We start from the raw sequence: 91,607 nt of genomic DNA, 5'->3' as shown, positions 1-91,607 counted from the left end.
GGGGCTGCTGCACACGCAGGCCCTGCTCGCGCTCGCCCGGCGCCGCGTCGACGTGCTGTGGGCGATGCTGCGTGACAAGAGACTGTTCACCCCCGCCCCACCGGTCACGCAGACGGCTTGACTTCGTCATTGAGATTCTCCTTGGACAGCGGTTCCCCGGCGGCGGTCGCCCTGGTGGGCTGCTCCGGCACCGGTACGACGGCCCCCCTGGAGGGCTGCGGCGGTGCGGCGCGCTCCCGGCCGGCACCGGCGCCCTGCCGGGACCGCTCCTGGCGTACGGCAAGGCTCGCGCCGATCCGCCCGGCGATCTCGACCGGTGTGAGACCGATGTCGGCGAGTACCTCACCCCGCTTGGCGTGCGCCAGGAACTGCTCCGGGATGCCGAACCGCCGGACCGGCACATCCACGTCGGCGTCGCCCAGCGCCAGCGCCACAGCGGCACCGACCCCCGCCGCCCGGCTGTTGTCCTCGACCACGGCCACCAGCCGGTGCTCGGCGGCGAGGCCGGGCAGGGCGTGATCCACGGGCTTGACCCACCGTGGGTCCACCACCGTGCAGCCGATTCCCCGGGCCTGGAGCAGCTCGGCGGCCTGCAGGCACACCGGCGCCATCACGCCCACCGCGACGAACAGCACCTCGGGTGCCCCGGCCCGGTGCAGTACGTCGATGCCGCCCACCCGGTCGACCGCCGGGACGCGCGGCCCCACGGACTCCTTGGGGAACCGCACCAGCGTGGGCGCGTCGTCGACGGCGACCGCCTCCCGTAGCTGCGCCCGCAGCTGGTCGGCGTCACGCGGCGCCGCGATCCGCAGCCCGGGCACGACCTGGAGGATCGACATGTCCCACATGCCGTTGTGCGAGGCCCCGTCGACTCCGGTCACCCCGGCCCGGTCCAGGACGAAGGTCACCCCGCAGCGGTGCAGCGCCACGTCCATCAGGAGCTGGTCGAAGGCGCGGTTGAGGAAGGTGGCGTAGACGGCGACGACCGGGTGCAGTCCGCCGGTGGCGAGACCGGCCGCGGAGACGGCGGCGTGCTGCTCGGCGATCCCGACGTCCCACACGCGGTCCGGGAAGCGTTCCGCGAACCTGCCCAGTCCCACCGGGTGCAGCATGGCCGCCGTGATCGCCACGACGTCCTCCCGCTCCTCCCCGATCCTCACGATCTCGTCCCCGAACACCGAGGTCCAGGACGGCGCGCCCGCGGGAGCCAGCGGCTCGCAGGTCAGCGGGTCCATCACACCGACGGTGTGGAAGTGGTCCTCCTCGTGCGCGAGGGCGGGTTCGTAGCCACGCCCCTTCTCGGTGAGGCAGTGCACCAGCACCGGCCCGTGGAAGCGCTTCGCGCGCCGCAGCGCCGACTCGACGGCCTTCACGTCGTGTCCGTCGATCGGCCCGACGTACTTCAGGCCGAGGTCCTCGAACATCCCCTGCGGCGCGAAGGCGTCCTTGAGGCCCTTCTTGGCGCCGTGCAGCGCCTCGTAGAGGGTGTGCCCGACGAGGGGCGTGCCCTGGAGCACGTCCTTGCCCCAGGCCAGCACCCTCTCGTACGAGTCGGTGGTGCGCAGCGCCGCGAGGTGGTTGGCGAGGCCGCCGATGGTGGGGGCGTACGAGCGCTCGTTGTCGTTGACGACGATGATCAGCGGCCGGTTCTTGGCGGCCGCGATGTTGTTCAGCGCCTCCCAGGCCATTCCGCCGGTGAGCGCGCCGTCGCCGATCACCGCGACGACATGGCCCCTCTCCCCCCGCACCCGGCGCGCCTTGGCGAGCCCGTCGGCCCAGCCCAGCGCGGTGGAGGCGTGCGAGTTCTCGATGACGTCGTGCTCGGACTCCTCGCGCGAGGGGTAGCCGGACAGGCCGCCCTTGCCGCGCAGCTTGGAGAAGTCCTGACGCCCGGTCAGCAGCTTGTGCACATAGCTCTGGTGGCCGGTGTCCCACAGGATGCGGTCGACCGGGGACTCGAAGACCCGGTGGAGCGCGAGGGACAGTTCGACCACGCCCAGATTCGGCCCGAGATGGCCGCCGGTTCTGGCGACGGCGTGCACCAGGAACTGCCGGATCGCTTCGGACAGTTCGCCAAGTTCCCCCTCGGACAGCGCCTTCAGGTCACGTGGTCCCCGGATGTTCTCCAGAATCGTCACGCTCGGGCCCCCTCTCGGTCCGTGCCTCGTGTCAGCTCACAGTCACTGCCGGCTTCCCCGTGCCGGCGGGGGCGTCCATCGCCGCCCCGTCCCGCTCCACCTGTTCGGCGATCACTCGATGACCTCGCCCTTGGCGATCTGCTGGAGCGTGGCACCGATGTCCGACGTACGCGTCGTCGTCATCGTCGTCGTCATCGACTGCACCGGCACCGGCGCCCCGCCCCCGACCGCCACCGGCCCGGCCTGGATATGCCGCGACGCGCGCCGTTCGGCGAACGGCCGCGCCGGAATGCCGGGGACGCCCAGGGGAACGGCGGTCATGACCTCACTCCCGGTTTCCGGAGACCGTCTCGCGCATGGCGCGCAGCGACTCCTTCAGCGACCCCATGGTGGCGAGGACGGCGGTGGGCTCGTAGCCGCAGTGCGCCATGCAGTTGGCGCACCGCGGGTCCTTGCCGCGGCCGTACTTGTCCCAGTCGGTCTCCTCGACCAGTTCGCGGTACGTCGGCACGTACCCGTCGCTCATCAGGTAGCAGGGGCGCTGCCAGCCGAAGAGCGAGTAGTTCGGGATCGCCCACGCGGTGCACGGGAAGTCGACCTTGCCCTCCAGGAAGTCCAGGAAGAGCGGCGAGTGGTTGAGCCGCCAGCGGCGCCGGTTGCCGCCGGAGAAGGCCTTCTTGAACAGCTCGCGGGTCTGCTCCACGCCGAGGAAGTGCTCCTGGTCGGGCGCCTTCTCGTACGCATAGGCGGGCGAGATCATCATCTCGTCGACCTGGAGGTCGTCGTTGAGGTAGTTGAGCACCTCGATGACGGTCTGCGGGGTGTCGGTGTTGAAGAAGGTGGAGTTGGTGGTCACCCGGAAGCCGCGCTCCTTGGCCTCCTTGATGGCCGCCACCGCCTCGTCGAACACGCCCTCCTTGGCGACCGACTCGTCGTGCCGCTCGCGCAGGCCGTCGATGTGCACGGCGAAGGCGAAGTACGGCGAGGGCTTGAACTTGTCCATCTTCTTGCGCAGCAGCATCGCGTTGGTGCACAGGAAGACGTACTTCCGCCTGGCCACCAGCTGCCGCACGATCTCGTCGATCTGAGGGTGCATCAGCGGTTCGCCGCCCGCGATCGACACCATCGGCGCCCCGGACTCCAGCACCGCTCCCACGGCCTGCGCGACCGGCATGCGCTGCTTCAGCACCCCGGCAGGGTGCTGGATCTTGCCACAGCCCTCGCACTTCAGGTTGCAGGCGAACAGGGGCTCCAGCTCGACGATCAGCGGGAACTTGTCGCGCCTGCGGAGCTTTTGTTCAGCCAAGTATGTAGCGACCTTGATGGACTGGCGCAGCGGCATGGCCATCGGGCTCACCTCCTGGGGAGCAGCACATTACGGTGCCATTCAAAGAATGCGGGAAGAATGGAACGAAGGACGCGGAAAGCCGATATTCCACCGCGCACCGTGCCGATACGGACGAGTTCATGTTCTGGAGCGTCCACGACCACCCGGACGGCCGCAACGGGACGTGCGCCCGAGCGCCCGGCGCTCAGCAGCGTCGCGGCGGACTCCATGTCGACTGCGATCGCGCCGGTCGCCAGCAGGCCGGACCGCTCCTGACCGCGCACGACATGGTCGGAGCCGGTGACCGGGCCGGTGTGCACGGTGCGGCCGGGCACCGCACGGCCGAGTTCCCTGACGAGCAGGCCGGTGCCCACGCAGGGCGTCGTACCGCTCGGGTCCCGGGTCTCCTCGGCGACCACCAGGTCACCCGGGTGCATGCCGGGCGCCAGCCCCGCGCAGAAGCCGGTGGCCAGCACGGCGGCACCGGCGAGCGCGGGGTCGGCGAGCGCCCGTGAGACGGACCGCTCGGCCGCGGCCGGCCCCATGCCCGTGCGCAGCACCGTCACCGGCCCGTCCGCGCCGCCCCGCTCACCCAGCCGCAACGCCAGCCGCTCGATACCGAGCGCACAGGCGATCAGCAGCGGCGGCGAGGCGGAGGTGGCGCTCATCCGCTCCCCTTGGCCCCGGCGCGCGGCTTGTGGGCGAACGGCTCGCCGTGCACATAGCGGCCCAGGGCCGTGAGCGGGAAGACCTGCCGGTAGAGGTGGTAGTTGATCGAGAAGTCCCAGGGGAAGCCCGTCCCGGTGAAGTACGGCTCGTCCCAGGAGCCGTCCTCCCGCTGCGTCGCCGCGAGCCACTCGACGCCGCGCTCGACCGCGCGGGAGTCCCGCTCACCCGCCGCCAGCAGCGCCATCAGCGCCCAGGCGGTCTGGGACGCGGTGGAGGCCCCCCTGCCGCTCCACTCCTTGACGTACCTGTACGACCGCAGGTCCTCGCCCCAGCCGCCGTCGTCGTTCTGGACGCTCTCCAGCCAGGTCACCGCCCGCCGGATCGCCGGGTGCGAGACGGGGAAACCCGCGGCCGTCAGCGCGGGCACCACCGAACCGGTGCCGTAGACGTAGTTGACGCCCCAGCGTCCGAACCAGGAGCCGTCCGGCTCCTGTTCGGCGAGCAGCCACTCGATGCCGCGCCGGGTCCGCGGGTCGTGGGCGAGGCCCTCCACCGCGAGCATCTCCACCACGTGCGCCGTCACGTCGGCGGACGGCGGGTCGATGACCTCGCCGAAGTCGCAGAAGGGCAGCCGGTTGGGGAACCGGCTGGTGTTGTCGACGTCGAAGGCGCCCCACCCGCCGTCCTTCGACTGCATGCCGAGGTTCCAGCGCACCCCGCGCCCGATGGCCTTCTCCACCCGCTCCGGGTCGTGATGGCGGACCCGGCGCAGCGCGAGGACCACCTCGGCGGTGTCGTCGATGTCGGGGTAGTTGTCGTTGTGGAACTCGAACGCCCAGCCTCCCGGCGGCAGTTGCGGTCTGCAGACCGACCAGTCACCGGGCCGTACGACCTGCTCCCCCAGCATCCAGTCCGCCGCCTTCACCAACTGCGGATGGTCCGCCGGCACACCGGCGTCGGCCAGCGCGATGGTGGCCAGGCAGGTGTCCCACACCGGCGACTGGCAGGCCTCGATCATCCGGGCCCCGTCCTCGCGCCACACGGCGTACCGGTCGAGGGACTCGAGGCCCGTACGCATCACGGGGTGCTGGAGGTCGTAGCCCAGCAGGTACAGGGCGATGAGCGAATACACGGCCGGCGGCTGGATGCCACCCCAGCAGCCGTCGTTCTCCTGCCGCTCGACGATCCAGCGCGCGGCCGACCGCATCGCCGCGCGCCGCAGCTTCCTCGGCACGACCTTGCGCAGGGCGTGCAGCCCCCTGTCGAGACGCTGGAAGGCACCGTCCCAGCTCACCGCCGGGGCGAGGGGCCTGGCCGGATTCGGGTGGTCCGGATCGGTGTGCAGCTCCTCCAGCGGGAAGGGCGCGGGCCGTACCGGGCGTTTCGCGGAGACGACGGTCAGCGGGACGATCGTCTGCCGTGCCCAGCACCCGAAGTCGTAGATGTTGAGGGGCAGCCACTTCGGGAACCAGATGAGTTCCGGCGGCAGTTCGGGCAGGTCCTCCCACTTCCACCAGCCGAACAGGGCGAGCCAGATCCGGGTGAAGACCCGGGCCGCCGCGATGCCGCCCTGGGCGCGGATCCACTCCGCCGCCCTGGCCATGTGCGCCGCTTCGGGTGAGTCGCCGGCCAGGCGCAGGGCTACGTAGGCCTCGATGGTGGCGGAGAGATCGCCGGGCCCGCCGTGGAAGGTGGCCCAGGTGCCGTCGTCGCGCTGCTCGCCGCGGATGAAGAGGGCGGCGGCGCTCGTCGTGGACTCGTCGCGCACGCCCAGGAACTGACGGAGCAGCAGGTCCTCGGCGTCCATGGTGACGTTGGTCTCCAGGTCGCCCTTCCACCAGCCTTCGGCGTCCTGGCGGGCGAGGAGGTGGTCGGTGGCGCGCCGGACGGCGCGTTCGGCGGCTTCGTGGACCCCAGCCGCCACCGGGACGGTGCTGTCGGTTTCGCTGGCCGCGGCAGCCCGGGGCGGCACGGCCCCGGTACTTCCGTCGGTCGTCGCTGTCATGGCTTCCCCTTCGTGCAGTGCGGCAATCGGTGCGTCTGCTGTGGGTCCGCCGTCGGCCGGTGCACACGGAGGTCCGCTGCACCGGCCGGCGACTAAGCGAGGGCTATTCGGCCGATAGTGATCATCTCTTTCGTACGACGACGAAGTCGGCGAGTGCCACGAACCGCTCCCGTACCCGGTCGGGCATGGCGACGGCGTCGAGGGCCTCGATGGCGACGGTGTGCTGACGGCGTGCCTCCTCGGCGGTCCACTCGCGGCCGCCGGCCTCCTCGATCAGGGCGGCGCGGGCCGCGAACTCCTCCTCGGAGAACTGCGCGAAGTCGCTGCTCTTGGCGTCGGCGGCGAGCAGCTCGCCGAGCCGCTCGGAGGCACTGCCCCCGGCCGCGAGGGCGGCGACGACCGGCAGGGACTTCTTGCGCTGGCGCAGATCGCTCCAGGTCTGCTTCCCGGTGGCCTCCGGATCGCCCCAGATGCCGAGCAGGTCGTCGACGGCCTGGAAGGCCAGGCCGAGGTGGTAGCCGTACTTCTCCAGGTTGTCGGCGGTGCGGTCGTCGGCGCCGCCGAGCACGGCACCGATGGAGCTGGCGCAGGCCAGCAGGGCGCCGGTCTTGTTGCCCTCCATCTCCAGGCACTCCCCGACACTGACGCGGTCCCGGTGCTCGTAGGAGATGTCCTGTGCCTGGCCGTCGATGAGGGCTCGGGTCGCGGTGGTCAGCCGGCGGGTGGCGCGGCCGGCCTCCACGGTGCCCAGTTCCAGCAGGATCTCGTTGGCCAGCGCGAACAGGGCGTCGCCGACCAGGATGGCCTGGGCGGGGCCGTGCACCTTCCAGACGGTGTCGCGGTGCCGGCGCTGTTCGTCGCCGTCCATCAGGTCGTCGTGCAGCAGCGAGAAGTTGTGCACCAGCTCGACGGCGACCGCCCCCGGGATGCCGGCCTCGGGGGCGCCTCCGGTGACCTCGGCGGACAGGATGGCGAGGGCGGGGCGTACCGCCTTGCCGCCGTCGCCGTCGGCGGGGTTGCCGGCGGCGTCGATCCAGCCGAAGTGGTAGGCGGCGACGGTGTCCATGGGAGACGCCAGGCGGTCGACGGCCGCCCGCAGTACCGGTGTGGCCAGGGTCCGGCCGCGCTCCAGGAGCGCGGCCACGTCCGCCGCGGTCTCTCGAGCGGCCTTCGAGGCCGGGGGCACAGTGGGCACAGTCTCTCCTCTTGTTGCGGTGCCGGAGGTGCGGGAGCCTGCCGCGCGCTGCTGGGTCCTCACGCCGCCTCCTCGACGTCGAAGAGATGGCGGGGGCGGGGCCGGCCCAGGGCACGCAACGCGGCGTCCGCCGCGCCGATGCCGCTGCGAACCGCACTCTCCATGGTCGCGGGCCACCCGGTGGCGGTCCACGCTCCGGCCAGGTACAGGCCGGATGCCTTGGTGCGGGCGCCGGGCCGCAGCCGTCCGACGCCGGGGGCGGGAGCGAAGGTCGCGGTGCGCTCCCTGGTCACGAAGAAGTCCCTCACCCCGGCGCCACGGCTCCGCGGCAGCAGGCGCTCCAGCTCGGGCAGGTACCGCTCACGCAGCGCGGCCACGGGCGCGTCGATCTCGTCCTGCGCGGCCGACTGCGACAGTGCGAGGTACTGGCCGGACTTCAGCCCCGAGGCGGCGGTGCGGTCGAAGACCCACTGCACGGGGGTGCCGAGCGCGGTGAGGAAGGGTGCGTCGACCACCTTGCGGTCGTAGACGACATGGACGTTGAGGATCGGCGCGGTGCCGATCCTCAGCAGCTGCGCCGGATCGTCGAGCGCGCCGTCCGGCAGCAGGTCGTACGTCTCGCGCTGGGGTACGGCGAGCACGACCGCGTCGGCCCCCACGACCTCGCCGGGAACCTGAACGCTCCAACGGCCGTTGCCGTTGTGGGAGATGGAGGTGACGCGTGAACGGATCCTGGTGCGGACGCCCGCGGAGTCGAGCGCCCTGCGCGCCAGCCGGTCGTGCAGTTCGCCCAGCGGGACGTGTGCCCAGCCGATGTCGGCCGCGCCCGGGTCGGACAGCAGCCCGGTCTTGAACACCATCGCGGCGAGCCCCAGCGAGGCGTCGCCCGCGACCGCGTTGAGGGTGGCGACCCCGACCAGGTCCCACAGGGCCTCGACGGCACGCGCCGACTGACCGTGCGCGGCCAGCCAGCTGCCGAAGTCCTGCGCGTCCAGCGCCGGATCGGCGAGGTCGAGGCCCTTGAGCGCGAGCGCGGCACGGCCCGCTCTGGCACGCTCGGCGAGTGAGAGATGCGGATACGTCGCGAGGCTGCGCCCCAGATGCAGGGGGACCGGCAGCGCGTCGCGCCGCAGCCTGCCGAGCCGCCGGCCCTCGGGCTTGGTGACGTCGAGGACGGGCACGTCGAGCCGGTCCTGCACAGGAGCCAGTGCCGTGCCGCCGATCCGGTCGAGGAACCAGCGGTAGGCGGTGCAGCAGCGCAGATAGACGTGCTGGCCGTTGTCGACGGTCAGTTCGCCACGCTGGAAGGAGAAGGCCAGACCGCCCAGTCTCGGCCTGCCTTCGAGCAGGGTGACGCGCACGCCGGCGTCGGCGAGCGCGAGCGCGGCGGTGATCCCGGCCAGCCCTGCGCCGACCACCACCGTCTCCCGTGCGGGTCCGGACCGCGTGCCGTCGGTCATCGCGCACCCTCCCCTGCGCACCCACAGCGGGGCGTCACAGCGCCCCGGCAGGCCGTCTCAGGCAGGGACGCCATCCGGCCACGGAGGGTTGCCCGCCGCTTCGGGCCGGCGCCTCCCTGCCCCAGGGTGCCGTCCATCAGGCACGCCTCCTGACGGTCCGACGGGTCACATGCCGGGCGTCCAGACCGGACAGGCCGCGCACGGCGACGTAGGCCTTCTCGCGTCCGGGCAGCGAGACCCGGCCGCGCAGTACCGCCTCGGGTTCGCGTTCGATGCGGTCGAGGAGACGGCGGTAGATACCGGCCATGGCGGCGACGCAGGCGCCGCTGCGCCGGTCGAGCATGGGCAGCAGCTGGTAGCCCTCGGCGAAGAGGGCGCGGGCCCGGCGCACTTCGAAGTGCACGAGGCCCGCGAAGTCGGAGCCCTCCGGTGGGTTCGGCCCGCCGAACCCGGCCGAGCAGCCGAACTTGGCCAGGTCGTCGGCGGGGAGGTAGACCCGCCCGCCCTCGGCGTCCTCACGGACGTCCCGCAGGATGTTGGTGAGCTGGAGCGCGAGCCCGAGCGTGTCGGCGTACTCGGGCGCACGCTCGGCGCCGCGCGCCCCCGGCTCCGTGCCGAACACGCCGAGCGAGAGCCGGCCGATGGCACCGGCCACACAGCGGCAGTACACCTTCAGGTCGTCCCAGGTCTCGTAGGCCTCGCCGCGGACGTCCATCAGGACGCCGTCGATGAGCTCGTCGAGGCCGTCGAGCGGGATCGGGAAGTGCCGGGCGGCGTGGGCCAGGGCGACCCCGACCGGGTCGGTGTCGTCCTCGCCGACGGCGTCCTCGCGGATCCGGTCGAGCAGCGACCGGGTGTCCTGGAGCCGGTCGAACTTCACGTCGTCGGTGAGATCGCCGTCGCCGATGTCGTCGACCCGCCGGGAGAACGCGTACAGCGCCGACATCGCACGGCGCTTGGGCGCGGGCAGCAGCCGGATGCCGTAGGCGAAGTTACGTGCCTGCTGTCCGGTGACGGCCTCGCAGTAGCTGTAGGCGGCGAGTACCTGTGCGGACACGAGTGGCGCAGACTCCACGGCCCGGATCACCCCTCTCCTCGCAGGGTCACGCCCACCTCACGCAGCAACCGGAGCTTGCCGGGCTTGGGCGGGCCGGGAAGTACGTCGTACTGGGCGGCGGCGATCGCCTGGACGGCCGCCCTTCCCCCCGCCACGAACCCCGCGAGCAACAGCCTCAGCCTGCCGTGCACGCTACCCACGAGGGGGGCGCCTTCATTCAGGAGATCGCGGGCGCGTTGCGCTTCGTAGGCGACCAGTGCGCGCACCGACGCGCCGGTGGTCGCCGCGGCGAGGTCCGCCTCCTGGACGTGAAAGCGCTGCATGTCCTCGGCGGGCAGATAGATACGGTCGCGGCCGAGGTCCTCGGCCACGTCCTGGAGGTGCTCGACGATCTGCAGGGCCGTGCAGATCGCGTCCGAGCGGCGGATGCGCTCGGGGGTGGAGGTGCCGGTGACGGCGAGGACGAGCCGGCCCACGGGGTTCGCGGACAGTTCGCAGTAGGCGAGCAGGTCGTCGTAGGTCTCGTACCGCTTGACGAGCTGGTCCTGGCGGTTGGCGGCGATCAGGCCGAGAAACGGCTCGGGGGTGAGGCCGCAGCGGCGGACCGTCGGCCGGAGCCGGCGCAGCAGGGGGTGGCGGGGGGCCGAGTCGAAGACACGGTGCAGGTCGGCCTCGAAGGCGTCCAGCAGGGCCATACGGTCGCCGGCCCGCTCGGGCGGGACGCCGAGCAGCCGGGCGTCGGCGCCGCCGGGGGCGAGATCGCCGTCGCCGATGTCGTCGACGAGGCGGGCGAAGCCGTAGACGGCCATGAGGTCGGTGCGCCAGGCGCCGGGCAGGAAGAACGGGGCCACGGGGAAGTTCTCGGCCGCGGCCTTGTCGAGCGTCGCGCGCTCCGTGCCGTCCGTGCGCGTCGTGGCGGTCGCGGTCACCGTTCGCTGCCTACGGCGGGGACGGCGCATGCCTTGCGGAGCTGGGGAGTTTCCGTAGCCATTGCCGTCACATCTCCCGTTCTACACTGCCGACCCAATTCACACTATTTCGGACACGCCGCCATGCGTTCCGGCGACTGCGCCCTTGGAGGGTGTCGCGCATTATGGCCCTACTTGCCGCGTTTCGGCACCGGTACAGCTTACGTTGTACAACGCGGCCCGGGCCGTGGGGGTGTCCGGCGCATCACAAGAACACACCGATTGGCTTCAAGATTCCTACGGCCGACCGGAGTTGACGTCTCCTTCGCAGCCGCCGCAGGGGCCCTTCGCCGACGACGCGGGGCCCCGCCGGAGCGGTTCCGGCAGGGCCCTGAACGGCTGTCTACTTGCCCGTGAACTTCTCGTACTCCTTGAGGACCTCGGCGGTGGGTCCGTCCATGCGCAGCTCGCCGCGCTCCAGCCACAGCACACGGTCGCAGGTGTCACGGATCGACTTGTTGTTGTGGCTGACCAGGAACACCGTACCGGCCTGCTTGCGCAGCTCCCTGATGCGCTCCTCGGAGCGCTTCTGGAACTTTCGGTCACCGGTGGCCAGCGCCTCGTCGATCATGAGGACGTCGTGGTCCTTGGCGGCGGCGATGGAGAAGCGCAGGCGGGCGGCCATGCCGGAGGAGTACGTCCGCATGGGGAGCGTGATGAAGTCGCCCTTCTCGTTGATGCCGGAGAAGTCGACGATCTCCTGGTAGCGCTCCTTGATCTGCTCGCGGGTCATGCCCATGGCGAGCCCGCCCAGTATGACGTTGCGCTCACCGGTCAGGTCGTTCATCAGCGCCGCGTTCACACCGAGCAGCGAGGGCTGCCCGTCGGTGTAGACCTTGCCGCTCTCGGCGGGGAGCAGCCCGGCGATGGCGCGCAGCAGGGTCGACTTGCCGGAGCCGTTGGAGCCGATCAGGCCGATCGCCTCGCCCCGGTAGGCGACGAAGGAGACACCGCGCACGGCGTGCACCTTGCGCACCCCGCGGTCCTCGCGGCGCTTGAGGATGCGGCTGAGGGCCGCGGTGGCGCTGCCCTTGCCGGTCTTGGCGCCGTTGACGCGGTAGACGATGTGCAGCTCGTCCGCGACGACGGTGGGGATGCGGTCCTCGGTCGTATGGTCAGCCACGGCCGTACCTCTCCTCCGCCTTCCAGAAGTACACGAAGCCGCCCAGCGCGAACAGCATCGCCCAGCCTCCGGCGATCGCCCAGACATGGTCGGGGAGGTTCTCGGAGCCGTAGCCGTCGATCAGCGCGAAGCGCATCAGGTCCATGTAGATCGCGGCCGGGTTCCACTGGAGGACGTTGGCGATCCAGGACGGCTTGTCCGCCAGCATGATCGGGATGGAGTACATGACGCCGGAGGCGTACATCCACGTCCGCATCACGAAGGGCATCAGCTGCGCCAGGTCCGGGGTCTTCGAACCGGCCCGGGCCATGATCAGCGCGAGGCCGGTGTTGAAGCAGAACTGCAGCGCCAGCGCCGGCACGATCAGAACCCAGGACAGGTCCGGGTAGCTGCCGAAGGCGCACGTCACGGAGAACAGCACGATCATCGAGAACAGCAGCTGCTGGAGCTGCTGGAGAGCGAAGGAGACCGGCAGCGAGGCGCGCGGGAAGTGCAGGGCGCGCACCAGGCCGAGGTTGCCGGAGATCGCGCGGACGCCCGCCATCACCGAGCTCTGCGTGAAGGTGAACACGAACACGCCCGTGACCAGGAACGGGATGTACACCTCACGGGGCATCCCGCGGTCGGCCTCGAGGATCACTCCGAAGACGAAGAAGTACACGGCCGCGTTCAGCAGCGGCGTGACGACCTGCCAGACCTGGCCGAGCTTGGCCTGGCTGTACTGGGCGGTCAGCTTCGCCCGCGAGAACGCGAGGATGAAGTGGCGCCGGTCCCAGAGCTGGCGGACGTACTCGACGAGGGAGGGGCGGGCGCCGCTCACGGTCAGCCCGTACTTCGCGGCGAGCTCCGCCGCGGACAGTCCCTCGTCGGGTGACACGGGCGCGGTCACCGCGACTGTGCCGTCGTGTGTGGTCTCACTCACTAGTCGAAACTTTCGTCTTCGAGATGCGCAGCCTGTGCGGGCTGGGCAGCGGCCGGGAGCCGAGCGTTACGCCCCGAATGCTCTCAGGGACGAGCTTGTCAGATGACAGGAGGTCGGCCCAGTCGGGTCAGCCGCCACACCGTACGCCACTTCATGGGCCGGCGGGGGCCGCAGGGGGACCTCCAGCCTTCCCTGAAGCCGCCGAACCAGGCCCGCAGGGCCGGCCGCGAGGGGCGGCGCAGCAACGTGAGGGCGAGCCAGATGCCCAGGTAGACCGGGACCAGGGCGGCCGGGAGGTTGCGGCGGGCGAGCCAGACGCGGTTGCGGGCCACCATGCGGTGGTAGACCGCGTGCCGCGAGGGAGCGGTCGTCGGGTGGTACAGCACCATGTCCGACCGGTAGTCGATCAGCCAGCCCGCGTCGAGCGCGCGCCAGGCGAGGTCGGTCTCCTCGTGCGCGTAGAAGAAGTCGTCCGGCAGGCCGCCGACCTCGGCGAACACCCGGGTGCGGACCGCGTTGGCGCCGCCGAGGAAGGTGGTGACACGTGAGGAGCGCAGCGGGTCGGAGGCGCGCAGCCGGGGGACGTGGCGTCGCTGGGTGACCCCGGTGTCGGGGTCGGCGATACGGAAGCTGACGATGCCGAGCCTGGGGTCGGCCTCGAAGGCCTGGCGGCACAGCTCGGCGGTGTCCGCGCGGGCGAGCAGGCCGTCGTCGTCGAGGAACAGCAGTATGTCGACGTCACGGCCGCTGGGGCCGAAGGCCTCGATGCCGACGTTGCGGCCGCCCGGGATGCCGAGGTTCTCCGGCAGCTCCACGGTGCGCACGCCCGGCGGGACCTCGGGCACGGGTGAGCCGTTGCCGACGACGACCACGTCTATCGGGTCGCCGTCCTGCCTGGCGACCGACTCCAGCAGCGCGCGCAGTTCCCCGGGCCGGTTGCCCATCGTGATGATGACGGCCCCGACCCGCATCCCGGGGCTCACCGGAGCCTGCTGGAGACAAGGATGGACACCAGGTGCAGCAGCGTCTGGAGCAGCGCGATCCCGGCCAGCACGGCGACGCCGAGCCGGGTGAAGAACAGGTCGCCGCGGCTCGCGTCCAGGACCGCGAGCACCAGGATCAGCAGCGACGCCTCGATGCCGAGGATCAGCCGGTGGAACTTCAGCGCGGCGGCGGCCCGGCGGGCCAGCGCCATGCCGGAGGAGCGCGGCTCGGACGCGGCCTCCTTGACGGGCGGCAGCCCGCCCTGGTGCCGGGCGACCCCGACGAGGTCGGTCTCGGCCTTGATCAGGATCGCGCCGACGGCGGCCAGGGTGCCGAGGAAGGCCCACAGCCAGTCGATACGGCCGCCGCCCCACAGGTCCGCGGCGCGCAGGCCGAGGCCGACGAGCACGGCCGCGTCGGTGAGGTAGGCGCCGACCCGGTCCAGGTAGACCCCGCCCAGGGAGAACTGCTGCTTCCAGCGGGCGATCTCGCCGTCGACGCAGTCCAGCAGCAGGTACAGCTGGACCATCACCACGCCGAGGACGGCACCCCAGACGCCCGGCACCAGCAGGGCCGGGGCCGCGAGCACGCCGCAGACGGTCATCAGGTACGTGAGCTGGTTGGGCGTGACCCTGGTGTTCACCAGGTAGCGGTCGACCCGCAGCGACACCTCACGCATGTAGAGGCGTCCCGCCCAGTGCTCACCGCTGCGCCGGTCCTTCACCCCGGCGGGGTGGACGACGGGGCGGAGTTCAGCTACCGATGGCCTTGACATAGTCGGCGTAGGTGTCCTTGATCTGGTGGGTTTGCAGGTCGAGGTGTTCGAGGATCGTGTAGCGGCCGGGCCTGGTCCGCGGGGCGTACTCCACGACCCGGACGAACTCGTCGGGGGTGAAGCCGATCTCCTCCGGCAGCACCGGAAGCCCGTGCCGGCGCAGCACCTCGGCCATGTACGCCGACTCCTCGCGCGCGCCGCGCAGATGCATCGCGAAGGCCGCGCCCAGTCCGCACTGCTCGCCGTGCGCGGCCGCCCGCTGGGGGAACAGCAGGTCGAAGGCGTGGTTGATCTCGTGGCAGGCACCGGAGGACGGGCGGGAGTCGCCGGAGACCGACATGGCGATACCGCTGAGGACCAGCGCCTCGGCCAGCACCTGGAGGAAGTCGTTGTCGCCGATGCCGCCCGGGTGGCGCAGCACCGCCTCGCCGGCCTGGCGGGCCATCGCGGCGGCCAGGCCGTCGATCTTCTCGCCCTTGACGCGGTGGGCCAGCTCCCAGTCGGCGATCGCGGAGATGTTGGAGACCGCGTCGCCGATGCCCGCCCGGACGAAGCGGACCGGGGCCTCTCGGATGACGTCCAGGTCGATGACGACGGCGATCGGGTTGGGCACGCCGTAGGAGCCGCGCCCGGCGTCGTTGTCGAGGGTCGCGACCGGGGAGCACAGCCCGTCGTGCGCGAGGTTCGTCGGCACGGCGACCAGCGGGAGGCCGACGCGCGCCGCGGCGAACTTGGCGCAGTCGATGATCTTGCCGCCGCCGAGCCCGACGAGCGCGTCGAAGTGGCCGGCCCTGATGTCGCTCGCCAGCCGGACCGCGTCGTCGAGGGTGCCGCCGTCCACCTCGTACCAGGTGGCGCCGGGCAGCTGCGGGGCGACACGGTCGCGCAGCCGGGCCCCGGAGCCGCCGCTGACGGCGACGGCGAGCCGGCCCGAGTGCGATATCCGCTCGTCGGCGAGGACCGCGGCCAGGTCGTCGAGGGCACCCGGGCGGATGTCCACGACGACCGGCGACGGGATGAGCCGGGTCAGTACTGGCACGCGATCTCCCGTCCCCGTGCCAGGTCGTCATGGTTGTCGATCTCGACCCACGGCACGTCGCCGATGGGAGCCACGTCGATCCTGAAGCCCCGGCCCACGAGCTCCTGGTAGCCGTGCTCGTAGAACTGCTGGGGGTCGCTCTCCCAGACGGTCCGCAGGGCGTCCGCCAGCTCGGGGGCGGCGTCGCCCTCGATGAGCGTGACGCCGATGTACTCGCCGGTGGCCTCCGCCGGGTCCATCAGCTTGGTGATCTTCCGGACGCCCCGCTCGGGGTCGACGACGACCTTCATCTCCTCGTCGGCCAGGGACTTCACGGTGTCGAGGGCAAGGATGATCTTCCTGCCGTCGCCGCGCGCGGCGAGCAGCGTGCGCTCCACCGAGACCGGGTGCACGGTGTCGCCGTTGGCGAGGATCACGCCGTCCTTGAGCGCGTCACGCCCGCACCACAGGGAGTAGGCGTTGTTCCACTCCTCGGCCTTGTCGTTGTCGATCAGCGTGAGCTTCAGGCCGTACTTCCGCTCCAGCCCGGCCTTGCGGGCGTACACGGCCTCCTTGCGGTAGCCGACGATGATCGCGGCCTCGCTCAGGCCGATCTCGGCGAAGTTGGCGAGGGTGAGGTCGAGAACTGTGATCCCGTCGGTCCCGTCCTCGTCGCCCGCGGGCCCCACCGGCACCAGCGCCTTGGGCAGGGTGTCGGTGTAGGGGCGCAGACGCCGGCCGGCGCCGGCCGCCAGCACGAGGCCGATCATGCGGGTTCTCCTTCGTCGTGTACGGCGGGCGCGCCCTGTCGATGGGCGGACACCCAGAACCGGATGCTCTCCAGGAGCACCAGCAGGGCCACGGCCACGGCGAGGACCGTGAGCGCGACCGTGAACTGAGCGGCGGTCAGCACCACGGCGAGCGCCACGACCACCAGCGTCCGGCCCTCGTGCCCCCCGATCGCCCGCACCAGCCACCGCGGGGGTGCGCCCGCGTCGCCACGGATGCGGTAGACCGTGTCGTAGTGATGGTAGGCGACGGCCGCAACCAGCCCGAAAGCAGCGGGAAGTGCTCCGTTCACCTCCGATTCAGCTGCCAGGATCAGCACGGTCCCGTACTCGGCGGCCCGGAAGAAGGGCGGAACCAGCCAGTCCAGCGCGCCTTTGAGGGGGCGTGAGACGGCGGCCGCCGACAGCGCGACGCAGGCGAGCGCGGCGACGAGGGTCGGCCAGGTGGCGCCCCAGAGTGCGGCGGACGTCACTACGACGCCCCCGCCGACGGCGGCGCACAGCGGAGCCGGGACGGGCACCTTGGGTGCGAGCAGGGCCGCCAGCGGCCCGCTGTCCGCCAGATCGGCCAGCGCCCGCGCGGCGCGGTCCGTCCGCTCGGCCCTGCGGGTCAGCGACCGCAGGACACGTCCCGCCGTGGTGTAGGTCGCGGCGAAGGCGCAGCCGATGAGCAGTGCGCAGAAGGTGATGCGCGGGGTCGTGACGGCCGTGAGGACCGCTGTCAGCGCCCAGCGTTCGCCGATCGGCAGGACGATCATCCGGCGCAGCCACACCGTCCAGCCGACACGGTCCAGTTTGTCCGAAAGTGCGGCGGTAGGGCTGGTGTTGGCGGTGGCGTCGTGATTCGCCTCGTTGAAGGAGAAGTCGACGATATGCCGGCAGGTCTGCAGGACCATCGCGCCCAGGGCGAGGGCCCACACGTCGTCGCCGCCCCGGGCCGCGCCGAGGGCGAGGCCCGCGTAGTAGGCGTACTCCTTGGCGCGGTCGAAGGTGGCGTCCAGCCAGGCGCCGAGGGTGGAGTACTGCAGGGAGTAGCGGGCCAGCTGGCCGTCGGTGCAGTCCAGCACGAAGGAGGCGATGAGCAGCACACCGGCCGCGACGAAGCCGGCGCGGGTGCCGGTGGCCGCGCAGCCCGCCGCGATCAAGGCGGTGAGCAGGGAGGCGGTGGTGACCTGATTGGGGGTCAGTCCGCGCCGGGCGCACCAGCGGGCGAGGTAGCGGGAGTAGGGGCTGATGAAGTGGGTGGTGAAGAAGCCGTCGCGCGACTTGACCGCCGACTTCAGGCGTACGGCCTCGTCGTCGACGGCGGCGACGGCCTGCCGTGCCTCGTTGCGGGCCTGCGGGTCGGCGGGGACCGCGGCGACGAGGCTGCCCAGCTCGGGCCGGTGCACCTCGGTGTCCAGCGTGCCGGTGATCCGGTCGGCGAGGCTGTCCACCAGCAACGCGCCCTGCGCGGAGGTCTCGCGGGCCAGCGCGCGCGTCAGGGCCTGGCGGCCGGCGGGCTGGGCCGTCACGGCGCCGGGAATCGCGGCGAGCGGGAAGCGCGGGTCCGTGAGGCCGAGGCGCAACGCGTGCAGGTGGCCGACGAAACGGGCGTCCACGACGGCGACCCGCTCCTCGCCCGGCACCTGTGCGAGGAGGGTCTCGGCGGCGGCGGGGCCGGTGGCGGTGCGCACCTCGAAGCCGAGCGACCGCAGATCGCCCTCGATCGACGATCCGGGGACCGGCTGACCGGTGAGGATGGCGGTCGGCAACCGAACTCACTCCCTGGGGGCCGGCGTCTTCCGCGCCGGTCGCGTGCATGGTGGGGCGCCCCCGCGGGGCAGGCGGAGCTGCACCGGCGGGCGGCATGTCGGCAGAGGCTATCGGATGATAGGAAGCTCGTGTTCACCGCCCGTTCACGGTCCGGTCGACACGGTCTGCAGGCACCTCCGCGGCGATCATCATCGGGGACGGCGGGGGCGGCGTACAAGATCGGGCCTCCGGAAACGGGCAATCAAGACGTACGGGACGCATGGCCGGACCGAGTCGGGCGACGGCCGGGATTAGGGTGGGCCACCATGACATGGCTGATCACCGGCGGTGCCGGATACATCGGGGCGCATGTGGCGCGGGTCATGGTGGAGGCCGGGGAGCGCGTCGTGGCGCTGGACGACCTCTCGGCCGGGATGCCCGCGCGGCTCCCGGCGGACGTGCCCCTCGTGCGGGGCTCGGCCGGGGACGCCGAGCTGCTGAAGCGGGTGTTCGCCGAGCACGAGGTGACCGGTGTGGTGCACCTGGCGGCACGCAAGCAGGTCGGCGAGTCCGTCGAGCAGCCGATTCGCTACTACGAGGAGAACGTCGGCGGTCTCGCGACCCTGCTGGACGCGGTCGCCGGTGCCGGCATCGGACGCTTTCTCTTCTCCTCCTCCGCGGCCGTCTACGGCAACCCCGACGTGGAGCTCGTCACGGAGGACACGCCGTGCGCCCCGATGAGCCCGTACGGCGAGACCAAGCTCGCCGGTGAGTGGCTGGTGCGCGCGGCGGGCCGGGCGCACGGCATCGCCACGGTGTGCCTGCGCTACTTCAACGTGGCTGGCGCGGCCGCGCCGGCCCTGGCCGACACCGGTGTGTTCAACGTGGTCCCGATGGTCTTCGACCGGCTGACCCGCGGCGAGGCCCCACGGATCTTCGGCGACGACTACCCGACGCCGGACGGCACCTGCGTGCGGGACTACATCCACGTGGCCGACCTCGCCGACGCGCACCTCGCGGCGGCCCGGCGGCTGTCGGCGCCCGGGGCGTCGGGCGACCTGACCGTGAACATCGGCCGCGGCGAGGGCGTCTCGGTGCGTGAGCTGGTCACCCTGATCTCGGAGGTGACCGGCGACACCCGCCCCGCGATCGTCCAGGCGCGCCGGCCCGGGGACGCGCCGCGCGCCGTCGCCTCCGCCGCGCGGGCGGCTCAGGAACTGGGCTGGCGCGCCCGGCGCGACGTACGCGAGATGGTCGGGTCGGCATGGCAGGGGTGGCTGCTGCACCAGGGCCGCTGAGCGGCTTCCCGATCACCGAGCGCCTGACCTGCCCATCGTTTCCGCAGGTCAGGGCACATGACAACGGTGTTCAGTGCCGCGTTGCCGGATACCCCCCGCCCGTAGTTCACTGGGGTCCGGACCGATCAGCAGGAGGCGGCTCTTCATGGGGGCTGGGCACGATCACGGACATGCGCACGGTGCGCCGCTCACCGGCACGGCCGCCGCGGCGTACCGCGGGCGGCTGCGGGTCGCGCTGGGCATCACGCTCACCGTCATGGTCGTCGAGATCGTCGGCGGTGTGCTCGCGGACTCCCTCGCGCTGATCGCGGACGCCGCGCACATGGCGACCGACGCGCTCGGCCTCGGCATGGCGCTGCTGGCCATCCACTTCGCCAACCTCCCGGCCAGTGCGAACCGCACCTTCGGATTCGCCCGCGCCGAGATCCTCGCCGCGCTCGCCAACTGTCTGCTGCTGCTCGGGGTCGGCGGCTACGTGCTCTACGAGGCCATCCAGCGGTTCATCACGCCGGCGGCCACCGAGGGCGGGCTGACCGTGGTGTTCGGCCTGATCGGTCTGCTCGCGAACATGATCTCGCTCACGCTGCTCATGCGCGGTCAGAAGGAGAGCCTCAACGTGCGCGGCGCCTTCCTGGAGGTGGCCGCCGACGCCCTGGGCTCGCTCGCGGTGCTGATCTCGGCGGTGGTGATCCTCACCACCGGCTGGCAGGCCGCCGACCCGATCGCGTCGCTGGTGATCGGCCTGATGATCGTGCCGCGCACGCTGAAGCTGCTGCGCGAGACGCTCGACGTGCTGCTGGAGTCGGCACCCAAGGGCGTGGACATGGCAGAGGTACGTGCCCACATAGTGGCCCTCGACGGCGTCGAGGACGTGCACGATCTGCACGCCTGGACGATCACCTCGGGCATGCCGGTGCTGTCCGCGCACGTCGTCGTCCGCTCCGACGTCCTGAGCGCGATAGGGCACGAGAAGATGCTCCACGAACTCCAGGGCTGTCTCGGCGACCACTTCGACGTGGAGCACTGCACGTTCCAGCTCGAACCGAGCGGCCACGCGGAACACGAGGCGCGACTGTGCCACTGAGCCACCGGAGCGCGTCGGCCGACGCGCGCCCCCGCGCCTTCCCGCACAGCCCGTGACGGACGGTTCCTTCTCCGTGAGCCGGGCACGATCACCTTCCGGGGCCCTCTTCCGGTGCCGACGCGCCGGGAAGTGCCGGGAGTGCCGGATTCGTACGGCAGACTGGGGCGCGAGGAACGAGGCGAAGGATGGGTATGCCGATCACACCTGCCACCGCGACGGACAGCTCGTCGAACGGCACCGCGGAAGCGATCCTGCTGGAACTGGTCGACGAGAACGGCCGGACGATCGGTACCGCGGAGAAGCTCGCCGCCCACCAGCCACCGGGCCGGCTGCACCGGGCGTTCTCGGTGTTCCTGTTCGACGAGTACGGCCGGATGCTGCTCCAGCAGCGGGCGCTGGGCAAGTACCACTCCCCCGGTGTCTGGTCCAACACCTGCTGCGGCCACCCCTATCCCGGTGAGGCCCCGTTCGCGGCGGCGGCCCGCCGGACGTACGAGGAGCTCGGCGTCTCCCCGTCCCTGCTCGCCGAGGCGGGCACCGTGCGCTACAACCACCCGGACCCCGCCTCGGGCCTGGTGGAGCAGGAGTACAACCACCTCTTCGTCGGACTGGTGCAGGCACCGCTGCGGCCGGACGCCCAGGAGGTGCACGCCACGGCCTTCGTCACCCCGTCCGAGCTGGCCGAGCGGCACGCAAAGGACACTTTCTCGGCCTGGTTCACGACGGTGCTGGACGCGGCCCGTCCCGCGATCAGGGAGCTGACCGGTCCGTCCGAGGGCTGGTGAGTCTCAGAGCAGCCGGGCGGGGGCCAGCGGCAGGGCGGCCCAGATCACCTTGCCGCCGCTCGCGGTGTGCTCGACGTCGCACACCCCGCCCGTCTCGCGGGTGACCTCCCGCACCAGCAGCAGGCCACGGCCGCCGGTCCGGCCGTGGTCGGTCTCCAGGGCGGTCGGGCGATAGGGGTGGTTGTCCTCCACGGACACACGCACCCACTCGGCGCCGACGGCGACCTCCACGGCGAGCATCGGGGAGAGCACCGCCGCATGCCGTACGGCGTTCGTGACCAGCTCGGAGACGATCAGCAGCAGTCCGTGGACGACGTCGTCCGAGACCGGCACCCGCTGACGCCGCAGCAGGTCCCGGACGGCGTGCCGGGCCTGCGGGACCGAGGCGTCGACTGCGGGAGCGGTGAACCGCCATACGCCCTCGTAGGGCAGTGGATCGCGCGTCCTCGGCTCGACGGGAGCGTCTGTGCCGCCTTCGGGGCGTGGGGCGGGCCCGCGCCCGTGGTCGTCCATGGTCCGGTCGCCACCCTTGTGCTCGATTGTCACCACACGTCGAGTGTTGGTACCGCACCGGTCCCCGCCGGAGAACTGAACAGAAGTCAGCGACTATCGAACGCTTCTGACCGCCTGCGTATGACCCCGTCAGATGTGGGACTGGATCCTGTCCCACCGGTGCCGACTTTCCGAACTATTCGGCTTGTACGGGTTTCGTGGTGTCCCCCGGGGACCCCTCACCGCCTCCGCCGGCCTCCTCCACCATGCCGACGATCCGGCGCCCGCCGAAGCCGGTGGCGATCAGGCCCAGGCCGTCGAAGAGCAGGGCCAGCGAGAAGAAGGTGCCGATGACGTACTGGCTGCTGCTCGGCCAGGAGGCCAGCACCAGGACACCCAGCAACAGGTCGAAGGCGCCCAGGAGCAGCGTCCAGCCGAACTGCGGGCCGCGCACCACCAGGCCGCCGACCAGCCGGAAGAGCCCGGCGGCGAGGAAGAGCAGCGCGGCGAACATCGCCAGGGCGTCGGCGGCCGCGTCGGGGCTCCTCAGCACCACGACACCCGCCGCGATGTTCAGGGCGGCGACGATCGCCGCGAGCCAGAAGAAGTTGCTGCCGCGTCCCTCGATGGCGTGCAGCAGGCCGACCACGCCGCCGATCAGCAGCAGCCAGCCGAACAGCAGCATGGACGTCAGGGTGGCCACGCCGGTGTAGACGAGCCCGACCAGACCGGCGATCACCAGCAGCACGCCCAGAGCGACCAGCCGGCCGAAGCCACGCCGGAGTTTCGCCTTCTCGTCCTTCGCGCCTGCGGCCATCGCGACCGCCTCCTCTCAGGGTCCCCTCGTCGATCGTACGGAGCGGGCGTACGGCTAGCATCCGCCCTATGGAGCCCCAGCTGCTGCACGAGGTCGCCGACTCGGTCGCCACCGTGGTCATCGCCCATCCGGCCAAGCGGAACGCCATGACGGCCGCGATGTGGCGGGCGCTGCCCGAGCTGCTGGACGCCCTGGCGGACGACCCGGGGGTGCGGGCGCTGGTGCTGACGGGTGAGGGCAGCACGTTCTGCGCGGGCGCCGACATCTCCACGCTGCGGGACTCGCCCGCCGAGGCACAGGGGCTGGCCGGCCTGGCCGAGGAGGCGCTCGCGGCGTTTCCGAAGCCGACGCTGGCGGCTGTCCGCGGGCACTGCGTGGGCGGCGGGGCGCAGCTCGCGGCGGCGTGCGACCTGCGGTTCGCGGAGGACGGCGCGCTGTTCGGGGTGACACCGGCGAAGCTGGGGATCGTCTACCCGGCCTCCGCGACGCGGCGGCTGGTGTCGCTGGTCGGTCCGGCCACCACCAAGTACCTGCTGTACTCGGGCGAGTTGATCGGCACCGATCGCGCGCTGCGCAGCGGGCTCGTCGACGAGGTGCTGCCCGAGGGTGAACTCGGCAAGAGGGTCTCCGAGTTCACCCGGATCCTGGCGTCCCGCTCGCAGCTGACACAGGCCGCGGCGAAGGAGTTCGCCGACGGGCGCGCCGACCGGGACGCCCACTGGGCGGAGCTGGCGCGCGGCAACGCCGACACCGCGGAGGGCGTCGCCGCCTTCCTGGAGCGCCGGCCGCCGCACTTCACCTGGACCCCGTCAGGCTGACGCGGCCTGCGCCCGGAACATCTCGACGAGGTGCGCGGGCGCCTTCAGCGGGGAGCCCGCGTCGTAGGGCGGCTGAGGGTCGTACTCCGTCATCAGCTGGACGGCCTGGGCGTGTTCGTCGCCTGCGATCCTGCCGAGCAGCGTCAGCCCCATGTCGATGCCCGAGGAGACACCTGCGGCGGTGACGTACTTGCCGTCGAGGACGACCCGCTCGGCCGTGGGCTCCACGCCGAAGGGCCTCAGTTCCTCCAGGGTCAGCCAGTGGGAGGTAGCCCGGCGGCCCCGGAGGAGTCCGGCGGCGGCCAGGATCAGGGAGCCGGTGCACACGGACGTCGTCCAGGTGGTGCCCGTGTCGGCGGCGCGCAGCCAGTCCAGCAGGGCGCCGTTCGCCGTCTGCGGAGCCTGGTCGGGACCACCGGGGACCACCACGATGTCGGGACGCGGCACCTCGGCCAGGGTCCGGTCGGCCATCAGGGCGAGGTTGCCGGTGTCGGTGCGCACGGGGCCGGTGCGTTCGGCCACGAAGACGGTCTCCGTGTCCGGGAGCCGGCCGAGGGTCTCGTAGGGGCCCACGGCGTCCAGGGCGGTGAACCCGTCGTAGAGGACGATGGCGATCTGCATCGATGGTCCCTTCCTTCATGGGGTGAGCGGGTGGGTGGCGCCCGTGCGGCTCGTGGTCAAGGGGCCGGTGAGGGACGGAAGCGGCGGCGGTACTCCGCCGGTCCGGTGCCGAGTGCCTTCAGGAAGGCGCGGCGCATGGCCTCGGGCGTGCCGTAGCCGCCGGCACGGGAGATCTCCTCGATTCCGTCGGCCGTGTCCTCCAGCAGACGGCGGGCGTGTTCGAGCCGGACCCGGTCGACGTAGCGGCCCGGGGTCGTGCCGGTCTCGGCGCGGAAGGCTCGGGCGAAGTGGCGCGGGGAGAGCCGCGCGCGGGCGGCGAGCGCCTGCACGGTCAGGTCGTCGGCGGGGTGCTCGGTGATCCACCGCTGGACCTCGCGCAACGGCTCGCGGGAAGCGGTCTGCGCGGCGAGCTGCGCGCTGAACTGGGCCTGGTTCCCGGGGCGGCGCAGGAAGACCACGAGATGACGGGCGATGGTGAGGGCGGCCTCCCGGCCGAGGTCCTCCTCGACCAGGGCCAGCGCGAGATCGATGCCGGCGGTGACACCGGCGGAGGTGGCGACGTGCCCGTCCCGGACGTAGATCGGGTCGGGGTCGACCTCGACGGCCGGATGGTCCCGGGCGAGCTTGTCGCAGAACAGCCAGTGGGTCGTCGCGCGGCGGCCGTCCAGCAGACCCGCCGCGGCGAGCAGGAGGGACCCGGTGCACACGGACACCAGGCGGGCAGCGGTCGGCCCGTGCGCGCGCAGCCAGTCGGTCAGACGCGGCTGCGGCAGGCGGGTGCCCTCGCCGCCGGGGACGACCAGGGTGTGCGGCTCGGGTGCACCGCCGAGAGACCCGTCCGGTACGAGGGTCAGCCCGCTGGAGGTGCGGACCGGGGCGCCGTCCGGGGAGGCGGTACGGATGCGGTACGTCCCCGGCGTGTGGTGCTCGGCGCCCGCGAAGACCTCCACGGGGCCGGTGACGTCGAGGCTCTGCACGCCGTCGAAGAGGACGAACAGAACGGTTCGTTGCTCCATAAAGGCGATTCTTCGCCTGCCCGGGGTGCGGCCGCAATGACGAGCTCCCCACCTTTCCTGCCATCACCTTGATCGGCATGGGCGGCCGAGGACGAGGTACTCGGCAGGCGAAGGACGAGTACCACCAACGAAAGGGGAACGACGTGTTCCGTGCCATCGCGGATGTTCTGCGCCAGATCGGCGGTGCCGTCGCCACGGTCGTGACGCTGCCGTTCCGGGCCGTCGCCCGCCTCCTCGGCGGAGCCTCCGGGTCCGGCCGGCGTGGTGCGCGCCGGGTCTGAGAACCGCCGCCCCGCCACTTCCCGCCCTGGTCCCCTCTTGTCGGTGCCACCTGCCACAATTGCCGCGCAACCCGAAGTGGAGAAGGCGGTACGGGAACGTGACGACACCCCTCGCAGGGTCCATCGAAGGCAGGATCGCCGAGGAACTCGGCGTACGGGAGCGGCAGGTCAAGGCTGCCGTGGAGCTGCTCGACGGCGGTTCGACGGTGCCCTTCGTCGCCCGCTACCGCAAGGAAGCGACCGAGATGCTCGACGACGCGCAGCTGCGCACGATCGAGGAGCGGCTGCGCTACCTGCGGGAGCTCGAGGAGCGGCGCACGGCGATCCTCGAGTCGGTGCGCGAGCAGGGCAAGCTCACCGACGAGCTGAAGGCGCAGATCCGGGGCGCGGAGACCAAGGCGCGCCTGGAGGACATCTACCTGCCGTTCAAACCCAAGCGGCGTACGAAGGCGCAGATCGCCCGTGAGGCCGGTCTGGAGCCGCTGGCCGAGGGGCTCCTCGGTGATCCGTCCGTCGAGCCCCTCGCGGCGGCGGCCGCGTTCGTCGACGCCGGCAAGGGCGTGGCCGACCCGCAGGCGGCCCTGGACGGCGCCCGGGCGATCCTCACCGAGCGGTTCTCGGAGGACGCCGACCTCATCGGCGAGCTGCGTGAGCGCATGTGGGTGCGGGGGCGGCTGGCCGCGAAGGTGCGGGAGGGCAAGGAGGAGGCGGGCGCCAAGTTCGCTGACTACTTCGACTTCGCCGAGCCGTTCACGGAGCTGCCCTCGCACCGGATCCTCGCGATGCTGCGCGGCGAGAAGGAGGAGGTCCTCGACCTCGTCCTGGAGCCGGAGGAGCCGGTCGAGGGGCCCTCGTCGTACGAGGGGATCATCGCCGGCAGGTTCGGTATCGCGGACCGCGGGCGTCCCGGCGACAAGTGGCTGAAGGACACCGTCCGCTGGGCCTGGCGGACCCGGGTCCTGGTCCACCTCGGCATCGACCTCCGGCTGCGGCTGCGCACGGCGGCCGAGGACGAGGCGGTCGGCGTGTTCGCGGCGAACCTGCGGGACCTGCTCCTCGCCGCTCCGGCGGGCACGCGCGCCACGCTGGGCCTGGACCCCGGATTCCGTACGGGTGTGAAGGTCGCCGTCGTGGACGCCACCGGCAAGGTGGTCACCACCGACGTCATCTACCCGCACGTCCCGGCCAACAAGTGGGACGAGGCGATCGCGAAGCTGGCCCGGCTCGCCAAGGAGCACGCGGTCGAGCTGGTCGCGATCGGCAACGGCACGGCGTCCCGCGAGACCGACAAGCTCGCCGGTGAACTGATCGGCAGGCACCCGGAGCTGAGGCTCACCAAGGTGATGGTGTCCGAGGCGGGCGCGTCCGTGTACTCGGCCTCCGCCTTCGCCTCGCAGGAACTGCCCGACATGGACGTGTCGCTGCGCGGCGCGGTGTCCATCGCGCGCCGGCTCCAGGACCCGCTCGCCGAGCTGGTGAAGATCGACCCGAAGTCGATCGGGGTCGGCCAGTACCAGCACGACCTGTCCGAGGTGAAACTGTCGCGCTCGCTGGACGCGGTGGTCGAGGACTGTGTGAACGGCGTCGGTGTCGACGTCAACACCGCGTCCGCGCCGCTGCTCTCGCGGGTGTCGGGCATCTCCTCCGGGCTCGCGGAGAACATCGTGGCCCACCGGGACGCCAACGGGCCGTTCACCTCGCGCTCCGAGCTGAAGAAGGTGGCGCGGCTCGGGCCCAAGGCGTACGAGCAGTGCGCCGGCTTCCTGCGCATCCGGGGCGGGACCGACCCGCTGGACGCGTCCAGCGTGCACCCCGAGGCGTACCCCGTGGTGCGGCGGATGGTGAAGACCACCGGCCAGGAGGTGGCCGCGCTGATCGGCAACACGGGTGTGCTGCGGTCGCTGAGGCCGCAGGACTTCGTGGACGAGACCTTCGGTCTGCCGACGGTCGGCGACATCCTCAAGGAGCTGGAGAAGCCGGGGCGTGACCCGCGCCCGGCGTTCAGGACGGCCACGTTCAAGGAAGGCGTCGAGAAGCTCGGCGACCTTCAGCCGGGCATGGTCCTGGAGGGCGTGGTCACCAACGTGGCCGCGTTCGGGGCGTTCGTCGACGTCGGCGTCCACCAGGACGGTCTGGTGCATGTGTCCGCGATGTCGAGGACGTTCGTCAAGGATCCGCGGGATGTCGTCAAGCCGGGCGACATCGTGAAGGTGAAGGTCCTCGACGTCGACATTCCGCGCAAGCGGATCTCCCTCACCCTGCGCCTCGACGACGAGGCCGCGCCCCAGGAGCGGGGTTCCGGCGAACGCCGCCAGCCGCGGGGCGGGCGGCCGCCGCAGCAGCGGCAGGGCGGTCGCGGCGGTGGCGGTGGCCAGGGCGGCGGTGCCCGCCAGGCACCGGCTCCGGCCAACAGCGCGATGGCCGACGCCCTGCGCCGCGCGGGCCTGCTCGACCCGAAGCGGGGCGGGCGGGGCTGAGGTTGTCCCCCATGGTGCGGCCCGGACGTTTCGCGGATGCGAGGTCCGGGCCTCTGCCGTGGTGCGCGTCGGGCGGTCGCCGCGCAGTGGCCTGTGTCGTGGCGGGGCGTCCGCCGGCGCCTTGCCCATAGAGTGGCGACATGACCACTTCGCGTGCGGTGACCTGGGACGTTATGGCGAGCCACGGGTACGAGACCGCCTGGGTCGTGTTCGACGGGCGGACGCTGCGGGCGCGGGGGCGGGCGGTGGGGACCGATCCGGAGCCGTACTGGGTGTGGTACGAACTCGACACCGGGGACGGGTACGTGACCCGGCTGCTGCGGGTGACCACCGAGACTCCCGAGGTGACGCGGACGCTCGAGCTGCGGCACGACGGGCGGGGCGGATGGACCGCCGACGGCGAGCCGCTGCCGGAGGTGCACGGGGCACTCGACTGCGACCTCGGCCTGTGTCCCCTGACCAACACCATGCCGGTGCTGCGGCACGGCCTGCACCGGGCGGCCGGTGAACGGGAGTTCCTGATGGCCTGGGTGTCGGTGCCCGACCTGGCCGTGCGGCCCTCGGTGCAGACCTATACGCACCTCGGCGGCGCGGACGGCGGTGGGCGGGTGCGCTACGCGTCGGGGGACTTCCGCAGCGATCTCGACCTCGACGCGGACGGCCTCGTCGTCGACTATCCGGAGCTGGCGACGCGGCTCACCCCTCGTTAGCGTTCGGTCACCTTGCCGTCCGCGATCTCCAGCCGGCGGCTGACGTGGACCGCGTCGAGCATGCGGCGGTCGTGGGTGACCAGCAGCAGGGTGCCGGTGTAGGCGTCGAGGGCCGACTCCAGCTGCTCGATGGCGGGCAGGTCGAGGTGGTTGGTCGGCTCGTCGAGGACCAGCAGGTTGACGCCCCGGCCCTGGAGGAGGGCGAGTGCGGCGCGGGTGCGCTCGCCGGGCGAGAGGGTGGCCGCCGGACGCAGGACATGGTCCGACTTCAGGCCGAACTTGGCCAGGAGCGTGCGTACTTCGACCGGTTCGGTATCGGCAACCGCCTGGTGGAACGCGTCGAGCAGGGTCTCCGGACCGTGGAACAGCTTGCGGGCCTGGTCGACCTCGCCGACCAGCACGCCGGAGCCCAGCGCGGCGTGCCCGGCGTCGAGCGCCACCCGGCCGAGCAGCGCCCCGAGGAGCGTCGACTTGCCCGCTCCGTTGGCGCCGGTGACCGCGACCCGGTCCGCCCAGTCGATCTGGAGGGACACCGGGCCGAGCGTGAAGTCGCCCCGGCGGACCTCGGCGTCGCGCAGGGTCGCCACGACCGCGCCGGAGCGCGGTGCCGAGGCGATCTCCATGCGCAGCTCCCACTCCTTGCGGGGCTCCTCGACCACGTCCAGCCGTTCGATCATGCGCTGGGTCTGCCGGGCCTTCGCGGCCTGCTTCTCGCTGGCCTCGCTGCGGAACTTGCGGCCGATCTTGTCGTTGTCGTTGCCCGCCTTGCGCCGGGCGTTCTTCACGCCCTTGTCCATCCAGGACCGCTGCATCTGCGCCCGGTCCTGCAGGGCCGCCTTCTTGTCGGCGTACTCCTCGAACTCCTCGCGCGCGTGCCGGCGGGCCAGGTCGCGCTCCTCCAGGTAGGCCGCGTAGCCGCCGCCGTACAGGTTGATCTGCTGCTGGGCGAGGTCGAGTTCGAGGACCTTGGTGACGGTGCGGGTGAGGAACTCGCGGTCGTGGCTGACGACGACCGTGCCGGCGCGCAGGCCGCCGACGAAGCGTTCGAGGCGCTCCAGGCCGTCGAGGTCGAGGTCGTTGGTGGGCTCGTCGAGAAGGAAGACGTCGTAGCGGGAGAGCAGCAGTGAGGCGAGGCCGGCGCGGGCGGCCTGGCCGCCGGACAGGGAGGTCATGGGCTGGTCCAGGCCGACGGCGAGGCCGAGCGAGTCGGCGACCTCCTCGGCGCGCTCGTCGAGGTCGGCGCCGCCGAGGCCGAGCCAGCGCTCCAGAGCGGTGGCGTAGGCGTCGTCCGCGCCGGGCGCCCCGTCGACCAGCGCCTGGGTGGCGGCGTCCATGGCGCGCTGGGCCTCGGCGACGCCGGTGCGGCGGGCCAGGAACTCCCGTACCGTCTCGCCCGGCCGCCGCTCCGGTTCCTGCGGCAGGTGCCCGACGGTGGCGGTGGCCGGGGACAGGCGCAGCTGACCCTGCTCCGGGGTGTCGAGCCCGGCGAGCATCCGCAGCAGCGTGGACTTCCCGGCGCCGTTGGCTCCGACCAGCCCGATCACGTCGCCGGGCGCGACGACCAGGTCGAGGCCGGTGAAGAGCGCGCGGTCGCCGTGGCCGGCGGCGAGGTTCTTGGCGACGAGGGTGGCAGTCATCAGACCGCCGATTCTAGGGCCCTGTCCGACACATCTCGTCGTCGCCCGCAGGGCGGCGGGAGGGGGTGAGGTGGGACGGGAGCGCGTGCGTGGCGCCGTCCGGCGGACGGGAACTGCCGGACAGGCACGGCCGGCCCCCGGGCAGGCCGCCGGCCGCCTCGGCCCCTCAGCGTGCCCTCGCCGTCACCAGCACACTTCCCGCCGTCCTGGCCACCACGTACGACTCGCCCCGCGCGGCCTTCGCATCGAGCGGGATACGGTGCGGGCCCGGTTCGAGCAGGCCGTCGAAGACCTCGTGGACGTGGGTGCGGGAGAGCCGGTCGCGGCGGTACACGGTGAGCCGGACCCGGCACGCGGACGTGACCTCGACGCCCGCCTCACCGCCGGCCGCGACCAGGCGGGTGAGGCGGCGCTGCTCGGCCGGGCCGCGGCCGAGGGCGTGCTCGATCTGGGCGACGAGCAGCGGGACGATCGGGGCGAGTCCGTCGGCGTAGACCCCCGCGACCCCGGCGCGCTCGAAGGCCCCGCGTACCGCCGCCCGCTCCGCCTCGCCGGTGCCCGGGCCGAAGATGACGGCTCCGTAGCCGCGCAGTTCGTCGGCGGGGACACCGTCGGCGTCGCGGGTGATGTCGGCGCCGACGCCGACGGTGCGCAGGGCGGCGGCGAGCTTGGCGAGCAGGGGCGACGCGGGCGCCGATCAGCAGGACGCGACGGCGGCCGCCGGGGCCTTCGGAGTCCAGCAGGGAGTTCAGCGCCGTGCGGTATGCGTCGCCGCGGAAGCGGAACGGGCCGATTCCCCGGTAGCCGTTCAGCTCCAGGTCGGCCTGGTCGGCGGTCTGCCAGGCGAAGTCCCGCCACACGTAGTCGTCGCCGGCCCGCTCGATCACCGCGGTCACCGCGCCGCACCCGAGGTCGGCGCGCGGCCCTGCGGCCGGAGGTCGCCGGGGCGCGGGTGCTGGAGCACCGGGTGGGGCTGCGGCCGGTGCGCGACGCCGTGCGCCTGGAGCGCGAACCACTGCCGGGCGGGCGGGTGCTGGTGCACAACTACGGTCACGGAGGTGCGGGCGTGACCGTCGCGTGGGCGTGCGCGGAGAAGGCTGCGCGGCTGGCCGCCCCCTCCTGACGCGGGGACCCGGCGTGGGTCAGTGCGCGCGGAGAAGGCGGCGCGGCTGGCCGCCCCCTCCTGACGCGGGGACCCGGCGTGGGTCAGTGCGCGCGGAGGAGGCGGCACGGCTGGCCGCCCCCTCCTGACGTGGGCACCCGGCGTGGGTCAGTGCTTGCCGATCGGGTCGCCCTCCACGTCCGGGCCGCGGCCCGGTCCGATGCGCAGGGCGAACTCGCCGTCGTACTTCTTGTGGCCCTCGATGACGGCCAGTTCGACCGCCTCCGAGCCCATCTGGTTGCGGACGATGACCGGGTCGCGGCGCAGGTCGCGCATGAGCGCGACACACATGAAGATCATCACGACGACGAACGGGGCCGCCGCGAGGATCGTCAGGTTCTGCAGACCGGTCAGCGCGTCGCCCTCACCGCTGCCGACGAGCAGCATGATGGCGGCGACCGCCCCGGTGACCACGCCCCAGAACACCACGACCAGGCGGGACGGTTCGAGCGCGCCCTTCTGTGACAGGGTGCCCATGACGATCGACGCGGCGTCGGCACCGGAGACGAAGAAGATGCCGACGAGGATCATCACCAGCAGGCTGGTGACCGTGGCGACGGGGAACTCCCGCAGCACGGCGAAGAGCTGGCCCTCGGGAGTGGACTCGTCGGCGAGCCGCCCCTGCTGCTGCATCTTCATCGCCGAGCCGCCGAAGACGGCGAACCAGACCAGGCTGACCGAGCTGGGCACGAGGATGACACCGCCGATGAACTGCCGGATGGTGCGGCCCCGGCTGATACGGGCGATGAACATGCCGACGAACGGCGTCCAGGAGATCCACCAGGCCCAGTAGAAGACGGTCCAGCTGCCCAGCCAGTCCGCGACGCCCTCGCCGCCGCTCGCCTCGGTGCGGCCCGCGAGCTGCGGCAGGTCACCGAGGTAGGAGAAGACCGAGGTGGGCAGCAGGTCGAGGACGACGACCGTGGGACCCGCGACGAACACGAACAGGGCAAGCGCCAGCGCCAGCACCATGTTCGTGTTGGAAAGCCACTGGATGCCCTTCTCCACACCCGAGACGGCGGAGGCGACGAACGCCAGGGTCAGCACCGCGATGATCGTGACGAGCAGCCCGGTGCTCACCTCGTCCATCCAGTCCAGCTCCTGCACCCCGGAGCCGATCTGCAGCGCGCCGAGCCCCAGCGAGGCGGCGGAGCCGAAGACCGTCGCGACGATCGCCAGGATGTCGATGACCCGGCCCGCGGTGCCGTTCGCGTGTCTCCTGCCGATGAGCGGGGTGAAGACGGCGCTTATCGTCTGACGGCGGCGCCTGCGGAAGGTGCTGTAGGCGATGGCGAGACCGACCACGGCGTAGATCGCCCACGGGTGGAGCGTCCAGTGGAACAGGGTGGTGGCCATGGCCGTCTCCATGCGCTGACCGGAGTCGGCCGGGGACGTGCCCGGCGGCGGCGTGCCGTAGTGCGCCAGCGGCTCGCTCACGCCGTAGAACATCAGGCCGATGCCCATGCCCGCGCTGAACATCATGGCGACCCATGACACCGTGCGGAACTCCGGCTCCTCGCCCTCGGCGCCGAGGTGGATCCGCCCGTAACGGCTGGCCGCGAGCCAGAGCGCGAACACGACGAACCCCGAGGCGGCCAGCATGAACGCCCAGCCACCGTTGTGGATCAGGCCGCTGAGCATGCCGCTGGAGACGCTCTCCAGGGAGTCCGTCGCGGCCGCGCCCCAGACCACGAAGGCCAGTGTGAGCACGGCTGTGACCCCGAACACGATCCGGTCGGTCCGGGGCCGTCCCCTCCCGGGGAGACCCGCCTCCGATCCCGGCAGTGCGTCACCTGCCAGGCGGTCGTGGTCGCGTGGTCGGTCATTCGTCACGGGCGGCACCTTTCTTCAGAGCCACGGAGGTCACAGGGGGTGCCTCCGTGTCGCCCCTACCCATGTGGCGGAAATTAGGCCTGTTTCATCGGCCCGTGCCGGGACACGCCGCGCGGATCACCGGCTTCCCTCCGGAAGGCGCCGCGGTGCGCGGATCCCGTACGCCGGTCGACTCGGCCGCTGCGGATGCGCCCGCGTGCGCGCCCGCGGAGGCGCGGGCGATGGCGGCGGCTGCGCGGGTCAGCGGGACGCGCGCGAAGGCGCGGGAGAGGTGCAGGGCCAGGCTCGGGGTGTCGGCCGGCGGGTCGATGAGGTTTCTGTCGGTACCCGCGACGACCAGGGCCAGCCGGTGTCCGGCCGGGATCACGTGGCCGACGGAGGCGGCCCGGGGTGCTGGATCCCCGGGCCGCCTCCCTGCCGTGCCCCGCTACTTCGTGAGGTTCGCCAGTTCCTGGTCCGCCGTGCGGGAGACGCGGCGGCGGACGCCGTACCAGCCCGCGACGAGCGCCACCGCGATCAGCGGGACGAGCATCAGCGACTTGCGGCCGACGTCGGGGTCGTTCCACATCATGGCGAGGCAGGCCAGCAGGAAGGTGATCGTGGCGATCTCCGTGACACGGGCTGCCGGGCAGGCGGAAGTGCGGCCGCTCGACCAGGCCCGCCTTGGCGCGCCGGACGAAGATCAGGTGGCAGACCATGATGATCACCCAGGTGCTGATGATGCCGAGCGAGGCGACGTTGAGCACGATCTCGAAGGCCTGGGCCGGCACGAGGGAGTTCAGGCCGACGCCGAGCACGCACACCGCGCAGGTCAGCAGGATGCCGCCGTAGGGCACCTGGCTGCGGTTCATGCGGGCGGTGAACTTCGGTGCCGAGCCCGCCATCGCCATCGAGCGCAGGATGCGGCCCGTGGAGTACAGGCCGGAGTTCAGCGACGACATGGCCGCGGTGAGGACGACCAGGTTCATCACATCGCCCGCGGCCGGCACGCCGACCTTCGACAGCACCGTGACGAAGGGGCTCTGGTCGGCCGAGTAGACCGAGCCGGGCAGCAGCAGCGCCAGCAGGACGACCGAGCCGACGTAGAACAGGCCGACGCGCCACATGATCGAGTTCACCGCGCGCGGGACGACCTTCTCCGGCTCGGCGGTCTCGCCCGCCGCGACACCGACCAGCTCCAGCGCGGCGTAGGCGAAGATCACGCCCTGCATCACGAGGACGACGGCATCAGGCCGTGCGGGAGGAACCCGCCGCCCTCGGTGATGACGTTCGGACCGGGCGTGGTGCCGCCGACCTCGTGCTGGGTGGCGAGCAGGAAGATGCCGACGAACATGAAGGCCACCAGCGTCGCGACCTTGATGATCGCGAACCCGAACTCCATCTCACCGAAGATCTTCACCGAGATCAGGTTCACGGCGAGGACCACCGCGAGGGCGATCAGCGCCAGCACCCACTGGGGGATGTCGGTGAACATGCTCCAGTAGTGCGTGTAGAGCGCGATCGCGGTGATGTCGGCGATACCGGTCGTCGACCAGTTCAGGAAGTACATCCAGCCGGCGACGTAGGCACCCTTCTCACCGAGGAACTCGCGCGCGTACGACACGAAGGACCCGGAGGACGGCCGGTACAGGACCAGCTCGCCGAGGGCCCGGACGACGAAGAAGGCGAAGACGCCACAGACCAGGTAGGCCACCGCGAGCGCCGGGCCCGCGCAGTGCAGGCGGCCACCGGCGCCCAGGAAGAGGCCGGTGCCGATGGCGCCGCCGATGGCGATCATGTTGACGTGGCGGGCCTTGAGATCCTTGCTGTAACCGGCGTCGCCCGCGTCCGCGGGCGTCGTGGTCCGCCCGTTCCCGGCGGTGATTCCGGCCGTGTCCACGGCTTCCTTGTTCACGGGTGGTACCACTCTCTGGTGCGCCCGGACGTCGTGGGTCAGGGTGTCCGTACGTGACTGCGGTCCGTGACCTCGCTCGTGGCGTGGCACAGACCAAGGCAGCACCTTTTCTTACGAATCGCCCCACCGAGGGTGGCCCGGATCACAGAGCGTTGCTTCTCACACGGTCATCGCACATCCATCTCCACGTCACCTCCGGTTCACCATGGGGTGCTCACTGGCTGCGCACGAGGTTTCACAGCACTGGTGGGGCAGCGATACTGCTGCGCATGACGACCGACACCGAGGAGCCGACCTTCACGATCGACGAGCTGGCCGCCCGGGCGGGCGTCACGGTGCGCACCGTGCGCTTCTACGGCACCAAGGGCCTGCTGCCGCCGCCGGAGATCGGTCCGCGCCGGGTGGGTCACTACGGGCGCGAGCACCTGGCCCGGCTGGAGCTCATCGAGGAGTTGCAGCGGCAGGGCATGACGCTGGCGGCCATCGAGCGCTATCTGAGGCAGCTGCCGGCGGATCTGAGCGCACCCGACCTGGCCATCCACCGGGCGGTGGTGGCCTCCTGGGCGCCGGACACGGTGGAGCGGGTCACGCGTACGGAGCTGGAACGCCGGGCCGGGCGGGCCCTGCCCGACGCCGACATCGAGCGGCTGACCGCGATGGACGTGGTCCGGTTCCGCGACGGCGCCTACGACGTCGACCTCGGTCTGCTGCGGCTCGGTGTGCGGCTGCTGGACGTGCCGCTCTCCCAGGAGGCGATCCAGGCGGCGCGCAAGGTCCTGATCGAACACTCGCGCGCCGCGGCTCACGAGCTCGCCCAGCTCTTCCTCGGTGAGGTGTCGCAGCGCGGGACACAGGACGTGAAGTCCCTCTCCGCGCACATGCACCCCCTGGTCGTGCAGGCGCTCCTGACGACCTTCCAGCGGTCGCTGAAGGAGGAGTTGGGCGAGTGGCTCACGGAGTCAGGAGCGGGCTGAGTCGCTGAACCGCTCCCCCTTCTCCGCCTTCTCCACCAGCAGCGCCGGCGGGTCGAAGCGGTCCCCGTAGCGCTCGGCGAGTTCCCGCGCGCGGGCCACGAAGCCGGGCAGGCCGCCCTCGTAGCCGTTGATGTACTGCAGGACGCCGCCGGTCCAGCCGGGGAAGCCGATGCCCAGGATGGAGCCGATGTTGGCGTCGGCTACCGACGTCAGCACGCCCTCCTCCAGCAACCGGACCGTGTCCAGCGCCTCGGAGAAGAGCATCCGCTCCTGCATGTCCCGGAAGGGGATCCCGGCGCCCGCGCGCGTGAAGTGCTCCCGCAGTCCGGGCCACAGGCCGGCGCGCCCGCCGTCCTCCCCGTACTCGTAGAAGCCGGCGCCGCCGCTGCGGCCGGTGCGGCCGAACTCGTCGACCATGCGGTCGATGACCGCCTCCGCAGGGTGCGGGGTCCAGGTGCCGCCCGACTCCTCCACGGCCCGCCTGGTCTCGTTGCGGATCTTGCGCGGAAGGGTGAGCGTCAGCTCGTCCATGAGGGAGAGCACCTTGGCCGGGTAGCCCGCCTGCGCCGCCGCCTGCTCGACCGACGCGGGCTCGACGCCCTCGCCGACCATCGCCACGCCCTCGTTGATGAAGTGGCCGATGACCCGGGAGGTGAAGAAGCCACGCGAGTCGTTCACGACGATCGGCGTCTTGTTGATCTGCCGGACCAGGTCGAAGGCACGGGCCAGGGCCTCGTCGCCGGTGCGCCGGCCCTTGATGATCTCGACCAGCGGCATCTTGTCGACCGGCGAGAAGAAGTGCAGCCCGATGAAGTCGACCTGGCGCTCGACGCCCTCGGCGAGGGCCGTGATCGGCAGCGTGGAAGTGTTGGAGCACAGCAGCGCGTCCGGCGCGACGACCTGCTCGATCTCCTGGAAGACCTTGTGCTTGAGCGCGGTGTCCTCGAAGACGGCCTCGATCACCGCGTCGCAGCCCGCGAGGTCCTGGACCTCGGCGGTGGGCGTGATGCGGGCGAGCAGCGCGTCGGCCTTCTCCCTCGTCGTACGGCCCTTGGCGACGGCCTTGGCGCACAGCTTCTCGGAGTAGCCCTTGCCCTTGACGGCGGCCTCCAGGGAGACGTCCTTCAGGACGACCTCGATGCCCGCGCGGGCGCAGGAGTAGGCGATGCCGGCGCCCATCATCCCGGCGCCGAGGACGGCCACCTTGCGGACCTGGCGGGGTTCGACGCCCTTGGGGCGGCTGGCGCCGGAGTTGACGGCCTGGAGGTCGAAGAAGAACGCCTGGATCATGTTCTTCGAGGTCTGGCCGGCGGCCAGCTCCACGAAGTAGCGCGCCTCGATGACCTGGGCGGTCTCGAAGTCGACCTGCGAGCCCTCGACGGCGGCGGCGAGGATGCTGCGCGGCGCCGGGTAGGGGGCGCCGCCCGTCTGCTTGCGCAGGTTGGCGGGGAAGGCGGGCAGGTTGGCCGCGAACTTCGGGTTGGCGGGGGTGCCGCCCGGGATGCGGTAGCCGGGCCTGTCCCAGGGCTGCTGCGACTCGGGGTGGGCGTCGATGAAGGCGCGGGCCTTGGCGAGCATCTCCTCGGGCGTCTCGGCCACCTCGTCGACAAGGCCGTTCTCCAGGGCCCGCCGGGGGCTGTACTGGGTGCCCTGGAGGAGGACCTTCAGCAGGGCGTCGGCGATGCCCAGCAGCCGGACGGTGCGGACCACGCCGCCGCCTCCGGGCAGCAGGCCGAGGGTGACCTCGGGGCAGCCGATCTTCGAGCCGGGCGCGTCCAGGGCGACGCGGTGGTGGCAGGCGAGGGCGATCTCGTAACCGCCGCCCAGGGCGGCGCCGTTCATCGCGGCGACGACCGGCTTGCCCAGGGTCTCGATGCGGCGCAGGTTGCGCTTGATCGCCAGGCCGCCGTCGAACAGCTCCTGGGCGGTCTCCGGGGTGACGCGGATCAGGTCACGCAGGTCGCCGCCGGCGAAGAAGGTCTTCTTGGCGGAGGTGAACACGATGCCGCGGATGGAGTCCTGCTCGGCCTCCAGCCGGTCGGTGATCGCGGCGAGGGACTCCCGGAACGCCTGGTTCATGGTGTTCGCGGACTGGCCCGGGTCGTCCAGGACGAGGGTGACGACGCCGGTCTCGTCCTGCTCCCAGCGGATGGTGGTGCTCTCGGTCATTGCTTCTCCGTATCGGGATCTGGGACGGGCCGGTCAGACGCGTTCGACGACGGTGGCGATGCCCATGCCGCCGCCGACGCACAGCGTGGCGAGGCCGAACCGCTTGTCCTGGCGCTCCAGTTCGTCGACCAGGGTGCCGAGGATCATCGCGCCGGTGGCGCCGAGGGGGTGGCCGAGGGCGATGGCGCCGCCGTTGACATTGACCTTGTCCAGGGACAGGCCCATGTCCTTGACGAAGCGCAGGACGACCGCGGCGAAGGCCTCGTTGATCTCGACGAGGTCGATGTCGTCGATGGTGAGCCCGGCCCTGGCGAGCGCCTTGCGGGTGGCCGGGGCGGGGCCGGTGAGCATGATGGTGGGCTCGGAGCCGGAGACCGCGACGGAGACGATCCGCGCGCGGGGGGTGAGGCCGTAGCGCTCCCCCACCTCCTTGGAGCCGATCGCGACGAGGGCGGCGCCGTCGACGATGCCCGAGGAGTTGCCCGCGTGGTGGACGTGCTCGATCTGCTCCACCCAGTGGTACTTCTGCAGCGCCACGGCGTCGAAGCCGCCGAGGTCGCCGATGTCGGCGAACGACGGCTTCAGCTCGGCGAGCGAGTCGGCGGTGGTGCCGGGGCGCATGTGCTCGTCGTGGTCGAGGACGACCAGGCCGCTGCGGTCCTTCACCGGGACGACCGAACGCTCGAAGCGGCTCTCCTTCCAGGCGTTCGCCGCCCGCTCCTGGGACAGCGCCGCGTACTCGTCGACGTCGCGGCGGGAGAAGCCCTCGATGGTGGCGATCAGGTCGGCGCCGATGCCCTGCGGGACGAAGTTGACCGCGAGGTTGGTCATCGGGTCGTTGAACCAGGCGCCGCCGTCCGAGGCCATCGGCACCCGGGACATCGACTCGACACCGCCCGCGAGGACGAGGTCCTCCCAGCCCGAACGGACCTTCATCGCGGCCATGTTGACGGCTTCGAGCCCGGACGCGCAGAAGCGGTTCTCCTGCACGCCCGCCACCGTGTCCGGCAGTCCGGCGGCGACCGCGGCGATCCTGGCGATGTCGGAGCCCTGGTCGCCCACGGGCCCGACGACACCGAGCACGATGTCGTCGATCGCGGCGGGGTCGAGGCCCGGGAAGCGGTCGCGGAGTTCGTGGATGAGTCCGACGACCAGGTCGATGGGCTTGGTGCCGTGCAGGGCGCCGTTCGCCTTGCCCCGTCCGCGCGGGGTGCGGATCGCGTCGTAGACGTACGCTTCGGTGGTCACTGGGGGGCCTTTCGGTGAGGGGCTTTCGAGAGGGCTGGGGACGGCTCGGGCGCGCCTGCGGTCAGGCCCGGTACGTCCCAGTCGCGGGCCACGTCCGCGGTGTCGGCGCCGGGCCGGGCCGGGCCGGTGCGGACGGTGGTCGGGGTGGCGGAGAAGCGGGGGGCGGGGGCCGGCTGGGTGATGCCGCCGTGGCCGGTGAAGGTGCCGCGCGCGGCCAGGTGCGGGTGGTGCGGGGCCTCGCGCAGCGACAGGACGGGTCCCACGCAGGCGTCGGTGCCCTCGAAGAGGGCCGTCCACTCGTCCCTGGTACGGGTCCTGAAGCGGGCGGCGACGGCCTCGCGCAGTTCTCCCCAGCGGGTGATGTCCTTGCGGTCCGGGGCATGGCCGTCGATGCCGAGCAGCGTGACGAACTCGTCGTAGAACTGCTGCTCCAGCGCGCCCACCGCCATGTACTGGCCGTCGGCCGTCTCGTACGTGCCGTAGAACGGGCAGCCGCCGTCGAGGAGGTTGGCGCCGCGCCGGTCCTGCCAGCCGCCGGCGGCGAGCATGCCGTGGATCATCGCGGAGAGGTGCGCGGCGCCGTCGACGATGGCGGCGTCGACGACCTGGCCGGTGCCCGTGGTGCGGGCGTGGTGCAGTGCGGCCAGGATGCCGACGACCAGGTACAGGGAACCGCCCGCGTAGTCCCCGAGCAGGTTGGCGGGGACGGCCGGGGCCTCGCCGGGGCGGCCGATCATGCCGAGGGTGCCGGTCGGCGCGATGTAGGCGATGTCGTGGCCGGCGCGGTGGGCGAGGGGGCCTTCCTGGCCCCAGCCGGTCATCCGGCCGTAGACCAGCGCGGGGTTGCGGGCGTGGCAGGCGCCGGGGCCGACGCCGAGCCGCTCGGCGACGCCGGGGCGGTTGCCCTCGATCAGGACGTCGGCGCGGGCCGCGAGGTCCAGGACGCGGGCGGGGCCGTCCGGGGACTTCAGGTCGACGATCACCGAGCGTTTGTTGCGGTTGGTGAGGTCGAAGGCGGGGTCGATCGCGAGACCGGCGCCGCCGGGGCGGTCCACGCGGACGACGTCGGCGCCGAGGTCGGCGAGGAGCATGGCCGCGAACGGGCCGGGGCCGATTCCGGCCAGCTCGACCACGCGCACGCCGGTGAGCGGGCCGTGCGGTGGCGGCGTCGCCGCCGGCGTCGTTGCCGAGGTCATCCAGCCCCCTGTCGCTGTGACACAACCGATGTAACACCGGTGATGGTAAGAACGTGTTCCAGTGGGCACAAGGCCTGAACGAGCAAGCGCTTAGACATAGGGTGCCAGGCGTTCGGCGGCACCACCACGCCGGTGCGGCGTCAGCGTGTGTCCAGCTGCGCTATCAGCCGCTCGGGGGCGACGACGCGGTAGCTCTCCTCCACCCAGTCGCACAGGAGCTCCGCGGCCGGGGCGTCCTTCGGCTCCACCGGGATCCGCACCCAGCCGGACCTGCCCAGGCCGTAGCCTGCGGGCTCGGCGCCGGAGGCGGTCAGGGCATGGGCGTGGCTGGTGCCGTCCTTGAGCTTGACGGTGACGCCCATCGGACAGCTGCCGTCGCTGACGCCCAGGAACACGAACACCTTCTTGTTGACCTTGGCGACGGACTCGCCCCAGGGGAACTCCTCGGCGGCACCGGGCAGGCCGAGCGCGAACTCGCGCGCTTTCTCCCACTTCTTCAGGGCGTTCCTGGGCACCGCCACCGTCGACCTCCGGGCTCGTCTTCGGGCTCCGCACTGCTCACGCTAGCCTCAGCCACCGACAGCGGCGCGGGCTGCGGAAGCGAGGGGTGTCATGAGCAAGCCGTCCAGGGCTGACCGTCCGTACGACATCGTGCTCTTCGGAGCCACGGGTTTCGTGGGGACGCTGACGGCCGAGTACCTCGCCGAGCACGCCCCGAAGGACCTGCGCTGGGCCGTCGCAGGCCGGAGCGAACTGCAACTGGCCCGGCTGCGCGAGCGACTGCGGGAGCGGTGTCCGCAAGGGGCGGAGATCGCGGTGCTGCGGGCCGACGTGACCGACCCGGCGTCGCTGCGCCGGCTCGCCGAGCAGGCGCGGGTGGTGGCCACGACGGTGGGCCCCTATGTGACGTACGGCGAGGAACTCGTCGCCGCCTGCGCGGACAACGGCACGGACTGCCTTGACCTGTCGGGTGAGCCCGAGTTCGTCGACCTGACGTACGTCCGGCACGACGCACGCGCGCGGGAGACCGGCGCCCGGCTGGTGCACGCGGCCGGATTCGACTCGGTGCCGCACGACCTGGGCGTGTACTACACCGTCCAGCAGCTCCCCGAGGGCGTGCCGCTGACGGTGGACGGGTTCGTGACGGTGGACGCCACCTTCTCGGGCGGAACGTTCGCCTCCGCGCTGAACCAGTTCGCGCGGCCCCGGCAGATGGTCGCCGCGGCCCGGGAACGCCACCGGCACGAGCCGCGCCTGGTGGGCCGGCGGGCCACGACCCCGGCGGCCGCGCCGCGGTTCGTCCCCGAGGTGCGCGCCTGGGCACTGCCGCTGCCGACCATCGACCCGCAGATCGTGCGCCGGTCGGCCAGGGCGCTCGAGCGCTACGGCCCCGACTTCCGCTACCGGCACTACGCCGCCGTACGGCGGCTGCCGGTCGCGGTGGGCGGGGTCGCGGCGCTGGGCGCGCTCGCGACGGCGGCCCAACTGCCGCCCGCCAGGCGCTGGCTGTCCGCCCGGCTCAAGCCCGGCGAGGGGCCGAGCGCGGAGAAGCGCGCGAAGAGCTGGTTCTCCGTGCGCTTCGTGGGCGAGGGCGGCGGGCGGAAGGTGTTCACCGAGGTCGCGGGCGGCGACCCCGGTTACGGCGAGACGGCGAAGATGTTCGCCGAGGGGGCACTGTCCCTGGCCTTCGACGACCTGCCACCGACCGCCGGCCAGGTCACCACGGCGACGGCGATGGGCGACGCCCTGCTGGAACGCCTCCGCGCGGCGGGCATCACGTTCCGGGTGGCGGCGAGCCGATAGCCGCGGCGGGGACGGGGATCCCGACGACGGGGGCGCCGCTTCGGCAGCCCGGGGCGGGAGGGCCGCTTCGGCAGCCCTGGTGGCGAGGCGCTGACTCCGCCGCCCCGATGGCGGGGGCACCGCTTCGGCAGCCCGGGGGCGGGAGGGCCGCTTCGGCAACCCTGGCGGGAGGGCCGCTTCGGCAGCCCGGGGGCGGGAGGGCCGCTTCGGCAACCCTGGCGGGAGGGCCGCTTCGGCAGCCCGGGGGCGGGAGGGCCGCTTCGGCAGCCCTGGTGGCGAGGCGCTGACTCCGCCGCCCCGATGGCGGGGCACCGCTTCGGCAGTCACGGTGACGGCGGCGCCGTCCCGGCGGTCCGGATGGCGAGGCGCCCCTTTGCAGCCACGGCGCGAGCCGCCGGTCCCGGGAGGCGGCGCGAGCCGCAGGCCCCCCGCGCCGTCCGCAGGCACCTGACGCGGGCTACAGCGACCACTGTGCCAGCGTGTAGATCATTCCGCCGAGCCAGGCGAGGCCGGCCAGTACGGCGAGGATCAGGGCCGATGTCACGGCGCGCTCGACAGGGCGGCCGCGGTGGGCGAGGGGCTCGGGGGCACGGTGCGTCGTCATGGGGCCAGCCTGCCGATCCTGACGGCGCGCCGGCATCCGTACGTGTACTCAGAGCCTGCCGGACTCCGGGCGGCCACGTACTCACGTACGACGCGGACTCAGTCCGCGGTCGCCTCACGCAGCGCGCGGCGGCACAGGGAGTCGGCGAGGCGGGTGGACTCCGGCAGGCGGTACCGCGTGCTGAGGCGCAGGACGTGGGCGCAGGCCGTGTCCAGGTCGACGCGGTGCCCGACGGACACGTAGACCGGCTTGACGCCCTCCTGGGTGCGCAGGGCGCGGCCCACCTCCTCCGCGCCGGCCAGGAGCGGGGACGACGACCCGCGCGCGGGTGCCGGGTCGGCACAGGTGAAGGTGAACGGGTTCTTCGCGACGCCGATCGTGGGGAGGCCGGCGAGGACGCCGAGGTGGCTGGCGAGCCCGAAGCGGCGCGGGTGGGCCAGCCCGTAGCCGTCGCAGACCACCAGGCCGGGCGGGCAGGGCAGGGCGTCGAGGGCGGCCAGGACGGTGGGGATCTCGCGGAAGGCGAGCAGTCCGGGCACGTACGGGAAGGAGATCCGCCCGACTGCGGTGGTCTCGGCGACGACGCCGAGGGTGGCAGCGTCCAGCACGACGGCCGCGGCGGCCACCACGTCACGCTCGTCGTCGTAGGCGACGTCGACGCCGGTGACGTGGCCCGTGCCGGGCGGTGGCCCGGGTTCGTCGAGCACCACCTGGCGGCGCAACTCGTCCTGGACGGCGCGGGCCCGTTCCTCGGTGGTGGGCCAGCCTGGGGGGATGCGCACGGTCGTCGTCATGGTGAGGACGAGGGTACGGGGCCGGGCAGCCCGCGGACCGGGCCGCCCGGGGCCGGGTCACTTGTCGAGCGCGCGCTGCAGCTGCTGCTTGTTCATGTCCGAACGACCGTGGATGTTGCGCCGCTTGGCCTCCGCGTACAGCTGGTCGTAGGTCGGGCCCCGAGAGCCCTTGCCGGACCTCTGGCCGCCCCGCTTGCCGGACGACATGTCCTGGATGGACGTACGGCTTGCCGTCTTCGACTCGCCGGACCGTGCGCGTTCCTTGTTCACCGTGCGGGCCGCGATCTCCTTGGCGCGCCCCGTGCTCTCACCGCGGTCCTGAGCACTCTTCTTGATGTGCTCGTACTGCCGTTCTCGTTTGGGGCTCGAACCGCTTGGCATGTCCGCTCACTTCCTCTCGACGTCGGGCGAACGAGTACCCCCATCGTGGGTGAATACGACAAACAGGGCGCGGTCAGCTCTCCAGACGGGCGACCCGGCTCCCCCTGGATTCGGAGCACGGTGACGGACATCACTCCGCGCGGGTGCACGGACGCGCGGATTCCGTCGTCTCACCCCATGCCCGGCCGCGTCGCCGGTCGTCCGTCCGGCCGTCACAAGGGAGCAAGGCGATGTCCACCGTCATCGAGCAGTCAGTCGAGGCGCGCCTCGTCGCCGCCGCGCCGCGGATGCCGAACATCCCGGCGACGCTGACCTATGACCTGACGGATCCGTTCGCGATCCGGATGACCTTCCCGGCACAGGCCACGCTGGAGGGCGAGGAGGTCTGCTGGACCTTCTCCCGCGAGCTTCTCGCCGCCGGGATGCACGGGCCCGTGGGCCACGGCGACGTGCGGGTGCGCCCGTACGGCTACGACCGGACGGTGCTGGAGTTCCACGCACCCGAGGGCGCGGCCGTCGTGCACGTCCGCTCGGGCGAACTGCGCCAGTTCCTGCAGGCGACACGCACGCTGGTGCCCGAAGGCCTGGAGCACGCCTACCTCGACCTCGACCACGACCTGGCGGAGCTGATGCGGGACGCCTGCTGACCCGCTCCCCCTCGATGTGCCGGTGAGCCCTGGAAGCGGACGCGCGTTAATCCGTTGACAGGCACCGGCGCCCCTCGTAGCTTTTTGAACGGTCCTGTTGCCGCCGATTGGAGAAGGACGTTGCTCCTCTGAGGTCCTGAGACACCGCGTCACACCTGCCCGGTGTGCACGCCGCGTGCGACCTCGGCGTTCGAGCCGTCCTTGCGGAGCAGGGCTTCTCCCGTTCCCCACACCCCTGGGCCCAGCCACGGCCCGAGCGGTGGTCGCCGCCTTCCGGTGTCTCGACACGCGTTGCCCCTGAACGGATCAAGCAACCGCGAGGCCCGCATGCATACTTCGATCACCTGTACGTCCCTCTCCTTCGCCTGGCCCGACGGCACCGGCGTCCTCGACGGCCTCGACGCCTCCTTCGGCCCCGGCCGCACCGGGCTCGTCGGCGTCAACGGGTCGGGAAAGTCGACCCTGCTGAAACTGATCGCCGGCGACCTCACCCCGGCCGACGGCGCGGTCCGCGTCGCGGGCGAGGTGGGCCACCTCCCGCAGAACGTCACCCTGGACACCGCCCTGCGCGTCGACGAGGCCCTCGGCATCGCCGCCCGGCGCGCCGCCCTGCACGCCATCGAGGCCGGTGACGCGGCCGAGGAGCACTTCGAGGCCCTCGGCGACGACTGGGACGTCGAGGAGCGCGCCCTGGCCACCCTCGGCGAACTCGGCCTCGGCCATGTCGAGCTGGACCGCACCGTCGGTGAGATCTCCGGCGGCGAGTCCGTCCTGCTGCGGCTGGCCGCGCTGCTGCTGCGCCGGCCGGACGTGCTGCTGCTGGACGAGCCCACCAACAACCTCGACCTGTACGCGCGCAGACGGCTGTACGCGGCCGTCGCGTCCTGGCCGGGCGTCATGGTGGTGGTCAGCCACGACCGCGAACTGCTCGAACTGGTCGACCAGATCGCCGATCTGCGCTCCGGGGAGATCACCTGGTACGGCGGGAACTTCTCGGCGTACCAGGAGGCCCTGCGGATCGAGCAGGAGGCGGCCGAGCGGATGGTGCGGGTCGCCGAGGCGGACTTCCGCAAGCAGAAGCGCGAACTGGCCGACGCCCAGGTCAAGCTCGCCCGCCGCAAGCGGTACGGCCAGAAGATGTTCGAGCAGAAACGCGAGCCGAAGATCGTCATGGGGGCGCGCAAGCGGGCGGCGGAGGTCTCGGCGGGCAAGCACCGCATCATGCACGAGGAGAAGCTCGCCGAGGCCAGGGAGCGGCTCGACGAGGCCGCGGACGCCGTGCGGGACGACGACGAGATCCGCGTCGACCTGCCGTACACGGCCGTGCCGCAGGGCCGGAGCGTGCTCACCCTGCGGGACCTTCGGCTCGCGTACGGCGCGAGTGTCGACGGCGGCTTCGACCTGTACGGCCCCGAGCGGATCGCGCTGGTCGGGCGCAACGGCGCGGGCAAGACCACGCTGCTGCGCACCGTCGCCGGAGAACTGGCGCCGGTGTCCGGCGAGGCCACGGCGCATGTGCCGCTGCGCCTCCTGCCGCAGCGGCTGGACGTCCTCGACGGCGGGCTGACGGTCGCCCAGAACGTCGCCCGGTTCGCGCCGGGCGCCACCGACAACCGGATCCGGGCGCAGCTGGCCCGCTTCCTCTTCCGGGGCGCCCGTGCCGACCAGCAGGCGGCCACGCTGTCCGGCGGCGAGCGTTTCCGCGCGACCCTGGCCGCGCTGATGCTCGCGGAGCCCGCTCCGCAGCTGCTGATGCTGGACGAGCCGACGAACAACCTGGACATCGCGAGCGTGCGGCAGCTCACGACGGCCCTGGAGTCGTACGAGGGGGCGCTGATCGTGGCCAGCCACGACCTGCCGTTCCTGGAGTCGATCGGGATCACGCGGTGGCTGCTGCTGGACGGAGGACTCAGGGAAACCACACCGGAGGCTGTCGGGTATCCCGCCTGACTTCGGGCGCACGAGCGGGTCCCCCGCATCCCGAAAGGCCGGCTGACCGTGTTCACCGGCCTTTCGGGATGCGGGGACGTCGTCCGCCGTGTTCGGCGGGGTCACGGCCGAGTCGCGGCGCCGGCCGAACGAGCCGCCGGCCGCGCGCCGTGACCGGTCTGCCGGGCTGCGGCGGGTGCGTCACCGGTGCGTACTCGCGCGGGGTGGCGGCGTAGGTGCGGGACTACGGGGCTGTCGTCTCCGACAATGTCGCTGCATGATGTCGCCCGGTCCGACAGGTTTCGGCCACACCCGGGTAACCGGACGGCAGGACCGCCCCATCCGATACGGAGACCGCACGTGCCCAGCAAGAAGGCCCTGATCCGTCGCCCCGGCCCGCGCCTCACCGATGGCCTGGTGACGCACATCCAGCGGGAGAAGGCCGATGCCGAGCTCGCGGACCGGCAGTGGGAGGCGTACGCGGAGGCGCTGCGCACGCACGGCTGGGAGACCGTCGAGGTCGAACCGGCCGACGACTGCCCGGATGCCGTGTTCGTCGAGGACACGGTGGTCATGTACAAGAACGTCGCCCTGATCGCGCGCTCCGGCGCCGAGTCCCGGCGGGACGAGACCGCGGGCGTCGAGGAGGTCGTCGCCCGTCTGGGCTGCTCGGTGAACTGGATCTGGGAGCCCGGCACGCTCGACGGCGGTGACGTGCTGAAGATCGGCGACACGGTCTACGTCGGCCGGGGCGGGCGCACCAACGCCGCCGGCCTGCGGCAACTGCGGGCGGCCTTCGAACCGCTGGGGGCACGTGTGGTCGCCGTGCCGGTCAGCAAGGTGCTGCATCTGAAGTCCGCCGTCACGGCCCTGCCCGACGGGACCGTGATCGGGCACATCCCGCTGATGGACGCGCCGTCCCTGTTCGGGCGTTTCCTGCACGTGCCGGAGGCCTCCGGCTCCCATGTGGTGCTGCTCGGCGGCGACGAGCTGCTCATGGCCGCCAGCGCCCCGAAGACCGCGGAGCTGTTCACGGACCTCGGCTACACGCCGGTCGTCGTGGACATCAGCGAGTTCGAAAAGCTCGAAGGCTGTGTGACATGCCTCTCGGTGCGGCTCCGGGAGCTGTATGCCTAGTGGGCCTGAACAGGGGTCTTTACAGCGCGCTTAACCTACGTCTTCGTAACCTACGGATTCGTAGCCTACGATCCCGTAGGTTCCGGCGCGCCGCTCGCCGGTCCGACTCTCTTTGTCCCACGTCCCCCTGGAGTACCCGTGACGATCACCTCTCCGCACCTCGGCAGCCCTTCCGTCTGGACCGACGCCCGGCTGCTGTACGCCCTGGAGGAAGTGGTCGAGAAGGAACTGAACCGCCACCTGAAGGTGGCCAAGGACTGGATGCCGCACGAGTACGTGCCGTGGACCGACGGGCGGAACTTCCCGGGCCTCTTCGAGGACGGCGAGGCCTGGCAGAAGGACCAGTCCAAGGTCACCGAGATCGGCCGGATCGCGCTGATCGTCAATCTGCTGACCGAGGACAACCTGCCCAGCTACCACCACGAGATCGCCTCCCTCTTCGGCCGCGACGGCGCCTGGGGCACCTGGGTGCACCGCTGGACCGCCGAGGAGGGCCGGCACGGCATCGTGATGCGGGACTACCTGCTGACCTCGCGCGCGGTGGACCCGGACAAGCTGGAGCAGTTCCGGATGTCGCACATGAGTGAGGGCTTCGAGTCGGACAACCGGCACTCGATGCTGCACTCGGTCGCCTATGTCGCCTTCCAGGAGCTCGCGACCCGTATCTCGCACCGCAACACCGGCCACCAGTCGGGTGACCCGGTCTGCGACCGGATGCTGGCGCGGATCGCGACGGACGAGAACCTGCACATGGTCTTCTACCGGAACCTGCTGAAGGCGGCCTTCGAACTCGCGCCCGACCTGACCATGCAGGCGGTGCGGGACGTCGTCGTCAACTTCCGCATGCCCGGCCACGGTATGCCCGGCTTCGAGCGGGCCGCCGCGCAGATGGCCATCGGCGAGGTCTACAACCTGCGCATCCACCACGACGACGTGCTCCAGCCCGTGCTGCGCTTCCTGCGGATCCTGGAGATCGACGGGCTCGGCCCCGAGGGCCTCAAGGCCCAGGAGGAGCTCGGACTGTTCATGAACGGGCTGGACGCGGAGGCGCTGAAGTTCGACGAGAAGCTGGCGGCGCGCAAGGCGCGGATGGCGGCGCGCGGGGCGGCCTGACCCACCCCGGGCGGGGGTTGCCGGGTCGCCGACCGGCAGCCCCCGCGGTGCCGAGCCCCGGCGGGGCTCCGCGCGGCCTCGGGGCCATGCCGCCGGTCAGTAGGCGGTACGGCGGAGCTGGAGGCGTTCCTTCTCGGACAGGCCGCCCCAGACGCCGAAGCGCTCGTCGTTCGCCAGGGCGTGGTCGAGGCAGGCGGTGCGCATCTCGCACAGGCCGCAGATGCGCTTCGCCTCACGAACCGAGCTGCCCGGCTCGGGAAAGAAGAAGTCCGCCCCGGTCTGTGCGCACAGGGCCTCGGCCTGCCAGGCGGTGTTCGCGGGGGTGCTGGTTTCGAAGTGCATGGCTCAGAGCGTGCCGAAGGGCGAAAAACGTTCGATCAACGCGCGCTCAACGCCACGCCCGGGGCCCGCCGGCCGACCCGATGATGCCCGCGCGGCCGGGCGCGGCGCACGACGGCGCGCGGGAGTGGCGGCGAACGCCGAAGATCCCGCTCGTCACCGACGGTGGCCGTCACGAGCGCGTTCGGCGGGCGCGGTCCGGCACGCGACCGCCGGTGGGCGGTGCAAGACTCGGCAGTGACGGCGGCGGGCTCTTCTGGGGAGGCAGCGATGCTCACCACGCGCTTCGTCCACGGCGCTCCGATCTGGATCGACGTCTCGACCTCCGACATCGACGGCGCCATCCACTTCTACGGCGGTCTGTTCGGCTGGCAGTTCCGGTCGGCGGGGCCCGGGGCCGGGGCTACGGCTTCTTCCAGCTGGACGGCAGGACCGTGGCGGGCGGGATGCGGACCACCGGCGAAGAGGGTCCGCCGTCGTGGACGGTGTACTTCCACAGCCCGGACGCGCATGCCACCGCCGAGGCGGCCCGGCAGACGCGCGGGCGGGTGCTGGTGGAGCCCGTGGACGTGATGGGCGAGGGACACATGGCGATCCTTTCCGACCAGCAGAGTGTGCCGTTCGGCATCTGGCAGCCGGGCAGGACCGAAGGCGTGGACGTGCTGAACGAGCCCGGCGCGCTGTGCTGGCTGGAGCTGTACACGCCGGACATCGCGGCGGCCGCCGGCTATTACCACACGCTGCTCGGCTGGGAGACGCCGGCGGTCAGCTTCCCAGGAGCCTCGTACACCTGCGTCAATCCGGCCGGGGAGGACGAGGACACCATGTTCGGCGGCCTGGTCCCGCTGCCCGACGACCCGTCGGAGGACACCGCCTGCTGGCTGCCCTACTTCGAGGTCACGGACACGGACGCCGCGGTGGGCCGGGCGCGCGAGCTGGGCGGCACGGTCCGGGTGGAGCCCAGGGACCTGCCCGACGTCGGCCGCGTCGCCGAACTGACCGACCCGAACGGCGCCCGTTTCGCGGTGCTCAGGAGCGCCGCGCCGCAGAGCTGAGCCCCCGCGCCCGGGGACCTGTCCACATGCCTGCCGGCCTCCGGCCTCCCCCGCAGCCCGCCGGAGCCCCGCCCCGCCCGCTACGCGGAGGTGCGGCGTACGAGGGTCGTCGACAGGACGACACCGGGCTCCGGGTCCGCCTCCGACTCGCCCCGCCCCGTGCGCAGGCGGCCGAGGAGGAGCCGGGCCATCAGACGGCCCATCTCCTCTATGTCCTGACGGACCGTCGTGAGCGGCGGGTCGGTCTGCTCGGCGATCGGCAGCATGTCGTCGAAGCCGACCACGGCCACGTCGTCCGGCACCCGCCGCCCGGCCTCCCGCAGTACGCGCAGGGCGCCGGACGCCATGAGGTCGTTGCCGGCGAACACGGCGTCCAGGTCGGGACAGCGGCCGAGGAGTTCACGCATGGCCCGCTCACCCCCGGCCGGGGTGAAGTCACCCTCGGCGACCAGCCGCGGGTCGGCGTCCGGCAACACGTCCCGGAAGCCGTCGAGCCGGTCCACCGCCGAGGTCTGGTCCAGGGCCCCGGCGATGTGTGCGACGCGCCGGCGGCCGAGGGCCACGAGATGCCGTACGGCCTCGCGGGCGCCGCCCCGGTTGTCGCTGTCGACGTACACGGCACCGTCCTCGCCGTCGCTCCAGTCCGGCCGGCCGCCGAACACGGTCGGGACGCCGGCGCGCCGGATCAGGGCGGGCAGGGCGTCGTCGAGGTGCAGGGAGAACACCAGTGCCCCGTCGACGTGTCCGCCCGCGAGATAGCGGCCGACACGGGCGTGGTCGTCGCGGCCCTCGGTGAGGAGCAGGACCAGCTGGTTGTCGTGCGCGGTCAGTTCCTTGCTGATACCGCGGAGTTGGAGCGCGAAGTAGGGGTCGGCGAAGACTCGGGTCTCCGGCTCGGCGATGACGACGGCCACGGCGTCGTGGCGTTTCGTCACCAGGCTGCGGGCCGCCTGGTTGGGTACGTACCCGAGTTCCTCGACGGCCCGCCGGACCCGCTCGATCAGCGGCTCCCGCACCCCGTCCCCGCCGTTGACGACCCGTGAGACGGTGGCCCGCGACACCCCGGCCCGCGCGGCCACGGCCTCCAGCGTGGGACGTGACACTGCCTCGGACACTTCGGGACTCCTCACCGGCGTTTGCCGATCAGGATAACCGCACGCCAGGGCATGGGAGGGAGCGCTCACCACGGGTACGCGCCCCCTTTCCGTGCCGGTGAGCCCCCGCTCAGTGGTGGTGCGCCCCGTGAGCGCCCTCGGCTCCCGCCGCCCCTGCGTCACCCTTCGCGCCCTCGGCGTCCTTCGCGCCCTCCGCGCGCGCACCGTCGGCCGTGCGGGAGTCGTGCGGGTGGTGCGGTTCGTACCCGGGAATCGTCCCGTCCGTCTTCTTCACCAGGAACAGCCCCACCATCCCCATGTCCGAGTGGCTCTGGACATGGCAGTGGTACATCCACGCGCCGGCGCCCACCCCCTCCCCCGCGATCACCTGGAAGCCGAAGGAGTCGGCCGGGCCCACGATCTTGTTGTCGATGACCTGGCTGGGGTCGTCGGGGCCCGTCAGCATGCCGGTGCGGTTGTCGGCCCAGCGGTGACCGTGCATGTGGAAGGTGTGGTAGTACTCGCCGTGCGTGATCACGACGAACTCGACACGATCGCCCACGGTGGCCTCGAAGTCGGGCCCGGTATGTGGCGGCCTGTTGTTGATGAGCAGGTCGTTGAAGACGACCGTGTGGGTGCGGTCCGGCAGGACGTCGCCCTTGCGGCGGACGATCACCGGACCGTAGAGGCCCTTCCTGATCCCGCCGGTGCCGTGTTCCGTGCCCACCACGTGGTCGTGGTAGTGCCAGTAGCCCGCGCTCCCCGCCCGCCAGGTGCCGTCCTTGCGGCGGCCGGGGGCGTGGGTGCGCCAGGTGTAGGTGCGGGTGGCGCCCGGTTCGACATCGCTCTTGTTCATCCTGGTGCCGTCACTGGTGATTTCGTAGTCCAGGCCGTGCACGTGCAGGCTCGCCGTCACGTCCGTGGTGTTCTCGAACTCGATGTGCAGGGTGTCGCCCTCGTTGAGCTCGATCAAGGGCCCCGGGATGCTCGCCCGGCCCTTCTCGAAGCCGTAACCGAGCTGCCCGTCGGCGAGCTTCTCCGCGTAGAGCTTGATGTGTCTGACCTGGCCTCCGGCCGGGGCCGTGCGCGCCGTCGTCCGGCCGGCGCCGGTCGCCTCCGCGCCCAGGGACAACGATGTCGCGACGGCCGCACCGCCGACGGCGGCGCCACCCAGGAGGACCCGCCGGTTGAACCCACGTCTGTCCATGCCGAACTCCCCACTCCGGTACGGGATTCGAGACGGTAGCGGGACGGGCGGCGTTTATCCACACCCAGGACAAAGTTCGTTCCATCGCGGTCATACCTATTGGCGAACCGAGCAAAGAGGTCTAGCTTCTAGGCGCTGTTGCTGTGACCGACGAGGGGTGGATGACCACATGCGGTCCACATCGCACCACAGACCCATCCGTTTCATAAGGCCGCCGAGAAGGCCGAGCACCGCACGGCGGGCCTGGACGGCCGCCCTGACCGCCGGATTAGTCACCGCGGGCCTGCTCTCGGGCTCCGCCGCGAGTGCGCGCCCGGCCCCGGACCCGTCCCTGACAACGATGTCCATCAAGTCGCCGCCCGGCGGCGCCAACGTCCGCGTGCTGGTCTTCCACGGCTCCGCGGCAGCCGGGGACGAGTCCCCGGTGGTGAACGCCGGCATCGAGGCGATCGAGCGGATCGGCCTGACCGGCCCCGCGAACCAGCGCTTCCGGACCGAGGCCACGGACGACGCCTCGGTCTTCACCAACGACACCAGGCTGGGCCGTTACAACGCGGTCGTGTTCCTGACCGGCGGCGGCGACGTGCTGGAGCCGGAGCAGGAGGCGGGCCTGGAGGCCTACATGGAGGCGGGCGGCGGTTTCGTCGGCATCCATGACGCGGCTCGCGCGGAGCCGTACTCCGACTGGTTCACCGGCCTCGTCGGCGCCCGCCCGGCTCCGAACAGCCCGGCGGCCGTCCAGCGGGCCACCGTCGAGGTGGGCGACCGCCTGCACCCGGCGACCAAGGACCTGCCGGTCCAGTGGAAGCGCTTCGACCAGTGGCCGAACTGGGTGAAGAACCCGTCCGGCGAGGTGCACACGGTGGCCCGGGTGCGCGAGTCGACGTACCGGCCCGGCGCGAGCGCCAACGGCTGGGACCACCCGATCAGCTGGTGCCGCGACTACGACGGCGGGCGTTCCTTCTACACCGGCATGGGCGGCACGGTGTCGTCGTACGACGAGACCGACTTCCGCGCGCATCTGCGCGGCGCCCTGCTGTGGACCACCCGGCTCGCGCGGGCCGACTGCAAGGCGACGATCAACGCCAACTACAAGGCCGAGCGGCTGACCAAGGCCAACCAGCCCGGCCTGAACGACCAGATCGGCGAACCGCACGGTCTGGTCACCGCCCCCGACGGCCGCGTCCTCTACATCGGCCGCGGCGGCGCCGACTCCTCCCAGCCGGTGGTCACCGACTGGAACAACCCGGACATCGGCAAGGGCAAGGGCGAGATCCACGTCTACGACCCGAAGACCGGGCAGGTCACCCTGGCCGGAGCCCTCACCGTCTTCGGCAACAAGGGCGGCGGCGACGAACTGGTCAAGGTCGAGGAGGGGTTGCTAGGCATCGAGCTGGACCCGCGCTTCGAGGACAACGGCTGGGTGTATCTGCACTACACGCCGCACTCGGAGATCGACCGCGACACCAGGATGGCCGAGCGGCGGGTCTCCCGCTTCACGCTGGACCTCGCCACCAACAAGCTGGACCTGGACAGCGAGAAGGTGCTGCTGCACTGGCCGGTGCAGATCCACAGCTGCTGCCACGCCGGCGGCGGGATGGCCTGGGACTCCCGGGGCAACCTGTACATCGCGACCGGCGACAACAACTCCAGCGGCTTCAGCGGCGGTTACTCCGGCAACAACCCGGAGCCGAACTACAAGGGTGTCTCCTTCGCCGACGCGCGCCGCACCGCCGGCAACACCAACAACCTCAACGGCAAGATCCTGCGCATCCACCCGGAGCCGGACGGTACCTACACCCTCCCGGACGGCAACCTCTTCACCGGCGACGAGACCGACGAGGGCGGCGGGAAGACGCGCGGCGAGATCTATGTGATGGGGGTCAGGAACCCGGCCCGTATCTTCGTCGACAAGAAGACGGACGTGCTGTACGCCGGCTGGGTCGGCCCGGACGCCTCGGCGCCCTCGACGACCTGGGGCCCGGCCAAGTACGACACCTTCGCCGCCATCACCGAGGCGGGCAACCGGGGCTGGCCGTACTGCATGGGCAACCAGCAGCCCTACCGGGACCGCAACCTGCCGGATCCGTCGCAGCCGCTCGGCTGGTACGACTGCGACCAGCCGAAGAACGAGTCCCCGAACAACGACGGTCTCGTGAACCTGCCGCCGGTCACCGGGAACAACATCTGGTACTCGCCGCAAGGTGGCGCCCCGGACTTCCCGCGTGACGCGAACGGTGTGCCCTCCTACAAGCAGGAGGAGGCGACCTACCGGCTGCCCTGGCTCAAGGGCGGCGGGCAGGCCGCGATGAACGGGCCGGTGTACCGGTCCGAGGACGTCTCGGCCGGCAGCGAGGTCAGGTGGCCGGCGTACTGGGACGGCAAGTGGTTCGTCGGCGACTTCTACGACGCCGACCAGCCGCGCAACGCCGTGCTGATGGATCCGAAGACCCTGGGTGACGGCGGACTGCCGGTGCACTCGGAGTCGCTGAAGAAGATCGTGCCGATCGGCAACGACGGCATCAAGAACCTGATGGACTGGAAGTTCGGTCCGGACGGCGCGCTGTACGTGCTCGACTACGGGCGTGGCTTCTTCACCTCGGACGCCAAGTCGGCGCTGTGGCGCGTGACGTACCAGGGCGGCGGCCCGACGCCGGCCGCCGGTCAGCTGGCGAGGGGGGCACAGCAGTGACAGGCCATCGAAGGATGTGGGCGGCCCTGCTGGCCGCGCTCCTGATGGTGCTCGGGATCCAGGCCGCGACGGCCACCGGGCAGCCCGAGCGGTCCGGCGGGAAGACCGGGGCGGCCGCCGCCCAGGTCCTCACCTGGACGGCCGGCAACGCCATCGACAAGTACACCTCGGCACCCGCGACGGCGGTGGCGGGGCAGGCCACGATCGTCTTCGAGAACAGTGAGGCGACCGGCAACACCACCGGCATGCCGCACACGCTGACGTTCGTGACCAGCGACCCGGAGTTCAACAGCGACGTCCAGCTCAACATCCTCGCCAACCCCAACGACGACCAGGGCGGCAAGCACACCGCCGAGGTCACGCTCACCCCGGGCCGGTACTTCTACCACTGCACCATCCCGGGCCACGGCATGATGCAGGGCATCCTGACCGTGACCGAGGGCAGCGGCGAGGACACCACCGCGCCGCAGGCGTCGGCGCACGTCAGCGGCACGCAGAACCAGCAGGGCCAGTACGTCGGCTCGGCGAGCGTGGCGCTGCACGCGACCGACGAGACCGGTGGCTCCGGCGTCGACCGGATCGAGTACGCCGTCGGGGACACCGGCGCCTGGCTGCCTTACACGGCTCCGGTCGTCGTCGACCAGGTCGGCGACCACAAGGTCCGCTACCGGGCCTTCGACAAGGCGGGCAACGTGTCCGCCGAGAGGAGCGCCGAGTTCACGGTGGTGCCACCGCCGACGGACGACACGACGCCGCCGGAGACCTCGGCGGCGGTCAGCGGTGAGCGGAACCCCGACGGCAGCTATGTCGACATGGCGACCGTCACCGTCTCCGCGTCCGACACCGGGTCCGGCGTCAACACGATCGAGTACGCGATCGGCGCGTCCGGCGCCTGGCAGCCGTACGCCCAGCCCGTGATGGTGCACCAGGCCGGCACCCACACCGTCCGCTACCGCGCCACCGACAAGGCGGGCAACGTGGCGGCCGAGAAGAGCGTCGACTTCACGGTGGTCGCCGCGCCGCCACAGGACACGACACCGCCGGTGACGGGGGTGACCGTCGAGGGCACCCGCAACTCCGACGGGGCGTACGTCGCCACGGCCGAGGTCACCGTCAGCGCCACCGACGACGGTGAGGTCGCGAGCATCGAGTACTCGCTCGACGGCGGGCCGTACCTCGCGTACACCGCGCCCGTGATCGTGGACCGGGCGGGCGCGCACACCGTGGCGTACCGCGCGACCGACAAGGCGGGCAACACCTCCGCGGCGCGCACCGTGAGCTTCACGGTGGTGCCCGGCGGCGTGCCCGCGCCGCCCTGTCCCGAGTACGACGAGCGGGAGACGGTGATCGTCGGCACGGTCGACTCGGGTGTGCCGAACCGGCTCACCGGCAACCGGTGCCGGATCAACGAGCTGATCGAGGACGAGAAGGAGTGGACCTCCCACGCGCTGTTCCTCAAGCATGTGAAGACGGTCCTCGACGGGCTCCGCACCGACGGCGTGGTCGACCGGCGTGAGTACAACGCCGTCAACAAGGCCGCCCGTCAGTCCGGCATCGGCAAGCCCGGCCAGACGGAGGGCTACCGCCCGCTGTTCGACGGCACGGCGGCCTCCTTCGCCAAGTGGCAGCACGTGGGCGGTGGTTCGTTCGGGCTGAACGCCGACGGGTCGATGACCAGCGGCACCACCAGGGCCGGGCTGGGCATGCTGTGGTTCGCGCAGCGCAAGTACGGCGACTTCTCGCTGAAGCTCCAGTGGCGTGACGACGCTCCCGGCACCGGCAACGCCAACTCCGGGGTGTTCGTGCGGTTCCCGTACGTCCATGAGCACCCGGAGGAGTCACGGCCTGAGTGGGTCGCCATCAAGTACGGGCACGAGGTGCAGGTGTTCGACTCGCCCGTCGGCGACATGTACAAGACGGGGTCGGTCTACGGCTTCGACCGGGTGGGACTCGCGGGCGCGGGCGTCACCCAGAAGGGCACATGGAACGACTACGAGATCCGGGTGGTGGACCAGCACTACTCGGTCTACCGCAACGGCAAGCTGATCAACGAGTTCGACAACATCGGCGGTCAGGACTTCACCCCGCCCCGCTCGGACGACCCGGGCACGGACGGGAGGCGGTTCGCCTCCGGCTACATCGGGCTCCAGGTGCACGGCACGACGGACGTGGTCTCCTACCGGGACATCCGGATCAAGGAGCTGTGACCCGTCGGTGAAGTCATGGGGCGGCCCTACGTCGTGGGGTCGCCCTTCTTCGCGCGGCTCGGCTGTACCCGCTTGGGCTCGCCGGGCATCTTCGGGTACTCGGGCGGGTACGGCAGATCGCCGAGCCCGTGCTCGCGCTCGTCCTTGTTCGCGAGTTCCAGCAGCGCGTCCAGCGAGTAGCGGCGGTCGTCCATGTCGGCGTGCACATCGCCGAGTTCGGCGAAGCGCGCGGGCATGGTCGCGAGGTCGAAGTCCTGGGGGTGGGCCACCCCGACCTCCTCCCAGCGCAGGGGCGCCGAGACGGGGGCGTGCGGGCGGGGCCGTACGGAGTAGGCGGAGGCGATCGTGCGGTCGCGCGCGGTCTGGTTGTAGTCGATGAAGATCTTCTCGCCCCGCTCCTCCTTCCACCACTTGATCGTGACGTGCTCGGGCATCCTGCGTTCCATCTCGCGGCCGACGGCGATGGCGGCGCGGCGGACCTGGGTGAAGGTCCAGCGGGGCTCGATGGGCACGAAGACGTGCAGGCCACGGCCGCCGGACGTCTTGGGGAAGCCGCGCAGGCCGCCGAACTCGTCGAGGACGGCGCGCAGTTCGTGGGCGGCGCGGACCGCGTCGTCGTAGTCGGTGCCGGGCTGCGGATCGAGGTCGATGCGGAGCTCGTCGGGGCTGTCGACGTCCTCGCGGCGCACCGGCCACGGGTGGAAGGTGAGCGTGCCGTACTGGGCGGCCCACAGCACGGCGGCCTCCTCGGTGGGGCACATCTCGTCGGCGCTGCGGCCGCTGGGGAAGGTGATGTGGGCGGTGGGGATCCAGTCGGGCATGTTCTTGGGGGCCCGCTTCTGGAAGAAGGACTCGCCGGTCACGCCCTCGGGGTAGCGCTCCAGGGTGGTGGGCCGGTCGCGCAGGGCGCGCAGGATGCCGGGGCCCACCGCGATGTAGTACCGGGCGAGGTCCAGCTTGGTGAACCCGCGCTCCGGGAAGAACACCTTGCCGGGACTGGACAGCCGTACGGTCCGCCCGCCCGCCTCCAGTTCCACCGCGTCACCCATGCGAGCCACGGTAGGCGCACCGCACCCGACTCGCACCCGGGCGTCCGCCCGGCACGGCGGCGGATCCGGAGTCCGCCTAGAGTCGGAACATGGACCTGCCGGTGATGCCGCCCGTCAAGCCGATGCTCGCCAAGTCCGTGGCGAGGATCCCGCCGGGCATGCACTACGAGGCGAAGTGGGACGGCTTCCGGGCGATCGTGTTCCGCGACGGCGCCGAGGTGGAGATCGGCAGCCGTACCACCAAGCCGCTGACGAGGTATTTCCCGGAGCTGGTGGAGGCGCTCACGGAGCGGCTGCCGGAGCGCTGTGTGCTGGACGGGGAGATCGTGATCGCCCGGGAGGGACGGCTGGACTTCGACGCGCTCACCGAGCGGATCCACCCGGCCGCCTCGCGGGTGCGGACGCTGGCCGAGCGCACGCCGGCCTCCTTCGTCGCCTTCGACCTGCTGGCGCTGGCCGACCGGTCGCTGACGGACGTGCCGCTCGCCGATCGCCGCGCGCTGCTGGTGATGGCGCTGTCCGGGGTGACCGCCCCGGTCCACGTGGCGCCGGCGACGACCGACATCGACGTGGCGCGGCAGTGGTTCGAGCAGTACGAGGGTGCGGGCCTGGACGGTGTGGTCGCCAAGCCGCTGACGCTGCGCTATCTCCAGGACGAGCGGGCGATGTTCAAGGTCAAGCACGAGCGGACGGCGGACGTCGTCGTGGCCGGCTACCGGCTGCACAAGAGCGGGCCCGTGGTCGGCTCGCTGCTGCTCGGTCTGTACGACGACAAGGGCGCCCTCCAGCACGTCGGGGTGTCCGCAGCCTTCTCCATGGCGCGGCGCGCCGAGCTGATCGAGGAGCTGGAGCCGCTGCGCCTGGACGAGGTGACGGGCCATCCGTGGGCGGCCTGGGCCGAGGAGGCGGCGCACGAGACGGCCCGGCTGCCGGGGGCTCCGAGCCGCTGGTCGGGCAAGAAGGACCTCTCCTGGGTGCCGCTCAGGCCGGAGCGGGTGTGCGAGGTGGCGTACGACCACATGGAGAACGGCGCGCGGTTCCGTCACACGGCCCGCTTCCGCCGCTGGCGGCCGGACCGGACGCCGGAGAGCTGCACGTACGCGCAGCTGGAGGAGCCGGTGCGCTACGACCTCGCGGAGATCTTCGCGCCGCAGGCGTGAGGCACCCGGGGCGCGGCCGGGTCGCGGGCCCGGGACTCAGGGCCGCATCACGATCTTCACGGCCCCGTCCCGCTTGTGCTGGAACATCTCGTACGCCTGGGGCGCCTCGTCCAGCGACAGCCGGTGCGTGGCGAAGTCGTCGACGCCGAGCGGGTCCTCGTCGCTCAGGTAGGGCAGGATCTCGTCGGCCCAGCGGCGGACGTTGGCCTGGCCCATCCGGATCTGGAGCTGCTTGTCGAACATGGTGAGCATCGGCAGCGGGTCGGCCATGCCGCCGTAGACGCCGACGAGCGAGAGGGTGCCGCCGCGGCGTACCAGCTCGATGGCGGTGTGCAGGGCGGCGAGCCGGTCGATGCTGAAGCGCTCGGCGAGCGGGCCGCTGAGCTTGCGGGGCAGCATGGCGGACGCCTGCTGGGCGAGCCGGGCGGCGAGGCTGCCGTGCGCCTCGGTGCCCACCGCGTCGATCACGGCGTCGGGGCCGCGCCCGTCGGTCTCGTCGCGGATCGCGGCGACGAGCTCCTTCTCGTTGTCGAAGGCCCGCAGGTCGTACGTCCGCACGCCGCGTGCCTCGGCCCGGCGCAGCCGGTCGGGCACCAGGTCGACGCCGAACACCCGTCCGGCACCCCGGACCTGGGCGACCCGGCAGGCCATGTCACCGATCGGGCCGAGCCCCAGCACGGCGACGGAGCCGCCCTCGGGAATGCCGGCGTACGCGACCGCCTGCCAGGCGGTGGGCAGTACGTCGGACAGGTACAGGAACCGGTCGTCCGGCGGCCCCTCGGGCACCTTGATCGGGCCAAACTGGGCCTGCGGGACGCGCAGGTACTCCGCCTGTCCGCCCGGCACCGCGCCGTACAGGCGGGTGTAGCCGAACAGTGCGGCGCCCATGCCCTCGCCGGTCACCTGGGTGGTCTCGCACTGCGTGGGCAGCGCGTTGAGACACATCCAGCAGTTTCCGCACGCGATCTGGAACGGCACGACGACCCGGTCGCCCACCGCCAGGTCCGGTACGCCGGGGCCGACCTCCTCGACGATGCCCATGGGCTCGTGCCCGAGGATGTCGCCCGGCGTCATGAAGGGGGTGAGCACCTCGTACAGGTGCAGGTCGGAACCGCACAGCCCGGTCGAGGTGATGCGGATGACGGCGTCGGTCGGCTCCTCGATCCGGGGGTCGGGCACGTTCTCCACCCGCACGTCCCGCTTCCCCTGCCACGTCACAGCCCTCATCACCCGCACTCCCTTCCGTCGTACGCCTGCGTCTGCCGGTACTGCGGTGCGGGCCGGGTACCCGAGGGGGCGGGGCCGAACCGCCGTCCCGTGGGGCGGTCCGCCCGCTGGGCCGGGCGGGCTAGCCGACGTGCGCGATCGGCTTATTCGTAGTAGAGGCCAGTTCTGATCGGGTATGGCCAATGATGAACGGATAAGCGCACAATCGAGAGCACAGAACTGGTCGGGTGGCGGCGGTGGGCAAGGGCAGGGGACGAAGAACGCGCATGCGGCGTGCGACCGTGGTGGCCCTGGTGGGCGCCGGGACCGCGGTCGCGCTCCTGGCGGGCTGCACGGGCGGCGGCGGGCCGCACGACGACGGGCGGGCGCCGGAGCCGGGACCCGCGCCCTCGCCGTCGCCGACGCCAAGTGCGCAGCGGGCGGGCCCCGTGCTGGCCGTGAAGGTCGACAACGCGCCCAAGGCCCGGCCCCACACCGGTCTCGGCGCGGCCGACATCGTCTACGTCGAGCAGGTCGAGGGCGGGCTCAGCCGCTTGCTGGCGGTGTACGCGAGCAGCCTGCCGAAGGCGGTCGGCCCGGTGCGCAGCGCCCGTGAGTCGGATCTGGAGCTGTTGCGCCAGTTCGAGCGCCCCACCCTCGCCTTCTCCGGCGCGCAGACCAAGCTGCTGCCGCTCGTCGACCGGGCCCCGCTGCGGGCCGAGCCCCCCGGGCGGACCCCCGGCGCCTACGCCCGCGACAGCGGCCGGGCCGCCCCGCACAACCTCTACCTGCGCCCGCACCGGCTGCTGCCCGCCGCTCCCGGCGAGGCCGCCCTCACGACCGGCTTCACGTACGGCGATGCCCCCGGCGGTGGCCGGACCGAGACCACCAGGACCGTCCGGTACCCGGCGGCCCGCTTCACCTTCACCTGGGACGCGAGCCGCGGCCACTACCGGGTCGCGCTGGACGGAACGGCCGCCGCGACGACCGACGGGCAGCCGCCTGCACCCGCGACGGTCGTCGTGCAGTACGTGCGGATGCGCCCCTCGGGCTACTTCGACTCCCGGGGCAGCAACACCCCGTACACCGAGACCGTCGGCGCGGGCACGGCGCAGGTGCTGCGCGACGGGAAGTCGTACGACGCGCTCTGGAAGCGCCCGGAGCCGGGCGACGGCACACGGTTCACCACACCCGGCGGCGAGCCGCTGAACTTCGCCGACGGCCAGGTGTGGGTGCTGCTCGCCAAGGGCTGAGTCAGGGCCGGCCGAGGAGAGGCTCCGCGGGTTCGCCAGGAGCACCGGCATCGCGGTGAACGTGCCGCTGCACGCGGTCGCCGACGGCTCGCCAGGCGTGCTGGTGCTGGCCAACCGGGACCTGGGTCCCGGCGGCTGTCCGGGCACACGCGGCGGCGTACGAACCGAAGCCACGCGCGCTGCCGGAAGGCGGTCACCGGGCAGTTGCCCGCCATATGAGGGACCCTAGGACTGCAACTCGGCCAGCGCCTCCCGTGCCCGCCGCGCCAGTCCGTCGGCGCCGCACGAACGGGCCAGGGTGAGGCCCCGGCCCAGCTCGGCGGTGGAGCGGGACGCGAGGCCGTACTCGACGCGGGCGGCGGCGTGTTCGTACTGGCAGGGCGAGGCCTCCAGGTAGGTGACCGCCTGCGCGGCGAGGCGCACCTTGCGCTGGCCGGTCTCCAGATGGGCGGCGCAGCGCAGGGCCTCGCCGATGGCGGTGTCGGTGCCGAACCGCTCGGCCCGGCGGCGGGCGTCGGCGGCGAGCCGGCCGGCGCGGGCCGGGTCCTGGCCGGCGAGGGCGACGGCCAGGTCGACGGTCGAGGGTGCCAGCACCGGGTTGTGACCGCCGCGGACGGCGGCGGCCTTCTCGGCCGCCTCCAGTTCGTTGACGCCGTCCTCGGTACGGCCCACGGCGAGCAGCAGCCGGCCGCGCACCGAACGGGTGTCGGGCAGGACGATCGTGGACGGGTAGGGCGGCGTGAAGCCGTACTGCTCGGCGATCCTCCAGGCCTCCTGCACATGCCCGCGGGCGAGCAGCGTGTCGACCAGGCCGCAGGTCGCCGACCAGTACAGCGGCAGTCCACGGCCGACCCGCTCGGCCAGCCGCAGCGACTCGCGCAGGACGGACTCGGCGTCCTTCAGGCGGCCCTGCCTGCGGAAGGCGAGCCCGAGGAAGGCGTTGGCGAGGGCGAGATGGCCGCCGCTCCAGCCGGCCGTGGTGTAGGTGCGCAGGGCCTCGGCGAACAGGTTCTCCGCACGGTCGAGGCGGTCGGCGTAGGCGTAGGAGCTGCCGAGCATCATGAGCAGTTCGACACCCCACTCGGTGTCGGTCCAGCCGAGCCCGGGGGCGAGCCGGCCGTTGACGAGGGCGCGGTCGCACAGCTCCACGACCTCCTCGGCGTTCTCGCCGTGGGTCATGGCGTCGAAGGCACGCAGGATGAGCAGCGCCCGCTCGGAGTTGTCGCGGCCGGTGCAGGTGCCGGCGAGTTCGGCGAGCCTCTCGGAGCGTCCCGGGGTCTGCGCCTCACCGGCGTGGATGCCCTCCCACATGTACTGCACGGCCCGCAGCCGCAGCCGGGCTGGTCCCTCCTCGTGCCGGGCGGCCTCGGCCTCGACCGTACGGACGGCCTGCTCCAGCTGGTCGTTGTGGAGCAGGGCCTGGGAGAGTCGGAAGACCGCGTCGACGCGGGCGGGGCCGTCGAGGCCGGGCAGGGCGAGCGCGGTCCGGAGATGGCCGATGGTCCGGGCGGGCGCGGTGAGCAGGGTGGCGCAGCCGAGTTCGTAGAGCACTCGGGCGTGCACGTCGGGCCGGGGCGGTTCCTGCAGGGCGCGTTCGAGGCAGCGGCGGGCGGCGTCGGGGGCGCCGACGGCGAGGTGCTCGCGGGCGGCCTCGCGCAGCTGGTCGACGAGTTCGGTGTCGTCGTCCGGGTGGACCTGGAGCAGATGCCGGGAGGCGGCCGCTGCACCGCGGCCGGAGTCGGTGACGATCTGCGCGGCGATGCCGTGCATGGCGGTGCGCAGGGCGTCGGGGATGGAGTTGTAGACGGCGGTGGCGATCAGCGGGTGGACGAACTCCAGGTCGCCGTCGTCGGCCTGCGCGCCCGCCGGGTCCGGGGCGGTGAGGATCCGGGCCGAGCAGAGCAACTCGGCGCACCGCGCGGCTTGTTCGGGGCGCATGGTGGTGAGCCGGGCGACCAGGGCGACGGATATCCCGGTGCCGAGTATGGCTGCCGCCCAGGCGAACCGGGTCGCGTCGATGCCGAGTCCCTCCAGGCGGGCGACGAGTCCGCCGCCGCGTGCCGAGCGGTTCAGTGCGCGCAGTTCCCCGGCCGAGGGCTCGGTCGGCTCCAGTTCGGTGTCCTGCACCTTGGCGAGGAGTTCGACGGTCTCGTAGGGGTTGCCGCCGGTGACGGCCCAGACCTCGCGGCAGAACGGCGCGTCGGCGTGCGGGCCGACGGTGGCGCGGGTGAGCCCGGCGGTGGCGTCCGGGGTGAGGGCGCTCAGCGTGGTCTCCGGGCGGCCCGCGGCGGCGGCGACGGCGTCGAGGTGGCGGGCGCTCTGCCCGGTCACCTCGCCGGGCCTGCGGGCCACGACGACCAGCACGGACAGGTCGTGCAGCCGCTCCGCGAAGGCGGCGAGCCAGTGCAGGGTCTCCTGGTCGGCCCAGTGCGCGTCGTCGATCAGCAGCACCAGCGGCCAGTCCCGCTTGGCCAGCCGGCGCACGGCGACGACGAGGCCGTCGCACACGCCCTGCGGGTCGGCCCGCCGCCCGCCGGGGTCCGCGATGCCGAGGGCGGGTCCGGCGACGTCGTACCAGTCGCCGAGGTACTCCCGGGCCTCCTCGGGGAGCAGCGAGACGAGGGCGGGCTGCAGCAGCTGGCGTACGACGTTGAACGGGACGGAGCGCAGGGTCTCGCCGCCGCGTGCCGACCACACCGTGCAGCCGCGTTCCTCGGCCCGGCGGCGGGTCTCGGCGAGCAGCGCGGTCTTGCCCAGACCCGCCTCTCCGCGGAACACCAGCAGGCCGCCCGACGACGAGCGGTCCGCGCACAGGGCGTCGAGTGCCTCGACCACCCCGGCGATCTCCTCGTCCCGTTCCCACAGGGAAGCCGAGGCGCCCGCCGCCGGCGGTACCACCGTCATCCCGCTACCTCCCCGAGTCGCCCGAACGACCTACAGGGCGAGCGTAGCCCCACGGCAGGTCCGGCGGTGGATGGTCGGGGGAGTGTGGTAGCCATGGGTGACGTCCTCGTGAAAGTTGTTGACAGTCAACGACCCGTGATCCGACGCCAGTTTTCCCTTGTCGGCTCGACAGCGGTGGCTGGACGGGAGGGACGCGATGAGCGCGCCCGCGAAGGTGACCGGCACCCGGCCGGAGCGGTCCCGCCGGGCGCTGGTCGCGGGCTCGGTGGGCAACCTCATCGAGTGGTACGAGTTCGGTGTCTACGGCTACTTCGCCACCGTCATCGCCGCACGCTTCTTCACCCCCGAGGGTGGCAGCGAGGCGGAGGCGCTGGTGAAGACGTACGCCTCCTTCGCCCTGGCGTTCTTCTTCCGGCCCGTGGGCGCGGCCCTGTTCGGGCGGCTGGGCGACCGGATCGGCCGGCGGCCGGTGCTGATCCTGGTGATCGTGCTGATGACGGGGGCGACCACGCTGATCGGGGCGCTGCCGACGTACGAGACGGTGGGGGCACTGGCACCCTGGCTGCTGACCTTCCTGAGGTTGCTCCAGGGGCTGTCGGCCGGCGGCGAGTTCGGTGGGGCGGTGGCGGTGCTGACGGAGTTCGCGCCACCGGGCAGGCGCGGGCTGTACGGCTCGTGGCAGTCGTTCACCGTCGCCCTGGGGCTGCTCGGCGGGGCGGGGGCGGCGGCCCTGCTCGCCACCCTGCTGACGGAGCAGCAGCTCGGCGACTGGGGCTGGCGGCTGCCGTTCCTGCTGACGCTGCCGATGGGGCTGGGCGCGCTGTGGCTGAGGCTGCGGCTGGAGGAGACACCGGCGTTCAGCGCACAGCGGGAGCCGCGGCGCCCGCCTCCGGGTGAGGTGGTGCGGGCCATCGCGCTGGGCGCCGGGCGGATCATGGGCTGGGCGGCTGCCGGGTACACCTTCCTGGTCGTGCTCCCGTCCTACCTCCGGAGCAGCCTCGACGCGAGCTTCCAGCAGGCGCTGATCGCCACCGTGCTCGCCAACCTGGGCTTCGCGGTGACGATCATCCCGGCGGGGCTGCTCAGCGACCGGGTGGGCCGGCGGGCCGTGATGCTCTCCGGTGCGCTGCTGGTGGTGGTCCTGTCGGTGCCACTGCTGAACCTGCTCCAGGACCCGGGCGCCTCGGGGGCCGTCAAGGGCCTGGCCGTGGTCGGCGCGGGCGCGGTGGTGGGGCTGATGGCGGGGCCGGGCCCGGCGATGCTGTCGGAGATGTTCCCCACCACCGTCCGCCACACCGGCCTGGGACTCGCCTACGCCCTGTCCAATGCGGTGTTCTCGGGGTGCGCGGGGCTCATCATCACGGAGACGATCGAACGGACCGGCGACGTGGACATCCCCGCGTACTACGCGGCGGCCACCTGCGCGGTCAGCGTGCTCGCTCTCGCCACCCTGCCGGCGAAGGGCGCTTCGCGGAAGGCGGGTTGAACGGATGCGGGTGATCGGGCTGATGTCCGGCACGTCCTACGACGCGATCGACGCGGCGGCGGCCGAGCTGAGCCTCGTCGGTGACAGCCTCGTGCTGAAGCCGCTCGGCTTGGTGAGCGAGCGCTACGACGACGAGCTGCGGGCGGCGCTCGCGGCGGCGCTGCCGCCGGGGACCACGGCGATGGCGCAGGTGTGCAGGCTCGACACGCTGATCGGGCAGGCCTTCGCGGCGGCCGCCGTCCGCGCCGACCGGGAACTGTGCGCAGCGCGCTGCGAGTTGGTGGCCTCGCATGGGCAGACGGTGTACCACTGGGTCGATGAGGGCCGGGTGCGCGGCACCCTGCAGCTCGGGCAGCCCGCGTGGATCGCCGAGGCGACCGGGCTGCCCGTCGTCGCCGACTTCCGGCCCCGGGACATCGCCGCCGGGGGGCAGGGCGCCCCGCTGGTCAGCCTGGTCGACCTGCTGTGGCTGCGCGGCCGTCCGGGCACGCCGGTGGCCCTGAACCTGGGCGGGATCGCCAATATCACCGCGCCCGGCGGGAGCGCCTTCGACACCGGGCCGGGGTGTGCGCTGATCGACGCCGCGGCGCACGGGTTCAGCGGCGGCCGGCTCACCTGCGACCTGGACGGCGCACTGGCGGCCCGTGGCCGGGTCCACCCGGCGCTGCTGGAGCGGCTCCTCGCGGAGCCGTACTACGCGCTGCCCGCGCCGAAGACGACCGGCAAGGAGCTGTTCCACGTCGGCTATCTGCGCGAGGCGCTGGCCGGGGTGGGCACGCTGCCCGCCGAGGACGTCATCGCGACGCTCACCCACCTCACCGCGCGCACCGTCGCCGACGCCGTGCGGACCGTGGGCGCGACCGAGGTGATCGCGTCCGGCGGCGGCACCCGCAACCCGGCGCTGATGCGGATGCTCGGGGAGCTGCTGCCGGGTGTGGCGGTGCGCCGCTCCGACGAGCTCGGGCTGCCGTCGGAGGCGAAGGAGGCGTACGCGTTCGCGGTCCTGGGCTTCCTGACGGCGCACGGCCTGCCGGGGACGGTCCCGGCGAGCACGGGAGCCCGGCATCCGAGCGTGCTGGGCTCGGTGACACCGGGGCGCGGCGGGCTGCGGCTGCCGACGGCCCCCCGGGAGCGCCCGGTGCGCCTGGTGCTGGAGTGAGCGTGCGTCGGTCCGTGGCCTGTCCCGCGCCGTGGCGCAGACGGCCCTCCCGCACCGGAGGAGGGATCCCTCTCATCCGCTTTTCACCGAGGCCTCATACGGTGGGGGCATGACGCAGCTGACTCCTCCCGGGTGGTACCCCGACCCCGGGCAGACAAGTGACGGTCCCGCCACCGAGCGCTGGTGGGACGGCAGGGCATGGACGGGCCAGACCCGTCCGGCGGGGTCGGCCGCGGGCTGGGGTCCCCCGGCGGGTCCCGTGCCGCCCGCGCACGCCCAGCAGACCCAGCCGGCGTTCCCCGCGTACCCGGGCGGTGCCGCAGCCGCGGGTCACGGGGGCCACCAGGCGTATCCGGGGCATCCGGGGTACCCCGGGTATCCGGTCCGGCCGGCGGGCGGGCGGCGTGCCCTGCGGACCGGGATAGCCGTCGCCGCGGCGGCCGCGGTCCTCGCCAGCATCGGCATCGGGGTGTACGCGCTGACCAAGGACGACGGCGGTGCGAGCCGCGCCGGTGCGCAGCAGCAGGGGCAGGACGGCGGTTCCGGCGGCGAGGACGACGGCGGACCGTTCGGGGAATCGGGCGGATCCGGGGGTTCCGGCGGCTCCGGAGACGAATCGCCCGGCCCCCGCGAGCCGGAGGCCCCGGAGGTCGAGGGCGGCGGCACGCTGTCCGACCCGGTGAACGGGATCAGCATGCCCGTGCCGGAGGGCTGGACCGGTCAGTCCTTCCGCGTGGGCGCGCAGATGACCTCCGACGAGAGCTACAAGTGCCCCGGCGACACGTCCAAGTCGTGCACGAAGGGCGGCGCGTACTCGGCGCCCGCCCAGGTGGTCGGCACCAAGGGCAGCACGCCCGAGCAGGTGGCGAAGGCGGACATCGCGGCGAACGCCGAGGAGTCGTACGGCGGCAACAGCTACGGAGAGATCACCTCGCACCAGGTGCTGGCGTCCGAGGCGGTGACCGTGGCAGGGCAGAAGGGGTATCTGGTCCGCTGGAAGGCGGTCACCAGCAAGGGCGCCGACGGTCTGGTCGAGTCGCTGGTCTTCCCCTCGCCCGCCGACGCCGGTCAGCTCGTCGTGATCCGCTTCGGCATCGACGCCGACCAGAAGGCAACCGTGATCGACGAGATCACCAAGGGCATCAAGGCGTCGCCCGGCGGAGGCAACGGGCAGAGCGTCTGAGACGTACGCCCCCTGTTCGGCCGGGCGGGGTACCCCTCCGCTCCAGAGGTACCCCACCCGGCCGGGGGCGCGCCGCCCCCGTCCCCACGGTGCGGCGCGGTCAGGCCGGTCGTCCCGTCATCCCCTGGACGACGCGGCCTGGGTCTTCAGGTGAGTCCGAGCACCGGCAGCACGGCGGACTCCACGAACTCCAGCAGGAAGTCCGGGTCGGCGTCCCGGCCCTCCAGCATGGGCCGCACCCGCAGCACGCCGAAGATCTGCGCGGGCACGTACGGCAGCGCCCGGTGGCCGGCGTCGATCTCCCCGCGCTCCACCCCTCGCCGGAGGATCCTCTCGACCGCGGCGATCTCCGGCTCGACGAGCGTCTCGCGCAGCGCCTTCGCCAGTTCCTGGTCCTCCAGGACCGCGTGACCGAGCGCCTGGACCAGCCGGTGGTCCCGGCCGGACCACTCCCCCAGCACCCGCGCGACCTGCCGCAGGTCCTCCGCCAGCGAGCCGCTGTCGATCCCCGCGAAGCACACCCTGCGCCGGGAGCGCAGCGCCGCCGCCACGAACTGGGGCTTGGTCTTCCACTGCCGGTACAGCGTGGACTTGCTGCACCGCGTGCTCGCGGCGACACCGTCCATGGTCACGGCGTCGTATCCGCACTCGCGGATCTGTACGAGCACCGCGTCGAAGAACTCCTGCTCACGCTCCCGCGTCAGCTTGGAGCGGCGCGAGGCGCCGACCGTCTCCGGTCGGTCCGCGGCCTGCGACGTCATGGGTCCTTCTCCTCGCTCCGGTCACGTCCGGTCCTGCGGCCCGAGGCCCGTGGTCCAGTGTGTCGTACGCAATCGATACGCCAGTGTACCGGTACTGAGACGTATCGGTACACTGACGTACCGGTACGCCACCGTATCGATGAGCCTTCAGCACCACCGTCAGTGAAGGGGCCGGGGGATGAATGCCCGCACCGAGCCTGCCGAGGACGACTCCGCCATAGCGCGGCCGCCTCTCGTCCGCGAGTTCCTGCTGGTCGCAGGGCTCTTCCTCGTCTACAAGTCCGGCCGGCTGCTCGCGTCCGACCACACCGACGTCGCCTTCCGCAACGCACACCGCGTGTGGGACCTGGAACGGGCCGTCCGCCTTCCGGGCGAGGGCTGGGCGCAGTCCCTGCTGCTGCACGGCGACACGCTGGTGCGGGCGGCGAACACCTACTACGCCACCGTCCACTTCCCGGCGACGGCCGCCTTCCTGGTCTGGCTGTACCTGCGGCGCCCCGGCCACTACGTCTGGGCCCGGCGGGTACTCGCGGCGCTCACCGCCGCCGCGCTGGTGCTGCACCTGACGTTCCCGCTCGCACCGCCACGGATGCTCGCGGACACGGGGCTGGTGGACACCGCTCAGGTGTACGGACCGTCCGTGTACGGCTCCCCGGAGACCGACCAGCTGGCCAACCAGTTCGCGGCGATGCCCTCGCTGCACTTCGGCTGGGCGCTGATGGTGGCGGTCGGCCTGATCGCGGCGACCCGGTCGCGGCTGCGCCCGCTGTGGCTGCTGCACCCGCTGCTGACCCTCCTTGTGATCGTGGGCACCGCGAACCACTACTGGCTCGACGCGCTCGTCGCGGCCGCGCTGCTCGCCGGGGCGCTCACGCTGGTCCGGCCGGCCGTGCGAGGCGCCGCAACGGCCGCCCGGGCCGTCGTACCGGCACCACGAGCGGCACGGGACGCGGCAGGCGCTGCGGCGCACCGCAGGACGACGGAACGGCGACCGGCGCGGGACGATGCGCCGGAACCGGAGCTCGTGGAGGCCGGCCGATGAGCGCGACCGCGCTCGCCGTCGTCCTGTCGCTGCTCTCCGCCGTCGCCTACGCGGCCGCGGCCGTCGCCCAGGAGCGGCTCGCCGCCCGCCTCTCCGGCTCCGGCGTGCTGCGGCTGCTGGGCAGCGCGGCCTGGTGGGTGTCGGTGGCGCTGAACGCCTCGGGCGCGGTGCTGCACGTCGTCGCCCTGAAGTACGGGCCGCTGACAGTGGTGCAGCCGCTGGGGGCGCTGACGCTGGTCGCCGCGGTGCCGATGGGGGCCCGGCTCGCGGGGCGCCGGGTCAGCGCGGTGGAGTGGCGGGGCACCGCCTTCACGCTGGCCGGCCTGGCCGCGCTGCTCGTGACGGCGTCCGGGCCCGCACCCGACGAGGTGCTCGGCGTGACCGAGGCAGTGGCGGTCGCGGGATCGGCCGCCGTGCTGATCGGCGCGCTCGCCCGGCCCGGGACCCGGCCCGGTCTGCGGCACGCCGGCGCGTCCGGCATCGCCTCCGGGGTGGGCTCCGCCCTCACCCAGACGGTGACGGTGGCCGCGACGGACGCCACGGGCCAGCTGCTCAGCGTCCAGGTGGTGGGAGTCGCCCTGCTCGTCGCGGTGTTCGCGAGCGGCGGTCTGCTGCTGTCGCAGACCGCCTACCGGGGCGGGCTCGGCGCCCCGCTCGCCGTCGTGACCCTCAGCAACCCGCTGGCCGCTTCCGTGATCGGCATCTGCGTGCTGGGGGAACGGCTCCAGGGCGGGACGGCGGGCGTGCTGCTGGCCGTCACGGGGGCGCTGCTGGCGTCCTGGGGCGTGGTGCAGCTGTCCCGGACCCCGTCAGTCGGCCGGCCTGCCCTGCCGCCCGAGCCGGAGACGCCGGTGCCCCGGCCACCACGGCCGGGACACCTCACGCCGCTCTGAGCGCCGCGCCCGCCACCTGGGGCGCGCCCTGACGGCTGCTGCGTGATGATCGCCGGGTCGCTCACGCCCGGGCGCCCGTTGTCGACGGGACCCGCGAAGCGCCGCGGGTAGGAAGGGCCGGCGTCGGAGGTGACCGTCAGGTCGTACCAGCGCCTGCCCTTCGACAGGTCGGCGACGTGCTGGACCGTCGAACCGCGGCGCACCACCACTCGGGATGTCATCCGAGAGACCGGCACGCAGTGGTCGGCCGGCGGGCACCGGGCGGTCGGCGCGCCGCGTGAGCGGAATCGGGACTGTCCCGTCGCGGACGGCCGGGACCGGCCATCGTGGTCGCCGGAGGCGTCACCGCGGACTGCCGGAACACCCGCCGGCGCGCCGCCTCCCCCCGGCCCGACCGTGGCGCCGTCGGCGACCTGAACGCCGACGGTGCCCGGTCAGGCCTCGGGGGTGGGTACCACCGTCAGATGGCTCGCGGCACCGCGGTCGCGGGACCGGCGGCGGGAGGCGCCGGGCCGGCGCGGCTCGCGCAGCACCATGGTGAGCCGGGTGCAGCCCAGCTCCCGCAGGGTCCTGGGCGTCTCGGCGACGATGCGGCAGTCGGTGGCGCCCCAGCGCGGGTCGGGGTGCAGCAGCGGACGCACCGCCCCGTCGTGCTCGACGGCCGCCTCACCCACGGCGCGCACCCAGTGCGGCAGCCCCTGCCGGTAGGCGGCCTCCATGATCGGGTCCTGCGCGATCTCCCGCCGGATGGCCTGCAGCCCGTGGTCGTGGCCGTGCCGCTCCACGGTGTCGGCGAAGTGGGCCAGCATCGGCAGGCACCAGCGCGACTCGTGCTCCCCGAGCACGCTCGCGGCATCGGGGTGGAACAGCACGAACCTCAGGAAGTTGTCGCCCGGCATGGCCGTCGGATGGGGCGTGACCCCGCGGAAGAGCGACGCGAACGCGCTGTTGGCCAGGACGACGTCCCAGCGGCGGTCGACGACCACGGACGGGAAGGGCACGGCCTCCATGACGGCGGCGTAGTCCTGGAGATACGACTGGGCCTCGGAATCGTCGGGGACGGACCGCAACGCGGACCGCTGCCCTCCTGCCTGGTGTGCCATCGGGAGGTCACCCCTCTTGCCTATGCGGCCTTCACGCGGCGACCCGATCCTGATGCCCCGAAGCTTTCCATGTCAACTATCGTGGCATTTCATGCCGGTTGACGGCTGAAATTGGCCACAGTTGTGGCGAGACCTGGATGTGAGTTCGAACCAACCGCTACTCTCCGGGAAGTTCACGGGAACCACTCGCGATGAAGTACGTGAGAGACGTAGGAGACCTGTCGGTGACGGATGGCTACGAGGTTGCGGGCGCCACGGCGACGGCCACCCTGCCGGCCGTGATCGCCCGCGTCACCGCACTGGCCGACCGGCTGGGCGTGCCGCACGCGGAGGTCTTCGACACCGCTCGGCTGTCCGTGGCCAGCGGTGTCCCCGAGCCCGTCGCCAGGGACCTGCTGCGCGGCCGCCCGGCGGGCGAGCCCGACGTTCAGGCGCGTTTCCTGCAACGCCTGGACCTGCTGCGCCGCACACGGCTGAAACCCAACGGGCGCAAGTACACCCAGCAGGAGATCGCCGACGGCGCCGGGATGTCGCGGCAGCAGGCGGGCGCCCTCATCAACGGCGACCGCCGGCCGACCATGGAGCACTGCGACGCCATCCAGCGCTTCTTCCGGGTGCACGCCGGATTCCTCACGGCCGAGGACCCCGAGGCGCTCGCGGACGTCCTCCAGCGCACCGAGCAGGAACTGCTCCAGAAGCTCGCCGACCGGGAACGGGAGGCGGCAGCGGCGGCGGACGACCCGCTGGAACGGCTGCTCCAGGACCACGGCGTGCGGGGGATCGCCTGGCGGGCCGCCCAACTGCCCACCGACCAGCACCGCGACAAGGTCGCCGAGTGGCTGGACATGCTCCTGGAGAGCGTCAAGCGGCCCGAGTCGTGATCGGGGAGAGAATCTGTGGGCATCGGTAAGGAAATGCGCCGTCTGTGCGGCGAGCTGGTCGCGGAGCTGACCCTGCCCGCGCCGGCGCGCCCCGCCGACCTCTACAGCGCGCTGTGCGACGGGATGAGCAGACGCCGCGGCCGCCCCGTCCACTTCCGTACGGCCGCCTTCCCGGTCGGTACGGCCAGCGGGCTGTGGCTCGACATGGCCGACCAGGACCTCGTGGTCATCGAGGAACGCACCGCCCCCGACCACCAGTTGGTGATCCTCGGACACGAGCTGTGGCACATGAAGGCCGGGCACTGCAGCCATCACGTCGAGGGCGCCGCCGTCGCCGCGCGTTTACTCGACGACAACGCCGACCTCCAGGCCACCGTGCTGAAGGTCGCCGCCCGCACCCGCTTCGACCTCGCCGACGAGAAGGAGGCGGAGAGCTTCGGGTTGCTGCTGGCGAGCAAGTGCCGCACATGGCTGGCGGGTTCGGCGCTTCGCGGGCCCGTGCAGCGCGATCGTCTGGCGGGGCGGATCGAGGCGTCGCTGGGCTACATGGGCCCGCAGCACCAGTAGCGGCGGCCCGCACCGGCCGCCCACGCCGTGGGCCGGTCCGCCATGCCCCGGCCGAAGCCCCTTCACACCAGGGTCGGAGCAGCGCCTTCGCGCCGCGTCGCGGCGGTGTCGCGCTTGCGCTGAGCGGGCGAACCGGGGCGCCGCCGGGCCGGATTGTCAGTGGTGGACGGCAAGCTGGGGGTGCGCCGCCGAATGCGGGGGCGTACGTGCCGTCCGGGCACGTGTGGCGACGACGAGACGGGGAGAGCCGACCGATGCCCACTGCCGTACTGACCGACCGGGAACGCACCGCCGTTCAGGCCTATCTGCGCCTGCTGCACACCGTGCGAGCCGCGTTCGACACCGCGGCCGGCCCGCCGGAGGCCTGCCGGCCACCCGTGGTCCCGCCCGCCGTGCTCGCCGAGGCGGAACAGGCACTGTCGCAGGCCGGTCTGACGGGCAACGAGGAGGCGTTCTTCCGGCTGTTGCAGAGCCGGTTCCCCGAGCCCTGAGCCCGGCGGGCCCGAGCCAAGGGGGCGAGCGCCGCACGCCGTCAGGCGTGCGGCACCGTCACCGAAGTGGCCACCAGCCCCCGCTGTACCGTCCACCGGCCGTCGAAGGCGCCGATGCGGCGGCCACCGACCACCGGGCCCGGGACGAGAAGCCCGGCGTGGAATCGGCCGTGGCTCGCGCCTTCGGGGCCGACGGCGATGTCGATGTCGGCCTCCGTGAAGTCGAGCCACTTGCGGGTGAGCGGGAACCACGCCTTGTAGACGGACTCCTTGGCGCTGAACAGCACACGCTCCCAGTGGACGCCGGGGTGACGCGCGGTCAGCAGGCGCAGCCGCTCCTGCTCGCCCGGCAGGGCCACCACCTCCAGCACACCGGCCGGGAGGGGCGCGTGCGGTTCGGCGTCTATGCCGAGGGACGCCAGGTCGGTCTCGCGGACCAGCGCGGCGGCGCCGTAGCCCTCGCAGTGGGTCATGCTGCCGACCAGCCCGGCCGGCCAGCCGGGGGCACCACGCTCTCCGGGCAGGACGGCCTGCGGGGGCACGCCGAGTTTCTCCATGGCGCGGCGGGCGCAGCCGCGTACGAGAGCGAACTCGCGCCGCCGCTTGGCGACCGACCGGGCGACGATCGCCACCTCCTCGGGGTACAGCGGCGCCGGCTCGCCCCCGTCGTCGCCGTGCACCTCCACGGTCACGACCGCGGCAGGCAGCAGCTCCTCGATCACGACGTCGTGTCCTCCTTCGGCAGGATGCGGCGCAGCCGGCCCGGCGGTTCCTCGCGCCTTCGCCACTCGCGCGGATAGCCCACCGACACCTCCTCGAAGCGGACGCCGTCGCGGTAGGTGGTCCGTGGGATGTGGAGGTGCCCGTAGACCATCGTCTCCACCCGGAACCGCCGGTGCCAGTCGGCCGTCAGCCGCGTGCCGCACCACATGGCGAACTCGGGGTACCACAGGACCTCGGTCGGGTGACGGTCCAGGGGATAGTGGTTGACCAGCACGGTCGGCAGCTCTTCGGGGATCTCGGCGAGCCGCCGCTCGGTCTCGGCGACCCGGGCCCGGCACCACGCCTCGCGCGTGGGATAGGGGTCGGGGTGCAGCAGATGCTCGTCGCTGCACACGATCCCGGTCGAGTGCGCGTACGCCAGCCCCTCGTCCTTCGTGGTGCAGCCGGCCGGCAGGAAGGAGTAGTCGTACAGCAGGAACAGCGGCGCCACGGCCACCGGGCCGCCGGGGCCGTCCCAGAGCGGGTACGGGTCCTCAGGGGTCGTCACGCCCAGCTCGCGGCACATGGCGACCAGATGCTCGTAGCGGGCGACGCCGCGCAGGGTGACGGAGTCGGACGGGTGGGTCCACAGCTCGTGGTTGCCGGGGACCCAGATCACCTTGCGGAAGCGGCCCGCGAGAGTCTGAAGCGCCCAGTGGATCCGGGACACGCTCTCCGCCACGTCCCCGGCCACCAGCAGCCAGTCGTCATCGGTGTCGGGGCGCATCTTCTCCACCAGCTCGCGGTTCTCCGCGTACCCGATGTGCAGGTCGCTGATGGCCAGCAGCTGTCCGGCACCACCGGCCGTCGATGTCACCTGTCGCCCCCTCACGATCACACGGAGGCACCACGACAACACATGCGCGCCTCGGTCGGCAAGGGCCACCGGAGTGTATCGGGGGTGTCGGGAACGCGCGCGACGGGTGGGCCCGATCGGCCATTCCGTAACCCGCACGTTGCACGCGGCGGGCTCGCGAAGCCGTATGATCGCCCCAACACCACCGCCCACAAATCCCTTCACGAAGGGCGGTTCGGTGTCCCTTCCACCACCCCCAGGCCGGGCCGGCCCCGCTCCGCCGTGCCCGCGAACCGTGAAAGGCGGCCTGCATGGTCTCTCGCGTACGCGTCTGGCTCAACCGCACGTACGCGGAGAACGTGTTCTTCATGGATCAGCTGCGGAGAAATCCCGGCGACCGGGCCGTCGAGATCCATGCCACGCACGGCGACCCCGACTCCCCCGTCCTCGCCGCCGCCGACACCGCCGAGCTGGAGCCCGAGGGCCTCTCCCCGGCCGCGTACGTCGAGTACGCCCTGAACGTGTGCGCCCGGCGCTCGATCGACGTGTTCGTGCCGCGTCTGCACCAGGCGGCGGTCGTCGCCCATCGCGCGGAGTTCGAGGCGGCCGGTACGGCGCTGCTGGCACCGCCGCCGGAGGCCGTGGCCGTCTTCCAGGACAAGGTGATCGCCTACGAGGCGGTCCAGGCGATCGGCGTGCCGGTGCCGCCGTGGTGGCGGGTCCGAAACGCCGACGAACTGCTCGCCGCCGTGCAGGAGTTGGAGGCGGGCGGGCACAAGGCCTGCTTCAAGCCGGCGTCCGGTGCCGGCGGCGTGGGCTTCCGTGTGATCACGCGCGCCCCCTTCTCGCTGCTGCACCTCGACGGGTTCCCCACCCCCTACGTCCAGCTGGAGCTGGTGCTGCGGGCGCTGCGGGAGGCCGACGAGCCGGTGGACTGGCTGGTGATGCCACGGCTGGAGCAGCCGGAGGTGTCCGTCGACTGCCTCACCGGGCGGGACAACCTGGTCCGGCTGGCCGTGGGACGGACGAAGAGCGGGCGCCGTCGCGGGTTCACGCTGCACGAGCAGTTCGTGGAGCCGGCGCGGCGTATCGCCGAGGGGTTCGGGCTGCACCATCTGTCCAACATCCAGTTCCGGATGTTCGGTGAGCGGCCGGTGCTGATGGACGTCAACACGCGTCCGGCCGGCGGGCTGCACCAGCTGTCGCTGTGCGGGGTCAACGCGCCGTGGGCCGCCGTACGGCTGGCCCTGGGCGACGACCCCGGGGAGATCGTGCCGCCGTTCCTCGGCCAGGACTACACGGTGGTGTCCGCTCCACGGCAGGTGCGGCCGGTCTCCATTCCGCCGCAGCGGACGGCGGCGGAGCCGGCCCCCCTGCTGCCGGCGGTTCCCTCGCCGGCGCCCGTCGGGCCGACGGCACAGGTTCTGCCGCTCTAGGGGATGCGCCGGGTACGGTGCGGGGGTGCGGGCTCGTCGCGCCGTCCTCCCGCGCCGCTGCCCGGCGCTCTCCGGGCTCTAGACCTGGTAGCCCCACACCTTCGCCAACTCCGCCAGACGGGGCGGGAGTTCGGCCGCCGGATCGGCCTCGCGGGCGGGCTGGATGCGGCCCGACTTGATCGTGCTGCTCCAGTCGCCGAGCTGGGGGCGGAACCTGCCGTGGTCGCGGCTGCCGTAGTCGAGCATGCCGCTCTCCCACTCCACGCCGAGGTACTCGCACAGGCCGCGCGTCACGTGCTCCGGCTCGGCGGTCAGGTCCTCGTAGGTGAGCACATGTGCGTCGAGGTTCCGGCGCGCCTCCTCCAGCTTCTCCGCGTAGTCCAGGACCTCGGCGTGGATGGCCGCCAGGTCGGGGTCCTCGCGGCGGTCGGTCAGGGAGGCGACGATCGCGCCCGGGTGGCGGAGCAGCAGGATGTAGCGGGCGTTCGGCCAGCATCGCTGAAGCCTCGGCCAGATGAGGGTGTTGGGCGGTGTCTTGTCGACGATGACGTCCTTGCCGCTGCGGACCAGCTCCAGGTGCAGGATGCGGTCCCACAGGACGTGTTCCAGCTCCTCCTTGTCGAGCTTCAGCTCCTGCATGGCGGCCGCGGTGAAGCTGCGGGTCAGCTGCACATGGACGGTGCGCAGATGCATCTCGTGCGGGGCGCGGACACGGCTGTGGCTGTTGAGCAGCACCCGCAGCAGGGTCGAGCCGGAGCGCACCGAGGACAGCACGAAGACCGGTGACTCCACCAGCCTGGGGGCGGGCGGTGCGGTGAACGAGGGGTTCTTCTCCGAGCCGGGCCGGGGTGCGGGAATCGCGTCCAGGGCGCGGCGCGGTGGACTCACCGCCTGGATCATCAGCCTCCCCCGACGCCTCAGTCCCTTGCCGATCGACGACATACGCGGGTCTCGCACCGTGCCACCTCTCTTTAGCGCCGTGCCTCCGCATGTCACGGGCATCAGGCGAACTCCAGATGTCCGAAGGGCGAACGGCCGGGGTCACGGATACCGGAATCCGGCCCATGACCTGGCGGTTCACCGCTTCCTTAAAACTTCCTGGGAGTTCCTTCCCGGTGACGCCGCGGGCAGTCAGCCCTTCGCAGGCGCGGCGTCAGGATCTGAAAGGGCAGCAGCGTCACGGGGACGCCGCCGTCGCCGCCGTCGCCACCGAGGTGCGTGTCCTGCAGCGGCCGCTCCAGCGGGTCGGTCACCCGGGCTCCGGCCGGCGACAAGCCGGTGCGCTGGACGCCGCGCGCCCGGCCGCCGCGGGAGTCGTAGAGGTGGCCGGACCGGATCCCGGCGGAGGGGTGGTCCGTCTTCCACAGGCGGTCGAGCCGCCGTGGGCATCTCCCTGCCTTGAGGGGCCTCTGGTCGAGGGCCTGAGGGCTCTACCCGAGGTACGACAGGCCGGGGTGGACGGCCGTGTAGGCGTCGACCAGCCGCCGGGCCACGGCCACCGAGTCGACCAGCGGATGCAGCGCGAAGGCCTTGACGGCAGAGGCACGGGAACCGGAGGCGGCGGCCGACAGCACCTCGCGCTCGACCGCCTTCACCGCGCAGACCAGGCCGGTTGCGTGGTCCGGCAGCGGGTCCACGGCCACCGGGTGCGCACCGCCCGCGTCGACCAGGCACGGCACCTCGATCACCGCCTCGGAGTCGAGCGCCGTGAGGGTGTGGCGGTTGCGGACGTTGAGGATCAGCGTCGTGCGCTCGTTCCGGGCGACGGCCCGCATCAGCGCGAGCGCCACCTTCTCGTAGCCGCCGGACAGGTCGTCGGCGGCGCGCTCGCCGGCTCCGGCCGTCTCCCGGTTCTCCGCCATGTAGGTGGCCTCGCGCTCGGCGCGGGTGGCTTCCCAGGCTCGCAGCGCGGAGGCGCCGGGGTCGCGCGTCCGCTCGTAGAAGCGGGCCTGCTGGTCGCGGAGGAAGGCGCCGCGCGTCTGCTCGGCCTCCTGGCAGGCGCGGACGGTTTCCCGGTTGAAGTAGTAGTAGTGCAGGTACTCGTTGGGGATCGCGCCCAGCGAACTCAGCCATGCGGCGCCGAAGAGCTTGCCCTCCTCGAAGGAGCCGAGCAGACCGGGGTCGGCGAGCAGGCGCGGCAGTTCGTCACGGCCGGCGACGCGCAGGCCGCGCACCCAGCCGAGGTGGTTGAGGCCGACGTAGTCGATCCACGCCGCGGCCGGGTCGCGCACGCCGAGCACGCGGGCGATACGGCGGCCGAGGCCCACCGGCGAGTCACAGATGCCGATGACGCGGTCGCCGAGGTGGCGGGACATGGCCTCGGTGACCAGTCCGGCCGGGTTGGTGAAGTTGATGACCCAGGCGTCGGGGGCGAGCCGGGCGACGCTGCGGGCGATGCCGTCCGCCACCGGCACGGTCCGCAGGCCGTAGGCGATGCCGCCCGCGCCCACCGTCTCCTGGCCGAGGACACCCTCCGCGAGCGCCACCCGCTCGTCATGGGCGCGGCCCTCCAGACCGCCGACCCGGATCGCGGAGAACACGAAGTCGGCGCCGCGCAGGGCCTCGTCGAGGTCGGTGGTCGCGGTGACCTCGGGTGCGTCGGGCACCCCGGCGGCCTGTTCCGCCAGGACGCGGGTGATCGCGTGCAGCCGCCCGGCGTCCAGGTCGTGGAGCACGACGTGCGTGACCCGGCCCTCGGCGTGGTCGCCGAGGAGCGCCCCGTACACGAGCGGCACCCGGAAGCCGCCACCGCCCAGAATCGTCAGCCTCACGCCTGCACCTCTCCTGTCACGGGGGCCCACCGGACGAGTCGACGTCGTGGTTCTGCCAGCATCCGATGCACAGTACCCGTCACCTTCGTCATCCCCGCGCGGCTGCATGCCCGGCGTCGGCCACTCTCCCGGAGGGCCGCGGCGAGTACTCCAGGCCAGGGGCGGCGGCGACGGCACGACGGCCGACCACTGGGTCGCCATCGAGGCCACCCCGGCTCTTCAGGGCGGCTTCATCCGGTGGTCCTGGGACCAGGGCATTCTCCGGCGAGTGAGTGACGGAAGACCGGGGCGCACGGGCGCCGGGCTGTACGAGCGTGGCGTCGCCGCGCCCGGCCACCGCTGGGCGTACGGCGGTGACTTCGGCGAGGTGCCCCACGACGGCGCCTTCGTCGCGGACGGTGTGGTCTTTCCGGACCGGGCGCTCGAGGCGGTGCTGTACGGGCACCGGGAGATCGCGGCGCCGGTACGGCTGGAGTGTCTCCGGCACGAGGGCCCGGTGATCCGCAACCACCAGCACTTCCGTGGGCTGGACTGGCTGAGCGGCGAATGGCGGCTGTCCCTCGCCGACGGCCGGACGCTGACCGGCCCGGCCGAGCTGCCCGATCTGCGACCGGGCGAGACGGCGGCGGTGCCGCTGCCTTTCGAGCTGCCCGGGGACCCGGGCGAGGCCTGGCTGACGCTGAAGGTGACGACCGCGCGGGACGAGCCGTGGGCGCCGCGGGGCACGGTGGTGTGCCTGCCGCGGGTACGGCTGCGGGCGACCCCCGTGCAGCCCGCTCTGCCGGTGACCGGCAATAACGTCGAGCTCGACGCCGACGGCCTGCTGGTCCATCCCCTGCTGGCCGCCGCCCCCCAGCTGTCGCTCCGGCGGGCGCCTGCCGACAACGACGAGCCGGCCGGGATGGCGGACCGCCGGCGAGAGGGGGGGCTCGCCGCACCCGCCCGCAAGCTGGTCGCCGTACGCCGGGCGGCCGGGAGTGTCGGCGTGCTCGCCGAGTACGTCTGCGAGGCCGGGACCGTGCGGCACGAGCAGGTCTTCACGGCCGTCGAGGGCGGCATCCATGTCGAGGAGTCGGCGCAGCTGCCCGGCACGCTGCACGACGTGGCGCGGGTCGGCTCGGTGTTCGAGACGGTGGCCGGGCTGGATCTGCCGGAGCGGTCCGGGCAGGGGCCCTGGGCGTCGTACCCAGGCCGTGGCGTGGGTGCCCCGGTCGCCCCTCACTCACTCCCCGTGGACGAGTTGTCCACCCCCCGTCTGCGGCCGCCGGGGGGCGACGGCCGGCACGGCGTGCGGCACTTCAGGCTGTCGGCGCCGCACGCCACCGGTCTCGCGGTGGAGCGGGGGCGGCCCGGCCGGATCTCGGTCAGCCGCTGCCGTGCCGCGGACCTGGCCGCGGCCGCCCACCACGACGAACTCGTCCCGCGCGCCGGGTGCGTCGTGCACGTCGACGCCGTCCACCGCGGCCTGGGCACCCCGTCCTGCGGGCCCGGCACCGTACCGGCGTATCCCGTCCCAACGGGCACGCACCGCTGGGGCTGGACATTGCGCGCGCTCTGACTCCTCCCTCCCCGCTCGCCCCTCGGCTCTCCTCCCGCCCATCCGTCACCCACGGAGCAGACGTGTGCACTTCGCCTGACCAGCAGCAGGGGGAATCCGTGCCGGCCGACGCACGGCCGAGGCGACTTCCCGTGCGCACCGAGACTGGCGGAGCGCGCACGCCGGCACTCCCGGAGGCGGCCTGCGCCTCGCCGGGGCAGTGCGCTGATTTCGCCGGCACTTCTTGCTGTGCGCCTCGAACGCCCGGCCGTCCCCGTCGGCGCCCGGCCCGGTCCGGCTGTCCGCTCCGCCTGCCCGGCAAGGGCCTGGCCGGGGGTGCCGAGCGTGTCCGCGTTCATCGCTTGAACTCCCCCGCCCCGCACGGACTTTCTCGGCTGCACCTCTTGACGGCTGCGGCGCCCGGGAGCACATTGTCCGCGCACCCTCTGCCTGAGAGCGCTCTCAAACATCCCGCGGGTCCTCTCGGACAGGACACCCGCGCACCCCCACTCCCGTACCGAGAGGCACCCCATGAGTGAAACCTCCGGCACTCCCCGCAGACGCGGACCCCACCGGCGGGCGCTCCTCGCCGTCCTGAGCACGCTGGGTCTGGCCGCGCTCGCCGCCACGGCCGTGACGCCGAGCGCGACCGCAGCCGCCCCGCCGCCCCCGTCGGGCTGGACACAGGTCTTCGTCGACGACTTCGACGGGGCCGCCGGCTCCGGCGTCAACACCGCCACCTGGCAGTACGCCACCGGGAAGGGCTACCCGGGCGGCCCCGCCAACTGGGGCACCGGTGAGATCGAGACGATGACGACCAGCACCAGCAACGTCTCCCTCGACGGCAGCGGCAACCTCCGCATCACCCCGCGCCGCGACGCGGCCGGCAACTGGACGTCGGGCCGCATCGAGACCAACCGCACCGACTTCCAGCCCCCGGCGGGGGGCAAACTGCGCGTCGAGGCCCGCATCCAGATGCCCAACGTCACCGGCGCCGCCGCCCGCGGCTACTGGCCGGCCTTCTGGATGCTGGGCGCCCCGTTCCGCGGCAACTACTGGAACTGGCCGGGCGTCGGGGAGCTGGACATCCTGGAGAACGTCCAGGGCCTCAACACCGTCTGGGCGACGATGCACTGCGGCACCTCACCCGGCGGCCCGTGCAACGAGACCACCGGCATCGGCGGTTCGGCCCCCTGCCCCGGCTCCACCTGTCAGTCCGGCTTCCACACGTACCGCATGGAGTGGGACCGCTCCAGCAGCGTCGAGGAGATCCGCTTCTACGTCGACAGCACCCATTTCCACACCGTGCGGGAGAACCAGGTCGACGCGGCCACCTGGACGAACGCCACGGACCACGGGTTCTTCATCATCCTCAACGTGGCGATGGGCGGCGGCTTCGTGGACGCCTTCGGGGGCGGCCCCGACGCGGCCACGGTGCCGGGCCACCCGATGGTCGTCGACTACGTCCAGGTGCTGTCGTCCAACGGGAGCGGCACCACACCTCCCCCGGCCGGCAACCGGGATGCCTACGGCACCATCCAGGCCGAGTCCCACGACGGGCAGTCCGGCACGATGACGGAGGGGACCTCCGACACGGGCGGCGGGCAGAACATCGGCGCGCTGGCGAGCGGCGACTGGGCGCTGTACCGGGGCGTCAACTTCGGCTCCTCGCCGGCCAGGCAGTTCAGCGCCCGGGTCGCGAGCGGCGCCGGCTCCGGGGTGAGCGGGCTGGTCGAGGTGCGCCTGGACAGCCGCACCAGCGCGCCCGTCGGCAGCTTCGCGGTCGGCAACACCGGCGGCTGGCAGTCCTGGCGCACGGTCCCCGCCAACATCTCCGCCGTGACGGGCACCCACGACGTCTATCTGACCTTCACCAGCGGCCAGCCGGCCGACTTCGTGAACGTGAACTGGTTCACCTTCGGCCGCTGACGGCGGCACCAGGAAGGGGCCGGGGCGGCGACGTCCCGGCCCGCGGCCGTGCCCGGCCGCGGCGGAGCCCGCCAAGAGCCTGCCGTCCGGATCCGGCCGCCGGGAGCCGCGTCACCGGCCTGGCCGGTCAGCACTCTCAGCGCAGCTCCGCCCGGAAGGACGCCGGTGTCCTGTCCGTGTGCTGATGGAAGAACTTGGAGAAGTTGGCCGCGTCCGGGAAGCCGACCGCCGCGCCGACGCGGCCTATGGGCAGGTCGGTGTGGGCGAGCAGGCGCTTGGCCTCCAGGACGACGCGTTTGTCGATGAACGCCTTGGGGGTGTCGCCGGTGGCGGCGCCGACGGCGCGGACGAGGGTGCGGCGGGAGTAACCGAGGGCGTCGGCGTAGGCGCTGACGCTGTGGTTGGTGGCGAAGTCCCGCTCGACCGCCTCCCGGAAGAGCGTGAACGTGGTGTCCGCCCGCTGCGCCGCCGCTGCCGCCGAGCTGGCCGCCAGATGGGACAGCCGCAGCAGGAACGCGCTGAGGCAGTGGCGCAGTACCGCCGTGCGCAGGCTCAGGGGCAGTGTCGCCGCGTCCTCGTACTCGCGTTGCAGGTGGGCGAGGGAGGCGCACAGGGCCGCGAGCTGGGTGGCGTCGGGACGCAGCAGGGGCGGAAGGTCGTAGCGGTACAGGCCGGTGGCCTCGACCGTGGCCCTCGGGAGGAAGCCGGGCTGCATGGTGAGGACCGTTCCGCGGTACTCGCTCCCGGCCGTGAAGCGGTGCACCTGTCCCGGGCGGATCCACAGCACGTCACCGGCCTTCGCCTCGTACTCGGTGAAGTCGACCATGTGCCGTACGGGTCCGCCGCCGAAGACCATCACGACATGGAAGTCGATGCGGTGGATGCGATCCGGTGGAGCGTCCGAGTGCCAGGCCTGGCCGGGGTCCATCGTGCCGACCTGCATGCCGACGCCGCAGACACTCTGCTCGACCGGGAAGGGGAACGTCCGGATGCCGTCCCCCACGCGACCGCCTTGGATAGATATGTCCGCCATGTCCTTCTCGTGCCACCTCGTCGCCGGTGGGCGTGTCCCACTTTCACCACAGGCTGACACACCCCAACCTTCCCGCCAAAAAGTCAGACTTTTAAGGTCGAACGCGTCCGACCGGCCGCATCGCTGGTTTCGTTGACCTTTTGAAGAGGACGGCTTACAGATGAGCACGCAGTCACCCGACGGGCCCGGCGGCTTCGAGTGGACCGACCTCGACCGGCGGGCCGTCGACACCGCACGCCTGCTGGCGGCCGATGCCGTGCAGCAGGTGGGCAACGGCCACCCAGGAACCGCGATGAGCCTCGCCCCGGCGGCGTACACGCTCTTTCAGAAGGTGATGCGGCACGACCCGGCCGACCCGGAGTGGCCCGGCCGTGACCGCTTCGTGCTCTCCCCCGGGCACACCTCGCTCACCCTCTACACCCAGCTCCACCTCGCCGGGTACGAACTGGGGATCGACGACCTGAAGGCCTTCCGCACCCACGGCTCCAAGACCCCCGGGCACCCGGAGTACGGGCACACCGCCGGCGTCGAGACCACCACCGGGCCGCTCGGGCAGGGTGCCGCCAACGCCGTCGGCATGGCCATGGCCGCCCGCTACGAGCGCGGCCTGTTCGACCCGGACGCGCCCGAGGGCGCCTCCCCCTTCGACCACACCATCTGGGCGATCGTGTCCGACGGCGACCTTCAGGAGGGCGTCAGCGCCGAGGCCTCGTCGCTGGCGGGCCATCAGAAGCTGGGCAACCTCGTCTTCCTCTACGACGACAACCACATCTCCATCGAGGGCGACACCGCGACAGCGTTCTCCGAGGACGTGATCGAGCGCTACCAGGCCTACGGCTGGCACACCCAGCGTGTCGAGCCCGCCCCGAACGGCGACATCGACGTCCACGCGCTGTACGCGGCGCTGCGGGCGGCGCAGGCCGAGACCGGGCGTCCCTCCCTCGTCGCGATGCGCACGATCATCGCCTGGCCCGCGCCGAACGCGCAGAACACCGAGGCCTCGCACGGCTCGGCGCTGGGCGCGGACGAGGTCGCCGCCACCAAGCGGGTGCTGGGCTTCGACCCCGAGCGCAGCTTCGAGGTCGCCGGGGAGGTGCGCGCCCACACCCGCCGCGCCCTCGGGCGGGGTGCCGAGGCGCACGCCGCGTGGGACCGGCGGATCGCGGCCTGGCGGGAGGCCGAACCGGAGCGGGCCGCCGAGTTCGACCGTCTCAGCAAGGGCGAGCTGCCCGTGGGCTGGGAGCAGAGGCTGCCCGTCTTCGAAGCGGGCCGGCCGGTCGCGACGCGTGCCGCGTCGGGCAAGGTGCTCCAGGCGCTCGGCCCGGTGATCCTCGAGCTGTGGGGCGGCTCGGCCGACCTGGCCGGCTCGAACAACACCACCATCGACAAGGCCTCGTCCTTCCTGCCGCAGGGCAATCCGCTGCCGGAGGCCGACCCGTACGGCCGTACGATTCACTTCGGCATCCGCGAGTTCTCGATGGCGGCGGCGATGAACGGCATCGCCCTGCACGGCAACACCCGCGTCTACGGCGGCACGTTCCTGGTCTTCTCCGACTACATGCGCAACGCCGTGCGCATGTCGGCGCTGATGCAGCTGCCGGTGACCTATGTGTGGACGCACGACTCCATCGGCCTCGGCGAGGACGGGCCGACGCACCAGCCCGTCGAGCACCTCGCCGCCCTGCGCGCGATCCCGGGGCTGAACGTCGTCCGTCCGGCCGACGCCAACGAGACGGCCGTCGCCTGGGCCGAGATCCTGCGCCGGCACACCGCGAACCCGGCACCGCACGGCCTCGCCCTCACCCGGCAGGCGGTACCGGCGTACGAGATGAACGAGGACGCGGCGCGCGGCGGCTACGTGCTGTTCGAGGCCGAGGGAGGCACGCCCCAGGTCGTCCTCATCGCCACCGGCTCCGAGGTGCAGCTGGCCGTGGAGGCGCGCGAGCGGCTCCAGGAGGCCGGTGTGCCGGCCCGGGTGGTGTCGATGCCGTCCGTCGAGTGGTTCGAGGAGCAGCCGCGCGAGTACCGCGAGCAGGTGCTTCCGCCGTCCGTGAAGGCGCGCGTCGCCGTCGAGGCGGGAGTGGGCCTGACGTGGTACCGCTTCGTAGGTGACGCAGGACGCATCGTCTCCCTCGAACACTTCGGCGCCTCGGCCGACGCCAGGACCCTGTTCGCCGAGTTCGGCTTCACCGCCGAGAACGTCGTCGCAGCGGCCAGGGAATCGCTCGCTGCCGCGCGTGGTTGATCCGATCGCAAGAAGGAAGATGATCACTGTGACCGAAGCATCCGCCACCGCGGGAGCACTCAAGCGCCTGTCCGACGAGGGCGTGTCGATCTGGCTGGACGACCTCTCGCGCGAGCGGATCACGTCCGGCAACCTCGCCGGACTCGTCGCCACCAGCCACGTCGTGGGCGTCACCACCAACCCGTCCATCTTCCAGGCCGCCATCGGCTCCGGCGAGGGCTACGAGGAGCAGCTCGCCGACCTCGCCGTGCGGGGTGTCACGGTCGACGAGGCCGTGCGCATGATGACCACCGCCGACGTCCGGGCCGCCGCGGACATCCTGCAGCCGGTGTACGAGGCCACCGGCGGCCGGGACGGCCGGGTCTCCATCGAGGTCGACCCGCGCCTCGCGCACGACACCCGCGCCACCGTCGCCGAGGCCCGGCAGCTCGCCTGGCTCGTCGACCGGCCCAACGTGATGATCAAGATCCCGGCGACGGGTGCCGGCCTCCCGGCGATCACCGAGGTGATCGGCGCCGGGATCAGCGTCAACGTCACGCTGATCTTCTCGCTGGAGCGGTACCGGGAGGTCATGGACGCCTACCAGGCAGGTCTGGAGAAGGCGCGGGCGGCGGGGATCGACCTGGCCGGCATCCACTCCGTCGCGTCGTTCTTCGTCTCCCGCGTCGACAGCGAGATCGACAAGCGCCTGACCCTGCTGGGCACCAAGGAGGCACTGGCGCTGAAGGGCCGGGCGGCGCTCGCCAACGCGCGGCTCGCCTACGCGGCGTACGAGGAGGTCTTCTCGGCGGGCCGGTGGACCGTCCTGGCCGGGTCGCGGGCCAACAAGCAGCGCCCGCTGTGGGCCTCCACCGGTGTGAAGGACCCTGCATACAAGGACACCCTGTATGTGGAGGACCTGGTCGCACCCGGCACGGTCAACACCATGCCGGAGGCCACGCTGCGCGCCACCGCCGACCACGGCCACATCCACGGTGACACCGTGAGCGGCGGCTACGCGCAGGCGCGGGCCGACCTGGCGGCCGTGGAGCGGCTGGGGATCTCCTACGACGAGGTGGTGCGTCAGCTGGAGGACGAGGGGGTCGCCAAGTTCGAGGCGGCCTGGCAGGAGCTGCTGGACGCCGTGACGAAGTCGCTGACCGGTAAGGGAGTTGACGGGGAATGAGCACCGAACCGACCACTGGGGAGCAGGTCGCCGGGGAAACGTCCGTGCCGGCCGGCCCGTCCCCCGACTGGAGCAACCCGCTGCGCGACGCCCGGGACCGTCGCCTGCCCCGGATCGCCGGCCCCTCGGGGCTGGTCATCTTCGGCGTCACGGGTGACCTGTCCCGCAAGAAGCTGATGCCGGCAGTCTACGACCTGGCCAACCGGGGCCTGCTGCCGCCGGGCTTCTCGCTCGTCGGGTTCGCCCGCCGGGACTGGGCGGACCAGGACTTCGCGGAGGTCGTGCACGACGCGGTACGCGAGCACGCGCGCACGCCGTTCCGTGAGGAGGTGTGGCAGCAGCTGGCCGAGGGCATGCGGTTCGTGCCCGGCGACTTCGACGACGACGACGCGTTCAAGCATCTGCGCTCGGCCGTCGACGAGCTCGACGCCTCCCGGGGCACCAGCGGCAACTACGCGTTCTACCTCTCCGTGCCGCCGAAGTTCTTCCCCAAGGTCGTCCAGCAGCTGAAGAAGCACGGGCTGGCCGACGCGCCGCGGGGCTCCTGGCGGCGGGCGGTGATCGAGAAGCCGTTCGGGCACGACCTGAAGTCGGCCCGCGAGCTCAACACGATCGTGCACGACGTGTTCGACCCGGAGCAGGTCTTCCGGATCGACCACTACCTGGGCAAGGAGACCGTCCAGAACATCCTGGCGCTGCGCTTCGCCAACCAGATGTTCGAGCCGATCTGGAACCGGTCCTTCGTCGATCATGTGCAGATCACCATGGCCGAGGACATCGGCATCGGCGGCCGGGCCGGCTACTACGACGGCATCGGCTCGGCCCGTGACGTCATCCAGAACCACCTCCTGCAGCTGATGGCCCTCACCGCGATGGAGGAACCCGCCTCCTTCGACGCGCCCTCGCTGCTGATGGAGAAGCTGAAGGTGCTGAAGGCGGTGAAGCTGCCCGAGGACCTCGGCCGGCACACCGTGCGCGCCCAGTACACGGCGGCCTGGCAGGGCGGCGAGAAGGTGCGCGGCTATCTGGAGGAGGACGGCATCGACGCGGCGTCCGCCACGGACACCTATGCCGCGATCAAGCTCCACGTCGACAACCGCCGCTGGGCGGGCGTCCCCTTCTATCTGCGCACCGGCAAGCGCCTGGGCCGCCGGGTCACGGAGATCGCGGTCGTCCTCCAGCGGGCGCCGCACTCCCCCTTCGACTCCACGGCCACCGAGGAGCTCGGCAAGAACGCGATCGTGATCCGCGTCCAGCCGGACGAGGGCATGACGGTCCGGTTCGGCTCGAAGGTGCCGGGCACGTCGATGGAGATCCGGGACGTCACGATGGACTTCGCGTACGGCGAGTCCTTCACCGAGTCGAGTCCCGAGGCGTACGAGCGGCTCATCCTCGACGTCCTCCTGGGTGACGCCAATTTGTTCCCCCGTCACCAGGAAGTGGAAGAGTCCTGGAAGATCCTCGACCCGATCGAGGGGTACTGGGCCGCACACGGCAGCCCCGCGCGGTACGTCGCGGGCAGCTGGGGCCCCGCGGAAGCCGACGAGATGCTCGCACGAGACGGACGGAGCTGGCGCAGGCCATGAAGATCGACCTGACCGACACCACGGCAAGCAAGATCAACAAGGCGCTGGTGCAGGGTCGCCGCGCCATCGGCACCCCGGCCGTGGGCATGGTCCTGACGATGGTCATCGTCACGGACGAGGAGAACGCCTACGACGCCATCAAGGCGGCCGAGGAGGCCTCGCACGAGCACCCCTCGCGCACCCTGGTCGTCATCAAGCGGCACGCCCGCTCCCCGCGCGAGCGCACCCAGTCCCGGCTGGACGCCGAGGTGCGCGTCGGCTCCGAGGCCGGCACCGGCGAGACGGTCGTGCTGCGTACCTACGGCGAGGTGTCCGACCACGCCGACTCCGTGGTGCTGCCGCTGCTGCTGCCGGACGCGCCGGTCGTCGTGTGGTGGCCGGTGGACGCGCCCGAGGTGCCCGCCAAGGACCCGCTCGGCGCCCTCGCCCAGCGCCGGATCACCGACATGTACGCCGTCGAGACGCCGCTGGCCGCGCTGGACGCCCGTGCCCGGTCCTACGCGCCCGGCGACACCGACCTCGCCTGGACCCGCCTCACCCCCTGGCGCTCGATGCTGGCGGCGGCCCTGGACCAGGCCCGGCTGCGGATCACCTCGGCGGCCGTGGAGAGCGAGGCCGACAACCCCAGCGCCGAGCTGCTGGCCCGCTGGCTGGAGGCACGGCTGCACGTCGCCGTCGACCGGGTGGAGACCGCGGGTCCCGTGGTGACCGGCGTCCGGCTGGGCACGGAAAGCGGCGAGATCGTCATCGACCGGCCCGAAGGCCCGCTGGCCACGCTGTCCCTGCCGGGCCAGCCGCCGCGCACCCTGGCGCTGAAGGTGCGCCCCACCTCCGAACTGATCGCCGAGGAGCTCCGGCGCCTCGACGCGGACGAGATGTACGCCGTCGCCCTGCGGGGCGAGGGCATCACCAAGGAGACGCTCTCTCATGTCTGACACGCCTGTGCTGACACGGCGGCCCGAGTGGACAGCGCTGGAGGACCACCGCGCCGAGTGGAAGGCCCACCTGCGGGAGCTGTTCGAGGCCGATCCCGGCCGTGCGGAGCGATACGTCGTCACCGTCGGCGATCTTCGTATCGACTACTCCAAGCACCTCGTCACCGACGAGACGCTGGCCCTGCTCCAGGAGCTGGCGGCCGCGACGGATGTCTTCGGGCTGCGGGACGCGATGTTCCGGGGCGAGAGGATCAACATCACCGAGAACCGGGCGGTGCTGCACACCGCGCTGCGCGCGCCCCGGGAGGCGGTGGTCGAGGTCGACGGCGAGAACGTGGTGCCGGGTGTGCACGCGGTGCTGGAGAAGATGGCGGGCTTCGCCGACCGGGTTCGCTCGGGTGAGTGGACCGGGCACACCGGCAGGCGGATCCGCAACGTCGTCAACATCGGTATCGGCGGCTCCGACCTGGGTCCGGCGATGGCCTACGAGGTGCTGCGCGCTTTCACCGACCGTGACCTGACCGTGCGGTTCGTCTCCAACGTCGACGGCGCCGACCTGCACGAGGCGACGCGGGACCTGGATGCGGCCGAGACGCT

At 72.2% G+C, this 91,607-nt stretch carries 74 protein-coding genes and 10 pseudogenes; 36 read left to right on the top strand and 48 right to left on the bottom strand.

Annotated features, from left to right (window positions below; all coding sequences use genetic code 11):
* Positions 1–121, top strand: a pseudogene (locus ACGF8A_RS29895) (IS110 family transposase); the annotation flags it as partial.
* On the opposite strand, the gene dxs reads toward ACGF8A_RS29895, so the two are convergent.
* The 17 genes and pseudogenes from dxs to ACGF8A_RS29810 all read right to left on the bottom strand — a co-directional run bounded on the left by dxs (position 105) and on the right by ACGF8A_RS29810 (position 18,183).
* Positions 105–2,138 carry a 1-deoxy-D-xylulose-5-phosphate synthase gene (gene dxs / locus ACGF8A_RS29890; RefSeq protein WP_393113326.1) on the bottom strand — a complete coding sequence of 678 codons (2,034 nt, stop codon included), beginning with the start codon at positions 2,136–2,138 and terminating at the stop codon, positions 105–107. The pseudogene ACGF8A_RS29895 and the gene dxs sit on opposite strands and share 17 nt — an antisense overlap.
* Positions 2,139–2,267: 129 nt before the next feature.
* A pseudogene (locus tag ACGF8A_RS29885) lies at positions 2,268–2,459 on the bottom strand (4-hydroxy-3-methylbut-2-en-1-yl diphosphate synthase); the annotation flags it as partial.
* 4 nt (positions 2,460–2,463) lie between these two features.
* Positions 2,464–3,486 carry an adenosyl-hopene transferase HpnH gene (gene hpnH / locus ACGF8A_RS29880; RefSeq protein WP_393113325.1) on the bottom strand — a complete coding sequence of 341 codons (1,023 nt, stop codon included), beginning with the start codon at positions 3,484–3,486 and terminating at the stop codon, positions 2,464–2,466.
* A 5-nt stretch (positions 3,487–3,491) separates the two neighbouring features.
* Positions 3,492–4,133: a 1-hydroxy-2-methyl-2-butenyl 4-diphosphate reductase gene (locus ACGF8A_RS29875; protein WP_393113324.1), complete on the bottom strand. Its 642-nt coding sequence runs from the start codon at positions 4,131–4,133 to the stop codon at positions 3,492–3,494.
* Positions 4,130–6,139 carry a squalene--hopene cyclase gene (shc, locus tag ACGF8A_RS29870; protein WP_393113323.1) on the bottom strand — a complete coding sequence of 670 codons (2,010 nt, stop codon included), beginning with the start codon at positions 6,137–6,139 and terminating at the stop codon, positions 4,130–4,132. Before shc ends, ACGF8A_RS29875 begins: the two co-directional genes overlap by 4 nt.
* Before the next feature lie 121 nt (positions 6,140–6,260).
* Positions 6,261–7,325, bottom strand: a complete 1,065-nt coding sequence (locus tag ACGF8A_RS29865; RefSeq protein WP_393113334.1) for a polyprenyl synthetase family protein — start codon at positions 7,323–7,325, stop codon at positions 6,261–6,263.
* Positions 7,326–7,393: 68 nt separating this feature from the next.
* Complete coding sequence (hpnE, locus tag ACGF8A_RS29860; RefSeq protein WP_393113321.1) at positions 7,394–8,794, bottom strand: hydroxysqualene dehydroxylase HpnE; 1,401 nt, start codon at positions 8,792–8,794, stop codon at positions 7,394–7,396.
* Positions 8,791–8,868 (bottom strand): hypothetical protein, encoded by a 78-nt coding sequence (locus ACGF8A_RS29855; RefSeq protein WP_393113333.1) that lies wholly within the window; start codon positions 8,866–8,868, stop codon positions 8,791–8,793. Before ACGF8A_RS29855 ends, hpnE begins: the two co-directional genes overlap by 4 nt.
* A gap of 62 nt (positions 8,869–8,930) precedes the next feature.
* On the bottom strand, positions 8,931–9,881 hold the full coding sequence (hpnD, locus tag ACGF8A_RS29850; protein ID WP_393113320.1) for a presqualene diphosphate synthase HpnD: 951 nt from the start codon (positions 9,879–9,881) through the stop codon (positions 8,931–8,933).
* On the bottom strand, positions 9,878–10,780 hold the full coding sequence (gene hpnC / locus ACGF8A_RS29845) for a squalene synthase HpnC (RefSeq protein ID WP_393113319.1): 903 nt from the start codon (positions 10,778–10,780) through the stop codon (positions 9,878–9,880). The genes hpnD and hpnC overlap by 4 nt, the downstream gene beginning before the upstream one ends.
* A gap of 382 nt (positions 10,781–11,162) precedes the next feature.
* Positions 11,163–11,942 carry an ABC transporter ATP-binding protein gene (locus ACGF8A_RS29840; RefSeq protein WP_393113318.1) on the bottom strand — a complete coding sequence of 260 codons (780 nt, stop codon included), beginning with the start codon at positions 11,940–11,942 and terminating at the stop codon, positions 11,163–11,165.
* The gene (locus tag ACGF8A_RS29835) at positions 11,935–12,864 is read right to left on the bottom strand and encodes an ABC transporter permease (protein ID WP_393113317.1); all 930 of its coding nucleotides are present in this window, start codon (positions 12,862–12,864) and stop codon (positions 11,935–11,937) included. Before ACGF8A_RS29835 ends, ACGF8A_RS29840 begins: the two co-directional genes overlap by 8 nt.
* Positions 12,865–12,962: 98 nt before the next feature.
* On the bottom strand, positions 12,963–13,835 hold the full coding sequence (locus tag ACGF8A_RS29830; RefSeq protein ID WP_393113316.1) for a glycosyltransferase family 2 protein: 873 nt from the start codon (positions 13,833–13,835) through the stop codon (positions 12,963–12,965).
* Between the two features lie 8 nt (positions 13,836–13,843).
* Positions 13,844–14,623 carry a CDP-alcohol phosphatidyltransferase family protein gene (locus ACGF8A_RS29825; protein WP_393113315.1) on the bottom strand — a complete coding sequence of 260 codons (780 nt, stop codon included), beginning with the start codon at positions 14,621–14,623 and terminating at the stop codon, positions 13,844–13,846.
* A complete protein-coding gene (locus tag ACGF8A_RS29820) occupies positions 14,601–15,662 on the bottom strand; it encodes an iron-containing alcohol dehydrogenase family protein (RefSeq protein ID WP_393113314.1) in 1,062 nt (353 codons plus the stop codon). Before ACGF8A_RS29820 ends, ACGF8A_RS29825 begins: the two co-directional genes overlap by 23 nt.
* A complete protein-coding gene (locus tag ACGF8A_RS29815) occupies positions 15,650–16,411 on the bottom strand; it encodes a sugar phosphate nucleotidyltransferase (RefSeq protein WP_393113313.1) in 762 nt (253 codons plus the stop codon). The genes ACGF8A_RS29820 and ACGF8A_RS29815 overlap by 13 nt, the downstream gene beginning before the upstream one ends.
* Positions 16,408–18,183: a DUF5941 domain-containing protein gene (locus ACGF8A_RS29810; RefSeq protein WP_393113312.1), complete on the bottom strand. Its 1,776-nt coding sequence runs from the start codon at positions 18,181–18,183 to the stop codon at positions 16,408–16,410. Before ACGF8A_RS29810 ends, ACGF8A_RS29815 begins: the two co-directional genes overlap by 4 nt.
* 306 nt (positions 18,184–18,489) lie before the next feature.
* Between ACGF8A_RS29810 and galE the strand changes: the two genes are divergently transcribed.
* The 3 genes from galE (at position 18,490) to idi (ending at position 21,330) form a co-directional block, all read left to right on the top strand.
* Positions 18,490–19,461, top strand: a complete 972-nt coding sequence (gene galE / locus ACGF8A_RS29805) for a UDP-glucose 4-epimerase GalE (protein WP_393113311.1) — start codon at positions 18,490–18,492, stop codon at positions 19,459–19,461.
* Between the two features lie 145 nt (positions 19,462–19,606).
* Entirely contained in the window at positions 19,607–20,545 is a 939-nt protein-coding gene (locus tag ACGF8A_RS29800) for a cation diffusion facilitator family transporter (RefSeq protein ID WP_393113310.1), read from the top strand.
* A gap of 191 nt (positions 20,546–20,736) precedes the next feature.
* Positions 20,737–21,330: an isopentenyl-diphosphate Delta-isomerase gene (gene idi / locus ACGF8A_RS29795; RefSeq protein WP_393113309.1), complete on the top strand. Its 594-nt coding sequence runs from the start codon at positions 20,737–20,739 to the stop codon at positions 21,328–21,330.
* Positions 21,331–21,333: 3 nt separating this feature from the next.
* Here idi and ACGF8A_RS29790 read toward each other — a convergent pair whose 3' ends face one another.
* Positions 21,334–21,843, bottom strand: a complete 510-nt coding sequence (locus ACGF8A_RS29790) for an ATP-binding protein (RefSeq protein WP_393113332.1) — start codon at positions 21,841–21,843, stop codon at positions 21,334–21,336.
* A gap of 175 nt (positions 21,844–22,018) precedes the next feature.
* Positions 22,019–22,639, bottom strand: coding sequence for an HdeD family acid-resistance protein (locus ACGF8A_RS29785; protein ID WP_393113308.1), 621 nt, complete (start codon positions 22,637–22,639; stop codon positions 22,019–22,021).
* 68 nt (positions 22,640–22,707) lie between these two features.
* Between ACGF8A_RS29785 and ACGF8A_RS29780 the strand changes: the two genes are divergently transcribed.
* Positions 22,708–23,457, top strand: coding sequence for an enoyl-CoA hydratase/isomerase family protein (locus ACGF8A_RS29780; RefSeq protein WP_393113307.1), 750 nt, complete (start codon positions 22,708–22,710; stop codon positions 23,455–23,457).
* Here ACGF8A_RS29780 and ACGF8A_RS29775 read toward each other — a convergent pair.
* Complete coding sequence (locus tag ACGF8A_RS29775; RefSeq protein ID WP_393113306.1) at positions 23,449–24,078, bottom strand: DJ-1/PfpI family protein; 630 nt, start codon at positions 24,076–24,078, stop codon at positions 23,449–23,451. The two genes, ACGF8A_RS29780 and ACGF8A_RS29775, sit on opposite strands and share 9 nt — an antisense overlap.
* A gap of 56 nt (positions 24,079–24,134) precedes the next feature.
* Positions 24,135–25,094: a GlxA family transcriptional regulator gene (locus ACGF8A_RS29770; protein WP_393113305.1), complete on the bottom strand. Its 960-nt coding sequence runs from the start codon at positions 25,092–25,094 to the stop codon at positions 24,135–24,137.
* A gap of 143 nt (positions 25,095–25,237) precedes the next feature.
* Between ACGF8A_RS29770 and ACGF8A_RS29765 the strand changes: the two genes are divergently transcribed.
* The 3 genes from ACGF8A_RS29765 to ACGF8A_RS29755 all read left to right on the top strand — a co-directional run bounded on the left by ACGF8A_RS29765 (position 25,238) and on the right by ACGF8A_RS29755 (position 28,562).
* On the top strand, positions 25,238–25,375 hold the full coding sequence (locus ACGF8A_RS29765) for an LPFR motif small protein (protein ID WP_218512358.1): 138 nt from the start codon (positions 25,238–25,240) through the stop codon (positions 25,373–25,375).
* A 98-nt stretch (positions 25,376–25,473) separates the two neighbouring features.
* Positions 25,474–27,852 carry a Tex family protein gene (locus ACGF8A_RS29760; protein WP_393113304.1) on the top strand — a complete coding sequence of 793 codons (2,379 nt, stop codon included), beginning with the start codon at positions 25,474–25,476 and terminating at the stop codon, positions 27,850–27,852.
* Positions 27,853–27,992: 140 nt separating this feature from the next.
* On the top strand, positions 27,993–28,562 hold the full coding sequence (locus ACGF8A_RS29755) for a putative glycolipid-binding domain-containing protein (RefSeq protein ID WP_393113303.1): 570 nt from the start codon (positions 27,993–27,995) through the stop codon (positions 28,560–28,562).
* On the opposite strand, the gene ACGF8A_RS29750 is transcribed toward ACGF8A_RS29755, so the two are convergent.
* Positions 28,559–30,199: an ABC-F family ATP-binding cassette domain-containing protein gene (locus ACGF8A_RS29750; RefSeq protein WP_393113302.1), complete on the bottom strand. Its 1,641-nt coding sequence runs from the start codon at positions 30,197–30,199 to the stop codon at positions 28,559–28,561. The two genes, ACGF8A_RS29755 and ACGF8A_RS29750, sit on opposite strands and share 4 nt — an antisense overlap.
* A 166-nt stretch (positions 30,200–30,365) precedes the next feature.
* Positions 30,366–31,122, bottom strand: a pseudogene (locus ACGF8A_RS29745) (oxidoreductase); the annotation flags it as partial.
* Here ACGF8A_RS29745 and ACGF8A_RS29740 point away from each other — a divergent pair.
* Positions 31,113–31,322: pseudogene (locus ACGF8A_RS29740) on the top strand (FAD-dependent oxidoreductase); the annotation flags it as partial. The pseudogenes ACGF8A_RS29745 and ACGF8A_RS29740 overlap by 10 nt on opposite strands.
* Positions 31,323–31,469: 147 nt before the next feature.
* Here the strand turns inward: ACGF8A_RS29740 and ACGF8A_RS29735 are convergent.
* From ACGF8A_RS29735 to ACGF8A_RS29725, 3 genes and pseudogenes are all read right to left on the bottom strand, one after another.
* Complete coding sequence (locus tag ACGF8A_RS29735; RefSeq protein ID WP_393113301.1) at positions 31,470–33,194, bottom strand: BCCT family transporter; 1,725 nt, start codon at positions 33,192–33,194, stop codon at positions 31,470–31,472.
* Between the two features lie 85 nt (positions 33,195–33,279).
* A complete protein-coding gene (locus ACGF8A_RS29730) occupies positions 33,280–33,561 on the bottom strand; it encodes a hypothetical protein (protein ID WP_393113300.1) in 282 nt (93 codons plus the stop codon).
* Positions 33,562–33,621: 60 nt separating this feature from the next.
* Positions 33,622–35,088: pseudogene (locus tag ACGF8A_RS29725) on the bottom strand (amino acid permease).
* Between the two features lie 269 nt (positions 35,089–35,357).
* On the opposite strand from ACGF8A_RS29725, the gene ACGF8A_RS29720 reads away from it, so the two are divergent.
* Positions 35,358–36,062, top strand: a complete 705-nt coding sequence (locus ACGF8A_RS29720; RefSeq protein ID WP_393113299.1) for a MerR family transcriptional regulator — start codon at positions 35,358–35,360, stop codon at positions 36,060–36,062.
* Here the strand turns inward: ACGF8A_RS29720 and ACGF8A_RS29715 are convergent.
* The 4 genes from ACGF8A_RS29715 to ACGF8A_RS29700 all read right to left on the bottom strand — a co-directional run bounded on the left by ACGF8A_RS29715 (position 36,048) and on the right by ACGF8A_RS29700 (position 41,196).
* Positions 36,048–38,231 carry a 3-hydroxyacyl-CoA dehydrogenase NAD-binding domain-containing protein gene (locus ACGF8A_RS29715; protein WP_393113298.1) on the bottom strand — a complete coding sequence of 728 codons (2,184 nt, stop codon included), beginning with the start codon at positions 38,229–38,231 and terminating at the stop codon, positions 36,048–36,050. The genes ACGF8A_RS29720 and ACGF8A_RS29715 overlap by 15 nt on opposite strands.
* A 33-nt stretch (positions 38,232–38,264) precedes the next feature.
* A complete protein-coding gene (locus tag ACGF8A_RS29710) occupies positions 38,265–39,479 on the bottom strand; it encodes an acetyl-CoA C-acetyltransferase (RefSeq protein WP_393113297.1) in 1,215 nt (404 codons plus the stop codon).
* Positions 39,476–40,675, bottom strand: coding sequence for a CaiB/BaiF CoA transferase family protein (locus ACGF8A_RS29705; protein ID WP_393113296.1), 1,200 nt, complete (start codon positions 40,673–40,675; stop codon positions 39,476–39,478). The genes ACGF8A_RS29710 and ACGF8A_RS29705 overlap by 4 nt, the downstream gene beginning before the upstream one ends.
* Positions 40,676–40,815: 140 nt before the next feature.
* Positions 40,816–41,196, bottom strand: a complete 381-nt coding sequence (locus tag ACGF8A_RS29700; RefSeq protein ID WP_393113294.1) for an MmcQ/YjbR family DNA-binding protein — start codon at positions 41,194–41,196, stop codon at positions 40,816–40,818.
* Between the two features lie 91 nt (positions 41,197–41,287).
* Here ACGF8A_RS29700 and ACGF8A_RS29695 point away from each other — a divergent pair, with 91 nt between their 5' ends.
* On the top strand, positions 41,288–42,478 hold the full coding sequence (locus ACGF8A_RS29695) for a saccharopine dehydrogenase family protein (protein ID WP_393113293.1): 1,191 nt from the start codon (positions 41,288–41,290) through the stop codon (positions 42,476–42,478).
* A 457-nt stretch (positions 42,479–42,935) separates the two neighbouring features.
* Here the strand turns inward: ACGF8A_RS29695 and mmpA are convergent, their stop codons facing one another.
* The 3 genes from mmpA to ACGF8A_RS29680 all read right to left on the bottom strand — a co-directional run bounded on the left by mmpA (position 42,936) and on the right by ACGF8A_RS29680 (position 44,257).
* Positions 42,936–43,082, bottom strand: a complete 147-nt coding sequence (gene mmpA, locus ACGF8A_RS29690; RefSeq protein WP_393113292.1) for a morphogenic membrane protein MmpA — start codon at positions 43,080–43,082, stop codon at positions 42,936–42,938.
* Positions 43,083–43,180: 98 nt separating this feature from the next.
* Complete coding sequence (locus ACGF8A_RS29685; RefSeq protein ID WP_393113291.1) at positions 43,181–43,876, bottom strand: endonuclease V; 696 nt, start codon at positions 43,874–43,876, stop codon at positions 43,181–43,183.
* 57 nt (positions 43,877–43,933) lie between these two features.
* Positions 43,934–44,257, bottom strand: a complete 324-nt coding sequence (locus ACGF8A_RS29680) for a plasmid stabilization protein (protein WP_393113290.1) — start codon at positions 44,255–44,257, stop codon at positions 43,934–43,936.
* 230 nt (positions 44,258–44,487) lie between these two features.
* On the opposite strand from ACGF8A_RS29680, the gene ACGF8A_RS29675 reads away from it, so the two are divergent.
* The 4 genes from ACGF8A_RS29675 to ACGF8A_RS29660 all read left to right on the top strand — a co-directional run bounded on the left by ACGF8A_RS29675 (position 44,488) and on the right by ACGF8A_RS29660 (position 49,083).
* A complete protein-coding gene (locus tag ACGF8A_RS29675; RefSeq protein WP_393113289.1) occupies positions 44,488–44,904 on the top strand; it encodes an SsgA family sporulation/cell division regulator in 417 nt (138 codons plus the stop codon).
* Positions 44,905–45,231: 327 nt separating this feature from the next.
* On the top strand, positions 45,232–46,854 hold the full coding sequence (locus ACGF8A_RS29670; protein ID WP_393113287.1) for an ABC-F family ATP-binding cassette domain-containing protein: 1,623 nt from the start codon (positions 45,232–45,234) through the stop codon (positions 46,852–46,854).
* Positions 46,855–47,193: 339 nt separating this feature from the next.
* Positions 47,194–47,970, top strand: coding sequence for a dimethylargininase (ddaH, locus tag ACGF8A_RS29665; RefSeq protein WP_393113286.1), 777 nt, complete (start codon positions 47,194–47,196; stop codon positions 47,968–47,970).
* A 138-nt stretch (positions 47,971–48,108) separates the two neighbouring features.
* Positions 48,109–49,083 (top strand): acyl-ACP desaturase, encoded by a 975-nt coding sequence (locus ACGF8A_RS29660; protein ID WP_393113285.1) that lies wholly within the window; start codon positions 48,109–48,111, stop codon positions 49,081–49,083.
* A 96-nt stretch (positions 49,084–49,179) separates the two neighbouring features.
* Here the strand turns inward: ACGF8A_RS29660 and ACGF8A_RS29655 are convergent, their stop codons facing one another.
* Positions 49,180–49,425, bottom strand: coding sequence for a WhiB family transcriptional regulator (locus ACGF8A_RS29655; RefSeq protein WP_393113284.1), 246 nt, complete (start codon positions 49,423–49,425; stop codon positions 49,180–49,182).
* 267 nt (positions 49,426–49,692) lie between these two features.
* Between ACGF8A_RS29655 and ACGF8A_RS29650 the strand changes: the two are divergent.
* Positions 49,693–50,477: pseudogene (locus tag ACGF8A_RS29650) on the top strand (VOC family protein).
* Between the two features lie 80 nt (positions 50,478–50,557).
* Here ACGF8A_RS29650 and ACGF8A_RS29645 read toward each other — a convergent pair.
* Both ACGF8A_RS29645 and ACGF8A_RS29640 read right to left on the bottom strand, forming a co-directional pair.
* Positions 50,558–51,592 carry a LacI family DNA-binding transcriptional regulator gene (locus ACGF8A_RS29645; RefSeq protein WP_393113282.1) on the bottom strand — a complete coding sequence of 345 codons (1,035 nt, stop codon included), beginning with the start codon at positions 51,590–51,592 and terminating at the stop codon, positions 50,558–50,560.
* Between the two features lie 109 nt (positions 51,593–51,701).
* Positions 51,702–52,778: a multicopper oxidase domain-containing protein gene (locus ACGF8A_RS29640; RefSeq protein ID WP_393113281.1), complete on the bottom strand. Its 1,077-nt coding sequence runs from the start codon at positions 52,776–52,778 to the stop codon at positions 51,702–51,704.
* A 256-nt stretch (positions 52,779–53,034) separates the two neighbouring features.
* Between ACGF8A_RS29640 and ACGF8A_RS29635 the strand changes: the two genes are divergently transcribed.
* Together ACGF8A_RS29635 and ACGF8A_RS29630 are read left to right on the top strand one after the other, a co-directional pair.
* On the top strand, positions 53,035–55,470 hold the full coding sequence (locus ACGF8A_RS29635) for a ThuA domain-containing protein (protein ID WP_393113331.1): 2,436 nt from the start codon (positions 53,035–53,037) through the stop codon (positions 55,468–55,470).
* Positions 55,471–55,484: 14 nt separating this feature from the next.
* A complete protein-coding gene (locus tag ACGF8A_RS29630) occupies positions 55,485–57,677 on the top strand; it encodes an OmpL47-type beta-barrel domain-containing protein (protein WP_393113330.1) in 2,193 nt (730 codons plus the stop codon).
* Positions 57,678–57,703: 26 nt separating this feature from the next.
* Here the strand turns inward: ACGF8A_RS29630 and ligD are convergent, their stop codons facing one another.
* Complete coding sequence (gene ligD / locus ACGF8A_RS29625) at positions 57,704–58,726, bottom strand: non-homologous end-joining DNA ligase (RefSeq protein ID WP_393113280.1); 1,023 nt, start codon at positions 58,724–58,726, stop codon at positions 57,704–57,706.
* Positions 58,727–58,815: 89 nt separating this feature from the next.
* Here ligD and ACGF8A_RS29620 point away from each other — a divergent pair, with 89 nt between their 5' ends.
* Positions 58,816–59,886 (top strand): ATP-dependent DNA ligase, encoded by a 1,071-nt coding sequence (locus tag ACGF8A_RS29620; protein WP_393113279.1) that lies wholly within the window; start codon positions 58,816–58,818, stop codon positions 59,884–59,886.
* 36 nt (positions 59,887–59,922) lie between these two features.
* Here ACGF8A_RS29620 and ACGF8A_RS29615 read toward each other — a convergent pair whose 3' ends face one another.
* Positions 59,923–61,113, bottom strand: coding sequence for a zinc-dependent alcohol dehydrogenase (locus ACGF8A_RS29615; protein WP_393113277.1), 1,191 nt, complete (start codon positions 61,111–61,113; stop codon positions 59,923–59,925).
* A 266-nt stretch (positions 61,114–61,379) separates the two neighbouring features.
* On the opposite strand from ACGF8A_RS29615, the gene ACGF8A_RS29610 reads away from it, so the two are divergent.
* Positions 61,380–62,345 carry a DUF3048 domain-containing protein gene (locus tag ACGF8A_RS29610; protein ID WP_393113276.1) on the top strand — a complete coding sequence of 322 codons (966 nt, stop codon included), beginning with the start codon at positions 61,380–61,382 and terminating at the stop codon, positions 62,343–62,345.
* 225 nt (positions 62,346–62,570) lie between these two features.
* Here the strand turns inward: ACGF8A_RS29610 and ACGF8A_RS29605 are convergent, their stop codons facing one another.
* Positions 62,571–65,249, bottom strand: coding sequence for an ATP-binding protein (locus ACGF8A_RS29605; protein ID WP_393113275.1), 2,679 nt, complete (start codon positions 65,247–65,249; stop codon positions 62,571–62,573).
* Positions 65,250–65,445: 196 nt separating this feature from the next.
* Between ACGF8A_RS29605 and ACGF8A_RS29600 the strand changes: the two genes are divergently transcribed.
* The 3 genes from ACGF8A_RS29600 (at position 65,446) to ACGF8A_RS29590 (ending at position 69,077) form a co-directional block, all read left to right on the top strand.
* A complete protein-coding gene (locus tag ACGF8A_RS29600; RefSeq protein ID WP_393113274.1) occupies positions 65,446–66,735 on the top strand; it encodes an MFS transporter in 1,290 nt (429 codons plus the stop codon).
* A gap of 4 nt (positions 66,736–66,739) precedes the next feature.
* On the top strand, positions 66,740–67,894 hold the full coding sequence (locus ACGF8A_RS29595; protein ID WP_393113273.1) for an anhydro-N-acetylmuramic acid kinase: 1,155 nt from the start codon (positions 66,740–66,742) through the stop codon (positions 67,892–67,894).
* A 109-nt stretch (positions 67,895–68,003) separates the two neighbouring features.
* Positions 68,004–69,077 (top strand): DUF2510 domain-containing protein, encoded by a 1,074-nt coding sequence (locus tag ACGF8A_RS29590; protein WP_393113272.1) that lies wholly within the window; start codon positions 68,004–68,006, stop codon positions 69,075–69,077.
* Positions 69,078–69,223: 146 nt separating this feature from the next.
* On the opposite strand, the gene ACGF8A_RS29585 is transcribed toward ACGF8A_RS29590, so the two are convergent.
* Entirely contained in the window at positions 69,224–69,838 is a 615-nt protein-coding gene (locus tag ACGF8A_RS29585; RefSeq protein WP_393113271.1) for a TetR/AcrR family transcriptional regulator C-terminal ligand-binding domain-containing protein, read from the bottom strand.
* A 178-nt stretch (positions 69,839–70,016) separates the two neighbouring features.
* Here ACGF8A_RS29585 and ACGF8A_RS29580 point away from each other — a divergent pair, with 178 nt between their 5' ends.
* Both ACGF8A_RS29580 and ACGF8A_RS29575 read left to right on the top strand, forming a co-directional pair.
* Positions 70,017–70,880 (top strand): phosphatase PAP2 family protein, encoded by an 864-nt coding sequence (locus ACGF8A_RS29580; RefSeq protein ID WP_393113270.1) that lies wholly within the window; start codon positions 70,017–70,019, stop codon positions 70,878–70,880.
* The gene (locus tag ACGF8A_RS29575) at positions 70,877–71,773 is read left to right on the top strand and encodes a DMT family transporter (RefSeq protein WP_393113269.1); all 897 of its coding nucleotides are present in this window, start codon (positions 70,877–70,879) and stop codon (positions 71,771–71,773) included. Before ACGF8A_RS29580 ends, ACGF8A_RS29575 begins: the two co-directional genes overlap by 4 nt.
* Positions 71,774–71,814: 41 nt before the next feature.
* On the opposite strand, the pseudogene ACGF8A_RS29570 reads toward ACGF8A_RS29575, so the two are convergent.
* Together ACGF8A_RS29570 and ACGF8A_RS29565 are read right to left on the bottom strand one after the other, a co-directional pair.
* A pseudogene (locus ACGF8A_RS29570) lies at positions 71,815–71,982 on the bottom strand (phospholipase domain-containing protein); the annotation flags it as partial.
* A gap of 225 nt (positions 71,983–72,207) precedes the next feature.
* The gene (locus ACGF8A_RS29565; protein ID WP_393113268.1) at positions 72,208–72,876 is read right to left on the bottom strand and encodes a hypothetical protein; all 669 of its coding nucleotides are present in this window, start codon (positions 72,874–72,876) and stop codon (positions 72,208–72,210) included.
* Positions 72,877–73,100: 224 nt separating this feature from the next.
* On the opposite strand from ACGF8A_RS29565, the gene ACGF8A_RS29560 reads away from it, so the two are divergent.
* From ACGF8A_RS29560 to ACGF8A_RS29550, 3 genes are all read left to right on the top strand, one after another.
* Complete coding sequence (locus ACGF8A_RS29560; protein ID WP_393113329.1) at positions 73,101–73,757, top strand: helix-turn-helix domain-containing protein; 657 nt, start codon at positions 73,101–73,103, stop codon at positions 73,755–73,757.
* Between the two features lie 33 nt (positions 73,758–73,790).
* Positions 73,791–74,324 (top strand): toxin-antitoxin system, toxin component, encoded by a 534-nt coding sequence (locus ACGF8A_RS29555; protein WP_393113328.1) that lies wholly within the window; start codon positions 73,791–73,793, stop codon positions 74,322–74,324.
* A 254-nt stretch (positions 74,325–74,578) separates the two neighbouring features.
* On the top strand, positions 74,579–74,815 hold the full coding sequence (locus tag ACGF8A_RS29550) for a hypothetical protein (protein WP_393113267.1): 237 nt from the start codon (positions 74,579–74,581) through the stop codon (positions 74,813–74,815).
* Between the two features lie 41 nt (positions 74,816–74,856).
* Here ACGF8A_RS29550 and ACGF8A_RS29545 read toward each other — a convergent pair whose 3' ends face one another.
* Together ACGF8A_RS29545 and ACGF8A_RS29540 are read right to left on the bottom strand one after the other, a co-directional pair.
* On the bottom strand, positions 74,857–75,537 hold the full coding sequence (locus ACGF8A_RS29545; RefSeq protein WP_393113266.1) for a 4'-phosphopantetheinyl transferase: 681 nt from the start codon (positions 75,535–75,537) through the stop codon (positions 74,857–74,859).
* Positions 75,534–76,394, bottom strand: a complete 861-nt coding sequence (locus tag ACGF8A_RS29540; protein WP_393113265.1) for a metallophosphoesterase family protein — start codon at positions 76,392–76,394, stop codon at positions 75,534–75,536. The genes ACGF8A_RS29545 and ACGF8A_RS29540 overlap by 4 nt, the downstream gene beginning before the upstream one ends.
* A 290-nt stretch (positions 76,395–76,684) precedes the next feature.
* On the opposite strand from ACGF8A_RS29540, the gene ACGF8A_RS29535 reads away from it, so the two are divergent.
* A complete protein-coding gene (locus tag ACGF8A_RS29535) occupies positions 76,685–77,809 on the top strand; it encodes an ATP-grasp domain-containing protein (protein ID WP_393113264.1) in 1,125 nt (374 codons plus the stop codon).
* 78 nt (positions 77,810–77,887) lie between these two features.
* On the opposite strand, the gene ACGF8A_RS29530 is transcribed toward ACGF8A_RS29535, so the two are convergent.
* The 3 genes and pseudogenes from ACGF8A_RS29530 to ACGF8A_RS29520 all read right to left on the bottom strand — a co-directional run bounded on the left by ACGF8A_RS29530 (position 77,888) and on the right by ACGF8A_RS29520 (position 80,580).
* Positions 77,888–78,751, bottom strand: a complete 864-nt coding sequence (locus ACGF8A_RS29530) for a sulfotransferase family protein (protein ID WP_393113327.1) — start codon at positions 78,749–78,751, stop codon at positions 77,888–77,890.
* Between the two features lie 146 nt (positions 78,752–78,897).
* Positions 78,898–79,131: pseudogene (locus ACGF8A_RS29525) on the bottom strand (hypothetical protein); the annotation flags it as partial.
* Between the two features lie 108 nt (positions 79,132–79,239).
* Positions 79,240–80,580, bottom strand: a complete 1,341-nt coding sequence (locus ACGF8A_RS29520) for a 6-phospho-beta-glucosidase (RefSeq protein ID WP_393113262.1) — start codon at positions 80,578–80,580, stop codon at positions 79,240–79,242.
* A gap of 154 nt (positions 80,581–80,734) precedes the next feature.
* Here ACGF8A_RS29520 and ACGF8A_RS29515 point away from each other — a divergent pair.
* Positions 80,735–82,138: pseudogene (locus ACGF8A_RS29515) on the top strand (beta-galactosidase domain 4-containing protein); the annotation flags it as partial.
* Between the two features lie 510 nt (positions 82,139–82,648).
* Positions 82,649–84,046: a glycoside hydrolase family 16 protein gene (locus ACGF8A_RS29510; RefSeq protein ID WP_393113261.1), complete on the top strand. Its 1,398-nt coding sequence runs from the start codon at positions 82,649–82,651 to the stop codon at positions 84,044–84,046.
* Positions 84,047–84,182: 136 nt separating this feature from the next.
* Here the strand turns inward: ACGF8A_RS29510 and ACGF8A_RS29505 are convergent, their stop codons facing one another.
* Positions 84,183–85,079 (bottom strand): helix-turn-helix domain-containing protein, encoded by an 897-nt coding sequence (locus ACGF8A_RS29505; RefSeq protein WP_393113260.1) that lies wholly within the window; start codon positions 85,077–85,079, stop codon positions 84,183–84,185.
* A gap of 160 nt (positions 85,080–85,239) precedes the next feature.
* Here ACGF8A_RS29505 and tkt point away from each other — a divergent pair, with 160 nt between their 5' ends.
* The 5 genes and pseudogenes from tkt to ACGF8A_RS29480 all read left to right on the top strand — a co-directional run.
* Entirely contained in the window at positions 85,240–87,324 is a 2,085-nt protein-coding gene (gene tkt / locus ACGF8A_RS29500; protein ID WP_393113259.1) for a transketolase, read from the top strand.
* A gap of 19 nt (positions 87,325–87,343) precedes the next feature.
* Positions 87,344–88,489, top strand: coding sequence for a transaldolase (gene tal, locus ACGF8A_RS29495; RefSeq protein WP_393113257.1), 1,146 nt, complete (start codon positions 87,344–87,346; stop codon positions 88,487–88,489).
* On the top strand, positions 88,486–90,075 hold the full coding sequence (gene zwf, locus ACGF8A_RS29490; protein WP_393113256.1) for a glucose-6-phosphate dehydrogenase: 1,590 nt from the start codon (positions 88,486–88,488) through the stop codon (positions 90,073–90,075). Before tal ends, zwf begins: the two co-directional genes overlap by 4 nt.
* Positions 90,072–91,010: a glucose-6-phosphate dehydrogenase assembly protein OpcA gene (gene opcA, locus ACGF8A_RS29485; RefSeq protein WP_393113255.1), complete on the top strand. Its 939-nt coding sequence runs from the start codon at positions 90,072–90,074 to the stop codon at positions 91,008–91,010. The genes zwf and opcA overlap by 4 nt, the downstream gene beginning before the upstream one ends.
* A pseudogene (locus ACGF8A_RS29480) lies at positions 91,003–91,607 on the top strand (glucose-6-phosphate isomerase); the annotation flags it as partial. The gene opcA and the pseudogene ACGF8A_RS29480, both read left to right, overlap by 8 nt.

This window comes from Streptomyces sp. NPDC047706 (genome assembly GCF_043204795.1).
Taxonomy (GTDB): Bacteria; Actinomycetota; Actinomycetes; order Streptomycetales; family Streptomycetaceae; genus Streptomyces.
This window is presented reverse-complemented; position numbering and strand designations above follow the sequence as displayed.

Excerpts from the sequence above, each read along its gene's own strand:
- ACGF8A_RS29590 (WP_393113272.1), top strand. The coding sequence starts at position 68,004 with ATGACGCAGCTGACTCCTCCCGGGTGGTACCCCGACCCCGGGCAGACA.
- ACGF8A_RS29630 (WP_393113330.1), top strand. The coding sequence starts at position 55,485 with ATGTGGGCGGCCCTGCTGGCCGCGCTCCTGATGGTGCTCGGGATCCAG.
- ACGF8A_RS29720 (WP_393113299.1), top strand. The coding sequence starts at position 35,358 with ATGACGACCGACACCGAGGAGCCGACCTTCACGATCGACGAGCTGGCC.
- ACGF8A_RS29830 (WP_393113316.1), bottom strand. The coding sequence starts at position 13,835 with ATGCGGGTCGGGGCCGTCATCATCACGATGGGCAACCGGCCCGGGGAA.
- ACGF8A_RS29675 (WP_393113289.1), top strand. The coding sequence starts at position 44,488 with ATGTCCACCGTCATCGAGCAGTCAGTCGAGGCGCGCCTCGTCGCCGCC.
- opcA (WP_393113255.1), top strand. The coding sequence starts at position 90,072 with ATGAAGATCGACCTGACCGACACCACGGCAAGCAAGATCAACAAGGCG.
- hpnE (WP_393113321.1), bottom strand. The coding sequence starts at position 8,794 with ATGACCGACGGCACGCGGTCCGGACCCGCACGGGAGACGGTGGTGGTC.
- galE (WP_393113311.1), top strand. The coding sequence starts at position 18,490 with ATGACATGGCTGATCACCGGCGGTGCCGGATACATCGGGGCGCATGTG.
- ACGF8A_RS29550 (WP_393113267.1), top strand. The coding sequence starts at position 74,579 with ATGCCCACTGCCGTACTGACCGACCGGGAACGCACCGCCGTTCAGGCC.
- idi (WP_393113309.1), top strand. The coding sequence starts at position 20,737 with ATGCCGATCACACCTGCCACCGCGACGGACAGCTCGTCGAACGGCACC.
- ACGF8A_RS29875 (WP_393113324.1), bottom strand. The coding sequence starts at position 4,133 with ATGAGCGCCACCTCCGCCTCGCCGCCGCTGCTGATCGCCTGTGCGCTC.
- ACGF8A_RS29750 (WP_393113302.1), bottom strand. The coding sequence starts at position 30,199 with ATGACTGCCACCCTCGTCGCCAAGAACCTCGCCGCCGGCCACGGCGAC.
- shc (WP_393113323.1), bottom strand. The coding sequence starts at position 6,139 with ATGACAGCGACGACCGACGGAAGTACCGGGGCCGTGCCGCCCCGGGCT.
- ACGF8A_RS29695 (WP_393113293.1), top strand. The coding sequence starts at position 41,288 with ATGAGCAAGCCGTCCAGGGCTGACCGTCCGTACGACATCGTGCTCTTC.
- zwf (WP_393113256.1), top strand. The coding sequence starts at position 88,486 with ATGAGCACCGAACCGACCACTGGGGAGCAGGTCGCCGGGGAAACGTCC.
- ACGF8A_RS29775 (WP_393113306.1), bottom strand. The coding sequence starts at position 24,078 with ATGCAGATCGCCATCGTCCTCTACGACGGGTTCACCGCCCTGGACGCC.
- ACGF8A_RS29620 (WP_393113279.1), top strand. The coding sequence starts at position 58,816 with ATGGACCTGCCGGTGATGCCGCCCGTCAAGCCGATGCTCGCCAAGTCC.
- tkt (WP_393113259.1), top strand. The coding sequence starts at position 85,240 with ATGAGCACGCAGTCACCCGACGGGCCCGGCGGCTTCGAGTGGACCGAC.
- ACGF8A_RS29565 (WP_393113268.1), bottom strand. The coding sequence starts at position 72,876 with ATGGCACACCAGGCAGGAGGGCAGCGGTCCGCGTTGCGGTCCGTCCCC.
- ACGF8A_RS29780 (WP_393113307.1), top strand. The coding sequence starts at position 22,708 with ATGGAGCCCCAGCTGCTGCACGAGGTCGCCGACTCGGTCGCCACCGTG.
- ACGF8A_RS29595 (WP_393113273.1), top strand. The coding sequence starts at position 66,740 with ATGCGGGTGATCGGGCTGATGTCCGGCACGTCCTACGACGCGATCGAC.
- ACGF8A_RS29670 (WP_393113287.1), top strand. The coding sequence starts at position 45,232 with ATGCATACTTCGATCACCTGTACGTCCCTCTCCTTCGCCTGGCCCGAC.
- hpnH (WP_393113325.1), bottom strand. The coding sequence starts at position 3,486 with ATGGCCATGCCGCTGCGCCAGTCCATCAAGGTCGCTACATACTTGGCT.
- ACGF8A_RS29815 (WP_393113313.1), bottom strand. The coding sequence starts at position 16,411 with ATGATCGGCCTCGTGCTGGCGGCCGGCGCCGGCCGGCGTCTGCGCCCC.
- ACGF8A_RS29855 (WP_393113333.1), bottom strand. The coding sequence starts at position 8,868 with ATGGCGTCCCTGCCTGAGACGGCCTGCCGGGGCGCTGTGACGCCCCGC.
- ACGF8A_RS29585 (WP_393113271.1), bottom strand. The coding sequence starts at position 69,838 with ATGACGTCGCAGGCCGCGGACCGACCGGAGACGGTCGGCGCCTCGCGC.
- ACGF8A_RS29615 (WP_393113277.1), bottom strand. The coding sequence starts at position 61,113 with ATGAGGGCTGTGACGTGGCAGGGGAAGCGGGACGTGCGGGTGGAGAAC.
- ACGF8A_RS29800 (WP_393113310.1), top strand. The coding sequence starts at position 19,607 with ATGGGGGCTGGGCACGATCACGGACATGCGCACGGTGCGCCGCTCACC.
- ACGF8A_RS29555 (WP_393113328.1), top strand. The coding sequence starts at position 73,791 with ATGCGCCGTCTGTGCGGCGAGCTGGTCGCGGAGCTGACCCTGCCCGCG.
- ACGF8A_RS29715 (WP_393113298.1), bottom strand. The coding sequence starts at position 38,231 with ATGACCGAGAGCACCACCATCCGCTGGGAGCAGGACGAGACCGGCGTC.
- ACGF8A_RS29640 (WP_393113281.1), bottom strand. The coding sequence starts at position 52,778 with ATGGACAGACGTGGGTTCAACCGGCGGGTCCTCCTGGGTGGCGCCGCC.
- ACGF8A_RS29770 (WP_393113305.1), bottom strand. The coding sequence starts at position 25,094 with ATGGAGCAACGAACCGTTCTGTTCGTCCTCTTCGACGGCGTGCAGAGC.
- ACGF8A_RS29605 (WP_393113275.1), bottom strand. The coding sequence starts at position 65,249 with ATGACGGTGGTACCGCCGGCGGCGGGCGCCTCGGCTTCCCTGTGGGAA.
- ACGF8A_RS29680 (WP_393113290.1), bottom strand. The coding sequence starts at position 44,257 with ATGCCAAGCGGTTCGAGCCCCAAACGAGAACGGCAGTACGAGCACATC.
- ACGF8A_RS29575 (WP_393113269.1), top strand. The coding sequence starts at position 70,877 with ATGAGCGCGACCGCGCTCGCCGTCGTCCTGTCGCTGCTCTCCGCCGTC.
- ACGF8A_RS29580 (WP_393113270.1), top strand. The coding sequence starts at position 70,017 with ATGAATGCCCGCACCGAGCCTGCCGAGGACGACTCCGCCATAGCGCGG.
- ACGF8A_RS29705 (WP_393113296.1), bottom strand. The coding sequence starts at position 40,675 with ATGACCTCGGCAACGACGCCGGCGGCGACGCCGCCACCGCACGGCCCG.
- ligD (WP_393113280.1), bottom strand. The coding sequence starts at position 58,726 with ATGGGTGACGCGGTGGAACTGGAGGCGGGCGGGCGGACCGTACGGCTG.
- ACGF8A_RS29790 (WP_393113332.1), bottom strand. The coding sequence starts at position 21,843 with ATGGACGACCACGGGCGCGGGCCCGCCCCACGCCCCGAAGGCGGCACA.
- ACGF8A_RS29510 (WP_393113261.1), top strand. The coding sequence starts at position 82,649 with ATGAGTGAAACCTCCGGCACTCCCCGCAGACGCGGACCCCACCGGCGG.
- ACGF8A_RS29600 (WP_393113274.1), top strand. The coding sequence starts at position 65,446 with ATGAGCGCGCCCGCGAAGGTGACCGGCACCCGGCCGGAGCGGTCCCGC.
- ACGF8A_RS29755 (WP_393113303.1), top strand. The coding sequence starts at position 27,993 with ATGACCACTTCGCGTGCGGTGACCTGGGACGTTATGGCGAGCCACGGG.
- mmpA (WP_393113292.1), bottom strand. The coding sequence starts at position 43,082 with ATGACGACGCACCGTGCCCCCGAGCCCCTCGCCCACCGCGGCCGCCCT.
- ACGF8A_RS29655 (WP_393113284.1), bottom strand. The coding sequence starts at position 49,425 with ATGCACTTCGAAACCAGCACCCCCGCGAACACCGCCTGGCAGGCCGAG.
- ACGF8A_RS29530 (WP_393113327.1), bottom strand. The coding sequence starts at position 78,751 with ATGTCGTCGATCGGCAAGGGACTGAGGCGTCGGGGGAGGCTGATGATC.
- tal (WP_393113257.1), top strand. The coding sequence starts at position 87,344 with ATGATCACTGTGACCGAAGCATCCGCCACCGCGGGAGCACTCAAGCGC.
- ACGF8A_RS29685 (WP_393113291.1), bottom strand. The coding sequence starts at position 43,876 with ATGACGACGACCGTGCGCATCCCCCCAGGCTGGCCCACCACCGAGGAA.
- ACGF8A_RS29610 (WP_393113276.1), top strand. The coding sequence starts at position 61,380 with ATGCGGCGTGCGACCGTGGTGGCCCTGGTGGGCGCCGGGACCGCGGTC.
- ACGF8A_RS29505 (WP_393113260.1), bottom strand. The coding sequence starts at position 85,079 with ATGGCGGACATATCTATCCAAGGCGGTCGCGTGGGGGACGGCATCCGG.
- ACGF8A_RS29535 (WP_393113264.1), top strand. The coding sequence starts at position 76,685 with ATGGTCTCTCGCGTACGCGTCTGGCTCAACCGCACGTACGCGGAGAAC.
- ACGF8A_RS29825 (WP_393113315.1), bottom strand. The coding sequence starts at position 14,623 with ATGTCAAGGCCATCGGTAGCTGAACTCCGCCCCGTCGTCCACCCCGCC.
- ACGF8A_RS29785 (WP_393113308.1), bottom strand. The coding sequence starts at position 22,639 with ATGGCCGCAGGCGCGAAGGACGAGAAGGCGAAACTCCGGCGTGGCTTC.